Below are 104,454 nucleotides of genomic sequence, written 5' to 3'. Positions count from 1 at the left end.
CATGGCCCGCCGCCTCACCAGCGAGAACACCATTTCCTGGCGCGACCCGACACCACAGACCAAACAACCGATCCCGGGATAAAACAACGGGACGAAACGACCTCTAACTGATCGCTTCAGAATGAGGTTCGAGGACGTCCCCGCCGACCCCGAATCGGCGGAACGGCGTCCAGCAGCGGCAGGAGCTGGGTGACGTCGTGCCGGTTCCCGCCGGTCAGCGTCACGGCGAGCGGGGTTCCGTGGCGGTCGACGATCAGGTGCTGCTTGGAGCCGGAACGGGCGCGGTCGACGGGCGAGGGACCGACGTGATCCCCCCTTTGAGGGCCCGGACGTGCGACCCGTCCACGGAGCAGTCGTCCAGGTCCAGCAGGTCGGCGCGCCGAAGCTCGGCCAGCAGGGCAGCGTGCAGGCGTGACCAGACGCCGGCCCCGGTCCAGTCCCGCAGCCGACGCCAGGCCGTCACACCAGAACAGCCCACGGTCTCCGCGGGGACATCGCGCCACGCGACACCGGTCCGCAGCACGTACATGACGCCCGCGAGCGCCACTCGGTCGGGAACACGCAGCCGACCGGGGTAGCAGCGGCGCCGTTCGGGAGCGGGCGGCAGCAGCGGGGCCACCCGCTCCCACAGGTCGTCAGGAACAAGATCAGCACGCATTCCTGACACCCTGCCGACAAGATCACTGAGCACAAGACCCGCGACTCAACGCACTGAAGCGATCAGTAAGAGGCACGGCCCGTGGCACCCACGCTGTTCGCGCCGCCGCCACGAATGCTGCGATCGCCGGGTGGGTGCCGCCGCCCGCACGGAAGGCGACCTTCGAGCGGCGGAAGAGGGGCAGCCGGGTCAGGACCACGTCCTCGGGGGCGTGTGCGGTGGCCATCTCCGGTACGAATCCGGCGCCTTGCCCGATGGCGGCCAGTGCCAGGACCGTCCGAAAGTCGTTGACCTGATGGCGGATGCGCGGCTGGAAACCGGCCGCCTGACAGGCGCGTACCGCCATCGCGTGACCGGTCGTGCCGTCCCGGGCCGTGATCCATGGAGACGTGGCCCACGGTCCGAGCAGCTCGGCCAGCGTTTCGCCGCGGGTGACGCGACCGGTGGCGGCAGCGCCGCCGGTGGCCAGGTACATCGGCTCCTCCAACAGGGGCACCTGGTCGACCGTGGTGTCCGGGGAGGCGGGCACGAAGTCGTAGTCGTGGACGAGGGCCACGTCGAGTTCGCCGGCGCGTAGGCCGTCGGAGACCCGCGCCGAGTCGATCTCCTGCACCATCGGTTCCAGCGCGGGATGCCGCTGGGCCAATTCGGCCAGCGTGGCGGGCACGATCGCGGGGCCGCCAGAGGGAAACGTCCCGATCCGCAGCGGCCCGCCGATGCCCTCGCGTGCCCCGGCCAGCTCGGAGACCGCCAGCTCGAGGCGTTCGAGGACGGCATCGGCGTGGGTGACGAGGGTGCGGCCCGCGGGGGTGAGCACCACCCGTCTGCCACTTCGTTCCAGCAGGGGTACGCCCGCCTCGCGCTCAAGCACGCTCAGCTGCTGGGAGACGGCCGAGGCGGTGAAGGTCAGCGCCTCGGCGACGGCCGCGATGGTGCCGCGTCGGTCCAGTTCGCGCAGCAGGTGGAGACGTCGAACATCGAGCATAAGGTCAGCTTATGTATAAGCGAAGAAAGATGAACTGGATCTACTTGTTTATGTCGGTCAGGCTGGGCGCATGAAGCCCGAAGCCAACCTCACCGGCCTGTTTGTCCCCTTGGTAACCCCGTTCACCGACGACCTGCGCCTCGCCCCGGACGCGCTCGCCCGCCTCGCCGACGAGGCGCTGTCGGCCGGCGGCGCTCGCGGACTCGTTGCCCTGGGCACCACCGCAGAGGCCGCCACGCTGACCACCGAGGAGAAGCGGGCCGTGGTCCGCATCTGTTCGGCCGCCTGCCGGGCACACGGAGCTCCCCTGATCGTCGGCGTCGGCACCAACGACACCGCCGCCGCCATCACGACACTGCGGGAGCTCGCTCAGAGCCGTGACGTCGCCGCGGCACTGGTTCCCACACCGCCCTACACCCGGCCAGGCGAGGCGGGAACGCTGGCGCACTTCACGGCACTCGCCGAACACGGGGGCCTGCCGCTGGTCGTCTACGACATCCCGTACCGCACCGGTCAGCCCCTCAGCACCAGCACGCTGAACGCGCTCAGGCACCTACCGCAGATCGTCGGGGTCAAGTACGCAACCGGTGCGATCGACGCAGCCGCGATGGACCTGCTCGGCTCGTCGACACCGGGCTTCGCGGTGCTCGGCGGCGATGACGCCGTCATCTCGCCGCTGCTCGCGGCGGGCGCCCGCGGCGGCATCCTGGCGTCGGCCAACGTCCGCACCGCTGACTTCGCCGAGCTGATCTCGCTGTGGCAGCGCGACGCCACCGGACCGGCCCGCAGGCTGGGAGCCGAGCTGGCCCGGCTGTCCGCCGCGCTCTTCGCCGAGCCGAACCCGACTGTGATCAAGGGGGTGTTGCACGCCCAGGGCCGTATTCCCAGCCCGGCCGTCCGGCTGCCGCTGCTGGCCGCCTCCGCTGATTCGGTCCGGCGAGCGGCGGACCTATCCGCCACCAGGACCCACCAAGCCCACCAATGGACCGCGGCCTGAGACAGACCCGCTCCCGTGCCACCACACTCCCCACATGGGCGAGCTGTCCAGGCGGCCAAGGCGGCGGGTCGATCCACAACGTGGACCTGTCAGCAGCTGTGACGATGAGATTGCGACGATGCCCGAGTGACTGATGAGATCCGGAAGACCTACCTGCAGGCTGCCGAGAAGGCGGTGCACCTGCTGGCCACAGAGCATGTAGCCCGATGCTGGGAGACCGAATCCGTGCTCCCCGGGATGTCAGTGGGTGGGCTGGCCGGCCACCTTGCGCGTAGCGTCCTACAGGTCGAGTGGTTCCTCGACGGTCAGGGAATCGGCGCAGAACCGGTGTCACCGGTTCGGTACTACGCGCGGCTCGCCGATACGTCGTTGCCGGACTCTGCGCTGAACGTCGGGGTGCGTGCCCGCAGCGAGGAAACTGCCGCAGCCGGCCCCGCAGTCGTGGCTGACCAGGCCCGGGCAGCGTGGGTGCGGCTGGCGCAGCGGCTGGGCATGGAGTCGGCCGATCGGCGGGTGGCTGTCCTTCGCCGGCCGGGAGAGGAGATGTTGCTCGACGGATACCTGCAGACCCGTTGCGTCGAGCTGGCGGTTCACCTCGATGACCTCGCGCTCAGTGTCGACGCGCCATGCCGAGTGCCCGATGCTGCGCTCGCCGTCGCGGTGGACGTGCTATTTGCCGCCGCCCGGGACCGGCACGGCGACCAAGCCGTGCTGCATGCGCTCTCCAGGCGTGAGCGCGACGTCGACCAGGCCCTACGTGTGTTGTAGGTATACGAACGACGCGCCGTTCTCCACCAGGGGCTGCTCGAATTGGCCTGCAGCCTCTTATGCTTCCGCCGCCTGCGAACCTCATTCTGAAACGATCAGTAAGAGAGCATCTGATCAGTGTTCACGCGGATATGAGTGGGATGTCCGTTTCGATTCGCCAGGTTGGTACGGATTCTCCGGTCAGTTCGCGGGACATTTTGTTAGCCATGGCCCAATGGATCACCGCTCGTGATCGTTGGGGCAGGGCTTCGTAATCCCGGGTGAGGCGGCGGTGCTGCATCAGCCAGCCGAAGGTCCGCTCGATAACCCACCGTTTCGGCAGCGGCTCGAATCCCTTGGCTCGTGGCCGCTGCACCACCTCGACATCGATGCCCAGATCGGCGCCGTGGTTGAAGATGCTGTTCTGGTAGCCGCCGTCGGCCCAGACCTTGGACACGCTGGGATGTGCCGCGGCCAGGTCGTTGAGCAGGAGCTTGCCGCCGGTGGTGTCGTGCACGTTGGCGGCGGTGACGAGGACGGCCAGCACCAGGCCGAGAGTGTCGGTGATCAGGTGGCGCTTGCGTCCTTTGATCTTCTTGCCGGCGTCGATGCCTTGGCTGGTCTCGGCGACGTTTGCTGAAGTCTTCACGCTCTGCGCGTCCACCACGGCCGCAGCCGGCTCCGCCTGGCGGCCGTGGAATCGGCGGGTCTTGTCGCGTAGCAGGTCGTGGGCCTGCTGGGTGGTGCCGTCGGCTTCCCACTTCGCGTAGTAGTCGTAGACGGTCTTGTACGGCGGAAAGTCGTGCGGCAGGTACTCCCACGGGATGCCGGTGCGGTTGACGTAGAGGATCGCGTTGACGATCTCTCGCAGGTCGTGCACCCGGGCTGCCGTTCCGGGTCCGGTCCGTCTCGCCCGCCAGGCGTCAAAGATCGGTTCGATCAAGGCCCAGCGGGCGTCGGACACATCACTGCGGTACGGACGACGAACACTCACGCCTCATCCAACGACCGCCAACGACGCCAGTCACAAAACCATCCCAGAACACCAACTACCTGGATCAGATGGCCTCTTATGGCCGTCCAGGTCGTGGAAGCGTGCCTGCCGCCGGAGCGTTCTCAGGATGAGGCACTTAGTCGCGGCCGCAGTTCGGCGATCCGCACGTCCGCCGACGACCTCTGTGCGGACCTCGGCCCCACCGGGCCGGGCTGTGTGCCGCGGGAATCGAAGTCCTACCCAACCTTCCCGCGGCGCAGGTCCGCCTTGTCGAAGGCGACCACGCCGCGCTCGGAACCCCGCATGTCGTGCGTCCCGGAGTGACGGCAGCTAGGGTGACGTGATCAGACCAGGTCGGGGGAAGAAGACCGCCCCCGGAAACGCAACAGACCCCGAAGCGGGACCTGTCGGACGGTGTAACGAGAGGCAACTCGCTACGCCGAACGCACACACGAAGATGTGAGGAGGTGCGTGATCAGTGAGCAGCGTACGGGCTCGGGAAGCCGTAGGCTTCACTGCCCCCAACTCCAGCCTCTAGATCTCCCGGCGTCCTGACACAACAGCACGTTTCCTCTTGCGACAGGGGCAACGTGCACACCACATCTGACTCGCCCAGTCAACGCGCTACCAAAACCGAATCCACCCGAGGGTGCTCCAGCAGGCGTTATGCGACCGCGCCGGCCTACCGCCAGGAACCTGTTCACACGGTCTTGGACCTCTGTCCGTGTTCGCCGCAACGTCAGGGGCCCCTCTCTTGCCCGGAGGGGGCTGCCACGTGATCAGAATTTCCCGTCCGTCGCCGGAGGCCGGACCGTCGGACGCGCGGATGCGCGCAGTTGCTGCGATGCTTGCCGCCGTCCGGGCCCAGGACTCCGATCCGTTCGAGGTCGAAGCCGAAGACGAGCTTCCCTACGTCCAGCTTGGCCACTGGATCGGCCTCGCCAACATCGATGCGAAGGCCAAGGAGCTGTACTGGCTCCTGGCTCTCCACCTCAACCGCCGCCGCGGCGACCGCTACGTATGGCCGACCACTGAAATCCTCGCCCTGATGATGGGCTACTCCCGAGGCGACAAGATCACAAAGTTCGTGCGAGAACTCGAAGGGATCGGTGCCCTTACCGTCATCAAAGTCCCCGACGGTCGTGGTCCGCAGCAGAAGAATGTCTACAAGCTGCGCAGGACCCCGCCTGCCGGCTACAACGGTCCCCGCTCTTTGGACCAGTTCTACGACCGGCTTGGTCAGGCCTACGAAGAGGCCGCACTAGAAGGCATCGAGGCGGCCAACTCAAGCAAAAATGTAGATCAGCCTGCATCCCCTCAAATGGGGGGAGACGTAAGTGTCGCGTCCCCTGAGTTAGGGGGCCACGTACTCCCTCAGTGGGGGGCGGACGTCCCCCCTGAGTCCGGGGCGGTAACTACAAGAAGCTTTAACAAGAAGAAAGAGAACGAGAACCAAGCGCCTTCGGCGCGTAGCGCCTGTGACGCCCGGAGGGCTACTACAGGTAGTAGGGCGCGCACGACGAGCGGCTCCGCCGCGACGAACGGCGCCAAGGCGTCCAGGAAGTGGTCTGGGGTCGGTAAGGGCCAGGTCCGTATGACGCAGGTCCAGGCCCGTGCCGTGCGTACGGTCGAGGGCGGCTATCCGCCGGAGCTGGCGGGCGCCATGCCCGGCTACCGTCCGACGGTGGTCCGGGACATGATCCTGAGTCTCCTCGGCGCCAACCCCGAGCAACGCACGGCGGAACAACTCGCCAGCCGGGTCTCGCGGCGCTGGCATGCATGGGGATACGCGCAGAAGCATCGCAACGGCGAGATCGCCAGCTACCCGGCTGTCGTCAGCGAACTGCTGAGGATCAATCACTGCGGGAATCCGCGCTGCGAAGATGGTGAGGATGTAGACGACGGCCATCCGTGCGGCGCGTGCCCCGAACGGCACCGGATCCGGCGCAGCCGTGGACGCGCGGTGCCTGCTGCGCGCCAGTTAGTGGACCAGCCTGGCCGCTGGGAGTGCGTGGAGCCTTCCTGCCGCCAGCCCGGCCGGGGTGAAGAGCCGCCCAGCGGACTGTGCCCGCAGTGCCTGAAGCGGGCTGCTGAGGCGCAGGAAGCCGTACGGCGCCGTGCTGCTGAGTTCGCCCTCGAGGTGGATACCGTGCAGGAGCAGGCGCAGCGTGAGCGGCGCGGGATCCTGGACCTGGCATACGCGGAGCATGCCCGGCGCGGGGAGCTTCGGGTCCAGCAGGAAACACAGGAGGAAGCGGCCGCAGAGGAGCGGCAGCGGTTCCAGGACCAGATGCTCCGCAATCACCCCGAGCTGGCCCGATTTTCGCAGTCTTGACCACTCGGGGCCCTCTGACTGCCGCTCCTGCGCGGCCGACCTGGCTCCACGAAGGGCTCCACGATCGGTCTGCCGGGGCGTAGCCTCGGCAGCACCCACTGACCGGGAGGTAACGACCATGAGTACCGCCGCAGAGAGTAGCTTTCCGCACCCGCCGCCGATGAGTACTCTGCCCGAGCTGCGTCGAGCCCTAGCGGCGCTGGGCCCCTTGGGTATCCCGACTGAGCTGGACCACTTCGAGGCCGAGCTTGCCGAGACCCCTCTCGACCGGGTTCCCGAACTCGCCGAGCGCTACCGCTCATACGTGCTGCGAAACAGCAGCCCCGATGCGGTGGCCGCGCTCACCATGAGCAGCGCGGACACCGCGGCTATCCTGCGACGCAAACTCGCGGAGGCGCAGAAGTGACGGAGGTGTTCTTCTCCGACGAGGCCGAGAAGATGCGTGCGGAACTGACGGCGGGCGAGGGCCTGGCGGTCTCCGGCATCCGTACGGCCCTGATGCTCGAACCCCGACAGGGGGAGCGCCGGGCAGGGTATGACCCGGCTGTCGAGGACTACGTGGTCCGCCTTGCCGAGGAGACGACTCGGGGCCGCGGAATCTCTGTCCTGTACCGGTATCACCACACCATGGACGCAGTTTTGATCACTTGGCTGGTGGTCGGTCCATAGCGCCACCGAGCGCAGGATGGTCCCATCCCGCGGGTATCGGGATGGGACCATCCTGCGCCCGGTGAGGGTACCGGAGCTGGGCGCCGTTCGAGGGCGGCTGGCACCGCGCGTTAGAGGTTTGTCGGCTGTGCCGCCCGCCGGGGTTCGCGGTCGAGGATGCTCTGCTCCCTGGGGGTCAGCTGTGGCCCGTCGAGCAGGGGCCGGCGGAGACCTCGGGCTGCGGCGAGCAGGACGTCGGGGTTGCCCAGGACAGTGGCGGGCTTTTTCATCGTCATCACGTCAGTCAGTGCCTTGACGACGAGGAAGTTGCCGATTGCGGTGTGGCTGAGCCGGTGCACGTACCGGGCTGCGAGCTTGTCGGCGAGGCTGGGGGCCTTGCCGGTGGCGCCCGGATAGAACCGGTCCTGGCCGACTGCGAGCAGCCAGGCCGCGGCGGCCGGGCGGGCTATGGCCCTCTGTGCCTGGGCGGCGAACTTCGGGGCGGTCACGGGAATGTTGGCGGCTGTGTCGCGCAGGGCCACGGCGCCCAGCGCGGCAGCGGACATGCCGTGGCCGTAGACCGGGTTGAGACTGGTGGCGGCGTCGCCGATGGCGACGAATCCCGCCGCAATCGCTGCCTTCTCGAATCGGCGCTGCCGGTTGGCGGTACGGCCATAGACGACGACGTCGCTGATTGGCTCGGCGCGGGCCAGGAACTCTGCAGCCAGCGGATGGCGGACCCCGCGGGCGAATTCCTCGAAGAGGGCCTCGTCGGCGCTGGGCTCGCCGCCGCGCGTGCCGGAGAGACTGACGTGCCACTGTCCGTCCTCGATCGAGATGATCGAGACGACCTGGCCGGGTCTGCCTTTCCGCGGATCAGCCTGAATGTGGATCACCGGCCAGCCCGACTCAGCGCCCTCCGGGGCCCGGTAGCGGCGGCTGGCGTACCGCACGCCGGCGTCCACGACCGTTTCGGGGACATCGGGGGCGCCGATGGCCGTGAGCCACTCAGGGGCCTTGGAGTCGCGACCGGTGGCGTCGATGACCAGGTCGGCCGTGAGCTCGCTCTCTTCGTGGTTCTCGTCCCGGACCCGTACACCGCTCACCTTGGACGCATTGCCCACAAGGGCGGTGGCCGTGATGCCGGTGCGTACCGCGACATTCGGGATCGCCAGGACAGCGGTGCGAACGCCCCAGTCGATCAGGTCCCGGCTGGCACCGATGAGGTAGTGCGTCTCGGTCCATCGCCGGTACCAGCCCGCGGCGGAGAAGGAGACCATGCCGGTGGGGATCGGTATGCGGTGGGCACCGGCCTTGAGCCATGTGTCGGTCATACCGGGCAGGAGTTGTTCTATGGCGTCAGCGCCTCCCGACCACAGCATGTGAGCGTGGGCGGCCTGAGGAAGTCTTGGGCGCGGTGCCGCGGAGTCGGGGAGGGATTTGTCCCGCTCCAGGATGAGGACTTCGGCGACGTGCGGTGCCAGTGCGGCGGCCGCGAGGGTACCGGCGAGGCTGCCGCCGAGGATGAGTACTCGGGCGGTGCCGGTGGGCTGCTGAGTCATCGGTTGCTGCTTTCTAGGACCGCCGCCTCGCGGGTGGCTCGGACGATGGGGGACTTCGAGAGCGCTTTGGACAGGCGCACGAGGCCGGCGACGCCTCCGGCGGAGACGAGCAGCGGGCCGTCGTCGGTCTGCTCGTGGGCGCTGCTCTGGCGGGGTGTCTTCCTGGTCCACATGACGATGGCGTGAGCCAAGGCGGCGGCGTCTGCGACGGCGTGCGCGTCCTCGTCCGTCCGCGCTGTTTTGAGGGCCTCACGCAGAGAGGCGGCGCGGACCTCGGGGTCCAGGCACGGGTGGACGGTGAGGATCCCGTCGTAGATGTCTGATTCGAGCTGGCAGACCCGTACCTCAATCGGGGTCCACAGGCCGCTGGCCAGGTTGATGCTGTGCTGTGTGGCCACCCGCAGCTCGCGCCAGGCCGGTTGCAGCTGGTAGTACCGGAGCCAGGGGCTCACGATGTTCATGAGTCGCTGTGACAGCAGGGGCAGGACGAAGCCGATACCGATCAACAGGGCGGAAACCGCCGCGATCGGCGGCGCGACGGGCCAGCTGAGGTGGTCCAGATTGCGGCCGGTCCAGCGTGCGCCGATCGCCGTGAATTTCAGCGCGTCGTAGACCAGGTTGAGGACGTAGCCGGTGACGATCAGGACGAGTCCGGCGCGCAGCGGCCCGTGGACCACCCTTGCCCAGCGGGTGCACAGGACCGTCATCATGACCGCGGCTGTGGTGTGCGCGACCAGGTACAGGACGATCATTTCGCGGATGTACGGGGTGTTCACGTAGAACGTGTCCAGGTCGACCAGCCGCTCCACCGGGGCGTTGCCCAGGGCGAACAGGGTGAAGAGCGTGGTGATGACCGTGATCGTGGCCAGGTTGCACCGGCGGGACCGGCGGGCCGCCTGCTCGGCTTCTTCGGGGCCGCTGCTCCAGCGGATGATGAGCACCAGGTTGGACCCGGAGAACGCCGTGAGGATCGCGTACACGACCGGGGCGGCAAAGTTCGGGAGGCCGCTGATCCGGTTGATCGCAGCGATGGAAGGCACCGCGGCGACGGCAAAAACCCCGGCGGCGACGAAGAGCAGCATGCAGACCGATCGCAGCAACTCATCCTTGGGGTTGCGCCACACTGGGGGCAGCTTCAGGCAGCCGGCGACGAAGAGAAGGACGCCGGGTATGTAGAACGCCACGCCGTTGGGGTTGCTCACGAAGCAACCTGCTGACCGGGGTCGTCCGGAAGCGCGTTCTGAGCGGCAGACCAGAGAGGGGCGCACCGGGGGGCGGAGGATGAGACGTTCCGTGCCTGGGGGAGGCGAGGGCCATTCATGTGGGGTGTCTTTCTCATCAGGCAGCCACGGTGTGGTGCCGAAGGGCGTCGTACTGGCGGGAGATGTGTGCGATCCCCCGCGTCCCGGTACTGAGCAGAGCGCCGAGGGCAGCAGTGCCCGACGCCTGGGATTCCTCGCCCATCTCGGCTGCAGACTCCTTGGCCGCGATGGCGTGCGCGATCATGGTGGCTGCGGCTACGGCCCATGCGTCGTCGGGGCTGACTCCTTCGGCGAGTGCCCGGTCGCGACATGTCGTCATGGTCTGCGCGTCGCAGTACGGGGCCAGGGCCAGCAGGTCATCGTGGATGTCCGTCTCGCGGTCGAAGAGCCGAGACTCAAGAGGGGCCCACCAGATGGTGGTGACGGGCAGGCCCGCGAGCGTGCGGAGCCGACGCCACAGAGGCCCCATCCGCCGGTAGGTCTGCCAGGCCTCCCAGGCCGCCGTCGCTCGCTGGCCCTGCGGCAGGAGGAACCCGGCGGTCGTCAGGACGGCGCCCACGCCGGCCAGTGGCGGCGCGAGGTCAGTGCTAAGGAAGTCCAGGTCACCGCCGGTCCAACGGGCGACGACAGCGGCGGCCTTGGCCACACCGAAGTCGGCACTGAAGGCGAACCCGACGACGAGCGTCAACAAGCCTGCCCGCAGCCACCCGTCCACCGTGCGCGACCACTTCCAGCACATCGTCGTCACGACCACGCCGACCACGATGTGCCAGGAGAGATAGACCACGATCATTTCGCGGATCCACGGTGTGGTCGCGTAATGGGTGTCCAGATCCCGCAGCCGCTCTACCGGGGCGTCGCCCAAGGCGAAGGCCACTGCGATCAGGATGCTGACGGCGCCGCAGGCGGCGACCCACCTCCGGACTCGGCGCTGGACGTCCCTGCCGAGGCCCTCACGCCAGTACGCGAGCAGCACAATGCAGCAGGTGTTGAAGACACTGAGGATCGTGTAGACCAGCGGCGCGGAAATGTTCGGCATCCCCACGATGCGGTTCACCACGACGATCGTGGGGGGTGCGGCGAAGGCGAATCCGGCGCTGGCCATCAAGAGCAGGCCAGCGACCGCCCGGACCATGGGGTTACGGCGCCGCCGGATGAGCCCGGGCAGTTTCGAGAGGAAGCCCAAAGCCAGGGCGGCCGCCGGTATGTAGTAGTCCGAGCCGTCCATCAGGCATCGCCGAGAGAGGCCTGGATCCTGGCTGCCGGACCCTCCAGGATCCGCTGCGTGGGGTCGAATTCGACCAGGTGCCGAAAGCGTCGACCCATCATGCGGCCGTACTGCTCGGCCTCGGCCTCGTCGCCGGGCACGGCGTGGGTCCGCGCGGCGACCAGGCGCAGCGCTTCGTCGAGGTCGGCGGCGTTCAGCAGGTCGTCTCCGAGCAGGCGCGTGGCGACCTGCGTACCCAGGACGTGGGTGCCGCAGTGACCGCGGATCATGTGCCAGATCTCGTGACCCAGGATGACCAGGGCGTGGAAGGCGCTGGTGCTCTTGGCGACGACGATGACGTCCTCGGTCTCACGGTCGAGCCACAGACCCGACACCGGGCCAAGGCCCTGCGGAAAGTCCCGGCGCACGATGCGCACGGGACGAGCCGGGTCACCGCGGTACTCGCTGAGGTACACGGCGATGCGGCCGATCAGCTCATCGATGTCACTGGGGGTGGGCTCACCCAGGCCCGCGTACAATTCATCGCACAGCCGGACCATTTCATCTTCCAGCTGCGCATCTTTCCGGCGCTTCCTCACGATCCCCACCCTTGGCTCCTCACCCGCGCACCGCGTGCCGTGCAGCACCGATCCGTAACCTCCTGCGAACCCTTTCGGCGCAGGCTCATGGCGTCTTCTGCTGATCGTCCACGATGAGATTCAAGAGGTCCTGCATCGCGGCCAAGGTCTCTGGGGCGCCACGAAAAGCCACCGACCGGAGTTTGAATTTCTCCTTGAGCTCGCGCAGATCGGTGAGCTGCTGTGCCTGCTCGTACGCCAGCTTCTCCTCGAGGGCGCGATTGAGCGCCTGTGACGGCGTCGCGGTCAGGAAGCCCCTGGGAACCTTGAAGAGGTCCTCGATCCGGGAAGCCAGCTCCAGGCTGGGCACCTTGCGGCCCTTGAGGAGCTCACCGACCCACTGCGGGGTCACGTCGGCTCCGGCGGCGATCTCGGCCTGCGAATACTGGCCGCCATCCGGTCGCAAGCGAGTCTCGCGGAGGAACGCCAGCCGCTGCGCCACCTGTTGCTGGAAATCGGTATGGGGCATGGGCCGGCGGGACAGGCCTGCCCGCACCACCCCCACCGGCAGGCCGGTGCTCATCGACAGCGGGACCGGGTCAAGGACCGTGGCCCAGTCGAGGTCGGCTTCCTCAATCAGCTGCTCCAGGAGACTGAGGCTCTTCAGATGCGGGTCACCCTCGTCGGTCACGGTGTCTCCTGGCGGGGTTGGTAGCTGTACGGCGACTGGAGGATAGCGGCCCGACCTGCGGAACTACTAGATCAGAGCGACGATCGATTCCACAACTGAAACGATCCTCGATTTTCTCCGCTGCAATGGAGACATCCGGGCTTCCGGAGGGACGAGGGGTGCCAACCGCCACCAACCAGCAAGTTTGGTCCGGTTCGTCCGTCGCCTCGGGGTTCACTGCTGACGTGCGGCTACAAGACGTAGCGCAATGATCGTTTCAGACGGTGAATTGATCGTTGACAGGACCGTGTTCTGCGTAGCAGGATCCTGACTCGTGATTCAAACGATCACAAGCAGGGCCTTTGCGACGGGCCGTGTTCACACCTGACTGATCGACACCCGACCGATGCCGAAGCCTTCAACCGAACAGCCGTTGCTGACCGGCCGCATGTACCGCCGTGAACGGACGATGGCCGCCCCTCCTGCGACGGAGGAACGGCCATCCAGTTGACTCGCCCGAGTCATTGCACCACCAGGTCGCGGACCTGAATCCATTCCCGGGGGTGTGGCATGCGTGTGCGACCACGCATGCTCCCGAGTAGCATACCCGCGGCCACTGCCCGTTGCACGGGTTGGCTGGCGAAGAGCGACTTCGTACTGCCGCGATGCGAGCACGCCAGTCCGGGCGGGTCGCCGCCTGCGCATGATCAGCGGTACGGGCCCCAGCGTCCGAAGCGGGCCATCAGCTTGCGGGCGGCGTCTTCGTTGACGCCGAATTGGACGGTAGCCTCTTCCGTGTTCGAGTCATCGGCGGTGCCGTGGGCCGCCCAGTAGCCGACCCGCTCCGCGGTGACCTCCAAGCGGCGGGCCGCCGGTGAGGCCGCGACTGGGGAGACCTTCGTCAGCTTGTCAGCTTGTCGATCTCCTCCTCTACTGATTCCCAATGGGGTTGTCAACCGGGGTCGGTGACGCGCCGTGAGCCTGTCAGCCGAGCGCAACCGGGGGCGGTGGTGGGGTGATCTTGAAGGTGCGGCCGTCGCGTATGAGGGCCCACAGGACGTTCAGGCGACGTCGTGCGAGCGCGATGATGGCCTGCTTGTGGTTCTTCCCCTCGGCCTTCTTGCGTTCGTAGAAGGCCTTCGAGGTGGGGCAGCATCGGGCAGCGACCATAGAGGACATGTAGAAGACNTTCCGTGTTCGAGTCATCGGCGGTGCCGTGGGCCGCCCAGTAGCCGACCCGCTCCGCGGTGACCTCCAAGCGGCGGGCCGCCGGTGAGGCCGCGACTGGGGAGACCTTCGTCAGCTTGTCAGCTTGTCGATCTCCTCCTCTACTGATTCCCAATGGGGTTGTCAACCGGGGTCGGTGACGCGCCGTGAGCCTGTCAGCCGAGCGCAACCGGGGGCGGTGGTGGGGTGATCTTGAAGGTGCGGCCGTCGCGTATGAGGGCCCACAGGACGTTCAGGCGACGTCGTGCGAGCGCGATGATGGCCTGCTTGTGGTTCTTCCCCTCGGCCTTCTTGCGTTCGTAGAAGGCCTTCGAGGTGGGGCAGCATCGGGCAGCGACCATAGAGGACATGTAGAAGACCCGCAGCAGCCGTCGGCAGTAACGTCGTGGCCGGCGCATGTTGCCGCTGATTCGTCCCGAGTCCTTCGGGACGGGCGCCAGGCCTGCGACGCCGGCGAGCCGGTCGGAGGTGCCATAGATGCTCATGTCGCCGCCGGTGTGCGCGATGAACTCGGCGCCGAGGACTGGGCCGATGCCGGGCATGCTCAGGATGACCTCGGCGTGAGGGTGGTCGCGAAACCGGCCCTCGATCAGGACGTCAGTCTCAGCGATCTCCTCATCGAGGGCCATCACCTCCCTGGCTAGCTTGGCCACCACTGCGCCGGCCAGCTTCTCCCCGGGAACGGCGGTGTGCTGGGCTTCGGCTGCCTCGATCGCGGTGGCCGCGACGAGGGTGAAGTTGCGGACCTTGCGGTTCTTCAGCCAGACCGCGAGCCGGTTCTTGCCGATCCGGCGCAGGGCGCCGGGAGTCTGGTAGCCGGTCAGCAGCACCAGAGATCCCTTGGAAGTGCTGTAGTCGAAGGCTCGCTCCAAAGCGGGGAAGTACTCGAGCATCTGGGCCCGCAGCCGGTTGATCGCCCTCGTGCGGTCGGCGGCCAGGTCCAGGCGGCGCGAAGTGAGGATGCGCAGGTCGACGGCGATGTCGTCGCCCCGGTGCATGCTCTGGAGGTCCCGGCGCATGCGGGCCTGGTCCGCGATGACGAAGGCGTCCTTCGCGTCCGTTTTCCCGTCGCCCCGGTAGGAGCCGGAGGCGTGGTGGACGGTGCGGCCAGGGATGTAGAGGACTCTCTGCCCGTTGTCGGTGAGAAGGGCGATCATCAACGCGGCTCCGCCAGCGTTGAGGTCGATAGCCCAGGTCACTGGCTCGCCCTCACTCAACGCGAGAACATCTGCGATCAGCTGGAGCAGTGTGTTCTCGTCGTTGGCGACCCGCCTCGACAGCCTCCGCTTGCCCTCGGTGTCGATCACCGTGCAGTGATGCTCGGCTTTGCCCGCGTCCGTTCCGGCCCAGAGTTCGGGCACGCTCACCTCCGAAGTTCCGGTACTGGTCCCAGCAGACGACCTCGCCAGCGTGTCCTTACCAAGCGATCTCCGCGCGCATCCCAATCAGTGGCCGAGTCGTCGCGGGGCACCGGGCGGCCAATCAGTAGAAGCCACACGTGCGGCATGAGCTTGACAGCCACACCCAGTGCCCCAGGGCCTTCCGATCCTACGAGTGAGCGGAATCGACCCACCAACAACGTAAGGAACTTGATCGGGTGATGTCGGAGCTGTTCGCCTGACAGTTGGGTGTCGGCACCGGTAACCCTGAGGTGTGAGGTACGCGCAGGGCGGCGGGCTTACCGACGCCGAGAGAGCTACGCGGGAGCGGTTACGGCTCCAGGCCGTGAAGCGTTTCGAGGGCGGGCAGAAGAACCCGGAAATCGCCGCCTCCCTGCGGATCAGCGTGCGGTCGGTCGAGCGGTGGCGCCGGGCCTGGCGCGAGCTGGGCAAGATGGGAGTTCTGTCGAAGGGATCCCCGGGAAGAGCTCGGCTCAGTGAAGCCCAGATGGCTAGGCTGGCTCGGGAGTTGGAGCGTGGCCCGCTTGCCCACGGCTGGGCAGACCAGCGGTGGACGCTCGCACGGATCAAATCGCTGATCGGTCGGCTGTTCCATGTCTCCTACACGGTCGAGGGCACCTGGCGACTGCTGAAGCGGCACGGCTGGAGCTGGCAGCAGCCCGCTCGGCGGGCAATTGAGCGCGACGACGCTGCGGTCGAGGTGTGGAAGAAGGAGACCTGGCCGCGGGTAAGAGGACCGCGGCGGAGCGCGGTGCCTGGATCGTCTTCGAGGACGAGGCTGGGCAATCGATGACTCCGCCGCGTGCCAGGACCTGGGGGCGGATCGGACAGACCCCGGTCGTGAGAGTCCGGGGCCGGGGCTCGGGGCGGGTGTCGATGGCGGGCATGGCCTGCTACAAGCCGAGCGAACGGTCCCGGCTGATCTACGCGATCCGCGAGTACCGGGGCCGCAAAGACGAACCGAAAGGCTTCAGCTGGCGTGACTTCCGCGACCTGATCGTCCGCGCCCGCATCAAGCTCGGCGGCCCGATCGTGCTCGTGTGGGACAACGTCCGCCTGCACCTGACTGCGGGCATGCGGGAGTTTATTGCCGCGAGCGCCGATTGGCTCACCGTGTTCCAGTTGCCCACCTACGCGCCGGACCTCAACCCGACCGAGGGCGTCTGGTCGCTGGTCAAGCGCGACATCGGCAACCTCGCCGCGGCCGACCTCGGCCAGATCACCCGCGCGGTGAAGCGCAGGCTGAAGATGCTGCAGTATCGACCAGAAATCATCGACGGCTGCCTCGCCGGCGCCTGTCTGCCTCTCAACACGTGATCGGCAAGAAGATGCCGTGCCCTTGGCCGTACCTTGGAATTCGATTGCCGCCGGCCCATCGAGTGCGCAGATACTTCGGCATGAGCAGACTCGCTGAGGTCATGGTGCTGGCACGGTTCGCGGACGAGGTGATGGAACCCCTGACACGGCCGGACGACTCGCGCGAGTGGGGAGGCTGCTTCGAGCGGCTCTACCAGGTCGACGGGTGGGTGAAGGAGTTCAACCGTTCGCGATCCGGCCTGTTTCGACACCTGGAGTCCCTGGCGTGGCCGGACCCGGCGAGCGTGCAGGTACTCATCCATGACGAGGAAGACGACTGCTTCGGGCTGTGGATGATCCAAAACGGCGTGCTGACCGAGGTGCCACTTCCTGGCCATAGGCGTCTACACCGTCCCGCGCGGACCGCTGAGGACCCACCCGAGCCGGGCGTCCTGTGGCGAACGGAAACGACCGTTCCGCCCGGCTTCTCCACCGAGCGCCAGGATCCACGCCCGGCCTGGTAGGGCTCACTCATCCACCCAGATCTCCGGTCATGACCCGAAGACAGCCGACATCACGGATTCAAGTTCAGTAGCCAGCGGGGCGGGGCCGCGCGAATGGTTTCCGGCGCCGCCGGCCGCCCCCGGCAGGGGCCTCCGTACGGGTGGTGGCACGGGGTCGTCAGACCTCGGGCACAGAGAGCGGGCAGCGGCATGGGCCGGGAGTCGTACGCGGGGGAGGCGGGTTTGCGCCCCTGGGCCGATGTGGAACGCGGGCCGCGAACGCACCATGGATACATGAGCACCGCAACCCTCACCCCGATCCAGGGCGGCCGCCCTAGCGGCGCCACCGCCACCTCCGACTCCCGTCACCGGCACATGCTCGGCAGCGTGCTGCGGGCCGCGAAGGTCTTCGCGTCGGCCGCCGTCAGCGTGGTCGTCCTCGGCGAATACGCCGAGGACGCGGGCGTGACCCGCCGCTGACCGTCCGCGGACCCACCGGCCGGTTCGCCCCTCCGGCCGTGCCTTCGGCCGCGCCCGCGCCGGGCTTACGGCACCACCGGCCGGTTCGTCCCTCCGGCGGCGCCTCCGGCCGCGCCCGCGCCGGGCTCACGGCACTGGCCGCCCTCGCCGGGACGGTCGTCCTGGGCCTGGCGGCCCTCCCGGAGGCCTCCGCCGCGTTCTGGGGGCGGCACCTGAGCGCCCCCGGCCGGACCCCGTCGGCGGACTGGCCGGCCCTGTGGGCGGGCCCGGGGGCGGGCGTCCCTGTGGGTGTGGTGCGTGCCCCTGCTGGTCCTCGCCGCGGCCCGGGGCCGGCTGCGCTGCCGGCGGGCCGGCTGCCGGACCGCGCGGCCGGGGCGGCCGTGCCGCTCCCGGCCCCGCGTCACGCCGAGGTCAGTCGCTCGCCAGCAGCTCGTCGGCGTCCATGATCCGGTAGGCGTAGCCCTGCTCGGCGAGGAAGCGCTGGCGGTGCGCCGCGAAGTCCTGGTCGATGGTGTCGCGCGCCACCACCGAGTAGAACCGCGCCTCGTGGCCGTCCGCCTTCGGCCGCAGCACGCGGCCCAGGCGCTGGGCCTCCTCCTGGCGGGAACCGAAGGTGCCGGACACCTGGATGGCGACGGTGGCCTCGGGCAGGTCGATGGAGAAGTTCGCGACCTTCGACACGACCAGCACGCTGATCTCGCCCTCGCGGAAGGCGTTGAAGAGCTTCTCGCGCTGCGCGTTGGAGGTCTCGCCCTTGATGACGGGGGCGTCCAGGTGCTCGCCGAGCTCGTCGAGCTGGTCGATGTACTGGCCGATGACCAGGGTCTGCTCGCCCTGGTGCTTGCGTACGAGCGCCTCGGTGACCTTCCGCTTCGTCGCCGTCGTCGCGCAGAAGCGGTACTTCTCCTCGGTCTCGGCGGTCGCGTACGCGAGGCGCTCCGACTCCGTCAGGTTGACCCGGACCTCGACGCAGTCGGCGGGCGCGATGTAGCCCTGCGCCTCGATCTCCTTCCACGGCGCGTCGAACCGCTTCGGCCCGATCAGCGAGAAGACGTCCGATTCGCGGCCGTCCTCGCGCACCAGCGTCGCGGTCAGACCGAGCCGGCGCCGCGCCTGGAGATCGGCGGTGAACTTGAAGACCGGCGCCGGCAGCAGGTGCACCTCGTCGTAGACGATGAGGCCCCAGTCGCGGGAGTCGAAGAGCTCCAGGTGCGGGTAGACGCCCTTCCGCTTCGTCGTCAGGACCTGGTAGGTGGCGATCGTGACGGGGCGGATCTCCTTGCGCGTGCCGGAGTACTCGCCGATCTCCTCCTCGGTCAGCGAGGTCCGCTTCACCAGCTCGTGCTTCCACTGGCGGGCCGAGACGGTGTTGGTGACCAGGATCAGCGTGGTCGCCTTGGCCTGCGCCATGGCCCCGGCGCCGACCAGGGTCTTGCCGGCGCCGCAGGGCAGCACGACCACACCCGAGCCGCCGTGCCAGAAGCCCTCGACCGCCTGCTGCTGGTACGGGCGCAGGGCCCAGCCGTCCTCCGCCAGGTCGATCTGGTGCGCCTCGCCGTCCACGTATCCGGCGAGGTCCTCGGCCGGCCAGCCCAGCTTGAGCAGCGTCTGCTTGATCTGCCCGCGCTCGGAGGGGTGCACGGCCACGGTGTCCGCGTCGAGCCGCGCGCCGACGAGCGGGATGATCCGCTTGGACCGCAGGATCTCCTCCAGCACGGGCCGGTCGGTGCTGGTCAGGACCAGTCCGTGCACGGGGTGCTTGGAGAGGGTGAGGCGGCCGTAGCGGGCCATCGTCTCGGCGACGTCGACGAGCAGCGCGTGCGGGACCGGGTAGCGGGAGAACTCGACGAGGGCGTCGACGACCTGCTCGGCGTCGTGTCCGGCCGCGCGGGCGTTCCACAGGCCGAGGGGGGTGATGCGGTAGGTGTGGATGTGCTCGGGGGCCCGCTCCAGCTCGGCGAAGGGGGCGATCGCGCGGCGCGCGGCTCCGGCGAGCTCGTGGTCGACCTCGAGAAGAAGGGTTTTGTCGCTTTGGACGATGAGAGGCCCGTTCACCTACGTCCCTTTCCGGCGTGGGGTGGCCGCCCGGGCGCGGACGGCCAAACCTCCAGTCTGCCGCATGGCTCCCCCGGAGAGGCGGTTCCGGGCGCGCGGCCGCCAGCCCTGACGGGAACCGACCGCCCGGCCCCGGCCGCCCGGCGTGGTCCGGCCCGCCCGCCCCCGCTCCGGTGGCTAGGCCCCGAGGTGGGGCAGCGGGCCCGCCGGGTAGGGGGGTTCCGCGGGCAGCAGGGCGCGCGCCGACGCCTCGTCCCCCGAGCGCAGCAGGCCGTGGACCTCGCGGGCGAGCGGGGTGACGTCGCGGATGGCGACCGTCCACTCGTCGGCGTACGCCCGCGCGGCCGTCCCCGACAGGCCCAGCTGGAGCGAGCGGTAGGGCAGCGGGTTCAGCCGGGCGTCCCGTTCGGGGTCCCACTGGACCCGGGCGGGCGCTTCGCGCAGTGCTGCCCGCCAAGCGGCGCGGTCGGTGTGCACGCCAGGCGCGTAGTGCGAGAGGCAGGCCCCGGCCAGCGCCAGGTCGAAGCCGGCGCGGGTGATCTCCACCGCGAGCACGGTCTCCTGGTCGGCCTTCGAGGCCCAGCCGCAGCGGTACATCATCCACAGGAACGACGGCTTGATCCAGGTCATCCGCTCCCGCTTCCAGGCCGGCGGGAAGCGGCCGTCGCGGGCCGCCGGCACCCCGATGCGGGGGGAGTACGCCTGGTAGACGGTGATCGTGGTGCCGGTGTGCGCCGCGCGGATCTGGTGGTTCGGTACATCGGACATGCACCGAGGGTGCGGGGCCCGGCCCCGGTCCTGCCAGCCTTTTTCGATTCGACGCCCCTTCCGGTGCGCACAGGCCCCCGCGGCGGCCGCCCCGCTACACCTGGTCCTCCTCCAGCTCGGCGACCCCCGTGATCCGGTGCAGCGCGTACGTCCGCACCTCGTCCGCCGTGTGGTCGTAGCCGGTGACGAAGCCGCCCTCCACCCGGACCGGCGCGATGACCCGCTGGCTCGCCGCCCCGTCCGCGTTCACGTACCCGATCCACACCGCCGAACCGGTCAGGGCGGCCGCCTGCACGGTCGCGAGCGTCTCCGCCGCGCTCGTGCGCGGCAGTTCGCCCGGCGCGCCCGCCGGCCCCGCGGACGAGCCGGCCGGCTCCTTGCGGACCGCCGTCGCCGCCAGGTCGCCCGCACGGATCGCCCGCACGGCCGCCCCCAGCAGCGTCGCGTCCGGGACCGGCGGACCGTCCGGCACCGGTACGGGCGCCGAGCGCGCCGGGGTGCGGTGGGCGTGGGCCCGGGCCACCAGCACGTCGCCGCTGCGGGACTCGGCGGCCGGCGCGTACCCCATCGCCCGCAACCCGTCCAGCAGGGCCGTGGGTTCGGCCTGCGCGGCCAGGACCGTCGGCGCCAGGCGGCGCAGGCCCAGCGAGGCCGAGCGCTTGTCGGCGAGGATCTCGTCGAGCATCGCGTCGTCGTCGCAGCGCACATACGAGGACGCCGAGCCGACCCGCAGGTGCCCGTGCCGCCGGGCGACGTCGTCGATCAGGTAGGACAGCGGCTGCGGCACCGGGGTGCGGCTGTGCTCCTTGAGGAAGGCGTGCAGGTCGGCGGCGGCGTGCCCGGCGTCCAGGGCGCGCCGCACCGAGCCGGGCGTGAAGCGGTACACCGTGGCACCGCCCTTGGACTCCACGTCGGCGAGCACCCCGAGGGTGTCGCCGAGCGGGCGGCGCAGCGGGCCGGGGGCCACCGCCGTCAAGTCGGCCTGGAGCAGCACGTGGTCCACCGGCTCGGGCAGCAGCGGGCCCAGCAGGGGCGCCGGGTCGCGGTGCTCCAGCAGGGCCCGGCCGAACGCGCTGAGCGCACCGCGGCCGGTGACGCCGAGGACTTCCGCCTCGGTCAGCGTCCAGTGCGCGAGCCGGGCGCGCAGATCGCTCGTACCCCGTACGGGGCGCTCCCACGCGAGCCGTTCCCGCAGCGCTTCCGGGTCGGCGGAGGCGCCTTCGGGCAGGTCGGCGAGGAGTTCCAGGACGCGGCGGCGTACCTCGGGGGCGGCGGAGCGGTCCAGGTCGGGTCCGAGCACCGAGAGGGTGCGGCCCTTGCCGTCCTGCTCACCGGCGAGGCCCGCCGTGCGGGTGGCGGGCAGCCAGGCCGCCACGAGCGCCGACCACCGCCCGGGGGGCGGCAGTTCGCACCACTCGTCGAAGGCGGGGGTGGGCGCGAAACGTTCGTCCGCCTCCCCGTCACTGGCCAGCAGCCCGGCCGCGTAGGCCAGTTCGATCCAGAACGCCGCCGCGGACTCGGTGGTGTCCACGGTGGCCGCGGCCCGTTTCAGGTCCCGCACGGCCAGGCCGCCCGCCCGCAGCACCGGCGGACCGGCGTGCTCCCAGGACTTCACCAGTTCCTCGACGGTGGACACCGCGGCCAGCGCCTGCCCGGCGGCGTTGGCGTCCACAAGCTGTGGACGGTGCTCGCGGTGCGGCGGCACCGGCGGGGCCACCGGCGCGGTGTTCCGGTGCGCCAGGCCGCCGCGCAGGTGGAGCGCCACCTCGCGGGGCAGGACGACGGTCCGCGCGGAGGCGGGCAGCAGCAGCCCGCGGTCGCGCAGCCAGCGCACCGGCGCGGTCGGATTCGGGGTCACCTCCCCGTACGGCGGCCCCCATACGAGCCGGCCCAGCACCTGGTGCGCCTCTGCCGGGGCCTCGTCCAGCAGCGCCGACATCCGTTCGGGGTCGGTGAACAGAGCGGTCAGCGCCGCCACCGCCGACACCGCGTCGTGGGTCGGGGGCAGGCCGGCGGCCGCCACGATCTCCTGGATCCGGGTCGGCGACATGCCGGAGGTGGCCTCGGCCACGGCGGGCCCGAGCCCGGTCGGGGAGGGGCGCTGGGCGGAGGGCGCGAGCAGCTCGCGGGCGGTCCGCACCAGGCGCAGCCGGTCCTCGCCGCCCCACACCAGGGCCTGGTCGCGCAGGGTGCCGAGCGCCCGGGGAAGCGCGGCGCGCGCCCCGTTGTCCTCGCCGGTGGTGCCCTCCTCGCCGGTCAGCAGCGACTCCAGCACCCGATACGGGCACGGGTCGGGGGCCACCGCCAGCGCCTCGGCGGTCTGCAGTGCGAACCGGTCCAGGCGGTCCAGCGCCCGCACCACCGAGGCGCGGGTGCCGGCGCGGGTGGCCAGCTGGGTCACGTCGCCGGGCACCGGGCTGAGCAGGTCCGGGCGGGCGTGCAGCAGCGCGGCCAGCCCCGCGTCGTCACGGGCCCGCAGCGCCTCGGCGAGGGAACGCGGGGCGCCCGCCGCCGAGCGCCCTCCAGAGCTGCCGGCAGCCTCTCCCCTCGCGGTGCTTGCCTCGGGCACAGTCGCCTCCTGGTCGCGTCGGCCGGTCAGTCGGCCGGTCCCCATCCGGCCAACGGTATCCGCTGTGCCCCCGGCCGCTCCACGGACGCACGCGCTACCTTTCGGGCAGGCGGTACGGGAGGAGCCGGGGCATGGGAATCGAGAGCGACCATCTGGTCTACGAATATCTGAGCCGCGTCGGGGACTTGGCGCAGCAGCGGCAGCTGTCCTCCGGCGACCGGATGCGGCTGGTGTCGGGGCTGCGGGACGAGATCGACCGTCGGCGCGCCAAGTACGACCCGGACACCCCGGCCGCCGTGCGCCGCATCCTGGAGCGGATCGGCACGCCCGAGGAAGTCCTGGACACGCTCGGCGCCCGCTCGGCGCCGGCCTCCTCCGCCGGCTCTTCCACGGGCTCCTCCACGGGTCTGTCCCCGGCAGCGCAGCCCGCGGACGCCGCGCCCGCCGTACCCGTCCAGCGGGGCCCGGGCCGGATGCGCCGCACGGGCGTGCCCGCGCCGCGCCCGGTGCAGGAGGAGCCGCGGAACGTGCCCCCGCACCTGGCCGGGCTCGACGAACTCGGCCCCTCCGGCGGGGAGCCCGACTGGTGGCGCGTCACCCCGGGCGCGTACGGCGCGGGCCCGCAGGTCGAGGGCTTCGCGGGCGGCATCGAGTTCCCGGCCCTGTTCGAGGACGGCCCCGAGGAGGAGGACCGGGACGCCGGGCCGCCGCAGCCCCCGCCCGGGCCGCCGCAGACGCGCGCGCGGACCCTCGTACGGTCCCTGCGCGAGCGGCGGCGTGCCAGGAAGTCGGCGAAGGAGGCGGCCGGGGAGGCGGCGAAGGGGCCCGCTCCGGCGGCCGTGGTGGTCCCGGCCGCCCGTCCCCGGCCCCACGCCTTCCTGCTGCTGGCAGCGGCCGTGCTGGCCGTCGGTGTGGTGAGCGGGTACTGGCTGCTGCTGGTCGTCGGCTGGCTGCTGCCGTACGCCTCGCGGGTGTTGCGGCCCGCCGAGCGCAAGTGGGCCGTCTTCGGGCCGCCCGGCGCGGTCCTCGCGGGGGCGGCGGTGTGGCTGTGGGGCCGGATGAACGGCCGCTGGGGCGAGGAACTGGCCGACGACCAGCTGAGCGGGACCCTGCAGGGGATGTGGCCGTGGCTGCTGCGGGCCGCCGCCCTCGCCTCGGTGCTGTACCTGGTGTGGCGCTCGCGCCGCCGCTGAGGTCCGCGGCCGGCGGCGGGGCGGGGCAGGCCCGGACACCCCTGCGTCACGCACCGGTAAGGCGAGCTCACGCAGCCGTTCTTCCGCCGTCGGCCCGTCTCGGCACAATGGCGGCATGAACCTCACCGTCGGCTTCGACCTCGACATGACCCTCATCGACTCCCGCCCGGGCATCAAGGCGACCTACCAGGCCCTGTCGGCGGAGACGGGCACGTACATCGATGCCGACGCGGCGGTCACCCGGCTCGGACCGCCGCTGGACCAGGAGCTCGCGCACTGGTTCCCGCAGGCCGAGATCCCGGCCGTGGCGGACCGCTACCGGGAGATCTATCCCACATACGCCATCGGCCCGACCCCGGCGATGCCCGGCGCCCGCGAGGCGGTCGAGGCCGTCCAGGGACTCGGCGGCCGCGCCATCGTCGTCACTGCCAAGCACGAGCCCAACGCCCGCCTGCACCTGACGCACCTGGGCATCGAGCCGGACGCCGTGATCGGCTGGCTCTGGGCCGAGGCCAAGGCCGGGGCGCTGCGCGAGTACGGGGCGCAGGTCTACGTCGGCGACCACGTGGGCGACGTGCGCGGGGCGCAGGCGGCCGGCGCGCTGTCGGTGGTGGTGCCCACCGGGCCGTGCCCGGAGCCGGAACTGCGGGCGGCGGGCGCCGATGTGGTCCTCGCCGACCTCACGGCGCTGCCGCAGTGGCTCGCGCAGTACGTCGCCGCTCAGCCCGTCTAGTGCCGTGACCGGCCCGGTCCGCCGGCGGACCCCACCGGCCGGGCTCCGGCCCGGCTAGGCCTGCGAGGCGCGGGCCGCCCGGCGCTGCGCGGCGGCCGAGCGCAGGACGCCCGCCGCGGAGACGGCGAACCCGACGCCCATCAGCATGCAGACGGCCCACGCGTACGACGGGAAGGGGTCGACGTCGAGGAACAGCGGGGCCATCGTCGCGAGGGTCGCCACGGCGCCCACGATGAACACGATGCCGCCGGCCTTCACGAGCGCGTCGCCGGGCCGCGCTTCGTCGGAACGAGGAGTAACAGTCACCCCACCAGGGTAGTTCCCTGGCCGAAGCGCCCGACGTCGAAGGACCGGGGAACGTCTTGTCACCCGGCCCCCGGCCATTAGCCTTGGGGTGGCGGGTCACCCATGACCCGCTGCGCTGTTATCCGGAGCCGTTCCGCGGACGTCCGGACCCCGACGAGCACAAGGACAGAGGACGGACGTGCCTACCGGCAAGGTCAAGTGGTTCAACAGTGAGAAGGGCTTCGGCTTTCTCTCCCGCGACGACGGCGGCGACGTCTTCGTCCACTCGTCGGTGCTCCCTGCCGGGGTCGACTCCCTCAAGCCCGGCCAGCGCGTCGAGTTCGGTGTCGTCGCCGGCCAGCGCGGTGACCAGGCGCTTTCGGTGACGGTGCTGGATCCGGCGCCGTCCGTCGCGGCCGCCCAGCGCCGCAAGCCCGACGAGCTCGCCTCGATCGTGCAGGACCTCACCACCCTGCTGGAGAACATCACCCCGATGCTGGAGCGGGGCCGCTACCCCGACAGGGTGCACGGCACCAAGATCGCCGGCCTGCTGCGCGCGGTGGCCGACCAGCTCGACGTCTGACGCCCCGCGGCCGCGTCCGCCAACCCGCGTCCGCGAACCCGCGCCCCGCCCCTCGCACGAGCGGCGGGGCGCGGTCGTCCGGGCGCTACGGGAAAGCCAGCGCCCCGGCGGCGATGGCCGGTACCAGCCCCTCGGCCGCCGCCCGGGTCAACAGCCCGCGCACCGCCGCGTAACCGTCCTCACCGAGGTCGGCGGTGAACTCGTTGACGTAGAGTCCGATGTGCTGGTCGGCGACCGCCGGGTCCAGCTCCTGCGCGTGGGCCCGCACGTAGGGGCGGGACGCCTCCGGGTCCTCCCAGGCCATCCGGACCGACGTACGGGCGGCCTCGGCCAGCGCGCGCAGCCGTCCCCCGCCCAGCGAGCGCCTGGCGATGATCGCGCCGAGCGGGATCGGCAGACCCGTCGTGGACTCCCAGTGCTCGCCCATGTCGGCCAGGCAGTGCAGCCCGTAGTCCTGGTAGGTGAACCGGGCCTCGTGGATGACCAGTCCGGCGTCCACCCGCCCGTCGCGCACCGCCGGCATGATCTCGTTGAAGGGCAGCACGACCACCTTGCCCACGCCCTCGGGCAGCACCTCGGCCGCCCACAGCCGGAACAGCAGGTAGGCGGTGGAGCGTTCGCTCGGCACCGCGACCGTGGCGCCCGAGAGGTCCGCGCCGGGCCCGCGGGTGAGGACCAGCGGGCCGCAGCCGCGCCCGAGCGCCCCGCCGCAGGGCAGCAGCGCGTACTCCTCCAGCACCCAGGGCAGCACGGCGTACGACACCTTCAGCACGTCCAGCTCGCCGCGTTCGGCCATGCCGTTGGTGATGTCGATGTCCGCGAAGGTCACGTCGAGGGCGGGCGCGCCCGGGACCCGGCCGTGCGCCCAGGCGTCGAAGACGAAGGTGTCGTTCGGGCACGGCGAATACGCGATCCGCACGGCCCCGTCGTCACCGGTGCTCATGGCGTTCTCCCCAGTTCGCGAGTACGGGTCCCAGCGCGCGGAAGCCGTCGCAGAGGGCGGCGAGGGCGTCGCCGATCCGCCAGGCGGCGCGGTCACGGGGGCCCACGGCGTTGGACACGGCGCGGATCTCCAGTACGGACAGCCCGTGCGCGGCGGCCGCCTCCGCGACTCCGAAACCCTCCATGGCCTCGGCTCCGGCCATCGGGTGCCGGGCGGCGAGTGCGGCCGCCCGGGCTGCGGTCCCGGTGACGGTGGAGACGGTCAGGACGGGCGCGAGGAGCGCCCCGGTCGCCTCGGCGGCGAGGGCGGCGAGCTCGGCGGGCGGCAGGTGCACGCTGTGCCCGAAGCCCAGGGCCGCTACGTCGAGGAAGCCCTCGGGGGTCTCGGCCCCCAGGTCGGCGGCGACGATCGCGTCCGCCACCACCAGGGAGCCGGGCGGGGCGGCGGGCAGGAACCCGCCGCCGATGCCGGCGGACACGACGAGGTCGTACGCGGCGAGGGCCAGGGCGGTGGCGGCGGCGGCGGCGGCCGCCGCCGGCCCGACGCCCGCGACGAGCGTGTCGAAGGCGATGCCCGGCAGGTCCCGGCGCAGGACGGGGAAACCCCCGGGCAGGGTGCGCGGCTCAGGACCGGGGGTGTCCGGATGAGGGGTCAGCCCGGCGACGACGGAGTCTGCCTCCGCCGCCACCGCGGTCACGACGAGCACGCGCACCGGTGCCGTCCGGTTACTTGAGCTTCAGGTTGAAGGTCCAGACGGACAGCGGCTTGCCGTCCTCGCCCACCTGGACGAAGGCCAGCTTCTTGGAGGCCGGGGCCTCGCCCTGTCCGCCGGTCGCGAAGACGTCGGCGCCCGGGAAGCTGCGGTAGGTGTTCGCGGACGGCTCGGTGATGGGCTGGCCGTCCAGGACCGCCTGCCACTTCCTGCCGTCCTCGACGACCTCCGGCTCGACCCCCAGGCGCAGGGTGTCGCCGCGGGCGTACTCGACGGTCTTGGCGTCCTTCAGGTTGGTGAGGCACTCCTGGACCTTGTCCATGGAGAGCGGCGCCTTGCCGTCGTGGCAGGCGGACTCGGCGGACACCGACGTGGTGCCGACCGTCACGGTCGCCAGCGGTGTCGGCTTGTCGCAGGCCGAGAGGAGGAGGAGGCCGGCGGACACGGCTCCGAGGGCCGCGACGCTGCGGCGGGCCCTACCCGAGAAAAGCGGTGCGGTCATGAGCCGAAGGCTATCGGGCCGGTCGGCCGAGCCGCTGCACGGGGGTCTCCGGGTGCGGCGCCGACCGGCCGCACCGGTGCCCCGCGGAGCGGCGGTGCGGCGCGGAGCGGCGGCGCGGCGCCGTTGCCCGGGGCTACGCCACGCGGGGGCGGGACGTGCCCGGCTGGTGGCCGCCCGGGTGGTGGCCGGGCGACGTGAGGAGGCCGCGGACGGCCATCACCGCGCCCAGGGCGACCACGACCGCGGCCACGGACATGCCGAGGACGCCGTTCAGCGGCAGCGCGATGCCGATCGCACCGCCCAGCACCCACGCCACCTGGAGCAGCGTCTCCGAACGGGCGAAGGCGGAGGTGCGCACCGCCTCCGGCACGTCCCGCTGGATCATCGCGTCCAGCGAGAGCTTCGCCAGTGCCTGGCAGAAGCCCGCCGTCGCGCCCAGCACGGCCACGAACACCCCGCTGTAGAAGATCGCGGCCAGCACCGCCACCCCCAGCGTCAGGCACAGCACCGCCGCAATGATGGCCTCCGGGGCCCGCGCCCGCAGCCACGCGCCCACCGCCGTGCCGCACGCGTTGCCCACGCCCGCCGAGACGCCCACGATGCCCAGCGACACCGCCGCGCTCTGCCCCGCCAGCGGATGCTCCCGCAGCAGGAACGCCAGGAAGAAGATCAGGAAGCCGGACAGGGCGCGCATCGACGCGTTCGCCAGCAGCCCGCACAGGACCGAGCGGCTGACCGTCCGCAATCCCGGCCGGCGCGAGTGCGCCTCGTGCGTGGAGAGCCGCGCCCGCCGCTCCCCCTTCGCCTCGTCCACCTTGTGCGGCAGCGTGAACGCCGCGAAGGTGCCCCAGATGAAGATCACGCAGGCCCCGTACAGCGGCCACGGCGGCCCCACCGTCTGCAACAAGGCGCCCACCGGCGCCGCGGCGCCCGTGGCCAGCAGGCCGGCCAGTGTGACCCGGGAGTTCGCCTTGACGAGCGAGAACTTCGGCGGCAGCAGCCGGGGCACGACCGCGCTGCGGACCACCCCGTAGGCCTTGGACGCTACGAGGACCCCCAGCGCCGCCGGATACAGCTCCAGCCCGCCCGTGGCCACCGCGCCCGACATCATCAGCGCCAGCAGTGCCCGGGCGAGCATCGCGGCGGCCATCGCGGCCCGCCGGCCGTGCGGCAGCCGGTCCAGCAGCGGCCCGATCACCGGGGCCAGCAGGGTGAAGGGAGCCATCGTGATCGCCAGGTACAGGGCCACCCGGCCGCGTGCCTCGTCCGTGGGCACCGAGAAGAACACCGTCGAGGCCAGCGCCACGGTGATCATCACATCGCCGGCGCCGTTGATGGCGTGCAGCTCGATCAGCTTGCCGAGGCCCGACTCGCCGGCCCCGTGCGCGTGCGTGGCCCGCCGGATCCCGCGCGCCGTACCGGTGATCGGCAGGTGCAGGGCACGCCCCAGAGCCCGGCCGGCCCGCCTGGCCGGTCCCGAGCCGTCGCCGGACGACCGTGCGGATGCCACCTCGCCATAGTGCCCCAAAGGGCCGTGGCGGATGCGTCCCGGCGTGTCGCCGATGCCGTCGCCCCCGCCGTCGGGCCGGTGGCTTGTCCGCGAATCGGACTCTGCATGTGGGCCCCGGGCGTCTGAGGAGGTAGCGTGCGTAGCGCGCCACCGGCGGTTGCTCTTGGCCGCGCGCCTCTTCGCGATCCCGCAGAATGGATCGCAGTGAGGTGCGCCCGGAGTCCGATCGGGTGCGGACGTCGACGCGGCCCTCTGGTCCGCTCCGCCCGCGCCACGTACGGACAGCACCGGCGGGTCGTTGTGGACGACAGTACGGACGGCGCACTCGTGAGACGGCGTAGGAGAGAACGAGACCAGTGAGTGCTGCGACGACGCGAAGCCGTACCCCGCGTACCCCCGACCGCCTGTGCGTCGAGGCGGTAGAGCTCGCCCGTGCGGCGGCCGAGGAGGCCGCCTACCCCGGTGTGGTGGGTGAACACGTCTCCGCCGTCGCGGAGGGCGACCGGGTCGTCACCCACTTCTTCGAGTGCAAGGAACCGGGCTACCGCGGCTGGCGCTGGGCCGTCACCGTGGCGCGTGCCTCCCGCGCGAAGAACGTCACCCTCGACGAAACGGTGCTGCTGCCGGGCGACGACGCCCTGCTCGCACCCGAGTGGGTGCCGTGGAGCGAGCGGCTGCGCCCCGGCGACATGGGCCCCGGCGACCTGCTGCCCACCGACGCCGAGGACCTGCGCCTGGAGCAGGGCTGGTCCGGCGAGGACGCCCCGCCGCCGAATTCGGTGGTCTCCAGCGAGATGGCCGAACTCGTCGAGGCGGAGGACGCCGACGTCACCGACCGCGCGGTGGTCCCGGTCCGCGGCTCCATCACCTCGGTCGCCGAGGAACTGGGCATGCGGCGCGCGCGGGTGCTGTCCCGCTACGGGCTGCACAGCGCGGCCGACCGCTGGGACGAATCGTTCGGCGCGAAGACCCCCATGGCGCAGGCCGCCCCCGCCTCGTGCGTGTCGTGCGGCTTCCTCGTCGCGATCGGCGGCTCGCTCGGCCAGGCCTTCGGCGTCTGCGCGAACGAGTTCGGCCCCGCCGACGGACGCCTGGTGTCCCTGTCGTACGGCTGCGGGGGCCACTCGGAGGCCGCCGTCATGCCCAAGCCGCTGCGGCCCGCACCGCCGGTCCTCGACTCGATGGCCTCGGACGAGTTCCTCCTGCGCCCCGCGCCGGACACGGGCTCGGTGCCGGTCTCGGACCTGCCCGCGGCGGACCTCGGCCACTCGTAGGGGTACGGAGCCGGAAGCACCCCGCAGCGCCCCGCAGCACCCGTTGCGGCCCGCAGCACCCGTTGCGGCCCGCGCCGGGGGTCCCCCTTCCGGTCGCCCGGCGTACCCTCGGGCCATGGGGGACGACGTGGACATGATCGGCATGACCGGGCGGGTGACCGGGACGGTCGGGCCGGGGCTGGTGGGCGAGGTCATCGTCCGGATCAGGGGCGGGGCCGAGCACTTCCTCGCGCACCCCGTCCAGGGGACCGGGCGGCTCCCCGTCGGGACCGTGGTGACGGTGGTCGAGCACCTGCCGCCGCGCACGGTGTACGTGATGGCGGCCTACGGGAGCTGAGCCGGCGGGCGGCGTTGCGTATCAAGATGGCGACAAGACTGATCCGCCCACTTCACCGCGGGGCGCGACCGGCGCAGACTCGACCCCGTCGGCGCCGAACGGCGCCGCGCTAAGGGGGCGTTGCCGGTGGCTGTCGGCGTCGTGGCGGGAATCGTTCTCGCCTCAGTGGTGGTCGTGATCGGCCTGTTCAAACTCATGTGGCGGGTGGCCGAACCCAACGAGGCACTCGTCATCTCCGGGTCCAGGCACAAGACCGAAGGCCTCGGCGAAGGCATGGGGTTCCGGATCGTCACGGGGCGCGGAACCCTCGTACTGCCCGGTGTCCAGGCGGTGCGGAAACTGTCCCTGGACCTCAACGAGACCCAGCTGTCGGTGGACTGCGTCACCCACCAGGGCATCCCGCTGCGCGTCAAGGGCGTGGTCATCTTCAAGGTCGGCGACGACCTCGTCTCGATCGCCAACGCGGCGCGCCGCTTCCTGGACCAGCAGAAGATGATGCCGGAGCGGGTGCACATCGTCTTCGCCGGCCATCTGCGGTCGATCGTGGGCGGCCTGACGGTCGAGGACATGATCCGCGACCGCGAGAAGCTGACGGGGCAGACCCGGATGGCCTGCGGTACGGAGATGGAGAAGCTCGGCCTGATCGTCGACTCGCTGCAGATCCACGAGATCGAGGACCCGACGGGCTACATCAAGAACCTGGCGATGCCGCACGCGGCCGCCGTGCAGCGGGACGCGCGGATCGCGCAGGCCGAGGCGAACCGGCTGGCGACGGAGGCCGAGCAGGCCGCCTCCGCGCGGATGGCGCAGGCCACCCGCGACAGCGAGATCCTCCAGGCCGGCTACCAGGCGGAACGCGACAAGGCCGCGGCCACCGCCCGGCAGGCGGGCCCGCTGTCGGAGGCGGCGGCGCGTCAGGAGGTCGTCGTCCAGGAGACGCGCGTGGCGGAGCTGGAGGCGCACCGGCGCGAGCAGCAGCTCCAGGCGGACGTACGCAAGCCCGCGGACGCGGCGGCCTACGAGACGCGGACGCGGGCGGAGGCCGAGCGCGACGCCCGGATCTCGGCGGCGCAGGCCAAGGCGAAGGAGACGGAGCTGGCGGCGGCCGCGGAGGCCACGCGGGTGACGACGGCGGCCGCCGCGGACGCGAAGGCGACGGAGGCGCGCGGCCTGGCGGCGGCGACGGCCACCCGGGCCACGGGCGAGGCGGAAGCGGCGGCCACGCAGGCGCGGGGCCTCGCCGAGGCCGAGTCGGCGAAGGCGAAGGGGCTCGCCGAGGCGGAGGGCATCAAGGCACGGGCCGCGGCGCTGGCGGAGAACCAGGAGGCCGTGGTCGCGCAGCAGCTGGCCGAGAACTGGCCGGCGATCGTGGAGGCGGGCGCGGGGGCCTTCGGCAACGTGGAGCACATGGTCCTGCTGAACGGGGCCGAGGGCATGTCGGAGATGTTCGCGAAGGCGCTGACGATGGGCGGGACCGGCCTCGGCGTGGCCCGCCAGCTGCTGGCGTCCATGGCCCCACCGCACCCCGCGGGCAGCGCGGCTCCCCCCGCTCCGCCCGCACCGCCGAACGGCCGCATCCCCGTCCAGGACGCCTGACCCCCGGGGCGCCATGGCGGGCGGGGTGCGGGCGCAAGGGCCGGCCCCTTCCGCGGACGCGGGCTACGCGGAGGGGCCGCGCCGGCGCACGAGGCGCCTGGCACCGAAGACCAGGACCAGGCCGCCCGCCAGGACGAGGGCCCCCTTGCCGAAGCTGCCCGCGGGCCCCGCCGGGGGCGCGGCCCCCGGCGGGGCCCCCGGCTGCGGGGAGGCGGAGGCCCCCGGCCCGGCGGAGGCCCCCGGCCCGGCGGAGGCCGGGGCCACCGGCACGGCGACGACCCGGCTGCCCGCGCCCTCCGCGCCGAACATCAGCGTCGAGCCGTCCGCCGTGTACGTCACCGACTCCGCCTGCCCCTGCCACGGCGCGTCCACCTTCTCCCCCTGGCCCTGCGGCCGGCCGTCCTTCCACGGGTAGGTACGGGCCGCGAAGTAGCCCCGCAGGGTCAGCCGGCCACCGTCGGGGGAGAACGCCCCGTCCGTCACCCACGGCACCTCGGCGACCCGCCGGAACACGTTCTCCCCGGCGGTGGACAGCTGCTCCGGGCCCTCGTACAGCCCGCCCCCGTTCTCGTTCTTGCTCGCGATGTAGACCCGCCCCGTCACCGGATGCACCATCAGCGCCTCCGCGTTCCGCGGCCCGTCGGCGTACCGCACCGTGAACTGCGCGGCCTTGACGGTGACGTCGCCCAGCTCCTTGGGCTCCGGGAAACGGTAGATCCACACGTGGTCCCAGGTGCCGTCGCGGTTGTCCCCGATGTCGCCCACGTACAGCTGCCCGTCCGGCCCCAGCGAGATCGCCTCGACGTCCCGCGGCCGGCCGATCCCCGTCAGCGTCACCCGGGCCACCGTCCTGCCGGTCGCCGAGTCCACCGCGTAGACGTACGGCCCGTCGTCGCTGTCGTTGTGCGTCCAGTACACGCCGGGGTGGATCCGGCTGGCCGCAAGTCCGCTCGACTCAGTGATCCGCGGATCGGTGATGGTGAAGGAAGCCGCCCCCGGAACCTCCGCCGCCGGCGCGGCGCCCGGCAGCAGGACGACGGCTGCCAAGGCGCAGGCGGTGAGGGCCGAGGCGGTGAGTGCGGAGGCGAGGACGGCGGACGACGGCAGGAGGCGCATTCCCCCAGCCTGCCAGCCCGCGCGGGGTGTCCGGCATCACAGGGGCGCCCGTCGTGCGATCCGCGATGATGACCGGATGCGTTTCATGTTCGTCGGTGACTCCATGACCATCGGACGCGCCGGCGACTACACCTGGCGCTACCGCATGTGGCAGCACCTGAACGCCACCTTCGGCGGTCCCTTCTCCATCGTCGGCCCGCGCAGCGCGCTGTACGACGCCGCCGCCGACGCGCCCACCAGCCACGCCTACGCCGACCCCGCCTTCCCCGAGGAGGCCCGCCGCCACCTGGCCGGCTGGGGCGAGGGCTGGCAGCACATGGCGCCCTGCATAGGCCCCGCCGTCCGCGACGGGCGGGCCGACGTCCTGCTCGTCTCCCTCGGTCTGATCGACCTCGGCTTCTACACCGGCGCCGAGGACACCGCGGCCAACGCCCGCCGCTTCGTCGCGGCCGCCCGCGAGGCCCGCCCCGCCGTCCGGATGGTGCTGCTGCCGGTGATCCCGAACGTCCGGGCCGAGCAGGACGCCGCCTTCGCCGCCGAGGTGGCCCGCTTCAACGAGCTGCTGGCGAAGGCCGTCGCCGATCTGACCACCGCCGCCTCGCCGGTCCTGCTGGCCGCGCGCCCCGAGGCGTACGAGATCCACCGGGACACCTACGACGGCACGCACCCCAACGCGTCGGGCGAGCACCGGCTGGCGGGCGAGTTCGCGGCGGCCCTGCACCAGGCGTGGGGCATGGGCGGCCCCTACCGCCGGACGCAGGACCTGTAACACGCCTTTCACCGCGGGGCCTTGCCTGGAGTCCACTCCACGCAGTTGGCTGGTGACCCATGAAGTACACACAGCTCGGACGCACCGGTCTCAAGGTCAGCCGACTCGTACTCGGCACCATGAACTTCGGCCCCCAGACAGGGGAGTCCGAAAGCCACTCCCTCATGGACTCCGCCCACGACGCGGGCATCAACTTCTTCGATACCGCCAACGTCTACGGATGGGGCGAGAACAAGGGCCGCACCGAGGAGATCATCGGTACCTGGTTCGCCCAGGGCGGCAACCGCCGCGAGAAGACGGTGCTCGCCACCAAGGTCTACGGCTCCATGGCCGCCGAGGGCGACACCTGGCCCAACTACGACCGCCTGTCGGCGCTGAACATCCGCCGGGCCGTCGAGGCCAGCCTCAAGCGGCTCCAGACCGACTACATCGACCTCTACCAGTTCCATCACGTCGACCGGCGGACCCCCTTCGAGGAGATCTGGCAGGCCGTCGAGGTCCTGGTCCAGCAGGGCAAGATCCTCTACGCGGGCTCCTCCAACTTCCCGGGCTGGAAGATCGCCCAGGCCAACGAGACCGCGGCGCGCACCGGCCGGCTCGGCCTGGTCAGCGAGCAGTGCCTCTACAACCTGGCCGAACGGCGCGCCGAGATGGAGGTCATCCCGGCCGCCGAGGCGTACGGGCTCGGCGTCATCCCGTGGTCCCCGCTCCACGGGGGCCTGCTGGGCGGCGCCATCCGCAAGGCCGCGCAGTCGGGGCGCAGCGCCTCGGGCCGCTCGGCGGACGCGCTGGCCAACAGCTCGGTGCGCGCGCAGGTGCAGGCGTACGAGGACCTGCTGGACAAGCACGGCCTGGAGCCGGGCGAGACCGCCCTGGCCTGGCTGCTGACCCGTCCCGGGGTCACGGGGCCGATCGTCGGCCCGCGGACGCAGGAACAGCTCGACTCGGCGCTGCGCGCGGTCGAGCTGGAGCTGTCGGCGGAGGTGCTGGAGGGCCTGGACGCGGTCTTCCCGGGGCCGGGTGCGGCGCCGGAGGCCTTCGCCTGGTAGCGGCGAGCGGTTACTGCCCGACGGCGGCCGCCACCGCGACCACGACGAACATCAGCACGAGCACACCGGCCATCACACGGTTTCTGGTCTTGGGATCCACCCGTCGAGCGTAACGCGGCAGCCCCTGTGTCAGGGACGCAGGGGCTCTGCCGTGCCCGGGGACCGGGCGCGGCCGGGGCGCGGTCAGCCGCCGAGCGGCCAGGAGGCGGTGGTCTCGTACCGGGGCCGCTCGCCGGGGACGCCGCTGACGGGCAGGTTGCTGCGGACCAGGCTGAGGGTGTCGACGCGCCAGGCAGTGCCCTCGAAGCCCGAGAGGGCCTCCAGATAGGGATCCAGGGCGGCGCCGTCGCGGGAGCGGCCCAGGGTCAGGTGCGGGGTGTACCGGCGGTGCCGGTCCATCGGTACCCCGGCCCGCCGGGCTGCGGCGTCGGCCCGCTCGGCGAGCAGCCGCATCGCGTCGAGGTCCCCGGCCGCGCCCGCCCACAGGGCGTGCGCGCCGAAGTGGCCGGCGCCGTGCAGCCGCAGCCCGAAAGGCGCCGTCCGGTGGGCGGCCCGGGCGAGGCGGGCGTGCAGCTCGGGGAGCACCTCGTCGCGCACCTCGCCCAGGAAGGCGAGCGTGAAGTGCCAGCCCGCCCGCCCGGTCCACTTCAGCCGGTCGTCGCGCAGCGGGTCCACCGCCTCGGCCAGCTCGGCGACGGCGGCCTCGGGCGGCAGGACGGCGGCGAACAGTCTCATGTGCCGAGCTTAGGGGGCACCCGGCCGGCCCACCGGGCGCGGCGGCCCCCCGGGCCGGGGAGGACCGCAGGGGCCGGGCCGGCCCGGGGCCTGAGCTGCGGCGTCAGGCCGCCGCGACCAGTTCGCGGGTGTGGGCCCGGGGGGACGGGACGAAGGCCACGCCGCGCCGGCTCACGTGCAGGCGGAGGTTGCCCACGCGGGCCAGGACGACCGCGATCGCGACGGAGGCGAGCAGTGAGATCGCACCTCCCGCGGCCATGCCGATCCGGGCGCCGTAGGTGTCGGTGATCCAGCCGAGCAGCGGGGCGCCCAGCGGGGTGCCGCCGGTGAACACCATCATGAACAGGGCCATGACCCGTCCCCGCATCTCGGGGTCGGTCGCCATCTGCACGCTGGAGTTCGCGGTCACGTTGACCGTGAGGCCGAAGACCCCGATGGGCACGAGCAGCGCGGCGAACAGCCACAGGCCGGGCGCGAAGGCGGTCACGAGCAGCAGGGCGGAGAACAGCACCGCCGCGGCCACCAGCAGGCGCAGGCGGGAGTGCCCGCGCCGGGCCGCGAGCAGGGCGCCCACCAGGGAGCCGGCCGCGATCAGGGTGTTGAAGAGCCCGTAGGTGCCCGCGTCGCCGTGGAAGACGTCACTGACGTAGGCCGACAGCCAGATCGGGAAGTTGAACCCGAAGGTGCCGATGAAGCCCACGAGGACGATCGGCCAGATCAGCTCGGGGCGGCCGGCGACGTAGCGCAGGCCCTCGCGCAGCTGTCCCTTGGCGCGGGGCTGCGGCTCGACGGGGTGCAGTTCGTGCGCCCGCATCATCAGCAGGCCGGCGATGGGCGCGGCGAAGGACAGTCCGTTCAGCAGGAAGGCCCAGCCGGAGCCGACGGCGGTGATCAGCACACCGGCGATCGCCGGGCCGACCAGCCGCGCGGACTGGAAGTTGGCCGAGTTCAGGCTGACGGCGTTGGCGACCTGGTCCTTGCCGACCATCTCGGGGACGAAGGTCTGGCGGGCGGGGTTGTCGACGACGGTGACGAGGCCGAGCAGGAAGGCGGCGAGGTAGACGTGCCAGACCTGGACGTGTCCGGCCAGGGTGAGCACGGCGAGGGCGATGCCGGTCAGGCCCATGGCGCCCTGGGTGGCGATCAGCAGCGGCCGCTTGGGCAGCCGGTCCGCTAGTACGCCTCCGTAGAGGCCGAACATCAGCATCGGCAGGAACTGCAGGGCGATGGTGATGCCGACGGCGGAGGCGGAGCCGGTCAGGGAGAGGACCAGCCAGTCCTGGGCGATGCGCTGCATCCAGGTGCCGGTGTTCGAGACGACCTGTCCGGTCGCGAAGAGCCGGTAGTTCCTGATCCTGAGCGAGCTGAACATCGAGTTCGTGCCCGCGGGTGCGGCGGTGGTGGTGGATGTGTGGCCGGGTGCGGAATCTGCTCCGGTTCCCGTACTCAAAAGCGTTCGCCTCCTGGCGTCGTTCCTTACAAGTGGGCGAGCTTCTCCAGGACGGGGGCGGCCTCGCGCAGCTTGGCCCACTCGTCCTCGGTCAGCTCGGCCGCGAGACCGGCCAGGAAGGCGTTGCGCTTGCGGCGGCTCTCTTCGAGCATCGCCTCGGCTTCCTCCGTCTGGCGGACCACCTTCTGGCGGCGGTCGTCCGGGTGCGGCTCCAGCGTGACCAGTCCCTTGGCTTCCAGCAGCGCGACGATGCGTGTCATCGACGGCGGCTGGACGTGCTCCCGCCGGGCCAGCTCGCCGGGCGTGGCGTGGCCGCAGCGGGCGAGCGTGCCGAGGACCGACATCTCGGTCGGGCTCAGCGATTCGTCGACGCGCTGGTGCTTCAGGCGCCGGCCCAGCCGCATGACGGCGGAGCGGAGGTCGTTCACGGCGGCAGCGTCGTCGCCATGGGAGAGGTCGTGCATGTCCTTAGAGTAACTCATTACTTTCTCTAAGGAACACCGTTTCCCGCGTGTGCCCCATCACTCGTACGGGTGAGACGGCGGCGAAAAGCGGCTCGCGTCCACGCTCCGTGCCCCGACTCTTTCGGCATGGGGACACATGTGCTCAGCATGCGCATAGACGGGGAGCTCCTCGACAGGCTCCGGATTCATGCCGCAAAACGCGGAATGAGCGTCCAGGACTATGTGGTCCGGACGCTCATCCGCGATGACTTCGACGAGCGCTTCAAGGCGGCCGTCGACGAGACAGAGAAGTTCTACGGGCTGACGTGAGCCGGCGGGAGCCGGTGTGAGCCCGGGGCGGGCTACGTGAGGCCGAGCGCCGGCATCGCGTAGTAGAAGACGAACACCGCCGCCACGACGTACATCGCCACCGGGACCCCCCGGCCCCGGCCGGTCGCCAGGCGCAGCGCGCAGAAGCTCACGAAGCCGATGCCGATGCCGTTGGTGATCGAGTAGGTGAAGGGCATCATCACCATGGCCAGGAAGGCCGGGACGGCGATGGTGAAGTCGCTCCAGTCGATGTCCCTGACCGACCCCGCCGTGATCAGGAAGCCGACCGCCACCAGGGCGGGGGTGGCCGCCTGCGAGGGGACCATCGTGGCGAGCGGGGTGAGGAACAGCGCCACCGCGAAGAGGGCGCCCGTCACCACGTTGGCCAGGCCCGTACGGGCGCCCTCGCCGACCCCGGCCGTGGACTCCACGAAGCAGGTGGTGGCCGAGGAGGAGGTCGCGCCGCCGGAGGCGACGGCCAGGCCGTCGATCAGCAGGACCTTGTTGATGCCGGGGAAGTTGCCGTCCCGGTCGATCAGCTTCGCCTCGTCGCCGACACCGAGGATCGTGCCCATGGCGTCGAAGAAGCAGGACAGCAGCACGGTGAAGACGAACAGGACGCCGGTCAGTACGCCGACCTTGCCGAAGCCGCCGAACAGGCTGACCTGGCCGACGAGACCGAAATCGGGGGCGGCCACCGGGTTGCCCGGCCACTCGGGGACGGTGAGGCCCCAGGCCTCGGCGGGCATCCGGGTGATCAGCTGGACGGCCACGGCGACGACGGTCATCGCGATGATCGAGATCAGGATCGCGCCCGGCACCTTGCGGATCATCAGGGCCAGGGTCAGCAGCACGCCGATCACGAAGATCAGTACGGGCCAGCCGTCCAGGTGGCCGTTGAGGCCGAGCTGGAGCGGGACCGTGGTGTGCGCGGCGTCGGGGATGCGGGAGACGAAGCCGGAGTCGACCAGGCCGATCAGCAGGATGAACAGGCCGATGCCGATGGCGATGCCCTTGCGCAGGCCCAGCGGGACGGCGTTCATGACCCGCTCGCGCAGGCCGGTGGCGACCAGCAGCATGACCACGAAGCCGGCCAGGACCACCATGCCCATGGCGTCGGGCCAGCTCATGCGGGGGGCGAGCTGGAGGGCCACGACCGTGTTGACGCCGAGGCCGGCCGCCAGCGCGATCGGGACGTTGCCGATGACGCCCATGAGGAGCGTGGAGAAGGCGGCCGTCAGGACGGTGGCGGTGACCAGCTGGCCGCCGTCGAGCTGGTGCCCGTACATGTCCTTCGCGCTGCCCAGGATGATCGGGTTCAGCACGATGATGTAGGCCATCGCGAAGAAGGTCGCGAGGCCGCCGCGGATCTCGCGGGACACGGTCGAGCCGCGCTCGGAGATCTTGAAGTAGCCGTCCATGCCCGAGCTCTCCCGGGAAGGCTGCTCCGGGTTCGTGGGCGCGGGGGCGGGGGCCGGGCTGCTCATACGGTCCTCATTGGGTGGTTCATACGAAGAAAATGGGCCACGCCCAAACCGTTTCAGTATGAACACATGAACGAAGGGCCGTCCATCTCCGCGCGTAGAACCCGCACGGGCGCACCTAGACTGGCCGCATGGCGAAATGGACTGCGCAACACGAGGCTCCGGAGCCCCTGGAGGGGCCGGTCGTCGCGACCGTCACCGGCGGCACGATCCTCTGGTTCGCCCTCTTCGTCGTGCAGCTCCCCTTCTACGGATGGTTCTCCGACCGCGGCCAGCTCTGGTGGGTCTGGACGTGCGCGGCCGGCGGCTTCCTCGGCCTGATCGGCATCTGGTACGTCCGCGGCCGCGACGCGGCGCTCAAGCGGCATGCCGCCGAGCAGGCCGGCGGCCCGGACGTGCCGGAAGCGGCCGGACCGGCTCCGCAGCCGGGCCTGCCGGGCCGGCCCGACCAGCAGGACCAGCAGGACCAGCAGGACCAGCAGGACCAGCAGGGTCACCAGGGTCAGCAGGGCCAGGCGGGCTAGCGGCGGGCTGGAATCGCCAGACCTGCGCCAGACCCTGGGTCAACCCTGCGACAGGGCGGGGTCCCGTGGTCGATCCGGTGGACTGCCGGGGGACCCCCCGGGGGACGGTCCCGGTCCTCCCGACGCCGGAACGTCCGGGTCCTCGGCGGGTGAACCGTTCGGACCGCGCTTAACGTCGAAAGCATGACGCAGCGGGCGAAGACCGAATCCGAGGGGCCGGAGCCGGGCGGCGGGGCCGCCGGTCCCGGCGTCGACGCGGGCTCGGAGCCGGATCCCGCACACCCCGTGCGGCCGCCCGCTCCGCGGTTCGAGCCGGGCGGTCTGAGCACCGCCGAGGTCGCCGAACGCGTCGCCCGCGGGGACGTCAACGATGTCCCCGCACGCTCCTCGCGGTCCGCCACCGACATCGTCCGGGGCAACGTCTTCACCCGCTTCAACGCGATCATCGGCGTGCTCTGGGTGGTCATGATCTTCGTCGCGCCGATCCAGGACAGCCTCTTCGGCTTCGTGATCATCGCGAACACCGGCATCGGCATCGTCCAGGAACTGCGCGCCAAGAAGACCCTCGACGGCCTCGCCGTCATCGGCGAGGCCAGACCGAGCGTGCGCCGCGACGGCCGCACCGCGGAGATCTCCACCTCCGAAATCGTCCTCGGCGACGTCATCGAACTGGGTCCCGGCGACAAGGTCGTCGTCGACGGAACGGCCGGGGAGGCCGACGGACTGGAGATCGACGAGTCCCTGCTCACCGGCGAGGCCGACCCCGTCCTGAAGAAACCCGGCGACCCGGTCATGTCCGGCTCCTTCGTCGTGGCCGGCGGCGGCGCCTTCACCGCCACCAAGGTCGGCCGCGAGGCCTACGCCGCCCAGTTGGCCGAAGAGGCCTCCCGTTTCACGCTCGTCCACTCCGAGCTGCGCTCCGGCATCTCCACCGTCCTCAAGTACGTCACCTGGATGATGATCCCGACCTCGATCGGCCTGGTCATCAGCCAGCTGGTGGTCAAGGACGACGACCTGAAGGACGCCATCGCCCGGGCCGTCGGCGGCATCGTCCCGATGATCCCCGAGGGGCTCGTCCTGCTCACCTCCGTGGCCTTCGCGATCGGCGTCATCCGGCTCGGCCGCAAACAGTGCCTGGTCCAGGAGCTGCCCGCCATCGAGGGTCTCGCCCGCGTGGACGTGGTCTGCCTCGACAAGACCGGCACCCTCACCGAGGGCGGCATGGACGTCACCGAGCTCCGCCCGCTCGCAGGCGCGGAGCCCGGTTACGTCAAGAAGGTGCTCGGCGCCCTCGGCGAGTCCGACCCGCGACCCAACGCCAGCCTCCAGGCGATCATCGACGCCTACCCGGACAGCGCGGAGTGGCGCTGCACCGAGTCCCTCCCCTTCTCCTCCGCCCGCAAGTACAGCGGCGCCAGCTTCAGCGAGGGCGACGGCGAGAACAACACCTGGCTGCTCGGCGCCCCCGACGTCCTGCTGCCCGCCGGGGACCCGGCGCTCGACGAGACCGACGCGCTGAACGCCCGGGGCCTGCGGGTCCTCCTGCTCGCCCGCTCCGCCCGCGAACTGGACGACCCGGCCGTCACCCGCGGCGTCCGCCCGACCGCCCTGGTCGTCCTGGAGCAGCGGCTGCGCCCCGACGCCGCCGACACCCTGCGCTACTTCGAGGACCAGGACGTCACGGCGAAGGTCATCTCCGGCGACAACGCCGTCTCCGTCGGCGCGGTCGCCGGCAAGCTGGGGCTGCCCGGCGCGGAGCACACCGTCGACGCCCGGGAACTCCCGGCCGAGCGGGCGGAGATGGCCGCGGCCCTCGACGGCAGCGCCGTCTTCGGGCGCGTCACCCCGCAGCAGAAGCGGGACATGGTCGCCGCCCTCCAGTCCAGGGGCCACACGGTCGCCATGACGGGCGACGGCGTCAACGACGTCCTGGCCCTGAAGGACGCGGACATCGGCGTCTCGATGGGATCGGGCTCGGAGGCCACCCGCGCCGTCGCCCAGATCGTGCTCCTGAACAACAGCTTCTCGACCCTCCCCGCGGTGGTCGCCGAAGGGCGCCGGGTCATCGGCAACATCACCCGGGTGGCCACCCTCTTCCTCACCAAGACGGTCTACTCGGTGCTGCTGGCCGTCCTCGTGGTCTGCTCACAGGTCGAATACCCCTTCCTGCCCCGCCACCTGACGCTGCTGTCCACGCTCACCATCGGCATCCCCGCCTTCTTCCTGGCCCTGGCGCCGAACAAGGAGCGCGCCAGGCCGCACTTCGTGAAACGGGTGATGCGCTACGCCATCCCGGGCGGTGTGATCGCCGCAACGGCCACCTTCGTGACCTACCTCGCCGCCCGCCACCACTACGGCGGCCCCGACGCACTGAAGCCCGAGACCAGCGCGGCGACCCTCACCCTGTTCCTGACCTCGATGTGGGTGCTGGCGATCATCGCCCGCCCGTACACGTGGTGGCGGGTGGGGCTGGTGGGCGCCATGGCGGGTGCCTTCCTGATCGTGCTGGCGGTCCCGTGGCTCCAGACCTTCTTCCAGCTCAAGCTGGAGGGCGTGACGATGCCGTGGGTCGCGGTGGCCGTCGCCGCGGCCGCCGCGACCCTGATCGAGTTCACCTTCCGGTGGGTCGACCGCAGGTTCCCCGCCTGAACCCTTCCGGTCACAGCACTAGTCGAACCAGCGGTCGCGGGCCAGTTCCGCCGTGCGGGTGGGGTCCTCCAGGAGGGCCGCCACCTCGAAGCGGCGCGGCCACTGGCCCGCCGACCAGGCCAGGCCGGCGGCCACGCCCTCCAGGGTGGAGGCGTGCAGGGTGCCGTCGGGGGTGAGGCGCCAGTCCAGCTCGACGCCGCCCGCGACCAGCTCCTCGTGCTCGACGTACGTGGCCGGGGTGGCCGGGCCCAGCAGGGCGCGGACCGGCTCGGGGACCTCGTGCTCCTCGCCCGGGGTGGTCACCTCCGCCGGGACCGTCTGCGACAGGCGCCGGACCTGGAGCAGCTCCGCCAGGTCGGCCGCGCGGGACGGCGCCACCGGCAGCAGCGGGAGGCCCCGCGTGAGGGGCAGCAGGTCGGGGGCGTCGGCGATGACCGCCTCGGTCGCGTCCACGACGCGGACCTCGCCGTCCACCACCGCGCGCAGCTCGTCGGGGAGGGTGACCTGCTCGGGGTCCAGGCCGGACAGGGCCGCGTACAGACCGTGCAGGCGGTGGCCGGTCACCTCCCGGTCCGGGTCGGCGAGGCGGCCCAGCAGTTCGGCCGCGCCGCCGGGCTCGTCCAGCAGGGCGCGCACCGTGGTCCGTACGCCCAGCGCCCGCAGGACCTGCTCGTCCTCGAAGCCGGTCGCGTCCGCCGGGGTGTACAGGCCCTCCAGCAGCGGGTCGCCGCCCGCCGCGCGCAGGCCGGCCGGGCGCCGGCCGTCGAGCACCGGGTGGTCACGCAGCCACCAGGCCGTGTACGGGCGCACGGACTGCGTGGTCCCGTCCGGGAGCAGCACCCGCACGGGCTGGGTGAGCGCGTCGCGCAGCGGGGGCTGCGCGAGCATGGCCAGGGCCTGCGGCCAGCAGTCGTCGTCGACGAGGTCGAGGTCGCGCACGGCGACGAGTTCGGTCGCCACCGGCGGCACGGGGGTGTCCGGCAGCTGGTCGAGCACGTCCTCGCACCACACGTCCACGGCGTCCAGCAGGCCGGCGTCGTCGGGCTCGGCGAAGTCGCCCTCGCGCGGCTCCAGTTCGTCCGGGTCCAGGACCACGTCGGTGGCGCGGACCAGCTGGAAGGCGGCCAGCACCCCGCAGGCGGTGAGGGTGTCGGCGTCCCACCGGGAAGCCAGCTCGGCGTCGAGGTAGGGGATCTCGTCCTCGCGGATCACCGAGGCGAGGGGCGAGCCCGGCAGCAGCAGCTCGCCGGCCGGGGTGAGTTCGCCGTCCTCGTCGGGCAGGGCCAGGGCGGCCAGCCAGGGCTCGTCGCCCGGCGCCAGGCCGGCGTCGCGGACCAGGCCCAGGACGACCTCGGCCAGTTCGTCGGCGTCCAGGGCGTCGGCGTCCTCGTCCCAGATCTCCCCGGCGTCGAGGGAGGCGGCGACGGCGGCCCGCACCTGCGGCGTGGTCAGCACGGCCCGCGCGGTGGCCGGGAGGGCGCCGAGCTTCTCCAGCAGCGGGTGCGCGGCGTCCGGGTGGGCCACCTTCAGGCCCAGCCGGGCCAGGTCCGTCGTCGCGCCCGGGGACGTGTCCGCGCCGGGCAGCAGGATGTGCCGGGGGCCGATCGCGGTGCGGCCGTCGGCGAGCGGCACGGGCAGCCCGGACAGCCGGTCGGGGTCCACCCCGGCCAGGCTGTCGTAGAGCCGGTGCCACCAGTCGGGGGTCCGCTCGATGCCGGCGATCCGCTCGATGGCGTCGCCGAGCGGGAGCCGGCCCACGCCCAGGGCTCGCAGCTCGGAGCGGCGCTCCAGGCCGGCGGGGAGCAGGGTCGGCAGGACCTCGGCGAGGACCCGTACGGTCTCGGCGCCCGCGCCCTCCACGACCTCGGCTTCGAAGGGGCGCAGCGCCTCGCGGGCCCCGGCGTCGTCGGGCCGCTCCATGACCGCGGCGGGCGCCAGGAAGGCGGTACGGGGGAGCCGGCGCAGGATGGCGGCCCGCAGGGCGCCGTCCAGTTCGCCCTTGCCGAGCGGGCCGGGGACCAGGTCGACCAGGGCGGTGGTCACCGGGTCCCAGGCGCCGAGGAGTTCGGCGTAGGCGTCGGCGGCGCGCTCCACGAGGAAGTCGGTCAGCGGGCCCGGCGCGGGGTGTCGGCGGGTGGTGTCCAGCGGCAGGGTGGCGATGAGCAGGGCCGGGATGCCCAGGGGCTCGTCGGTGGGGGTCGGCGCGTGCACGACGGGCGCGGTCGCCGGGCGCAGCGGGGCGCCTTCGGTGTCGACGGGCACGGCCCAGGACAGCGACCAGGCGGGCCGCAGCCGCTCCTCGACGGGCCGGTCGGCGAGCAGGGCCCGCTCGATGGGGCCGCCGTGGTGGACGGTGCGCCAGCGGTTGGTGCCGGTCAGGGAGTCCTCGACGACCGTGTAGGGGCCTTCGTCGCGGCGGTGCAGGGCGCGGGTGCCGGCCGGGGTCTCCACGACGACCTCGCGCAGCCCGGGCAGGGTGAGCAGCAGGGCGTCGTCGATGGAGGCGAGGAGGCGTTCCACCAGGTCCTCGGCGGCGGTGTCGCGCAGCGGGAGGACCACGACGGTGTCGTAGCCCTCGGGGGCGGTGCCCTCGGCGGGCAGCGGGAGCCGCAGCAGCGGGACGTGGCCGTCGCGGCGGCGCAGTTCGTCGCCGAGGCCGGGGCTGCCCACGGCGGCGCCCCGGGCGAGTTCGCGGGCCTCGGCCAGGGACCAGCGGACGCCGCCGTGGCGGCCGAGGACGGCGGGTTCGTCGCAGACGGCGAGGACGGCGGCGAAGCCGACGCCGAAGCGGCCGACGGTGTCGCCGGAGCCGGTGGACTCCCGTTTGGCGGAGGCGCGCAGGGTGCTCAGCGACTCCACGCCGGTGGCGTCCAGCGGGGCGCCGGTGTTGGCGACGGCGAGCACCGCGGGGCCGTCCTCGCCGGGGTGCAGGGTGAGCCGCAGCCGGCCGGGCACCCGGGCGCGGGCCGCGGCGTCGGCGGCGTTCTGCGCGAGCTCGACGACGAGCCGGTCGCGGTACCCGCCGAGCGCCAGGTCCTCCTCGGCGTTGGCGTCCTCGCGGAACCGGGCAGGGCCGGCGCCCCACGCGTCGAGCACTCCGCGCCGCAGCCGGGCCGTGCCGAAGGGGTCCACGCCGCTCTGGGCCGCCGTCACTCGCACGCTCACGCCGCTGCCTCCAAGAATTGCCGTACCGCGAACTCCTGAAGGTAGCGCGTACGGTCCTGCCCTCCGGTCGTGAGGTGGGCGAAGACCACGACGCCGGCGTCCGGGTGGCGGTCGGCGGTGAGCCCCCGCCCCAGGTGATCAGGCGCAGCCCGGCCCCGCCGTGGACGCCGGAGCCCCCGGTGACGACACGTCACCGGGGGCTCCCGCGTGCTGCACGCGGTCCGTTACAGCTTCTCGATCACGTAGTCGATGCACGCCGTGAGCGCCTGCACGTCCGCCGGGTCGATCGCCGGGAACATCGCCACACGGAGCTGGTTGCGGCCGAGCTTGCGGTACGGCTCGGTGTCCACGATGCCGTTCGCACGCAGCACCTTGGCGACGGCCGCGGCGTCGATGTCGTCCGAGAAGTCGATCGTGCCGATGACCGCGGAACGCTTGTCGGCGTCCGCGACGAACGGGGTCGCGTACTTGGACGCCTCGGCCCAGCCGTACAGGTTGCGCGCGCTGGCCGCCGTACGGCCGGTCGTGAATTCGAGGCCGCCCTGGCCGTTCATCCACTCCAGCTGCTGGTCCAGCAGGAAGAGGGTGGACAGCGCCGGGGTGTTGTACGTCTGGTTCTTCAGCGAGTTGTCGATCGCCGTCGGCAGCGAGAAGAACTCCGGGACGTGCCGGCCGGAGTCGTGCACGCGCTGCGCCCGCTCCAGGGCGGCCGGGGAGAACGCGGCCAGCCACAGGCCGCCGTCCGAGGCGAAGGACTTCTGCGGGGCGAAGTAGTAGACGTCGGTCTCGGTGATGTCGACCGGCAGACCGCCGGCGCCGGAGGTGGCGTCCACCAGGACGAGTGACCCCGCGTCGGCGCCCGCGACGCGCCGGACCGGAGCCGCGACGCCCGTGGAGGTCTCGTTGTGCGTGAAGGCGTACACGTCCACACCGGCCTCGGCGGACGGCTCGGGGTGCGTGCCCGGCTCCGAGGAGATCACGGACGGGGCGTCCAGCCACGGCGCCAGCTTCGCGGCCTTGGCGAACTTGGAGGAGAACTCGCCGAAGGTGAGGTGCTGGGACTTCCGCTCGATCAGTCCGTGGGTCGCGATGTCCCAGAAGGCGGTGGAGCCGCCGTTGCCCAGGATCACCTCGTAGCCCTCGGGGAGGGAGAAGAGGTCCCGGAGTCCCTGACGCACCGAGCCGACCAGGTTCTTGACCGGGGCCTGGCGGTGCGAGGTTCCGAGCAGGGAGGTTCCGGTGGCGGCGAGGGCGTCCAGCGCCTCGGTCCGCACCTTGGAGGGGCCCGCGCCGAAGCGTCCGTCGGCGGGCTTGATGTCAGCGGGAATCTGGATCTCAGCCACGAGCGGAGCGTATCGGGTCCGGGTGCGGCGTTCCGAAGCGCGTCCACCCGGTGAGACGCGGGCGGACGGTGGGAGGCTGGACGCCGTGACGTCACCCGGGGAACTCGAACGGACATTGCGGGCGGAGCTGCGGGGGGAGGTGGACTTCGGTGCCGCGGCGCGGGCGCTGGTGACCATGGACGCCTCGAACTACCGGCGCGTCCCGCTGGGCGTGGTCGCCCCGCGCGACGCCGAGGACGTGGCGGCCGCGCTGCGCGTGTGCGCGGCGGCCGGCGTCCCGGTCGTCCCGCGCGGCGGCGGGACCTCCATCGCGGGCCAGGCCACGGGGACGGGCGTCGTGCTCGACTTCACCCGGCACATGAACGCCGTGTTGTCGGTGGACCCGGCGGCCCGCACCGCCGTGGTGCAGCCCGGCCTGGTGCTCGACCGGCTGCGCGACGCGGTGCGCCCGTACGGCCTGACCTTCGGCCCGGACCCTTCCACCCGCTCCCGCTGCACCCTCGGCGGCATGATCGGCAACAACGCGTGCGGCGCCCACTCCGTGGCCTGGGGGACCACCGCCGACAACGTGGCCGAGCTGGCGGTGGCGGCCTACGGCGGCGCCGCACACCGGATCTCCACCGGCTGGGCCGGCGCGCCCGCCGGGCTGAGTGAGCTGGTCGACGGGCACCTGGGCCTGCTGCGGACCGGCATGCCGCCGGAGTTCTCCCGGCGGATCTCCGGCTACGACCTCCAGTCCCTGCTGCCCGAGCGCGGCGTGCGGCTCGCGCGGGCGTTCTGCGGCAGCGAGGGCACGCTCGGGGTGGTCACCGAGGCCGTGGTCCGCCTGGTGGAGGCGCCGCGCGCGCCGGTGCTCGCGGTGCTCGGCTACGCCGACGAGACCGCGGCGGCGGACGCCGCCGCCGGGCTGCTGCCGTACGGGCCCCTGACGGTGGAGGGCATGGCGCGGGATCTCGTCGGGGACGCGGCCGGACTGCCGCGCGGCGGCGCGTGGCTGTTCGTGGAGATGCCGGACGCGGGCGCGGCCCTCCCGCTGGTCCGCGGCGCCGACGCCCTCGACGCGCTGGTCGTCGCGGACCCGGCGCGGCAGCGGGCGCTGTGGCGGATCCGCGAGGACGCGGCCGGGACGGCGACCCGGATGCCGGGGGGCGCGGCCGGGGCCGGCCCCGGAGCGGAGTCCGGAGCGGGGGCGATGGCCTGGCCGGGATGGGAGGACTGCGCGGTACCGCCGGCCCGGCTGGGGGCGTACCTGCGGGCGTTCCGCGCCCTGCTGGCGGAGCACGGCCTGCACGGCTCCCCGTACGGGCACTTCGGTGAGGGCTGCGTGCACGTACGGATCGACTTCGACCTGGTCACGCGCGAGGGAGTCGCACGCTTCCGGACGTTCTCGCAGGAGCTGGCCGCCCTCGTCGTCGACCACGGGGGATCGCTGTCCGGGGAGCACGGGGACGGGCAGGCACGGGCGGAGCTGCTGCCCCGGATGTACGGGGCGCGGGTGGTCCGGCTGTTCGGCGCGTACAAGGACGTCTGGGATCCGGCGGGCGGGATGAACCCGGGGATCCTGGCCCGGCCCGCGCGCCTCGACGAGAACCTGCGCTTCGCCGTGCTGCCGCGGACGCCGTTCGCGCAGGACGTCGCCCGCTGCGTGGGCGTCGCGAAGTGCCGGTCGCACGAGTCCGGCACGGCGGCGGTGATGTGCCCGTCCTACCGGGTGACGGGGGAGGAGCGGCACTCCACGCGGGGCCGGGCCCGGCTGCTGCACGAGATGCTGGCGGGGGAGGTCGTCACCGACGGCTGGCGTTCCTCCGAGGTCGCCGGTGCGCTGGACCTGTGCCTGGGCTGCAAGGGCTGCCTCAGTGACTGCCCGGTGGGCGTGGACATGGCCGCGCACAAGGCGGAGTTCCTGCACCGCCACTGGGCGGGCCGGCTCCGGCCCCTCGCCCACTACACCCTGGGCGGGCTCCCGGCCTGGCTCCACCTGATCGCCCGCCTCCGGGCGGCCCGCCCCGTCAACGCACTGGCCCGGCTGTTCCCGGCCCCCGGCCTGACCCGCGAGAGGCCCTTGCCGCAACTGGCCCGCGAACCGTTCTCGCACTGGTGGCGCACCCGCCCGGCGGCGCCGGGGCCGTCCGTGCCGGGCCGGGTTTCCGGCGGGGCGGGGGCTGCGGACCGGGCGGGGGCCGTGGGTCCGGGAGAGGCTGCGGGGCGGGGGCCGGGGGAGGCTGCGGTGCTGGGTTCGGGGCCGGCGGCCGGGAATGCTCCCGTCGTCACCCTCTGGCCGGACACCTTCACCGAGTACCTGGCCCCCGAGGCGGGCCGGGCGGCGGTACGGGTGCTGGAGGACGCGGGGCTGAGGGTGGCCGTCCCCCGGGGCCCGGTGTGCTGCGGACTGACCTACGTCTCCACCGGCCGCCTGGACCGGGCCCGCACGGTCCTGCGCCGCACCCTGGACGCCGTGGACGCCCAGGCCGGCACGCCCGGTCCCGTGCTCGTCCTGGAACCCAGCTGCGCCGCGGCCCTGCGCGGCGACCTGCCCGCCCTGCTGCCCGACGACCCCCGGGCCCGCCGGCTCGCGTCGGCCGTCCGGACCTTCGCCGAGACCCTGGAGGAGTACGCCCCGCAGTGGCGCCCGCCCCGTCTCGACCGGTCGGTGGCCGGCCAGACCCACTGCCACCAGCACGCCGTCCTCGGCGACGCCGCCGACCGCCGGCTGCGCGAGCGCGCGGGCCTGGTGGGCGACCTCAGCGGCGGCTGCTGCGGCCTGGCCGGCAACTTCGGCTTCGAGCCGGGCCACCACGAGGTCTCGGTGGCGTGCGCCGAGGAGCAGCTCCTGCCGTCCCTGCGCGCCGCCCCGGGCGATGCACTCGTCCAGGCCGACGGGTACTCCTGCCGCACCCAGATCGCCCAGCTCGGCGGGGTCCGCGCCCGGCACCTGGCCGAGATCCTGGCCGACGGCCTGTAAGGCAAGGCTTGCACCGGCACTCCTTACGGCTACTCCCGGCGACCCTCTAACCTGGAGAGATGCCCGCACCCTCCTCCCCCTCCCCGGCCGCCGCGGCACCGGAGGCAGCCGCAGCCGCAGCCGCAGCCGCCGCACCGGCCGCCGGGACCGCCGCAGCCGCCGCCGTCCCGCCGCCCGCCAGGGGCGGCCGCTTCGGACCCGTCGCGCTGGTGATCTCGGCGGGGATCTCGGTGCAGTTCGGCGCCGCCCTCGCGGTCATGATCATGCCGAGGGCCGGGGCGGCCGGCGTGGTCACGCTGCGGCTCGCGGCCGCCGCGATCGTGTTGCTGGCCCTGTGCCGGCCCACGCTGCGCGGCTACTCGCGCGCCGACTGGGGCACGGTGCTCGCCTTCGGCGTGACCATGGCCGGCATGAACGGCCTCTTCTACCAGGCCGTGGACCGGATCCCGCTCGGCCCGGCCGTCACCCTGGAGGTGCTGGGTCCGCTCGCCCTCTCCGTGGTCGTCTCGCGGCGCCTGGTGAACCTGCTGTGGGCCGCTCTCGCCCTCGGCGGCGTGGCCCTGCTCTCCGGCAACGGTGGCGGCTTCGGCGACCTCGACCCGGCGGGCGCGGCCTTCGCCCTCGGAGCGGGCGGGATGTGGGCGGCGTACATCGTCTTCAGCGCGCGGACCGGCCGCCGCTTCCCGCAGGCGGACGGCCTGGCCCTGGCGATGGCGGTAGCCGCGGTCATCTCGCTGCCGCTCGGCGTCGTCCAGGCCGGCTCCGACCTGCTGGTCCCCGGCACCCTCGCGCTGGGCGTCGGCGTGGCCGTCCTGTCCTCGGTGCTCCCGTACACCCTGGAACTGCTGGCCCTGCGACGCCTCCCCGCCCCCACCTTCGCGATCCTGATGAGCCTGGAGCCGGCCATCGCGGCCACCGCGGGCTTCCTCGTGCTGGACCAGGCGCTGTCCGCCCTGGACGCGCTGGCGATCGCCCTGGTGATCGCGGCCAGCATGGGCGCGGTCCGCTCCCAGACCCGCCGCACGTCCGTCTGAGAGACCGGGCCCGCCCCGGCGGGGCCCGCCAGGTCCGCCGGGCCCCGCCGATCGGACGGGCCGGGCGCCGTCGCCATGCCCCGCCCCGCCGGCACGGAGGACGGGCGGTGCGGGCGGTGCGGTGCGGGCGGCGGGGGCGGATGCGGCCGGCGGACGGGTCCGCTAGCCCAGGGGCAGGTCCAGGTAGGAGGGCGTCGCGTCCGGCGAGGTGAAGGCGAGCGTCGCCCGCGGCAGGTTGGCGTCCCCGTAGAAGGGGTCCCGGGCGTCGATCACCAGCACCAGCCGGTGGCCGCGCGGGACGTCGTACGCCGTGGCCTGGAGCTCGACGTCCGCGCTGACCAGGCTGTCGGGCGCCGAGTCGAGGTCGGTGTACGGGGCGTGCGTGACGAGGTGCGCCGTGTCGTCGGGCGCCACGTCGAGCAGGTACGCGACGAAGGTCGACTTGGAGTTGGCCGCACGGTAGGTGACGCGCAGCTTCGGCGTGCCCCGGAGCCGGACGCTCTCCCCGGCCGGCGCCGCGGCCCACACCGCGGCCACGGAGCGGTCGATGTCGCCCATCCGGTAGACCTTGGGGCGGCCGGCGATCTCCGCGTACCCGGAGGTGACGACCGTGTCGGCGACGGTGGCCGGGGTGTCCACCCCGCACAGCACGGACGCGGTCCAGCCGGCCTCCGGCTCCTCGGCCAGTTCCCCGCTGCCCGCCAGGTGCAGCCGGTGTACGTGCTCGGTGAGGGAGAGCCAGTTGGGGCGCGGTTCGAGGGTCTTGCTCCACATGACCTCGCCGATCACCTGGTCCTCGGCGTCGATGCCGTTCTCCAGCCCCTTGAGGTGGTGGTCGAACCAGCGGTGGGCGTCCGTCCAGATGCGGTTGGGCAGGCCGAGCATGCCGGACGCCTCGGGGCCGGAGTGGTCGCCGATGGACAGGACGAGGCGCTTGGGCCCGGTCAGCTCGTTGAACATCTTCAGCGTCTGGTTGACCGGGAAGAGCGTCTCGTGCCAGGCGTGCGCGTAGAGGACCGGCACCTGGCGCCGGTTGAGTTCCTTGACGTGCGTGAAGGGCGAGCGGGCGTCCGCCCAGCGCAGCGTGCCCTGGATGTCGCGGCCGGCGAGGACGTCGTCGAAGACGCTCTGCGTCTGCGGGCTCAGCCGCGCCTTCGAGGCCGCTGCGAGCAGCGCCCGTACGGCCTCGACGTGGCGGGTGGAGTTCTCGTAGAACGCTTCCCCCAGATCGCCCCAGCTGCTGAGGGCGACCACCGCGTCGACGCGGGTGTCGTGTGCGGCGACCAGCTGGCCGATGCCCGAACCGTAGGAGTCCCCGAGGAAGCCGATCTTCGTCACCGGGCCGGCCGTGCGCTCGACGATGTGGTCCAGGGCCCGGCTGCCGTCGGCGACGTCGAGCGGACCCGCCACCTCCACCTGGCCCTCCGAGCCCGCGAAGCCGCGGGTGGTGTAGGCGAGGACGTCGTAGCCGCGGGCCGCGAACAGGCCGGCCTGGACGGCGTACGCGAGCCAGCCCAGGTTCGTCCAGGGCGAGGGCATCACGATCACCGGGCGGGCCCGGTCCCCGGTGTGGCGCCACATCGCTGCGTCCAGGAGGTCGCCGCCGGCGCCGGTCACCCGGGCGCGGCTGAAGACGGCCACGGAGCGGACCCGGGCGACCTCGGCCGCCCGGGCGGGGGCGAGGCCGGTGACGTCGCCGCTCTCCAGGGCGGCGACGTAGGCGCCGAGGGCGGTCGCGTCGAGTTCGGGGTAGAGGGAGAAGGGGGCAGGGGCGGCTGGAGTCACGTCAGTTCATCCTCTTCGTCATCGTCGTCGAGTGGCATGAACGTGCTGCGCCCGCCCGGGCCCGGGACGGAACGGCCAGTATCGACGGGACATCCGGTGACGTATCGCGAGTTTCCGGCTTACGGCCGAAATCGCCCGCGCGTGCCCGGCGTGCCCGGCGCGCACGGGGTCGCAGGACCTGCTGCCATGTGACGCCCGGATCAACTTGCCCTCCGCGGGCCTGGGTTGAGGACCGTGGCGGGATCGCGCCGCCCTCCGGCAAAATCATGCAAGCGTGCTTGATTGTTTTGCGGGCACCTGCCAGTCTTCCCCTCACGCCCAGAGGGGAGCGCACCGTGCCCGATCCGTCCGCCGACGCCGCCAGCGCCGCCAGCGCCGCAACCACTGCCGCCGCCGCCAGCGCCGCCGCCGTCTTCGACGATGTGCGGGAGGAGGGCCGGGAACTGGACTCCCTGGTGGCGCGGCTGCCCGCCGCGGACTGGGCCCGGCCCACGCCCGCGCCCGGCTGGAGCATCGCCCACCAGATCGCCCACCTGCACTGGACGGACCGGGCGGCGCTGCTCTCGCTCACGGACCCCGCGGGTTTCGGCCGCATGGTCGAGGAGGCGGTGAAGGCCCCCGACTCCTTCGTCGACGAGGGGGCGCGGGAAGGCGCGGCGCTACCGCCCGCCGAACTGCTCGCCCGCTGGCGCGCCGGGCGCACCGCCCTCGGCGAGGCCCTCGCCAAGGCTTCGCCCGACACCCGTTTCCCCTGGTACGGGCCGCCGATGAAGGCCCCCTCGATGGCGAGCGCCCGGCTCATGGAGACCTGGGCGCACGGCCAGGACGTCGCCGACGCGCTGGGTGTCCGCCGTACGCCGACCGCACGGCTGCGGCACGTGGCCCGGATCGGCGTGCGGGCCCGCGACTACGCCTACGCCGTACGGGCGCTGCCCGCTCCCGCCGAGGAGTTCCGGGTGGAGCTGACGGCGCCCGACGGCCGGGGGGTGTGGGCCTACGGTCCGGCCGGCGCCCCGCAGCGGATCACCGGCCCGGCGCTCGACTTCTGCCTCCTGGTGACCCAGCGCGCCCACCGGGCGGACCTGGCCCTGACGGCGACCGGCGCCGACGCGGACCACTGGCTCGACATCGCCCAGGCGTTCGCGGGACCGGCGGGCCCGGGGCGCGCTCCCGGAGGCTCCCGATGACGGCGTCCCGCCGGCGGCCGCTGCGCATCGGCAACGCGTCGGGTTTCTACGGGGACCGCTCGGGCGCCCTGCGCGAGATGCTGACCGGTGGTCCGCTGGACGTGCTGACCGGCGACTACCTCGCCGAGCTGACCATGCTGATCCTGGGACGCGACCGCCTGAAGGACCCGGGCCTCGGTTACGCCAAGACCTTCCTGCGCGAGCTGGAGGAAGGGCTCGGGCTCGCCCACGACCGCGGCGTGCGGATCGTGACCAACGCGGGCGGCCTCAATCCGGCCGGACTGGCCGCAGCCGTCCGGGCCCTGGCGGCCGAGGTGGGCATACCCCTCTCGGTCGCACACGTCGAGGGCGACGACCTGATGCCGTACGCGCAGGGGGCGCTGACGGCCAACGCCTACCTCGGCGGAGCCGGGATCACGGCCTGCCTGCGGGCGGGCGCGGACGTGGTGGTGACCGGCAGGGTCACGGACGCGGCCCTGGTCAGCGGCCCGGCCGCCTGGTGGTTCAACTGGGCGGCGGACGACCACGACCGGCTGGCGGGAGCGGTGGTCGCGGGTCACGTCCTGGAGTGCGGCACCCAGGCCACCGGCGGCAACTACTCCTTCTTCACCGCGCACGACGTGCGCCGGCCCGGTTTCCCCCTCGCGGAGATATCCGAGGACGGCTCGTCGGTGATCACCAAACACCCGGGCACGGGCGGGGCCGTCACCACCGGCACGGTCACCGCCCAGCTCCTCTACGAGACCCAGGGGACCCGCTACCTCGGCCCGGACGTGACGGCCCGCCTGGACACGGTCCGGCTGAGCGGGGACGGCCCCGACCGCGTGCGCGTCCGGGGGGTGCGCGGAGAAGCCCCGCCGCCCACCCTCAAGGTCGGCGTCACGCGGATCGGCGGCTGGCGCAACGAGGTGGTCTTCGTCCTGACCGGCCTGGACGTCGAGGCGAAGGCGGCCCTGGTCCGCGCGCAGCTCGCCGAGGCCCTGGAAGGCGTGGCCGACGCCACCTGGACCCTGTCCCGCACGGACCACGAGGACGCCGCGACGCAGGAGACGGCGAGCGCGCTGCTGCGCCTCGTGGTCCGCGACCCGTCCCCGGAGCGCGTGGGCCGGGGCCTGACCTCGGCGGCGATCGAACTCGCCCTGGCCAGCTATCCGGGCTTCCACGTGACGGCTCCGCCGGGCCCTGCGCAGCCGTACGGCGTCTTCACGTCCTCCCAGATCCCGGCAGCCGCGGTCCCCCACACGGCCGTCCTCCCCAACGGCACCCGCACTCCGATCCCACCCCCGCCGGCCCAGCCGCTCCCCGCCCCGCCGGCGGATGCCCACGCCGACGCCACCGGGCCCCCGCCGGCCCCGGTCCCCGGCACCTCGCCGGCAAAGCCGCCGCCCCGTCCGGTCCCGCCGGCGTCCGGGGCGGGGAGGTCCGGACGCGGAGCCGGCGAGGTGTCCGGGGCGCAGCCCCGGGGCGGGTCGGCGGTGGACAGCCCCGCGGGGGCCACCCGCCGCGCCCCCTTGGGGGCGGTGGCGGGCGCCCGCAGCGGCGACAAGGGGGGCGACGCCAACGTCGGCCTCTGGGCGGAGACCGACGCCGCCTGGGACTGGCTGCACCGCACCCTCACGGTGACCGCCTTCCGGGACCTGCTCCCCGAGACCCGCGACCTCCCGGTCGTCCGGCACGAGCTGCCGCTCCTGCGGGCGTTGAATTTCACTGTCACCGGCATCCTCGGCGGCGGCGTCGCCTCCGGCCACCGCTTCGACCCGCAGGCCAAGGCCTTGGGCGAATGGCTCCGCTCCCGCCACCTCGACATCCCGGCCCATCTCCTCCCACCCCCGACACCCACCCCGGCCGGCCACCCGCCCACAGCCCCGCCCTCGGCTCCGGCCATGGCCCCGGCTCCGGCCGTGGCCACGCTCCCGTTCCCGTCCGGGCCCCCGGCGCGGGGCCCCGTTCCCGACGCGGAGGTCGGATCATGACCCGCCTCACCACCACCGTGGACCCGCTCGCCCCCGAACACGGCCGGGCCCGCAGCGCCGCGCTGGAGCGCCTCGCCGCCCTCGACGCCGAACACGCCAAAGCCCTTCAAGGCGGCGGCGAGAAGTACACCGCCCGCCACAAGGCCCGCGGCAAGCTCCTGGCCCGCGAACGCATCGAGCTGCTCCTCGACCCGGACACCCCGTTCCTGGAGCTCTCCCCGCTCGCCGCCTGGGGCAGTGACTACCCCGTGGGCGCCTCCATGGTCACCGGCATCGGCACCGTCGAGGGCGTGGAGTGCCTGGTCACCGCCAACGACCCCACCGTCCGCGGCGGAGCCAGCAACCCCTGGACCCTCAGGAAGGCCCTGCGCGCCAACGAGATCGCCCGCCAGAACCGGCTCCCCTGCATCAGCCTGGTCGAGTCCGGCGGCGCCGATCTCCCCTCGCAGAAGGAGATCTTCATCCCGGGCGGGGCGATCTTCCGCGACATCACCAGGCTCTCGGCCGAGGGGATCCCGACCATCGCCGTCGTCTTCGGCAACTCCACCGCCGGAGGCGCGTACGTCCCCGGCATGTCCGACCACACCATCATGATCAAGGACCGCTCCAAGGTGTTCCTCGGCGGTCCGCCGCTGGTCAAGATGGCCACCGGCGAAGAGAGCGACGACGAGTCCCTCGGCGGCGCCGACATGCACGCCCGCACCTCCGGCCTCGCCGACCACTACGCCCTCGACGAGCACGACGCGATCCGCCAGGCCCGCCGCGTCGTCGCCCGTCTGAACCACCGCAAGCCCTACCAGGACCCCCCGCAGGCCGAGGAACCCCTCCACGATCCCGAGGAGCTGCTCGGGATCGTCCCACCCGACCTCAAGACACCCTTCGACCCGCGCGAGGTCATCGCCCGCATCGTCGACGCCTCCGATTTCGACGAGTTCAAGCCCCTCTACGGGACCAGCCTCGTCACCGGCTGGGCCACGCTGCACGGCTATCCCCTCGGCATCCTCGCCAACGCCCGGGGCGTGCTGTTCAGCGCCGAGTCGCAGAAGGCCGCGCAGTTCATCCAGCTCGCCAACCAGCGCGACATCCCGCTGCTGTTCCTCCACAACACCACCGGCTACATGGTCGGCAAGGAGTACGAGCAGAACGGCATCATCAAGCACGGCTCGATGATGATCAACGCGGTCTCCAACTCCCGCGTCCCGCACCTCTCCGTCCTCATCGGCGCGAGCTACGGCGCCGGCCACTACGGCATGTGCGGCCGCGCCTACGAGCCCCGGTTCCTGTTCGCCTGGCCCAGCGCCAAGTCCGCCGTCATGGGCCCCCAGCAGCTCGCGGGCGTGCTGTCCATCGTGTCCCGGCAGTCCGCCGCCGCCAAGGGACAGGCGTATGACGAGGAGGCCGACGCCGGCATGCGTGCCTTCGTCGAGGCGCAGATCGAGTCCGAGTCCCTGCCCATGTTCCTGTCCGGACGGCTCTACGACGACGGGGTGATCGACCCGCGCGACACCCGCACCGTCCTCGGACTGTGCCTGTCCGCCGTCCACAACGCCCCCGTCGAGGGCGCCCGCGGCGGCTTCGGCGTCTTCCGGATGTGAGCCCGCACATGACCCGTACACCCTTGAACTCCGTCCTCGTCGCCAACCGCGGTGAGATCGCCGTCCGCGTCTTCCGCACCGCCCGCGCCCTCGGCCTGGCCACCGTCGCCGTCCACTCCGACCCCGACGAGAACGCCCTGCACGTACGCGACGCCGACGCGGCCGTACGCCTGCCGGGAGCCGCTCCCGCCGACACCTACCTGCGCGGCGACCTGATCATCAAGGCCGCGCTGGCCGCCGGGGCCGATGCCGTCCACCCCGGCTACGGCTTCCTCTCCGAGAACGCCGGCTTCGCCCGCGAGGTCCGGGCCGCCGGCCTGACCTGGATCGGCCCGCCCCCCGAAGCCATCGAGGCCATGGCCTCCAAGACCCGCGCCAAGGAGCTGATGCGGGCCGCCGGAGTCCCGCTCCTGGAACCCGTCGACCCGGCCACCGCCACCACCGCCGACTTCCCCCTCCTCCTCAAGGCCGCCGCCGGCGGCGGCGGACGCGGCATGCGCGTGGTCCGCGACCTCGGCTCCCTGGAGCAGGAGTGGCGAGCCGCCTCCGCCGAGGCCCGTTCCGCCTTCGGCGACGGCGAGGTCTTCGCCGAGCCCTACGTGGAACGCGGCCGCCACGTCGAGGTGCAGATCCTCGCCGACGCCCACGGCACCGTCTGGGCGCTGGGCACCCGCGACTGCTCCCTCCAGCGGCGCCACCAGAAGGTCATCGAGGAGTCCCCGGCCCCCGGCCTCCCCGCTGCCCTGCGCACCACCCTGCACGAGGCCGCCGTCGCCGCCGCCCGCGCCGTGTCGTACGAGGGCGCGGGCACCGTGGAGTTCCTCGTCACCGCCGACGGGCGCGCCCGCTTCCTGGAGATGAACACCCGACTCCAGGTCGAACACCCGGTCACCGAAGCCGTCTTCGGCCTCGACCTCGTCGCCCTGCAACTGCGCGTCGCCGAGGGCGCGGCCCTGCCCCCGCTACCCCCGGAGCCCGTCGGCCACGCCGTCGAAGCCCGCCTCTACGCCGAGGACCCCGCCCGGGACTGGCGTCCCCAGACGGGCGTCCTGCACACCCTCGCCGTCCCCGGCGGCGTTCGCGTGGACACCGGCTTCACCGACGGGGACACCGTCGGCATCCACTACGACCCCATGCTCGCCAAGGTCGTCGCCCACGCCCCGACCCGGACCGAGGCCGTGCGCGTCCTCGCGGCCGCCCTCGCCGGAGCCCGCATCCACGGGCTCACCACCAACCGTGAGCTCCTCGTACGGTCGCTGCGCCACCCGGACTTCGTGGCCGCGCAACTCGACACCGGCTTCTACGAGCGCCACCTCGAAGCCCTGACCGCCGGCGCACCGGACGCCACCCTGGCCGCCCTCGCCGCCGCCCTCGCGGAGGCGGCCCCGGCCCCGGGCGCCCCCCTCGCCGCCCGTCTCGGCGGCTGGCGCAACGTCCGCTCGCAGCCGCAGACCCGCCGCTACACCGCCGCGGGGACCGAGTACGAGGTCCGCCACCAGCCGGTGGACCACCCCGGTGTCCGGGTCCTGTCCGCCGGGCGGGAGCGCGTCCTTCTCGAAGTGGACGGCGTCCGGCGCGTGTTTCACGTGAAACACCCTGCGAACAAGACGGAGGTCTACGTCGACTCGGCCTTCGGCGGCTCCCACACCCTGACCCCCGTGCCCCGGTTCACCGACCCCGAGGACCGCACCGCACCGGGCTCGCTGCTCGCTCCCATGCCCGGCACCGTCGTCCGCGTCGCCGAGGGCCTCGCCCCCGGCAGCCCCGTCACCGCCGGGCAGCCGCTGCTGTGGCTGGAGGCCATGAAGATGGAGCACCGCATCCTCGCTCCCGCCTCCGGCACGCTCACCGCGCTCCACGCCGCGACCGGCCAACAGGTCGAATTCGGCGCCCTGCTCGCCGTGGTCCAGGAAGCACAGGAGGAAACGCAAGCATGAGCTCCACCACCGGCACCACCGTTTCAGAGACCCGGGAACACCAGGACCTGCGCAAGGCGGTCGCCGCCCTGGGCCGGCGCTACGGTCGCGAGTACCTCGCCCGCCTCGCCCGCGAGGGCGGCCACCCCGACGAGCTGTGGGCCGATGCCGCCGAGCTGGGCTACCTCGGCGTCAACCTGCCCGAGGAGTACGGCGGCGGGGGCGGCGGCATCACCGAACTGTCCATCGTCCTCGAAGAACTCGGGGCCGCCGGCTGCCCGCTCCTGATGATGGTCGTCTCACCGGCCATCTGCGGCACGGTGATCGCCCGCTTCGGCACCGACGCGCAGAAGCGGGCATGGCTCCCCGGGCTCGCCGACGGCACCCGCACCATGGCCTTCGGCATCACCGAACCCGACGCCGGGTCCAACTCCCACCGGATCACCACCACGGCCCGCCGCGACGGCGACGCGTGGGTGCTGACCGGCCGGAAGGTCTTCATTTCCGGCGTCGACATCGCCGACGCCACCCTGATCGTGGGCCGTACCGAGGACGCGCGGAGCGGCCGCCTGAAGCCCTGCCTGTTCATCGTCCCGAGGGACACGCCGGGCTTCTCGCGCACGCTCATCGAGATGGAGCTGCAGGCCGCCGAGAAGCAGTGGGAACTGGTCCTGGACGATGTGCGGCTGCCCGCCGACGCCCTCGTCGGGGACGAGGACGCCGGCCTGCTCCAGCTGTTCGCAGGCCTCAACCCCGAGCGGATCATGACGGCCGCCTTCGCCATCGGGATGGGCCGGTACGCCGTCGCCAAGGCCGTCGACTACGCCAGGACCCGCCAGGTGTGGAAGGAACCCATCGGCGCCCACCAGGCCGTGGCCCACCCCCTCGCGGCCGCCCACATCGAGCTGGAACTGGCCCGGCTGATGATGCAGAAGGCGGCCCGACTCTACGACGAGGGCGACGACATGGGGGCGGGGGAGGCCGCGAACATGGCCAAGTACGCGGCCGCGGAGGCCTGTGTGCGGGCGGTGGACCAGTCGGTCCACACTCTGGGCGGTAACGGCCTCACCCGGGAGTACGGCCTCGCCTCCCTCATCACTGCCTCCCGCGTTGCCCGCATCGCCCCCGTCAGCCGCGAGATGATCCTCAACTTCGTCTCCCACCAGACCCTGGGGCTCCCCAAGTCCTACTGACCACGCCGCCCGGGGACGTCTCGCCGATCAGCCCGGTCCCGGCGTTCGAGGCCACCGCCGGCTCCGATCCCCCAGGGCCCCCGACACGGAACCGGCCCCGGGACCCGGCTCTCCCAGGACCGCCGAGCCCCCCGCAGGGGCTCCGGCGCGGGACGTGGCCCCGAACCGGCCCCGGGACCCGGCTCACCCAGGCCCGCCGAGCCCCCACGCAGGGGCTCCGGCGCGGGACGTGGTGCCTGACCGGCCCCGGGACCCGGCTCACCCAGGACCGCCGAGCCCCCCGCAGGGGCCCCGGCATACCCTCCCTGGGGAGGAACCGCCCCACCCGCCCACCCCCTCCGGAGGAGACATGGCCCTACTCGTGCACGCCGCCCACACCACCGGCGTCACCACCCTCACCCTGGACTCCCCGGCCAACCGCAACGCCCTCTCCGCGGACCTCGTCGCCGGGCTGCGCGCGGCCCTCGCCGAGACCGGGGCTGACCCCGCCGTCCGGGCCGTCGTCCTCACCCACACCGGCACCACCTTCTGCGCCGGCGCCGACCTCAAGGCCCCCTGCGATCCGGCCGACTTCCTCGCCCTGCTCCGTGAGGTCGCCGGCCTGCCCAAGCCGGTCCTCGCCCGCGTCACCGGCCACGTCCGCGCCGGCGGCCTCGGCCTGCTCGGCGTCTGCGACGTCGCCGCCGCCGGGCCGCAGTCCTCCTACGCCTTCACCGAGACCCACCTGGGCCTGGCCCCCGCCGTGATCTCCATGCCGCTGCTCCCGCGCCTCGACCCGCGCGCCGCCGCCCGCTACTTCCTGACCGCCGAGCGCTTCGATGCCGCCGAGGCGGCCCGGATCGGCCTGCTCACCCTCCACGCCGACGACGTCGACGCGGCCCTGGAGCCCGTCCTCGCGGGCCTGCGCAAGGCATCCCTGCAGGGCCTGGCCGCCACCAAGGCGCTGACCGCCGCCGCCGTCCGCGAGGCCCTGGACCGCGACGGCGCCCGCCTGACGGAGCTGTCCGCCGGACTCTTCGCCTCCGCCGAGGCCCGCGAGGGCATCACCGCCCGCTTCGAGCGCCGGGACCCGTCATGGTCGCTGTGACCGGCCCCGCGCAGGACGCCGGGCAGGACGCCGGGCAGGGCCCCCCGCAGGACGCCGCGCAGAGCCCCGCGCAGGGTGCCAGGCAGAGCCCCGCACAGGGCCCCAAGCAGGCGCGCAGCCGCGTGACCCGCCGCCACCTCCTGGAGGCGGCCGTCTCCTGCCTGGCCGAACACGGCTGGGCGGGCTCGACCGTCGCCGTCGTCGCCGAGCGGGCCGGCGTGTCCCGGGGCGCGGCCCAGCACCACTTCCCCACCCGTGAGGACCTGTTCACCGCGGCCGTCGCGTACGTGGCGGAGGAGCGGTCCACCGCGCTGCGCGAACTGTTCCATGCCGGGCCGGCCGCCCGCACCGCCGTCGTGGAAGCCCTCGTGGACCTGTACACCGGCACCCTCTTCCGGGCCGCGCTCCAGCTGTGGGTCGCCGCCTCCAACGAGGAGCAGCTGCGCCCCCAGGTCACCGAGCTGGAGGGCCGCGTGGGCCGCGAGACGCACCGCATCGCGGTGGAGCTGCTGAACGCGGACGAGTCCGTCCCGGGCGTCCGGGAGACCGTGCAGGGGCTCCTCGACATGGCCCGCGGCCTGGGGCTGGCCAACGTCCTCACCGACGACACGGGCCGCCGCGCCCGCGTCGTCGCGCAGTGGGCGCGCATCCTGGACGCCGCCCTGGACCGGGGGGCGCCGTGACCGGCCGCGGCGCCCGACGCCGAGGGCGGCGCGCCCCGGCAGGGGACACGGCGCCCTCGGCGTGCGCGCGCAACGCGGACTCGCGCCCTTTTCGGCGCGCGGGTCAGGCCGTCTCGGCCATGTCGGCGTAGCCCTCGATGTCCCGCGGGTCGCGCCGGCCGGGACCGGTGTAGCGGGCCGAGGGGCGCACCAGGCGGCCGGTGCGCTTCTGCTCCAGGATGTGGGCCGACCACCCGGCGGTGCGGGCGCAGCTGAACATGGAGGTGAACATGTGCGCCGGGACCTCCGCGAAGTCCAGCATGATCGCCGCCCAGAACTCCACGTTGGTGGCCAGCACCCGGTCGGGGCGGCGCGCGTGCAGTTCCTCCAGCGCGGCCTTCTCCAGCGCCGCGGCCACCTCGTAGCGCGGGGCGTCGAGCTCCTTGGCGGTGCGCCGCAGCACGCGCGCGCGGGGGTCCTCGGCGCGGTAGACGCGGTGCCCGAAGCCCATCAGCCGCTCGCCCTTGTCCAGGGCCTTCTTCACGTACGCCACGGCGTCGCCGGTGCGCTCGATCTCCTCGATCATGCCGAGCACGCGGGAGGGCGCCCCGCCGTGCAGGGGGCCCGACATGGCGCCGACCGCGCCCGAGAGCGCCGCCGCGACGTCCGCGCCGGTCGAGGCGATCACCCGGGCGGTGAAGGTGGAGGCGTTCATGCCGTGTTCGGCGGCCGAGGTCCAGTAGGCGTCGACGGCCTTCACGTGCCGGGGATCCGGCTCGCCCCGCCAGCGGATCATGAACCGTTCGACCACGGACTCGGCCTTGTCGATCTCCCGCTGCGGCACCATCGGCATGCCCTGGCCGCGCGCGGACTGCGCGACGTACGACAGGGCCATGACGGCGGCCCGGGCGAGGTCGTCGCGCGCGGTGCGCTCGTCGATGTCCAGGAGCGGTTTCAGACCCCACACGGGGGCCAGCATGGCGAGCGCGGACTGCACGTCGACCCGGATGTCGCCGGAGTGGACCGGGATCGGGAAGGGCTCCGCGGCCGGCAGCCCGGGGTTGAACGCGCCGTCGACCAGCAGACCCCACACGTTCCCGAAGGAGACGTGCCCGACGAGGTCTTCGATGTCGACGCCGCGGTAGCGGAGCGAACCGCCTTCCTTGTCCGGTTCGGCGATCTCGGTCTCGAACGCGACGACCCCTTCGAGCCCGGGTACGAAGTCGGACATCAGGCGGCTCCTCAGATAGTGCGAACACGCGCGGCTTCCGGCGTGATTCGCGGTCCGGCGCGGTCATCCCCGTTGATGCCCGGCGCGGCCGATGGTCACCCGTGCGGGGCCGTCGGACCGGCCCCAAGATTTTGTCCGTTCCGGCTGGCCTGCGGAAGCGTGACATACGGCACACCCCCGGCGGCGCTCCTGGGGCAGGATGGCCGACGTGACCGATCAGGACCTTGACCCCGCGACCATGCGCGAGCAGTACCGCTCGGAGATCGTCGCCGAGGAGAGCCTCGCCGCAGACCCGATGCGGCAGTTCGCCCGGTGGTTCCAGCAGGCCGCCGACGCGCACGTCTTCGAACCGAACGCGATGATCGTGTCGACGGCGACCCCGGACGGCCGGCCCAGCTCCCGCACGGTGCTGCTCAAGCAGTTCGACGAGGGCGGCTTCGTGTTCTTCACGAACTACGGGTCCCGCAAGGGCCGCGAACTCGCCGAGAACCCGCACATCGCCCTGCTGTTCCCCTGGCACCCCATCGCCCGTCAGGTGGCCGTCACCGGCACGGCCTCCCCCATCGGCCGGGACGAGACGGCGGCCTACTTCCGCTCCCGCCCGCACGGCTCGCAGCTGGGCGCGTGGGCGAGCGAGCAGTCCACGGTGATCGGCTCCCGCGACGAGCTGGACCGCCGCTACGCCGAGCTGGCCGCCCGCTACCCGCAGGGCGAACAGGTCCCCGTGCCGCCGCAATGGGGCGGGCTGCGGGTGACCCCGCGGGAGGTGGAGTTCTGGCAGGGCCACGAGAACCGTCTCCACGACCGCCTGCGCTACACGCGCGAGGCGTCGGGCTGGCGGATCGAACGCCTCTGCCCGTGACCGGGCGGCGCCGTCCTGCCCGCCCCGCGGTGGTGGACCGGCGGGGCGCCGGGGGGCGCAGACGCAGGCGACCCGCGGGCTCTGGTTCCTCTCCTGCAGTGAGAGGAGCCGGCCGGACGTACCGGCGAGCCCGCGGGTCGGGTGACTGCTTGGGATTGGCGCCTGGCGTTCCCGCCGGGCACCGCACTGGGTGCGTGCGACGACGGGCGCTTTAGCCCGCAGCCACCTCACGCGTCCGGTTTCCGTACATTTCGGGAACCACCTCCCTTCTCGTGTACCGCCGAGCCTAGAAGCCTCTCCGGCGGCGCACAACCCATTTCTCTTCCGGAACGCCCCGCCGGGCGAACCGGATCATTCCGGGGCATTCGGGGGAACCGGGTGTGGGCTGCGTCACGTTCCAGTTCAATGATCTGACGTGCCGCACACGCGAACACCTGCTGGGGGTGCCAGGTGACTGCTTCCGGACGTGAGACCACCGACGACGACCTGCTCGCCGCGCTGCTGGACGGAATGGACGCCGCCCTGTGCGCCTTCGACACCGACGGCGTGATCACCCACTGGAACCGCGAGGCCGAACGGATCCTCGGCTGGACCGCGACCGAGGCCGTGGGCCGCAAGGGCTTCGAGGGATGGGCGGTGCGGGCCGCCGACGCTCAGGACGTCCAGGACAGGCTCATGGCCGCCCGGGACGTGCCGGGCCGCCACGTGCACGAGTTCGCCCTGCTGACCAAGGACGGCGGGCGCGTCCTCGTCCGCACCCAGTCCGCCTGCGTACCGGGCGAGGACGGCAGACCCGCCGGGGTGTACTGCGCCTTCGGCGAGGTCCACGCCCAGATCGACCTGGAACGCTCCATCGCCCTGAGCGAGGCCCTGCTGGAGGACGCCGCGTGGGGTGTCGTCCTCGTCGACGTCGACCTGCGCCCCGCCGTCGTCAACGCGCACGCCGCACGCGCCCTCGGCACCGGCCGCACCGCACTGCTCGGCCGTCCCGTCGGCGAGTTGCTCGTCCAGGGCGTCGAGGACCTGGAGGGAGCCCTCCGGCACGTGCTCGCCGAAGGCGCGCCGCCCGGGCCGGTGGAGCTGTGGGTGTCGGTACGGACCCCGGAAGGGGTGCGGCGGCGCTGCCTGCGCAGCGGGTTCCTGCGGCTGGCCTCGCCGCTCGCCGAGGAGCCCGTACCGCTCGGGGTGGGCTGGCTGTTCCAGGACGTCACCGAGGCCCGCCAGGATCAGCTGGACACCGCGCAACTGCGCTTCCGCGCCCACCAGCTGCACCGCGCGGGCCGCGCCGCCGCCGAGTGCGAGGACCCGGCCGAGGCGGCGGCCGTACGCCTGGACTTCGCCCTCGCGGGCTTCGCCGAACACGCGCTGCTCGACGTGCTGGACCCCTCCTCCGGCACCGAGCGGCGCCGCCTCGTCCGCTCCGCCGTCTCACCGCCGGCGCTGACCGGCCCCGGCGCGATCCCCGTCCGGTACGAGACCGGGCACCCGGCGCTGCAGGCCCTGGACCGGGTCGGCTCGGTCCGCACCAGCGCCCCGGGCGGTGAGAGCGACGCGCGGTGGGCGCGCTCCCGCCAGTGGCCCGAGGGTGCGGCGCACGCGCTGTGCACGGTGCTGCGCAGCCGGGGGCGGACCCTGGGGGTGCTCACCTTCGTCCGCGGCCCCTCGCGGCCGGCCTTCGAACGCGCGGACGCCGCGTACGCGGAGGAGGTGGCGGCCCGCATCGCCGCCGACCTGGACCTGGCTGCCGCGACCGCCGGACCGGGCCGCCCGCACCTGCCGTGACACCGGCCGGCGCCGGTCCTCGCCGGCCTGGGCGGGGGAGGGCGGCCCGCGGTGGCCGGCGGTGACGGGCCCGGCGGCGGCCGGGCGGGCTCAGTGGCGGAAGAAGATCCGGTCGCCGTACTCCCGCATGACGCGGCCGTTCCACTCGTGGCCTCCGTCGACGTTCCCGGAGCGCAGCAGCGGGGGCTCCACCCCGCGGGCGGCCAGCTCGCCCGCGGCGGCCGCCATGACCGCCTGCATGATCGCGCAGGTCACCACCGTGGAGGCGGGGGCGAAGGGCGCGTCGATGCCGTCGAGGCTCAGCTCCGCGTCCCCGACCGCGATCTTGCTGTCGAGGACCACGTCGCAGTGGTCCTTGAGGAAGGTGCCGGAGACGTGCCGCGACGTGGTCTCGGTCGCGTACGCCACCGACGTCACCCCGACCACCTTGAGGCCGATGGCGCGGGCGTTCATGGCCATCTCCACCGGCAGGGCGTTGCGCCCGGAGAGGGAGATGACCACGAGGACGTCGCCGTCCGAGGCGGGGCTGCTGTCCAGGACGGCGCCCGCGAGTCCGTCGACCCGCTCCAGCGCGGAGCCCAGTGTCGCGGGCATGACGTCGATGCCGGCCGTGCCCGGTACGGCGAGGAAGTTCATCAGGGCCAGACCCCCGGCCCGGTAGACCACGTCCTGGGCGGGCAGCGAGGAGTGCCCGGCGCCGAAGGCGAAGAGCCGGTTCCCGGCGGCCACGGCGTCGGCGACGAGGGAGCCGGCCTCGGCGATCCGCGAAGCCTCCTCGTCCCGTACCCGCTCCAGCAGGCCGATGGCGGCGTCGAAGAACTGACCGGCCAGCTTGCTCTCGCTCATACGCCGTTGGCCTTCCGGGGGAGGGATGGGTCCGTGTCCGCCGCTCACCGTGCGGTCTGGACCAAGAGTGTGTCAATACGGTCGTCAATCCGTGGACGCGCGGTCCGCGGGGATGTCCGGGGATGTCCGGAGAGGAGCGCGCGGCAGTTGTCCTGGAGAGGGCTTGACGCCCGGCACGGGACGGTTGTCGGCCCGATGCGTCAGAATTGGGGGCAGGGCCAGCGCACGCAATCCGAGGGGCACGAATGTCCGGACTGATCGACACCACGGAGATGTATCTCCGCACCATCCTTGAGCTGGAAGAAGAAGGTGTGGTCCCCATGCGCGCCCGGATCGCCGAGCGGCTCGACCAGAGCGGCCCGACGGTGAGCCAGACGGTGGCGCGGATGGAACGCGACGGCCTGGTGGCCGTCGCCAGCGACCGGCACCTGGAGCTGACGGAGGAGGGCCGGCGCCTCGCCACGCGCGTGATGCGCAAGCACCGCCTCGCGGAGTGCCTCCTCGTCGACGTCATCGGCCTGGAGTGGGAGCAGGTGCACGCGGAAGCCTGCCGCTGGGAGCACGTGATGAGCGAGGCGGTGGAGCGCCGCGTACTGGAGCTGCTGCGCCACCCGACCGAGTCGCCGTACGGCAACCCGATCCCGGGGCTGGAGGAGCTCGGCGAGAAGGCCGAGGCGGACCCGTTCCTGGCGGACGGCATGATCAGCCTGTCCGAGCTGGATCCGGGCACCGAGGGCAAGACCGTGGTCGTGCGGCGGATCGGGGAGCCGATCCAGACGGACGCCCAGCTGATGTACACGCTGCGGCGGGCGGGCGTACAGCCCGGCTCGGTGGTGAGCGTGACGGAGTCCCCGGGGGGCGTGCTCGTCGGCAGTGGCGGTGAGGCCGCCGAGCTGGACTCGGATGTCGCCTCGCACGTCTTCGTCGCGAAGCGCTGAGGATCGTGGGGGCCGGCGTGGTCCGTCCCGTCCGGCTCCGGTGATCCGCCCGTACGGGCGGCCGGGCCGGTTCGGCCCCTGACGTGAGTCGGTCCCGGCGCCTCGCGGCGCCGGGACCGGTCCTCCCCCGGTGACCTGGAGCCCCGAGCTCTCAAGGTCATCCCCTCGGACCGTCTTCCCCGAGCGGTCCGCCTCCCTGTTGAAAGGATCTCCATCGGCAGCGGCTGTCAATCCTTGAGCAAGGTCACTCGAAAGAGCGGTGTTGTCGGCGAGACGCCCGTTTTCGAATGCGGGTTCGATAGTCTGGCCGGGAGCGAAGGGGGTGCATCAGCGGTGGTACAGCGCATCGATGTGACAGGAGCCGACGGCGTACGCCTGGCCGCCTGGGAGTTCCGGGAACCGGCCGCCGGCCCGCCGGCCCCGCCTCCGCCCCGCTCGGGGAGCGGACCATCGGCCACCCCGCGAGCGGGGGCGGACCCGGATCCGCAGCCGGGTGCGGACCCCCGCCCGGCGGCGCTCTTACTCCACGGCCTCATGGGGCGCGCCTCCCACTGGGCCGGTACCGCCCGCTGGCTCGCCGAGCACCGCCGCGTCATCGCCCTGGACCAGCGAGGCCACGGCCGGAGCGAGAGCCCCCCGGCCGGCCCGTACACCCGCGAGGCCTTCGTGGCCGATGCCGAGGCCGTCGTCGAACAGCTCGGCCTCGCCCCCGTGACCCTGATCGGCCACTCCATGGGTGCCCTCACCGCCTGGCAGCTCGCGGCCCGCCGCCCGGATCTGGTCGCGGCCCTGGTCATCTGCGACATGCGCGCCTCGGCCCTCGGCGAAGCCTCGCAAAAGGAGTGGCAGGAGTGGTTCCACCGCTGGCCGCTGCCCTTCCCCACCCAGGACGCCGCCCGCCGCTGGTTCGGCGAGGACGACCCCCGCGTGGAGCGGCCCGACCCCGGCCGGGGCGCGTTCTTCGCCGAAGTCATGCACGAAGCCCCGGACGGCTGGCGCCCGGTCTTCTCCCGCAGCCAGATGCTGACGGCCCGGGAGACCTGGGTTCACGACGCGCACTGGGAGGAGCTGGCCCAGGTCTGCTGCCCCACCCTGGTGGTCCGCGGCCTGGACGGCGAACTGGGCCGGGCCGAGGCCCAGGAAATGGTCCGCGTCCTCCCCGCGGGGCAGTACGCCGAGATCCCGGATGCGGGCCACTACCTCCACTACGACCACCCCACGGCCTGGCGCGCCGCGGTCGAGCCCTTCCTGGCCGCCGTCAAGACCCCCGCCGCCGACCAGGAACGCGCGAGCCCCGGACCGGTCTGACGCCGCCGCGGACGAACTCCCGCCCGCGGCGGCCCGGTCGGGCCGGATCCCCCGGCTCGCGCCCGCGGCCGGCCGGCTTCAGCCCTTGCTCACCGCCAGCAGGATCTCCGGCAGCCGCCGGGTCACCACCGGGGCCGACAGGCGCAGGCCCGCCCAGGTGGCCAGGGCGCCCCAGGCCACGCCCAGGGGCAACAGCATCCAGGTCAGGGACTGGTGGTCCGCCACGTTCAGGTAGATCGTCAGGGCGATGAGCGGCGCGCACAGGACCGCGGAGAAGAGCATGCCGCCGAAGATGCCGATCCAGGCCAGCCCGCCCTGCCCCGGCGCGACGTTCTTGAAGGCGCCGTCCGTGGGGATGGAGTACGGGAAGCGCGCCGAAGCCAGTGCCCCGGTGCAGAGCATCGCGCCCAGCAGGGCCAGCGCCAGCCCCAGCGCCGCCGGGAAGGATGACCAGTTGCCGACGAGGGCGGCGGTGACCACCGTGACGAAGACCGTGTACGGGACGGTGACCATCGCCAGCGCGGCGGCGCGGGCGCGGAGTTCCGCGTAGGCGTCGCGCGGCGTGGAGATGGTCTGCGCGACCATCCAGAAGGCCGAGGTGTCCTGGCCGAACTGGTTGTACATCTGGATGCCGAGCATCCCCGAGCCGAAGCAGGCCAGGTACACCGAACCCGTGCCCTGCAGGGCGTTGAAGACCGGGACGATCAGGCCGATCGCCAGCGCGGTCACCCAGGCGGACTTCGTCTTGGGGTCGCGGACGGCGTAGCGCAGGGTCCGCTGCATCACCGCGCCGCTGCGCCCCTCCGGCAGCAGCGACCAGAAGCCGCCCGCGCCGCGGTCCTTGGCGGGCCCGGCGGCCGCGATGGTCGAACCGTCCGGCGTGACCATCAGCCTGGTCAGGCTCCGCTCCCAGTACCAGAGCAGCAGGGCCAGTGCGCCGACCGTCAGCACGAGTTGGGCCGCCGCGATCCCGTACGCGCCCTCGCTCGCCGAGTCCACCATGCCGACGGCGGTCGCCGGCGGCAGCCACCGCACCACCGCCTCGGCGGGCTCCAGCCGGGACAGGCCGCCCGCCTGGAACAGCCGCTGGCCGGCGAAGTTGGCCAGCTGCGCGCCCACCGCGACCACCAGACCGCTGAGCAGCGCCAGGTCGCGCCCCCTGCGGCTGGTCAGCAGCCGTACGTTGGCCGTGGCCACGGCCCGGGCGAGGGCCACGCAGCCCAGGAGCAGCAGCGGGACGGCCACCACCGCGGCTGCGGCGCCCGCCGCGCCCCGCGCGACGGCCAGGACCGAGCCGACGGCCAGGCACAGCGTGAACAGCGGTCCGATGCCGACCAGCGAGGAAGCGAGGAGGGCCCGTACGAGCGGCTGCGGGCGCAGCGGCAGCATGACCAGCCGGCTCGGGTCGAGGGTCTCGTCCCCGGAGGGGAAGAACAGCGGCATGAAGGTCCAGCCGAGCGCCAGGATCGCGGCCAGCAGCACGACGACGGTGCCCGCGTGGGCGCTGCCGTGCAGCATGGCGAGGCCGAGCACGGCGAAGAAGCCGACCAGCAGGGCGAAGACCAGCGAGGTGATCCAGGCGGCCTTGCGCTTGGAGGATCCCTTCAGCCCGTTGCGCAGCAGCGACAGCTTCAGCCGCACCAGCACCGCGGTCAGGGAGGCGGGAGCGGTCGCGGTGGCAGGAGGGGCGGGAGCGGCGGTCGCGGTCATCGCGCGGCCGCCGTTCCGGAGCCGCCGCCCAGCCAGTCGAGGGAGTCCCCGGCCGCGTCGCGGCCGTGCGCGCCGACCAGTTCCAGGAAGGCGGCCTGCAGGGAGGGCGCGTCGCCCCGTACGTCGGCCAGCGGGCCCGCGGCGCGGATCCGGCCGGCGGCCATGACGGCCACCCAGTCGCACAGCGACTCGACGAGTTCCATCACGTGGGACGAGAAGACGACCGTGGCTCCGGAGGCGGTGTAACGCTCCAGCACTCCGCGGATGGTCTGCGCCGACACCGGGTCGACACCCTCGAAGGGCTCGTCGAGGAACAGCACTTCGGGATTGTGCAGCAGGGCGGCCGCCAGTCCGATCTTCTTGCGCATGCCCGTCGAGTAGTCCACGACGAGTTTGTGCTGGGAGCCCGCGAGGTCCAGGACGTCCAGCAGCTGCGTGGCCCGCTTGTCGGTCTCCTCGCCCGGCAGACCGCGCAGGCGGCCCATGTAGCCGAGCAGTTCGCGCCCGGAGAGCCGCTCGAAGAGCCGCAGCCCCTCCGGCAGCACGCCGATCCGCGATTTGACCTCGACCGGGTCGGCCCACACGTCGTGGCCGGCGACCACGACCCGCCCCATGTCCGGGCGCAGCAGTCCGGTCACCATCGACAGCGTCGTGGTCTTGCCCGCGCCGTTGGGGCCGACCAGCCCGATGAACCTGCCCGCGGGCAGCTCCAGATCGATCCCGGCGACGGCCACCTGCTCGCCGAACCGCTTCCACAGACCTTCCACGCGCACGGCGGACGGCGCGGATCGCGCGCCACCCGTCCCGTACGTCCCACCCGTCGCATCAGCCTGGTCCGGCATGCGCCTGCCTCTCGTCACACGTCCCCGTTGGTCGTTCGTTCCTCACCATAGGAGGAGGGGGACAGGCGCGAGCAGTTACGTATGTCATCAGTTCCGGGTCAGGAACGTCCCAGGTCGCGGGTGGGGCGTCAGGTCTGGCGCCGCTTGCGTTCCGCTGCCGCTTCGCTCCCGCACGCGTAGGCCAAGGCGTCGATCAGCTCCTCCGTGTCCGGCAGCCACCGGTTCGCCGCGGTGGGCCGCCGGGCCCACTGCACCGGGCCGCGGCCGCCGAAGCGGGTCGGCGGTGCGGCCACGTACTCGCCCTCGCCACGGGCCACGAGGTCGAGCGACGACGGCGACCAGCCCAGCTTGGGCACCAGGTCCGCCACTTTCGCCCCGGCGCCGGGCAGGACGAAGAACAGCATGCGGTGGTCGGGCGTGCGCGTGACCGGACCGAGCGTGCGCTGCATCCGCTCCAGCCTCGCCAGCGCCAGGAAACCGGCGGCGTCCGGCACGTCCAGCGCGTCGAAGGTCCGGCCCGTCGGCATGAGGATCGACGCCCGGGGGTGCTTCGCCCAGATCCGCCGGACCTGGACGGCGCTGCCGGTCGCGTGCGCCGCCCAGTCCTCCACCGCCGCGTGGCCGCCGGGCGCCGGGCAGTCCTGCGCCCCACAGGAACACACCTCGCGCCCGTCCACCGCCTCCAGCCAGGTGCCGGCGAAGACGTCCCAGTGCCGTTCTTCCGCGTACCGCACGGCATGGTCCGGCAACTGCCCGCCGCGCTGCTCGGGGACGGGTGCGCTCTCCGTGACTGTGATGGTCTCTTCCACGCCCATCACAACTGCCCCGGTCACCTCCGGTTACGGGCGCCAACGAGTCGGCGGGCGGAGCATCGATCCTGCATACGGGGCGCACCGGTGCACACGTGGGGGCGCGTAGGAGCCCGGGACACCGGAGTTGGGTAGCGACACGACGCAGAGCGGAAGATTCCCCGCACATCAGGCGGGAAGTGATCAATCCAGCGATCACCCGCGGCTTCAGGGGGTTTTCATGGCAGCCAGGCCTCTCGTCGCCCGCCAGCCGAACGAACGGCTGCAGGCGCTCATCCAGGAAGCCGGGTGCTCCAACGCCGGGCTCGCCCGGCGCGTGAACATGTGCGGGGCGGAGCACGGGCTCGACCTCCGCTACGACAAGACCTCCGTGGCCCGCTGGCTGCGCGGCCAGCAGCCGCGCGGCCGGGCCCCCGGCATCATCGCCGAGGCGCTCGGGCGCAAACTCGGCCGGACCGTCACCATCGACGAGATCGGCATGGCCAACGGCAAGAACCTCGCTTCCGGCGTCGGGCTGCAGTTCTCCCCGACCGTCGTCGGCGCCATCGAGCAGGTCTGCGAACTGTGGCGCAGCGACGTGGGCCGCCGCGACTTCCTGGCCGGCTCCAGCGTGGCCGCCTCCGCGCTCGTGGAGCCGAGCCGCGACTGGCTGATCACCGGGGCCGACACGCAGGTCGCCCGCAGCGGCGGCTCGCGGGTCGGCATGTCCGACGTGGAGGCGGTCCGGGCCACCACGGAGGCCCTCACCGAACTCGACCACCGCTTCGGCAGCGGGCACGTGCGGCCGGTGGTCGTGCACTACCTCAACTCCGTGGTGTCCGGGCTGATCGGGGGCTCGTACCGGGAGCCGGTCGGCCGGGCGCTGTTCGCCGCCGTGGCCCGACTGACCGAGCTCGCCGGCTACATGGCGGTGGACACGGGCCAGCCGGGCCTGGCGCAGCGCTACTACATCCAGGCCCTGCGCCTGGCCCAGGCCGCCGGGGACCGCGCCTACGGGGGGTACGTGCTCGCGGCGTCCATGAGCCACCTCGCCGCCGAGCTGGGCAATCCGCGGGAGATCGCGCAGCTGGCCAGGGCGGCCCAGGAGGGCACGCGGGGGCAGGTCACGCCACGGGTGGAGGCGATGTTCTACGCCGCCGAGGCGCGCGGGCACGCACTGCTCGGGGACGCCCGGGCGACCGGGGTGCTGTCCTCGCGGGCCGTCACCGCGCTGGAGCGGGCGGAGCCGGAGTCCGGCGACGACCCGGTGTGGATCCGCCATTTCGGCCAGGCGTACCTCGCGGACGAGCTGGCCCACTGCCACCGGGACCTGGGGCAGGCGGACGCGGCGGCCGCACGCGCGCAGGAGGCCCTGCGCGGTCTCCCGGCGGGCAAGGCGCGCCGCCGGGCCATCGGGCTGCTCCTGCTGGCGGCGGCGCAGGTCCAGCAACGGGAGGTGGAGCAGGCCTGCCAGACGGCCACGACGGCGGCGGAGCTGCTGGAGGGGCTCCGTACGAACCGGGGCGCGGAGTACCTGGACGACTTCCGCACCCGCCTGGAACCGTTCCGCGAGGAGGCGGCGGTCCGCGAGTTCGGTGCCCGGCTGGATGCGAGGGTCGCCTGAGGGTTGTCCCGGGCGCCGCGACCCGGTGAACCCTTCCGGCCACAGCACCAGTGCTGTGGCCGGGCCGGGATGCGGGTGGCCTCACCGTTGCGGTGCGTGACCGGGTAGCGTGAGCCGACGGTTCCGTAGGTTCGGGCGAGTCGGAGAGGGAGTCCCGGTGACGGAGAACGGACAGGGGAGCGGACAGGGGAGCGGCCCGCGGTCGGGCGCCCCGTGGGGTCCGGACCCGGCGTCCGGCTACCCGGAGCACCCCGGCGAGCAGCAGGCGGAGCAGCAGCAGGGCGACCCCGTCGCGCAGGATCCGTACGGCTACCCGGGCGGATCGGCGCCCGGCGCCGCCTACGGCTACCCGCCGCAGCAGCCGTACCCCGGGTCCGGGGCCGGGCATGTCGTGGGGCCCGGTTACGAGGGCGCCGGGCAGCCGCACGGCTACGGCTACCCGCCGCTGCCCGAGGCGGTCACCCAGTACATCCCGCCCGTTCCGCCGGCCGGAGTGGGCCAGGGGCACGACGAGGCGGCGACCCAGTACCTCCCGCCCGTCCCGGCGGCTCCGGCGGGCCAGGGGCACGACGAGGCGGCCACTCAGTACCTCCCGCCCGTCCCGGGCGGTCCGGCGGCCCCGGCGCACCACGAGGCGGCGACCCAGTACATCCCGCCCGTCCCGGCGGCTCCGGCAGCCCCGGCGCACCACGAGGCGGCGACCCAGTACATCCCGCCCGTCCCGGGCGGTCCGGCGGCCCCGGCGCACGGGGAGGCCGCGACCCAGTACATCCCGCCGGTCCCCGCGACCGACGGCTTCGACGGGCTGTTCCGCAGCGATGATCCGGCCGGGGAGACCCGGCAGCTGCCGCCGGTCCAGGAGCCGGTGCTGCGCCCGCCGCCGCAGCGGCCCTATCCGCCGCGGCGCACCCAGGGCCCCGTACCGCCTCAGCACCTCCAGCAGCAGCCGCACCACCCGCACCACCCGCAGCCTCACCCGCAGTTCGCGCCGCCCCCGCCGCCGCCCCCGGAGGCCGGCCGCAAGGTCTCGCCCGGGATCATCGCCGCGGTGGTCATCGGCCTGGCCGTCGTCGGGCTCGGCGTCGGCTCCCTGCTCGGCGACGGCAAGCCGCAGAACAACGACCCGGGCGCCGTGCCTCCGACGTCCAGCGCGAGCAACGGTTCGGCGGCGCCCGCCGGCGAGGCGCCCGTCGATCCGGGCCGCCCGCAGGCCGTGCAGCTGGACAAGCTCCTCGCGGACAGCAACGACAGCCGGGCCGCGGTGATCAAGGCCGTGGACGACATCAAGAGCTGCAAGAACCTCGACCAGGCGGCCGGTGACCTGCGCGACGCGGCCCGCCAGCGCGAGGAGCTCGTCACCCGCCTCCAGGAGCTGAAGGTGGACCAGCTCCCGGACAACCAGCAGCTCACCGCCGCGCTCACCAGGGCGTGGAAGTCCTCGGCCGCGGCCGACAACAGCTACGCGGCCTGGGCCGACGACGTGGACGACGACAAGGGCTGCAAGGACGGAAAGGCCAAGAACTCCGAGAACGCCTCCGCCGCCAACAAGGCGAGCGGCGAGGCGACGAAGGCGAAGGAGTCGGCCGCGACCTTCTGGAACGCCATCGCGAACAAGTACAGCCTCACCAAGCGGGACAAGAGCCAGCTGTGAGCCGGACGGCCCGGCCCGTCGGCGGCCCCCGGCGGGGCGGGACGGGCCGAGCCGTCGGGCCTCGGGCTGTCAGGCGGTCGGACGCTCGGGTGGTCAGGCGGGTGTGCGCCCGGGCGGGCGTGCTCAGGCGGGCGTGAGCCCAGGCGGTCAGGCGGCCCGGGGCGCCTCTTCCAGCGTCGCCGTCATGTCCATGGGCTGCTCTCCCTCCTGGGCGACGAGCCGGCCGGACTGGACGATCTGGAAGGTGACGCGGCCGTTGACGATGCGGGGAAAACCGGCGACGGCGCGCATGTCCTGGTAGCGCCAGCTCAGCTCCGGCGTGAGGCCGCCGGTCTTGACCCCCTGCGCCTGGTTGAGGGCCCGCGCGACCTTGCGGGCGGTGACCTCCTGCCCTGGCTCGAAGCGGTGCAGGATCTCGCTCAGCACGGTGTACGCGATCCAGGTGGTCTGCGTCCCGCTGTCGTCCGGGTCGACGCGGTCGTCCCCGAAGGCGTACTCCGAGATCACCTTGCGCATCGGCTCCCAGAGGGGGTCGGCGGCCACCGGATACCAACTGGTCAGGAACGCCCCCTCGAAGGGGCTCTCCTTGCCACCGGTGCGGTCCACCACGGACTGGCTGACGCTGCCCAGGACGGAGGAGATCTGCGGCTTCCTCTGCTGCGCGTCGGCCCGGCGGAACGCGTCGAAGAAGGTCTCGGTCCGCTCGCCGAGCACCGCGGTCACGCACCCCTTGCCCTTGTCCTTCTCCCTGTCCTTCTCCTTGCTGCTCGCCGCCCCGCCGCCCGTGCCGCCCGTCGTGTCGGTGAGCGCCTCGCGGGCTTGGGGTGCGAAGTCGGCGGAGTCCTCGGCCGCCCGGATGTCGGCGGCTTCCGGCATCTTGTTCGCCTTCAGGCCGGAGTTCAGCAGCACCGGCATGGAGTCACCCGCCAGGGTGTCGGGCCGGACGATGGCGACCTGGGTGCAGACGCGGCCCAGCTGGTGGCCGGCACCGGCGAGGAGGACGGGCTGGCCGCCGTTGACGGGGTAGGAGAGCGTGGACTGGAACTCCTCCGAGGAGACCCCGTAGCCGCCGACGAAGGGGATGCCCTCGGCCTCCAGCGGAGCCATGAAGGCGCGCCCGTGCTGGCTGTAGGAGCCGACGACGGCGATCGCCTTCTCGGCCACGGCCTTGCGGGCGCAGTCAGCCGCGCCCGTGGGGGTGTTGCGCTCGTTGCAGGTCAGGACGCGCAGCTTGTGGCCGTTGACGCCGCCCTTGGCGTTCACCCAGTGCTCGTACGCCTTGGCCATGCCCGGCATTCCGGGCATGTTGGTCGCGTTGGTGCCCTCGGGGGCGAAGGTCATGACGGTGAGGGTGTCCCCGGAGCCCCCCGTGCCTCCGGGGATCGCCCCGCACCCGGCGACGAGACACGCACCCATCGCCGTGGCCACGAAGGTGCGGGAGAGGGCTGCTGCGCGTCGCCGATCGGTCATGTCCATGCACCCTTCCCTCCTGCGGGTAACTCGAGAGTGAGGTGACCGCAACACCGGGTGACGGCCGGGTGAATTGACGGGGGGAAGCACTCCCTCCGTTTGTTCACACGCGCCTCAAGATCGAGGAGGGCGGGAACGTACGATCGAACGCGTGACATTCGCCCAAGGTTCGAAGAACCCTTCCCGCCGTGGTGGCCGCTCCTCCACCATGGGCGGCATGCCCCTCAACGACATGCCGTGGTGGCGCTGGCGCACCAACGTGCGCTCGGCGCTGCACATGCTCTCCGATCCGGCCTTCCACGAGGACACGTGGCTGGCCGGCGCCGAAGGGTACGGGGACGTCACCGACGCCGTGTACCGGCTCGTCGAGGACACCTGGCTCGACAGCTGGTCGGCGGAGAAGTACGTCGGCACGATCTTCCGCGACTCGCAGGAGGCGGCCCTGGTCGACCTGGCCGTGCTGCGGGTGCTGCGCATCCTGCACCAGGTCGGGCCGGACGCCCCCGTCTCCGTCTACCTGGAGCACCACGCCTGGCCCGAGGCCGTCCGCGCCGCCCGCGAGGCACACGTACGGCTGGCCACGGCGGACGGGGAGGACCCGGACCAGCGGCCGCGGTCGCTGGAGCTGCTGAGGATCCTCACCCGCGCAGTGTGAAAGGGTATGCGGTCATGAGCGACCCGCAGCCCCAGGCACCTGCCCAGCCCCAGCAGTACGTCCTTACCGTGTCCTGCCCCGACAAGCAGGGCATCGTGCACGCCGTGTCGAGTTACCTCTTCATGACCGGCTGCAACATCGTGGACAGCCAGCAGTTCGGAGACCGGGAGACCGGACTCTTCTTCATGCGGGTGCACTTCGAGGCCGAGCCGGCGGTCACGGTGGAGAAGCTGCGTGCGAGCTTCGCCGCGATCGGCGAGTCGTTCAAGATGGACTGGCAGATCCACCGCTCGGACGAGCGCATGCGGATCGTGCTGATGGTGTCGAAGTTCGGCCACTGCCTCAACGACCTGCTGTTCCGCCACCGGATCGGCGCACTGCCGGTCGAGATCGCGGCCGTGGTCTCCAACCACACCGACTTCGCGGAGCTGGTGGGCTCCTACGACGTCCCGTTCGTGCACATCCCGGTGACGAAGGACACGAAGGTGGCGGCCGAGGCGGAGCTGCTGGAGCTCGTGCGCTCCGAGAACGTCGAGCTGGTGGTGCTCGCGCGGTACATGCAGGTGCTGTCGGACACGCTGTGCAAGGAGCTGAGCGGGCGGATCATCAACATCCACCACTCCTTCCTGCCGAGCTTCAAGGGTGCGAAGCCGTACCACCAGGCGCACGCGCGGGGCGTGAAGCTGATCGGCGCGACCGCGCACTACGTGACGGCCGACCTGGACGAGGGGCCGATCATCGAGCAGGAGGTCGAGCGGGTGGGCCACGAGGTGACCCCCGACCAGCTGGTGGCGGTCGGGCGGGACGTGGAGTGCCAGGCGCTGGCGCGCGCCGTGAAGTGGCACAGCGAGCACCGCGTCCTGCTGAACGGCTCCCGCACGGTGGTCTTCGCCTGACGCCTGACGCCTGACGCCTGACGCCTGACGCCTGGGGCTCCGCCCCGGATCGCGTGCCGGGGGACGCCCCCGGCACGCAATCCGCCGGGGGCCGGGGGCCGGGGCCGCGGTGGCTCCGGAAGGCCGGGGCCGTGGCTCCGGGGCCGGCCGGGCGCGCCGCGGGCGTCACGCGTCGGGGGCCTCCACACCGCAGTACCCCGCGAAAGCCTTCAGGACCTCGTCCTCCGAGATGCGGCCGTCGCCGTCGGCGTCCAGGGCCGTCGCCACCTGTGTGGCCAGCTCGGGCGGAGTCCCCAGCACGCGCAGCACCCGCGCCGCCGCCGCGGGAGTCGTTCCCGTCCCGCCCGTCCCGCCCTCGCCGGCCACCGCGATCACCGCCCGCAGGAACGGCCGCGCGATCTCCGCGAACCGCTCCGGGCTGTCCCGCAGGCGCTTCGCCGCCCCGGTGATGAACTCCTCGCGGGACACCCGCTGGTCCCCGTCGACGTCCGCGATCCCGGCCATCCCCTGCCAGAAGGCCTCGGCACCACCGAAGACGGCCTGGCCCTTGTCCGACCGTGCGGTCGTACCGAATTCGGCCAGGACGGCCTTCGCGGCCGTGCTGAAGTCCTCCCGGTCGATATACCCGGACCCGTCCTGGTCGAAGGTGGCGAATCGGGCGGCGATCTTGCGCTCGTACTCTGCGCTGTCCATGTTCGGCGTTCCGCCTTCACGTGTGCGGTGGGGTTCAGATCAAGACAAGGCAGGAGCGTAAGGCCTTCGTGGCCTGCGCGTTAAGCGAAGTGGTCAAGGAGGTGGCCGCATCGAACCCGCGCACGGGGAGCGCGGCGGGGCGCGTACACCTGTACCCATGTGCCGCCGCCCGCACGAGGTTTCACGGACCGCCATGCGCCTACCACGCAGCGCTCACCTCCTGAACGAGCTTCGCTCAAAACGCGCGCACCAGGCCATGTGCCCATTACATTCGATGTGTCGACACACGGCTGGGGGCATCATGCCTAAGGACGTACCACCGCGCTGGGACCGCCGCATGCAGCAGCGACTCGCCCGTGGTGAGGCCGCCGCGCTCGGGGAGCTGTACGACCGTTTCGCCTCGCTCGTGCACAGCCTGGCCCACCGTGTGCTGGGTGACGAGACGGACGCCGACCGGATCACCCGCGAGGTCTTCGGCTACATCTGGGAAAATCCGGACGCCTACGACCCGAAGCAGGGCTCCATGCGCTCCTGGGTCGCCCGGGTCACCCAGGGCCAGGCCGTGGCCCGGCTGCGCCAGAGCGAAGTGGGCCGGGGATCGCGCGAGGAGCTGGAGCAGAAGGTGCGCAGCGCCAACGCCGCCGCCCGCGCGGACTACATCGTCACCTCCATGCCCGCGCCGCTGCGTGCCGCGCTCGAACTCGCCTACTTCAAGCGGCGCGACTACCGCCAGGCCGCCGCCGACCTCCGGATCAGCGAGGACGAGGCGCGCCGCCGGCTCAGGCTCGGGCTGCAGTTGCTGTCGACCGCCAACGCCCTCCCGCAGGAGGACACCGCCCGGCCCGGATACGGCCCGCCCGGATATGGAACGCCCCGATGAACGGCCCCGCCGAGTCGCCCGACGACGGACACCGCCTTCCGGGGGGCCAGGCGCGGATACCGGGCCCGCGCGGGCCCGCCGACGACCTCGACCCGCGACACGCGCCGCAGCAACCGCCTCGGGAACCGTCGCAGCAAGCCCCCGAGCAGCACGTGCAGCCCGTGGAGCCGGCGCGCGCGGAGCCGCCGAGGCCCTCGCACGCCGTGCTGAAGTCCCTGCTCGGCGCGTGGGCGCTGGCCGCGTGCTCCGCCGAGGAGACCCAGGCGGTGGAGGACCACCTCACCGAGTGCGCGCCCTGCGCGGAAGAGGCGCTGCGGCTGCGCGACGCCGTGGGGCTGCTGCACCCGGAGGAGAACCTCGACCTGGGTCCCCTGCTGCGCTCACGGGTGCTGGAGGACTGCCTGGGCAGGCGCCCGGCCCGCATTCCGGTGCCGGTGTGGGCGAACCCGTACGACACGGAGACCGCGCGGCTCGACGCGCTGCTCCAGGACTTCGGGGACTCGGAGTGGCACACCCCGGTCCGGCTGAAGTGGTTCGAGGAGGAGCGGGGCAGGTCGCAGCGGACCACGGTGGCGGGGGTGATCGGGCACCTGCTGACGGTGGACGGGCTGGTGGCCGCCGCGCTCGGGCTGGACGACCCGCTGGGCGGGGAGGTGCCGCCGGGCTGTGGTCCGGCGGAGCGCACGGAGTACTTCTGGAAGGCGTCGGCCCATCCGGTCAGCCGGGCCGTCCGCACGCCGTGGCGGGAGCAGGGGCACACGCTGGTGCGGACGGTGTCCTTCGCCGGCCGGGGCGTGTCGGAGCTGGCCGTGGACTACGGGGGCTTCGCGCTGCCGCTCGCGGACGCGTTCCTGGAGCGGGCCTTCGAGTGCTGGGTGCACGCGGGGGACATCGCGGACGCCGTGGACTACCCGTACGAGCCGCCGGCCGGGCCGCACCTGCACGGCATGATCGACCTTGCGGCGCGGCTGCTGCCGGGGGTGCTGGCGCAGCGCCGGCGGGCGGGACTGGCGGCACCGCCGCAGGGGCTCGTCGCGGCCGGGGCGCCGGGGCGGACGCTGCGCCTGGAGATCGAGGGCGCGGGCGGGGGCGGCTGGGACATCGCGCTGGACTCGCCGGCGGCGGCGCCGTCGGCGGAGCGGACGGTGGCGGAGGTCGCGCTGGACGGCGTCGAATTCTGCCAGTTGGCCGCGGGCCACGTCTCGCCGGAGGAGGCGGCGGCGGGGCAGCACGGCGACCGCGAGGCGATCCGGGACGTCCTGTTCGCGGCGGCGTCCCTGAGCCGGATGTAGCCTCCCGGCGGGGTCGGGTCGGGTCCCGTGCCGGCGGCTCGGCGGGGTCCGGCCGGGGTCCGGCCGGGCCGGGTCGTCAGGAGTAGCGGGCGCGGAGGCGGTATTTCAGTACCTTGCGCAGGGCCTCGTTGCGCGGCAGCGCGTCCGGGAGTTCCAGCTGCTCCGGGAGCTTGTGCGTCGCCAGACCCTGGGCCCGGAGGTACGCCGACACCTGCGCCAGCGTCAGCGGTTCGGTGCCCCGCGTCTGTTCCACCACCGCGCAGACCCGCTCGCCCCGCTCCGGGTCCGGCAGGCCGATGACGGCGACGTCGGCGACGCCCGGGAGCCGGTGGAGCAGGTCCTCGATCTCCTTCGCCGAGATGTTCTCGCCCTTGCGGATGATGACGTCCTTGCTGCGCCCGGTCAGGACCAGGTAGCCGTCCCCGGTGAGGTGGCCGAGGTCGCCGGTGATCAGGTAGCCGTCGCGGTCGAAGACCTCGGCGGACAGGTCGCGGTCCAGGTAGCCCCGGCAGACGGCCTCACCCCGCAGGCGGACCTCCCCGTCCGTGTCCGGGGGCAGCGGGGTGCCGTCGGGGGTGGTGATGCGGATGGACATGCCCTCCGGGGGGCGGCCCTCGGTGGTCGCCAGGTGGTCCGGGGTGTCGTCCGGCGCGCCCATGGTGATCATCGGGACCTCGGTCATGCCGTAGCCGTGGGTCAGCTGGCAGCCCAGTTCGCGGACGACGGCGTGGTAGATCTCCGGCGGCTTCGGGGCGCCGCCGCCCGCCAGGAGGCGGAGGGTGGGGATGAGCTTCGTGCCGGGGTCTTTGCGCTGCTCCGTCAGGAACATGGAGTAGAAGGCCGTCGAGCCGCCGGCCACCGTGACCCCGTGGCGCCGGTAGCCGGCCAGGGCGTCCGGCATCGCGAACTTCTCGAACAGGACCGCGGGAAAGCCGTACAGGAGCAGCATCACCAGATAGTCCGGGCCGCCTATGTGCGCGTACGGGAAGGCCACCGAGCCGATGTCGGCCGCGGTCGGGCGCAGGGCGTGCGCGAGGCAGGATCCGCCCGCGATGAGGGAGCGGTCGGTGTGCAGGACGCCTTTGGGGTCGGAGGTGGTGCCGGAGGTCCAGTAGATCCACCGGACGCCGGTGCCGGAGGCGGGTGGCGCGGGCAGGTCGCGCGGGTCGCCGTCCGGGAGGACGTCGTACGCCTCGAAGACGCCGCGCGCCCCGAGCCGCCGGGCCATCGCCGGGTGGTCGAATCCCCGCCACACGCCCGGCACGGCGAAGTACTCGGCCCGGGACTCGCGCAGCGCGAATCCGGCCTCCCGGTCCCGGTAGAAGGGGATGACGGGGGACTGGACGGCTCCGATGCGGGCGAGGGCGGCCGAGAGCAGCACGGTTTCGATGCGGGTGGGGAGCTGCCAGGCGACGACCGTGCCGGGCCGCACGCCCATGCCGTGGAGGCCGGCCGCCACGCGCTCGGCACGGTCGCGCAGCTCCCCGAAGGTCAGGCGTCGGTCCGCCGCGGGGTCCTCGGCCGCCTGGATCAGGACGGTGGCGTCCGGGGTGAGCGCGGCGCGGCGGGCGATCAGTTCCCAGAAGGTCGCGGAGCGGCTCAGTTCTGTCGCGGTGTCCGTCATCCGGGAGCTCCCTCGGGCGGTGTAGCTGACGGTCAGTCAGGTCAGGCCGAGAGCGTAGGGCGCCGGCGCTTGTCGGTCCAGGGGTGGCGGGGCTAGCTTGTTTCTGACGATCCATCAGATTTGGGAGACGGTCATGGAACTGGAACTGCCTCGGATCATCAGCGTCGACGACCACGTGATCGAGCCCGCCCACCTCTTCGAGGTGTGGCTGCCCGCCAGGTACCGCGACCGGGGCCCCAAGGCACTGACGGCCGGGATCGGCGAGCTGGAGTACACGGGCGGCAGGTACGTGATCTCCATGGACCCCGACGGGCCGCCGACCGACTGGTGGATCTACGAGGACCTGAAGTTCCCGTACAAGCGCAACATCGCCGCCGTCGGCTTCGACCGCGACGACATGACCCTGGAGGGGATCACCCGCGAGGAGATGCGGCGCGGCTGCTGGGACCCGGGGGCGCGGCTGGCCGACATGGACCTCAACCACGTCGAGGCGTCCCTGTGCTTCCCCACCTTCCCGCGCTTTTGCGGTCAGACCTTCGCCGAGGCCCACGACAAGGAGGTCGCGCTCGCCTGCGTGCGCGCCTACAACGACTGGATGGTCGAGGAGTGGTGCGGCGACAGCGGTGGCCGGCTGATCCCGCTGTGCATCATCCCGCTGTGGGACATCGGCCTCGCGGTCGCGGAGGTCCGGCGCAACGCCGCCCGCGGGGTGCGCGCGGTGACCTTCTCGGAGATCCCCACCTACCTGGGGCTGCCCTCGATCCACTCCGGCTACTGGGACCCCTTCTTCGCCGTCTGCCAGGAGACCGGCACGGTCGTCAACATGCACATCGGGTCCAGCTCCCAGATGCCGGCGGCCTCACCGGACGCGCCGCCCGCCGTCCAGGCCTCGCTCAGCTTCAACAACGCGATGGCCTCGATGATGGACTTCCTGTTCAGCGGGGTGCTGGTGCGGTTCCCCGCGCTCAAGCTGGCCTACAGCGAGGGCCAGATGGGGTGGATCCCGTACGCCCTGGAGCGCGCCGACGACGTCTGGCGGGAGCACCGCGCCTGGGGCGGGGTCCGCGGCCTGATCCCCGAGCCGCCCTCGACGTACTACTACCGGCAGATGTACTGCTGCTTCTTCCGCGACAAGCACGGCATCGCCTCCCTGGACGTGGTCGGCCGCGACAACGCCACCTTCGAGACGGACTACCCGCACGTGGACTCGACCTTCCCGCACACCAGGGAGGTCGCCCTCGACCACGTGAAGGGGCTGGACGACGAGACCGTCTACAAGCTGATGCGCGGCAACGCCATCCGCATGCTCGGCCTCGACCTGGAGCGCTGATGGACCTGACCTACACCGAGGAGGAACAGGAATTCCGGGCGCGGCTGCGCGCATGGCTCGCCACGACACTGCCCGAACTGCCCCCCAGGCCTTCCCCGGACGACTGGCCCGGACGGCGCGCCCACGACCTCGGCTGGCAGCGCCGGCTGTACGAGGCCGGCTACGCGGGCCTGCACTGGCCGCTGGACGCGGGCGGCCGCGGGGCCACCCCGACCCAGCACCTGATCTTCCTGGAGGAGACCGAGCGCGCCGGAGCCCCGTACGTCGGCGCCAACTTCGTCGGGCTGCTGCACGCGGGGCCGACCATCGCCGCGGAGGGCACCGCCGGGCAGCGGGCGCGCTGGCTGCCGCCCGTGCTGCGGGGCGAGGAGGTGTGGTGCCAGGGGTTCAGCGAGCCGGACGCGGGCTCCGACCTGGCCTCCCTGCGGACGCGGGCGGAGCGCGACGGTGACGCCTACGTCGTCACCGGCTCGAAGATCTGGACCTCGCACGCCGAGGTCGCCGACTGGTGCGAACTGCTCGTGCGGACGGACGCGCGGGCGCCGAAGCACCGCGGCATCTCCTGGCTGGCCATGCCGATGGACGCGCCCGGGGTGACGGTCCGGCCGCTGCGCACGCTCGCCGGATCCACCGAGTTCGCGCAGATGTTCCTCGACGAGGTGCGCGTCCCCGTCTCCCACCGGGTCGGGGCGGAGAACGACGGGTGGCGCGTCACCATGGTCACGCTGTCCTTCGAGCGCGGCACCGCCTTCGTCGGCGAGGTCGTCGCCTGCCGCCGGACGCTGGGCGAGCTGGCGCGCGCGGCCAGGGCCAACGGCCGCTGGGACGACCCCGTGCTGCGGCGCAGGCTGGGCCGGCTGTGGGGGGAGTTCGGCGCGCTGTGGCGGCTGACGCAGTGGAACGTCAGCGAGTCGCAGCGTTCCGGCGGGATTCCGGGCACCGGTGGCTCCGTCTTCAAGCTCGCCTACTCGCACGCGCGCCAGGAGCTGTACGACACGGCCGCCGAGGTGCTGGGCGCGCGGTCCCTGGGGCTGGACGAGGAGTGGACCCTGGACCGCCTCTCCTCGCTCTCGTACACGATCGCGGCGGGCACCTCGCAGATCCAGCGCAACATCGTCGCCGAGCGGATCCTCGGCCTCCCGAAGGGCCGGTGAGGGCCGTGGACTTCCAGCCGACCGAGGACCAGCGGGCCCTGCGCGCGGGCGTACGGGACCTGCTGGAGGGGCGGTACGGCCGCGAGGTGCTGCGGGCGGACCTCGACGGCGGGGCGGGGATCGACCGCGCGGTGTGGCGGGAGCTCGGCCGGGCGGGATTCTTCGCGCTGCGGCTTGCGGAGGCCGGGGGCGGGGTCGGCCTCGGCCTGCCGGAGGCGGCGCTCGTCTTCGAGGAGGCCGGACGGGTCCTGCTGCCGGGGCCACTGGTGGCCACGCACCTGGCCGCCGGGACGGTTCCCGGCGCGGCGGAGGGCGAGGCGGTGGTGACGGCCCTCGACCTGGGCGACGGACTGGTGACCCACCTGGACGACGCGGACGCGGTCCTGGGCCTGCCGGGGACGCCGCCGCGGGGCGAGCCGGTGCGCTCGGCGGACCCGATGACGCCTCTGCACCGGGTGGCGGGATGCGGCCCGGACCTGTCGGCGTACCGGGAGACGGGGGCGCTGCTGACGGCCGCGCTCCAGACCGGGAGCGCGCTGCGGACGGTGGAGCTCGCGGTGCGCTACGCCGGGGAGCGCGAGCAGTTCGGGCAGCCGGTCGGGGCGTTCCAGGCGGTCAAGCACCTGTGCGCGGGCATGCTGGTGCGCGCGGAGGTGGCCCGTACGGCGGTCTATGCGGCGGCGGTGACGGCGGACGGCGCGGAGATCGCCGCGGCCAAGCTCCTCGCGGACGGGGCTGCGGTGGGCAATGCGCGGGACTGCCTGCAGGTGCACGGCGGGATGGGCTTCACATGGGAGTCGGACGTGCACCTGCACCTGAAGCGGGCCTGGCTGCGGGCCGAACAGTGGCGGACGGCGGCGGAGGCGGAGGAGCTGCTGGCCGCGGACCTGATGGGCTCGGCGCGGTAGCGGCGGGGCGGGACCGGGGCGGGGCGGGGGGATGGCGCAGTGGGTGGCGCCCGGCTGCGTGGGAGCAGCCGGCGCGGGGCAGGAGAGGGGGATGGCTGGTACAGGAGCGCAGGAAGGGCAGCAGAAGCACCCAAGGTACGGGTGGCAGACGAGGCACGGGAAGGACGGTGCGGGACTCATGTCCGATTACAGAGAGTTGATATCGGTTTGTGTCCTTCACTCGACTCGTTACGGACCGGAGTCGGGGGGCCGCTCCGGTACGCTCCCACGAATGCGAGCGGTTGAGCGGCGCAGGCGTCGCACAGTATGCACCACGCCCCCTGCTTCGCGCGGGAATATGCCCGAAGCGCTTGTTGTGGTGACTGTATGTCAACCATGCTGCTCCGCAAGGGGATCACGCTGGGTGATCCCGTCGCGTCGCGAGGCGAAGTGTCCGCCGGTTCGGATGGTGTGAGCGGTGCAGGTGCTTCAGGTTCAGCTCGAAGTAGGACCGGACCCCGCCGAGGTGGGCCGGGCGCGCCGATGGGCGCGGTCGAGGCTGGCCGGGTCGGGCATAGGGGACGACGAGCCGCTCGCGGAGACGCTGATCCTGCTGATCTCCGAACTGGTCACGAACGCGGTCGTGCACACGGGTTGTCCGGCCGTACTGCGGATGCTGTTCGGCGGGCCGGGAGTGCGGGTCGAGGTCGCCGACGCGAGCGACCGGGCGCCGGCCCGCCGGCAGGCCGCCGGGGACGACACGGGCGGCCGCGGCCTGGAGCTGGTGGACGGCCTCGCGGACCGCTGGGGCTGGCAGCGCGAGGGCGGGGGCAAGCGGATCTGGTGCGAGATCGACCGCGCGCAGAAGGCCGCCTCGGACTGTGCGGCGGACGGCCCGGACCGCGGGCCCGAACCGTACGCGCCGACGCGGGAACCGCGCGTGTACCTCTAACGAGGTGTTGACGGTTCGTCACCTGTTGATCACCCTGGTGTGGAGCGATTCGACGCGAGGGGACGCCAAGGACAGGCCTTGACGAGTGCGGGTCGCGGGGTGGCGGCTGCCGTGCCGCGCTCGGGGCGTGCACGCGCACCGCCGCCACCCGCAGGTCCTTCCGCGATGCCCGTCCGCCGGTCCCCGGTGGGGGCCCGGGGATCAGGGGTCGTGGGCGGTCAGGGGCCGGGGGGTCAGGAGGCCGGGGGTCAGAAGAGTGCCACCGGGGACACCGGGGTGCCCACCGCCCCCGTGAAGGGTTCCGGCATGGCGGACAGGAGGAACGTGTAGCGGTTCTCCTCTGCACAGGCTGTGGACAACTTTTCGAGGTCCCAGTTCTGCCCCTGGTGCATGCCCATCTCCACCAGGTCCAGCGCGTGCACCGCGAGCCACAGGTCCTCGATCTCCGGCGGGAAGATCTCGAAGGTCAGGGTGTCGTTCGCCACCGCCGCCACGTCCCGGGCGTGGAACCACTCCGGGGTGCGGACGGACAGCCCCGGGGACGGAAAGCCGTAGCCGTGCTTGTCGCCCGCCAGGTAGAGCTGGATCTGACCGGTGCGGACCAGGACGATGTCGCCGGGGCGGACGGTGACCCCCGCGAACTCCTCGGCTTCGGCCAGGTCCTGGGGGGTGACGGCGTGGCCCCCCACCAGCCGGTCCAGCCCCTTGGCGCGCGCCACGTCCAGCAGGACGCCGCGCGAGACGATGGGCCCCGCCTTGTCGATGCCGCTGAACCGCGCGCGGCCGTGCGCGGTGATCGTGTCCGCCGGGCGGCCGTTGTAGATCGTTCCCGAGTGCGAGACGTGCGTCAGGGCGTCCCAGTGGGTGCCCGCCTGCAGCCCCATGGTCACGGCGTCGTCGCTGCACGCCACCGTCCCCGGCCCGAAGATCTCCTGGTTGATCTGCACCATCGTGTGCAGCGGGTTGACCCGGCCGGGGATCATGCCGACCTGCACGCCGTCCTCCTTGAGGGGAAGGGCCAGCGGGATGCGGCGTCCGCTGCGGACCTCCGCCGCGGCGGTCCGCACGACCTCGTCGGTGACGAGGTTCAAGGTGCCCCTCTCGTCTTCGGCTCCCCAGCGGCCCCAGTTGTTGACGCGTTCGGCGATGTCGTGGAACTCGGCGGGCAGTGGCATGGGCCTCAACAGCTCCTTGCGTGGAAACGGCAACGAGGGCTTGTGCAGGTGCATCGAGGTGCCCCTAGAATCTAACGGTCCGTCAGAAAACGCGGGAAGGGGCCGGACGTGGGGAACTTCTTGGCAGGCAAGGTCGTCGCCGTCACCGGCGCCGGCCGGGGCATCGGACGGGCCGTGGCACGCGCCGCGGCCGCCGAGGGTGCCGAGGTCGTGGTCAACGACTACGGCGTCGGCATCGGGGGCGGCGAACCCACCAGTGAGATCGCCGAGGCCGTGGTGAAGGAGATAACCGCTGCGGGCGGGGAAGCCGTCGCCGTCGCCGACGACATCTCCACCATGGCGGGCGGCCGGCGCGTCGTCGACACCGCGCTCGCCCGGTACGGACGCATCGACGGAGTGGTCTGCGTCGCCGGGATCCTGCGCGAGCGGATGCTCTTCAACATGTCCGAAGAGGAGTGGGACCCGGTGGTGGCCACCCACCTCAAGGGCACCTTCACCCTCTTCCGCGCCGCCTCCGCCGTCATGCGCAGACAGGGCTCCGGCACCCTCATCGGCTTCACCAGCGGCAACCACCAGGGCTCCGTCGCGCAGGCCAACTACAGCGCGGCCAAGGGCGGCATCATCTCCCTCGTCCGCTCCGCCGCGCTCGGGCTGGCCAAGTACGGGGTCACGGCCAACGCCGTCGCACCCGTCGCCCGCACCCGCATGTCCGCCAACGTCCCCATGGAGCTCAAGGAGATCGGCGAACCCGAGGACGTGGCGGCCCTCGTGACCTACCTGCTCTCCGACCGGGCCGTGGCCGCCGGCGGCGAGAAGATCACCGGGCAGGTCTACACGATCGCCGGCCCGAAGATCGCCGTCTGGGCGCAGCCGCGCGAGCTGCGCGCCGCCTACGCCGAGGGCTCCTGGACCCCGGAGAAGATCGCCGGCTTCCTGCCCGGGACGGTGGGCACCGACCCGATGCCGATGCTCGCGCAGCTGGAGGCCATGGCCAGGGCGGCGGCCGCCGAGGACCGCCCCAACGCGCAGCGCCCGGAGTGAAGGGCCGGCAGGAGCGAGGGGGAGCGGCGTGGACTTCAGCTTCGGGGACGAGGACGAGGAGCTGCGCGGGCGCGCCCGTACGTGGCTGACGGAGCACCTCGCGGGACCGTACGCGCGGGCCCGCGGGCTCGGCGGCCCGGGCAGCGGGCACGAGGAGGTCGAGGTCCGGCGCGCGTGGGAGCGCGAGCTGGGACGCGGCGGCTGGATCGGGCAGGGCTGGGAGGTCCCGGCCGGGACCTACGGGCAGCAGCGGCTCTCGCTGACCGGGCAGGTGGTGTGGGCCGAGGAGTACGCGGCGCTGCGCGCGCCCGGCCGGGCCGGCCACATCGGCGAGAACCTCCTCGCGCCCACGCTCGTCGCCCACGGCACCCGCGAGCAGCGGGACCGCTTCCTGCCCGGGATCGCGCGGGGCGAGGAGCTGTGGTGCCAGGGCTACAGCGAGCCGGGCGCCGGATCCGACCTCGCGGACATCCGGACGGCCGCCGTCCGGGACCGGGCGGACGGGCGGTACCGCGTGACCGGCCAGAAGATCTGGACCTCCCTGGCCCGGGACGCCGACTGGTGCTTCGTCCTGGCCCGTACCGAGCCCGGCTCCCGGCGCCAGAGGGGGCTGTCCTTCCTGCTCGTACGGATGGACCAGCCGGGCCGCGTCGAGGTCCGGCCGATCCGGCAGATGTCCGGGACCTCGGAGTTCAACGAGGTGTTCTTCGACGGGGCGGTGGCGGCCGAGGCCGTCGGCGCGGAGGGTGACGGCTGGACGGTGGCCATGGGCCTGCTCGCCCTGGAGCGGGGGGTGTCCACGCTGGTCCAGCAGATCGGCTTCGCGGCCGAACTGGAGCGCGTCCTGGCGGCGTACGCGGCCTGCGCGGCCCCGGCAACGGCGACGGCAACGGCAACGGTCCCGGCCTCGGCAACTGCCTCGGCCTCGGCAACTGCCTCGGCCACCGGCTCCGCCCCCGCCGCGAGCCCCGCCTCCGGGCCGGCCCCGGACGGTGCCACGGCCGCCGCCCGGGCCCACGATCCCGTCCTGCGCGAGCGCCTCGTACGGCAGTGGGCCGAGCTGCGCACCATGCGGTGGAACGCGCTGCGGACCCTGGGCGCGGCGGGCGGCCCGGGGGCGCCGAACGTGGCCAAGCTGCTGTGGGGCGGCTGGCACCGGCGGCTCGGTGAGCTGGCGGTGGAGGTCCGCGGTGCGGCGGCCTCGGCCGGAGGGGCGGCCTGGGCGCCGGGGCTGCCGTACGAGCTCGGACTCGACGAAGGGCAGCGGCTCTTCCTGTTCACCCGCGCCGACACCATCTACGGCGGCTCGGACGAGATCCAGCGGAACATCATCGCCGAGCGCGTGCTCGGCCTGCCCAAGGAGCCCAGGTGAGAGGCGTCGTGTTCGACGGCAAGCAGGTCCAGGTGGTCGACGACCTGGAGATCCGCGATCCGGGGCCGGGGGAGGTGCTGGTCGCGATCGCGGCGGCCGGGCTCTGCCACAGCGACCTGTCGGTGATCGACGGCACGATCCCCTTCCCGCTGCCCGTGGTGCTCGGGCACGAGGGCGCCGGCGTGGTCGAGGCGGTCGGTTCGGGAGTCACGCACGTGGCGCCCGGGGACCACGTGGCGCTGTCCACCCTGGCGAACTGCGGGGCGTGCGCGGACTGCGACCGGGGCCGGCCGACGATGTGCCGCAAGGCGATCGGGAGGCCCGGTCAGCCCTTCTCGCGGGGCGCCAGGCCGCTGTTCCAGTTCGCCTCGAACTCGGCCTTCGCCGAGCGGACGATCGTCAAGGCGGTACAGGCCGTGAAGATCCCGCCCGACATCCCGCTGACCTCGGCCGCCCTGATCGGCTGCGGGGTGCTGACCGGGGTCGGCGCGGTCCTGAACCGGGCGAGGGTCGACCGGGGGGAGTCCGTGCTCGTCATCGGCGCCGGCGGGATCGGGCTGAACGTGCTCCAGGGCGCCGGGATCGCGGGGGCCACGACCATCGTGGCGGTCGACGCGAACCCCGCGAAGGAGGCGGTGGCCCGGCAGTTCGGGGCCACGCACTTCATCGACGCCTCAGCGGTCGCCGACTCCTCGGCGGCCGTGCGGGAGATCCTGCCGACCGGCGCCGACCACGCCTTCGAGTGCGTGGGCAGTGTGAAACTGATCCGCCAGGCCGTCGACCTCCTCGACCGGCACGGACAGGCGGTCCTGCTCGGCGTGCCGGGGTTCAAGGAGGAGGCGTCGTTCCTCGTCTCGTCGGTGTACCTGGACAAGACGATCATGGGGTGCCGGTACGGGTCCTCGCGGCCGCAGCGCGACATCGCGCTGTACGCCGACCTCTACCGGCAGGGCCGGCTGCTGCTGGACGAGCTGGTGAGCGAGGTCTACCCGGTCGAGGACTTCGCCCGGGCCGCCGACGACGCCCACCACGGACGGGTGGCGCGGGGGGTCCTGACCTTCTGACCCTGTCGCGCGCTGTGCCCTGGACTGCCGCCCTTGGACTGCTGCTCTTGGGCTGCCGCTCTTGGACTGCTGCCCGCCGCCAGGGCCGGGGCCCGCGGCGGGCGCCCGCGGTGACGGGCCGGCGCCGGGGGCCCCGGCGGCGGCCCGCGTCACCGCGGACACCGGCACCGTCAGTCGAGGACGTCGGGGATCGGGTCGGTGTTGCTGCGCTGGAGCGCGGTCTTGGAGCCGGCGGCCGCGCCGAGGGCCCAGTCCGAGAGCGCCATCGCGTCCGCGTAGCGCTCCTCGTCGTTCAGCAGGACGCCGATGACGGTCTTGCCGTTACGGGTCACGGAGAAGACGAGGCACTTGCCCGCGGCGGTGCCGGTGCCCGTCTTGACACCGATCGCCCCCGGGAAGGCGTACCCGGTGGGGCGGGGCTGGATCAGCAGGTTGCTGTTGTTCCAGGTGGCCAGCGCGGAGGTGCCGCCGGTGCTGTACGACGTCGTCTTCACGATCGTCTGGAACTTGACGCTGGTCATCGCGTACTTGGTCAGGGTCGCCATGTCGCGCGGGGTCGTGAGGTTGTTGCCGGTCGGCGAGATGCCGTCGAAGGTGTCGTAGACCGTGTTGGTCATGCCCAGGTACTTGGCCTTGGCGTTCATCTTCGCGATGAAGTCCGCCGTGCGGGCCTCGCGGGTCGCGCCCGAACCGAAGGTGTCCGCGAGCGCGTACGCCGCGTCGCAGCCCGACGGCAGCATCAGGCCGAACAGCAGCTGGCGGACGGTCGGGGTGGCGCCCGCCTTGAACTGGGCGGTGCTCGCGCCCTCGCGGACGACGTAGTCCAGGTACTCCTGCTGGATGGTGACCTTCTTGTCGAGGTCCATGCCCGGCGAGGTGATGACCACCATGGCGGTCATGATCTTCGTGGTGCTCGCCATCTGACGCTTGGTGTCGGCGTCCTTGGAGGCGAGGGTGGCACCGGTGGTGCCGTCGATCAGGACCGCGCCGGCGGCCGTGAGGGGCGGCGCGGCGACGGCCTGGGCCGGCGCGGCGACCGTGAGCAATGCTCCGGCCGCGACGGTCACGGCGAGCGCGCCGCGGGCGCGGCGCATCAGGTTCGATATCAAGGTCAATCCCCGTGTCTGCTGGTGAATTTCGAGAGGGCGCAGACGCAGAGGTGTCCCCGCCCCGAGGGGAGCTTACGTAGTCGGACGGCGACACGGGCACCCGATCGGCCGATGAAGGCCGGTATAGGTGATTCATCCGATCGGCGGGGTACCTCAATCGGCCAGACGGCCGAAACGGCCCTTGTGGAAGAGGAGTGGCTCGCCCTCGCCGGCCGCGCCCATCGCCACGACCCGCCCCACGACGATGAGGTGGTCACCGCCGGTGTGCACCGCGTGGATCCGGCAGTCGATCCAGGCGGGCACGGCGTCGAGCTGCGGCGACCCCGTGACGGGCGCGGGCGTGTGGGTCACCCCGGCGAACTTGTCCGCGCCGCTGACCGCGAAGGACCGGCACAGCGCGCCCTGTTCGGCGCCCAGGATGTTGACGCAGAACACCCCGGCGCGGGCGATCCGGGGCCAAGTGGCCGACGTACGGGCGACCATGAAGGTGACCAGGGGCGGGTCCAGGGACAGCGCGGCGAAGGACTGGCAGGCGAAACCGGCCGGACCGGCTCCGTCCGCGCCGGACGGCGCCGTGATGACCGTGACGCCGCTGGCGAAGTTCCCGAGCACGGCCCGGAACTCGGCGGGGCCGACCGGTGCGCGCTCGTCCGCGCCGACGGCCCGCAGGTCGGGGCGCGGCAGGGCGTCGACGGGCCCGGGTCGCTTCCCGGTCCCGGCCCCCGGCCCCGCCTCCGGCGGGGCGGAGGTGGGGGATCCGACCGACCTGAGGTATCGGACGACGGTGGCCGCCATCCCTGCATGTCCCATCACACGTCGATTGAAGCTGACGGTACGTCAGATAGGAACCCCGAAGCGTCGGCGGAACCCGACGTTATCCAGGCGCAGCGCGCCGACAACGCCGTAGGACGACCGACCTGACGTTACGTCACCCCCGATGCGCGCCGTGCGCACAGTCTGGCCCACGACAGCGGAGCCGGGGGCCGGAAGAGGGCTGGGGGAGCGCGCATGGGGAACGGTTTTCAAGAGAGTGCTGCGAGCAGCGGCTTAACGGGTGCTCTTCCCCCACCCACGTCTAGCGGTGATCAGCTGCACGCCTTCTCGATGGCCTCGAAGATGTCGGCGTCGGTCTCCTGTTGCCAGGACGGCAGGTCAGGCCAGTCCGCCACGTAGCCCGGCTTCGGCTCCTCGAAGTGCTTGAACATCTGTGCCGTCCAGCACGTCGCGATGAACCGGCTCTTCTGCTCGCGGGACAACCTCGACGTGTGGCCACCGCTGATCTCAATGAACTGCCGGACCTGGTCGTAGACCGAGCCTGCAGCCTCGCGCTCCCACTGCGGGGTGTCTTCCCAGGGGGTGACGTAGCCGGCCTTCGGCTCCCCGGGGAAGTGCTGGTGCACTCCCGCGATCCAGGTTTCCCGGAACAGTCGTGCACCTTCGGTCTGTGGTCCTCGTGGCCCTAGCAGGGGACCCCGGCCACTGACCCCCAGATCTCGACCTCGCTCTTCGTGAGCCCGCCCGGGTCCGATGCACCAACCGCGAGTGGTGCCAGCCCCGCTTACTTGGTCATCTCTTCCTTATGGAGCCCCTTCGTGGAAAGCGCATCACACACGCCGTTCCGGCACCGTCGCCCCCCTGTCAACGAGCGCTGCGCGAACTGCGGCGGTAGCGGCGCCGACTCATCCGGCAAGAGCTGTGGCACCTGCAACGGGCTCGGCGAGATCTACTGCCGCGCTGGCCGCCAGGGCTTGCGCGCGGCGTCGCGTTCCGTGATCTGGAAGGAAGGGCACTGATGGCCCACGCTCTGATCGCCTCCCCGTTCCTCGACGGGCACCTACTCCTCAAGCCCGGGGCTCGGTCCGGGGCCCGGATCCCCGCCGCCGAGTACAACGAGCTGCGTAACGCCGCCGCCGACGGCCAGGCGCTGCCCGCATGGGCGGTCCAAACCGCCGCCGAGGTGTGGGGCCTGGATCTCATCGGCCGACGCGTGCAGGGCACGGTGCTGGTGCGCGAGCGGTCCCCATACGGCTACTGCCGCGCCTCCTGGGAGATCAACCTCGGCTGCAACTTCGGCTGCAAGCACTGCTACCTCGGGGAGCGGCCCTTCTCCGGCCTCGGCTGGGCGGACAAGGTGCGGCTGCTGGACATCATGCGCGAGGCCGGTGTCCTCTGGCTCCAGATCACTGGCGGCGAGCCCACCATGGACCCGGACTTTCAGGGCGCTTACCGGTACGCCTGGCAGGCCGGGATGATGCTCACCATCTCCACCAACGGCTCGCTGCTCTGGCGGCCGGACCTCCTCAAGCTCTTTCGGGACTGCCCGCCCTACCGGTTGGTCGTCAGCATGTACGGGGCGAGCGAGGAGTCCTTCGACGCGCTCACCCAGCGCCGTGGTGCGTGGAAGGCGTTCCGGCGCGGCATGGACGCCGCACGCGAGGCGGGCCTGCCCCTGCGGATCAACGTCGTGGTGACCGAGGACAACGCCTCGGAGGCGGATGAGATGGCCGCCCTCGCCGAGGAGTGGAATGTCGAGAACCACGCGTATACGAACATGACGCCCACGATCTATGGCGGTGGTGAGCCTCTGCTCGCCCAGTCCGCCGCGCACCTGCGGCAGCGCAAGCCGTTCGCCGGATGCAACGCGGGACACACCTTCTTCCACGCCGACCCGCACGCCAAAGTGTCGATCTGCAAGGTCGGCCGGGACGACCAGATCGACCTCATGTCTGAAGGCGTCGACGGCCTCACCCGGCTCGGCGCCATCGCTGACCGCCTCATGCTTCGCACCGGAGGGTGCGAGGGCTGCGCCCTGTCCGGCACCTGCCGGGTCTGCCGCCCCCTGGCCAAGCATTACCAGCAAGCCAAGGCACCGCTGCACAGCTACTGCCAACACGGCGACAAGGAGAACGCATCATGACCCCGCCCGTACTGGTGAACCTTCTGCCGGGCCCGCCGACCTCAGCCCGCCGCGCGGCACCCCCCGTCGCCGCCCTTGCGGTGACCACCGTCCTGGACCTGGACGACGTCGTGGAGAGCGCGGAGTGCTCCTGCGACGCCGGCGACGACAACCCCCACTGACCCACAGATCCAGTCGGTTCCGCTCAGGCCCTGACGTGTTCGCGTCGGGGCCTGAGCCCTGACCGGCCGACCGCTAGGGTGCCGCTCATGCTCTTCCGTTGGGATTGGCTCCAGCCTGTGTTGACCGCGCCGATCGTGCCGACGCTCGGTCCCGTCCACCCCAAAGCCCTAACCCTCGACATCTTCGAAGACACCCTGCGAGTGGCCGCCACCGGGGGCTTCCTCCTCTACGACAAGGACCGGCGCTGGGGCGCAGAGAAGGATGAGGCGGTCCTCCGTGATGACGTGGTGCACCAGCCGGATCACACCCTCATCCCCACCCTGAACCGGCGCGGACGCGGCACCGTCAAAGTGTTCGCCTATGGGCACTGCGGCAGTGTCGTGGACCAGGCAGCAAAACTGGCTGCCAAACTCGCCGCGGTGCACGACGCGGTCAACGGTCGAGTCGTGCGCCCGCTCGGCCCCGAGGCCGACTCCCCCCGCGGCACCCGCATCCAGCTCATGGACTTCACCGCCTGCCCATGCCCCGACCCCGGCGGCCCGGTCCGCCCCGTGACCGACTGGCCAACGACGGTCCAGGAGACCTTCGCGCCGTTCGCCACAGCCATGGCCGCCGATGGACTGGCCTTTCTCCACGCCCAGATGCAGGCCGGCCGGTGCGGTCCGGTCCTCTCCGCCGTCGTGCAGGGCCGAATCGTGGGCGCGATCGGCCCCATGGAGGTACGCCCCGACGCGATCGGATGCCCCCAGCTCCTGCCCCAGTACTTCGCCGTCCTGCCCGAGGCGCGAGGGCAGGGCCTGGGCCGCGCCCTGTGGCGGGCCGCGATGCACTGGGGCCAGTCCCAGGGTGCCGCCTACCAGCTCCTTCAGACCGAGGTCGGTGGCCCTTCCGACAGGCTGTGCCAAGCCGAAGGTCTGACCTCCCTCGGCTTAAGCCACACCACACGGGCTTAGCGATTCAGCGCCTTTACGCTCGCACGCCAACTACCGCCCACGCTTTGACCGCTCGCCCGTACTGGCGCAGCATGCAGCGCGGTCGGCCGGAGCGGATCTGGCCGGTGTTGGAGGACATCCCGTCCAATACGCCACGGAGTCGTTCGCCCCGTGCCTGCCGGCATCGCCTCCGGAAAACGGGTGGTCGGCAATCTCCCGGGCCAGTTGCCGAGCTTCGGAGAAGTACGCGCGAGCCGGGTGGCTACAAGGACATGGAGGAGCGCTCCCTGCAGCTCAAGACGGACTTCTACGACCAGTTCCTGCCCGCCCTGGAACGCGTCCGCGGCTGAGGCGCGAGCGGCCCCCGCTGCCTCCGCACGGGTGAAACCCCCCGCCCCTTCGGGTCCGCAGGCCCGGCCCGGGGCGGGGGATCGGCATCGTGGCAGCGACTCCGTACGAGTCCGCAGCACCGGTCGTACGGGTCGTGGCACCCCGCACGACCCCGCACACCGCCGTACGGCCGCCGCACTCCCGGGAGGACCCCCATGCTCGGCACCGACTTCACCACCGGATCGCCCAACTGGCTCGACCTCGGCAGCCCCGACATCGACACCGCGACACGCTTCTACCGCGCCGTCTTCGGCTGGGACTTCGTCTCCGCCGGGCCCGAGGCGGGCGGGTACGGCTTCTTCCAGCTGGAGGGCAAGACCGTCGCGGCCATCGGCCCCCTCACCGAGGCGGGGGCGACGTCGGCCTGGATGATCCACTTCATGAGCTCCGACGCCCGGGCCACCGCCGAGGCAGTCACGGCGGGTGGCGGGCGGGTGCGCACGGAGCCCATGGACGTCATGGGCCAGGGTCTGCTGGCACAGTTCACCGACCCGCAGGGCGCCGAGTTCGCCTGCTGGCAGCCCGCCGGGACCGGCGGCCTGGAGCTGACCTCCGCCGACAACACCCTCGTGTGGGCGGAGCTCCACGTGCCGGACCCCCTCGCCGGCATCGCCTTCTACTCCGCGCTGTTCGGCTGGCGCCACGCCGAGATGCAGGCGCCCGGCATGACGTACCGGGTCCTCAGCACCGCCGGCGGGGACCAGCAGGACGCCTCCTTCGGCGGGGTCGCGCCGCTCGGCGACGGTGCGGGCGGCGAGAGCGCGGCCGAGGAGGCGCGCTGGGTGCCGTACTTCAACGTGCCGGACGTGGACGCCACCACCGCGGCGGTCCGGGACAACGGCGGATCCGTCCTCATGCCGGCGGCGGACGTGCCGCAGGTCGGCCGGATCGCCTGGGCCACGGACCCGGGCGGCGCGGTGTTCGCCCTGCTGAGGCCCGACCCCCGCATGTAGCGCTCAGCGGCCGAGGTACTTGGGTGTGCGGCGCTCCACGAAGCTCGCCACGCCCTCGTTCGCGTCGGCCGTGGTCATGTTGATCTCCTGAGCGGTGGCCTCGGCGGCCAGTGCGGCCGCCCGGTCGCCGTCCAGGGAGGCGTTGACCAGCTGCTTCGCCAGGGCGAGGGCGCGCGTCGGGCCCTGCGCGAGGCGCTCCGCCCACTCCCGGGCGGCCGGTTCCAGCTCCCGCGCCGGGACGACCCTGTTGACCAGGCCGAGCCGCGCCGCCTCGGCGGCCGGGACGGCCTCGCCGAAGAACATCAGCTCCTTGGCCTTCTGGGGGCCGATCAGCCGCGGGAGCAGGTACGCGCCCCCTCCGTCCGGGACCAGTCCGCGGCGCACGAACACCTCGATGAACCGCGCCCCTTCGGCGGCGATGACGAGGTCGCAGGCGAGGGCGAGGTGCGCGCCGATGCCGGCGGCCGTGCCGTTCACGGCCGCGACGACCGGCTTCTCGCAGTCGAGTACGGCCGTGACGAGCCGTTGCGCGCCGAGCCGGACCATGCGGGCGACGTCACCGGCGACCCTCTCACCACCGGCGGCGGACGCTGCGCGCAGGTCGGCCCCCGCGCAGAAGCCCTTGCCGGTGGCGGTGATCACTACGGCGCGCACCGCCGGGTCGGCGGACGCCCCGGCGAGCAGCGCGATGATCCGCTCGCGCTGGTCCCAGGTGACGGCGTTCATGGCCGCGGGGCGGTTGAGGGTGATCCACGAGACGCCGTTCTCGACGCGGTGGAGCACTTCGTCCTCTGAGGTGTCGCTCATGCGTGGAACTCCCGTTCGGGCGGAGGCGACCCACCGGCCGCTGCTCGGGGATGCGGGCCCCGGGAGCGTCCCCGGGGGGCCGCGGGACCGTCCCCGCGGGGCCACGGGCGGTCCGCAGGGCGGGCGTCAGCGGCAGATGGCCAGTGCGTCCAGCGCCACCGCCCCCTGCCCGCGCGGGAGCACCATCAGCGGATTGATGTCCAGTTCCGAGAGCTGGCCGCCGAGTTCCAGGGCCATCCGCTGGATCCGCAGGATCACCTCCACCAGGGCGTCGACATCCGCCGGAGGGGCTCCCCGTACGCCCTCCAGCAGCGCGTGCCCGCGCAGCTCGGTGAGCATCGCGCGGGCCTGGTCCTCGCCGAAGGGCGGCACGCGGACCGCCGCGTCGTGCAGGACCTCCACGAGGACGCCCCCGAGCCCCGCCGTCACCGTGGGCCCGAAGAGGTCGTCCTGGGTGACGCCGACGACCATCTCCACGCCGCGCTCCACCATCTGGCAGACGAGGATCCCGTCGAGCGGGACGCTCTCGTAGCGCGCGGTGTCCGTGAGCTCCCGGTAGGCGTCGCGGATCTGGCTCGCCGAGGTCAGGCCGATCTTGACCAGGCCCAGTTCCGTCTTGTGGCCGAGCTGGGGACCCGACGCCTTCATGACGACGGGGTACCCGACCAGACCCGCCGCACGCACGGCGGCCGCCGCGCTCGTCACGAGCTGCTCCCGGGGCACGCGGATCCCGTACGCCCGCAGCAGCTGTTTCGCCGCGTGCTCGCTGAGCTGCTGCCCGGGCCGCATGAGCGCCTGCGCCTTGCGGTACGAGGGCGAGGGCGTGCGAGGCGCGTCCGCGAAGGGCGAGCGGTAGCCGGCGGTGAAGCGGTGGTGGCCGAGGTAGGCGCGTACCGCGGTGATGCAGTTGCCGAAGGTGCGGAAGGTGGCCACGCGGGAGGAGCCGAGGAGGGTGGTGCGGTAGGCATCCTCGGTGCCGAGGGGGGAGCCCCAGATCACGCAGACGAGTTTGTCGCTGGCCTCCGCCGCCTCGACCAGGTCCCGTGCGAGCCGGTCGCTCATCGGCGGGAAGGGGCCGGTGATGGGGCAGATCAGGACCCCCACCGAGGGGTCGGCGAGGATCGCGTCGATGATCTTGCGGCCACGCCAGTCACCGACGGGGTGGCCGCCGTTGTCCACGGGGTTGGCGACGTTCAGGTACGGCGGGATCCACTGGTGGAGTTCGTCCTGCTTCGCCCGGGAGAGGGTGGGCAGGGGGAGCCCGGCCTCCGTGGCCAGGTCCGAGAAGTGGGCGCCGGTGCCACCGGAGATGGAGTAGACGACGACCCCCTCGGCCTGCGGCCTGCGGGCGCGGGCGAGGAGGGCGGCCGTGTCCTGGAGCTCGTCCAGGCCGTCGACGCGGATGACGCCGAACTGGCGCATGGCGGCGTCCACGACGGCGTCCGCGCCGGTCAGCTTCCCGGTGTGGGAGGCGGCGGTCCGGGCGCCGGTCTCGGTGCGGCCGACCTTGACGGCGACGACCGGGACGCCGCGCCGCGCGGCCCGGTCGGCGGCGAGCAGGAAGGACCGGCCGTCCTTCAGGCCCTCCAGGTAGCAGGCGATGGCCCCCACCTCGGGCTGCTCGGCGAAGTAGGAGATGAAGTCGGCGCTCTCCAGGTCCGCCTCGTTGCCGGTCGGCGCCCAGTGGGAGAGGCGTATGCCCAGCTCCTGGAGGGTGTAGAGGGGCCTGCCCTGGTGGCCGGACTGCGTGATCAGGGCGATCGCCGGGCCGTCGAGGTCCTCGCGGAACTCCTCGAAGGCGTTGAGGTTGGTGTTGGGTCCCAGCAGCCGCAGGCCCGAGCGGCGCACGGCCGCCGCGAGTCGCACCTGGGCGGCGGCGCCCGCGTCGCCGGTCTCGGCGAAGCCGGAGGCGAAGGCGACGGCGAACCTCACCTTGGTGGCGGCGAGCTCCTCGATGACGGGGAGCGGGTCGGCCACGAGGAGGACGGCGAGGTCCACCTGTTCGGGCAGGTCGGCGACGGAGGCGTGGCAGGGCAGACCGAAGACGCTGGGGCGGGTGGGGTGAACGGGGTGGATCCTGGCGCCGACGCGCTCCGCCCAGGTGATCAGCCGGCGCGTGATGCCGGTGTGGGGTCTGCCGTCGGCGTCGGAGGCGCCGATGACGGCGACGGACTCGGGCCGGAAGAACCGGTCCAGGTCAGGTACCTCGGAGTGCAGGGGCCGTCCGCTGACGTCCACGGCCACCGCGTCCTCGGCGGACGGCGGCGCCGAGGAGTGGACGGCCGTCCTGGGGGACTCCCCGCAGGCCTCGACACGTGCGCGGAAGTCGGTGGTGAGGGTGCCGTGAGTAGATCCAAGCATCGTTCCGCCCGCTCCTGCTCGATGAACATCGATGGAACCTCAATAACTGACGTCTAGTCAGATTACTGAACTGACATGTCGTCAGGAACAGGCCTGCGCAGGAAAGCTGGTGGAGGTGGTGTGTGGAACGGTGGCAGATCCCCGCCGTCCGGGTCCAGAGTGCCTTTCCGGCCCGGCCGGCGGGGGCGCGGCCCTAAGCGCACAGGTGCCCGCGCACCGCCTTGGCGATCTTCTCCGCGTCCCGGGCCATCTCCCGGAACATCCCGCTGATCGGGTTGGTGAAGCCGGTGAAGTACAGGCCGGGGGCCTGGGCGGGGGCGCGGCCGCCGCAGGCGCGGGGCCGCCCGCGCTCGTCGAGCACCCCGTCGAGGTGGCCCACCAGGCCCTCCAGCGCACGGCGGTATCCGGTCGCCGCGATCACCGCGTCCGGACGGATGCGCGAGCCGTCGGCGAGCACCGCCTCCGCGCCGTCGAAGGACTCCAGGGCCGCGACCGGCTCGACCCGCCCGGCGCGGACCGCGTCGATCAGGCCGACGTCCTGGACCGGGATCGCCCCCTCCCTGACCCTGCTGTACAGACCGGAGGCCGGACGGGGGAGCCCGTACGCCGACAGGTCCGGGACGGACGCCTTCGCGACGAGCGCGCCCAGCCGGTCCACGAGACGCACGGGCAGCCGGCGTACGAGGATCCCCGTGCGCTGGGCCGGCCAGCCGGCGGTGGAGCGGCGCACGATGTGCGGGGCGGTGCGCACCGCGAGCCGGACCCGGGCGGCCCCGCCCTCGGCGAGGTCCACGGCTATCTCGGCGCCGGTGTTGCCGACGCCGACGACCAGCACGTCCTGGCCCGCGTACGGAGCGGGCGCGCGGTAGTCGGCGGCGTGCAGCAGGCGCCCGGTGTAGGTGTCGCGGCCCGGCCAGTCGGGCAGCGCCGGCGTGTGGTTGAACCCGGTGGCGACGACCACGGCCCGGGCGGTGAGCACGCGGCCGCCGCTGGCGTGCAGGGTCCAGCCCCCGTCCCCGTCCGGTTCGAGACGGGTCACCTCGACGCCGGTGACGATCTCCAGCTCGTGGAACTCGGCGTACTTCTCCAGGTAGCGCACCACGTCGGCGCGCGATACCCACCGCCCGAAGCGGCGCGGCATGGCCAGGCCGGGCAGGGCCGAGAGCCGGCGCGTGGTGTGCAGGCGGAGCCGGTCGTAGTGCCGCCGCCAGGAGGCGCCCACCTCGTCGGACTTCTCGATGACCACCGCGCGGACGCCGCGGGCGCGCAGCGCGGCGGCTGCGGCGAGGCCGCCGGGACCGCCGCCGATGACGTACACGGGGCGGGGCTGGGTGGTCATGTCGGGTGCTGCGCTGACTCCGGGCATGAGGTGTGATCGTATCGCCACACTGGGTTGATGGGTCTCGGACGAGCGGGGAATCGATTGCGGATCGATCACGACGGCGCGCGCAGCGCCCGGGGCGGCCGGACCCTTGCGGGATCGCCGCCGATCCGCTGAACTGACGTACCGTCAGGTCGGGGACGATGGGGAGAGGGGTGGGCTGCCGATGCAGACCATCTGGCTCAGCGGGGCCGAATGGGCGGCCGTGCTCCGGACAGGCCTCGGCCTGTGGTGGCTGGAGAGCTGGCGCCACAAGGACAAGAAGGGCTGGTTCGAACGCGGCACCGGCATCGCCTGGGCCGCCGACGTCGCCGG

90 protein-coding genes and 1 pseudogene (1 of these 91 running past the window's edge) are annotated in these 104,454 nt (G+C 72.7%); 50 read left to right on the top strand and 41 right to left on the bottom strand.

What is annotated here, in order from left to right; genetic code table 11:
- Nucleotides 1-128: 128 nt before the first annotated feature.
- Both AMK16_RS25220 and AMK16_RS25215 read right to left on the bottom strand, forming a co-directional pair.
- Nucleotides 129-658 (bottom strand): annotated as a pseudogene (locus AMK16_RS25220) (IS5 family transposase); the annotation flags it as partial.
- 22 nt (nt 659-680) lie between these two features.
- The gene (locus AMK16_RS25215) at nt 681-1,643 is read right to left on the bottom strand and encodes a LysR family transcriptional regulator (RefSeq protein ID WP_073919619.1); all 963 of its coding nucleotides are present in this window, start codon (nt 1,641-1,643) and stop codon (nt 681-683) included.
- A 70-nt stretch (nt 1,644-1,713) separates the two neighbouring features.
- Between AMK16_RS25215 and dapA the strand changes: the two genes are divergently transcribed.
- Together dapA and AMK16_RS25205 are read left to right on the top strand one after the other, a co-directional pair.
- Complete coding sequence (dapA, locus tag AMK16_RS25210; RefSeq protein WP_073919618.1) at nt 1,714-2,640, top strand: 4-hydroxy-tetrahydrodipicolinate synthase; 927 nt, start codon at nt 1,714-1,716, stop codon at nt 2,638-2,640.
- A gap of 126 nt (nt 2,641-2,766) precedes the next feature.
- Nucleotides 2,767-3,408 carry a maleylpyruvate isomerase N-terminal domain-containing protein gene (locus AMK16_RS25205; RefSeq protein ID WP_073919617.1) on the top strand — a complete coding sequence of 214 codons (642 nt, stop codon included), beginning with the start codon at nt 2,767-2,769 and terminating at the stop codon, nt 3,406-3,408.
- Nucleotides 3,409-3,529: 121 nt separating this feature from the next.
- On the opposite strand, the gene AMK16_RS25200 is transcribed toward AMK16_RS25205, so the two are convergent.
- Nucleotides 3,530-4,381, bottom strand: a complete 852-nt coding sequence (locus AMK16_RS25200; protein WP_073919616.1) for an IS5 family transposase — start codon at nt 4,379-4,381, stop codon at nt 3,530-3,532.
- A gap of 775 nt (nt 4,382-5,156) precedes the next feature.
- Between AMK16_RS25200 and AMK16_RS25195 the strand changes: the two genes are divergently transcribed.
- The 3 genes from AMK16_RS25195 to AMK16_RS25185 all read left to right on the top strand — a co-directional run bounded on the left by AMK16_RS25195 (nt 5,157) and on the right by AMK16_RS25185 (nt 7,385).
- A complete protein-coding gene (locus AMK16_RS25195; RefSeq protein WP_143196862.1) occupies nt 5,157-6,716 on the top strand; it encodes a hypothetical protein in 1,560 nt (519 codons plus the stop codon).
- Nucleotides 6,717-6,924: 208 nt separating this feature from the next.
- Nucleotides 6,925-7,122, top strand: a complete 198-nt coding sequence (locus tag AMK16_RS25190) for a hypothetical protein (RefSeq protein ID WP_143196861.1) — start codon at nt 6,925-6,927, stop codon at nt 7,120-7,122.
- Nucleotides 7,119-7,385 carry a hypothetical protein gene (locus AMK16_RS25185; protein ID WP_073919613.1) on the top strand — a complete coding sequence of 89 codons (267 nt, stop codon included), beginning with the start codon at nt 7,119-7,121 and terminating at the stop codon, nt 7,383-7,385. The genes AMK16_RS25190 and AMK16_RS25185 overlap by 4 nt, the downstream gene beginning before the upstream one ends.
- 110 nt (nt 7,386-7,495) lie before the next feature.
- On the opposite strand, the gene AMK16_RS25180 is transcribed toward AMK16_RS25185, so the two are convergent.
- The 7 genes from AMK16_RS25180 to AMK16_RS25150 all read right to left on the bottom strand — a co-directional run bounded on the left by AMK16_RS25180 (nt 7,496) and on the right by AMK16_RS25150 (nt 15,231).
- Nucleotides 7,496-8,926, bottom strand: coding sequence for a hypothetical protein (locus AMK16_RS25180; RefSeq protein WP_073919612.1), 1,431 nt, complete (start codon nt 8,924-8,926; stop codon nt 7,496-7,498).
- Nucleotides 8,923-10,128, bottom strand: a complete 1,206-nt coding sequence (locus tag AMK16_RS25175; RefSeq protein ID WP_073919611.1) for a DUF6545 domain-containing protein — start codon at nt 10,126-10,128, stop codon at nt 8,923-8,925. The genes AMK16_RS25180 and AMK16_RS25175 overlap by 4 nt, the downstream gene beginning before the upstream one ends.
- A gap of 136 nt (nt 10,129-10,264) precedes the next feature.
- Nucleotides 10,265-11,416 (bottom strand): MAB_1171c family putative transporter, encoded by a 1,152-nt coding sequence (locus tag AMK16_RS25170; protein WP_073919610.1) that lies wholly within the window; start codon nt 11,414-11,416, stop codon nt 10,265-10,267.
- Nucleotides 11,416-12,042 carry a toxin-antitoxin system, toxin component gene (locus AMK16_RS25165; protein ID WP_143196860.1) on the bottom strand — a complete coding sequence of 209 codons (627 nt, stop codon included), beginning with the start codon at nt 12,040-12,042 and terminating at the stop codon, nt 11,416-11,418. The genes AMK16_RS25170 and AMK16_RS25165 overlap by 1 nt, the downstream gene beginning before the upstream one ends.
- A gap of 37 nt (nt 12,043-12,079) precedes the next feature.
- Entirely contained in the window at nt 12,080-12,664 is a 585-nt protein-coding gene (locus AMK16_RS25160) for a helix-turn-helix transcriptional regulator (protein WP_073919608.1), read from the bottom strand.
- Between the two features lie 686 nt (nt 12,665-13,350).
- A complete protein-coding gene (locus AMK16_RS36300) occupies nt 13,351-13,503 on the bottom strand; it encodes a hypothetical protein (protein ID WP_158071237.1) in 153 nt (50 codons plus the stop codon).
- Between the two features lie 522 nt (nt 13,504-14,025).
- Complete coding sequence (locus AMK16_RS25150; protein WP_443333604.1) at nt 14,026-15,231, bottom strand: IS110 family transposase; 1,206 nt, start codon at nt 15,229-15,231, stop codon at nt 14,026-14,028.
- Nucleotides 15,232-15,523: 292 nt separating this feature from the next.
- On the opposite strand from AMK16_RS25150, the gene AMK16_RS38550 reads away from it, so the two are divergent.
- The 3 genes from AMK16_RS38550 to AMK16_RS25130 all read left to right on the top strand — a co-directional run bounded on the left by AMK16_RS38550 (nt 15,524) and on the right by AMK16_RS25130 (nt 17,549).
- Nucleotides 15,524-16,587, top strand: a protein-coding gene (locus AMK16_RS38550) for an IS630 family transposase (RefSeq protein ID WP_443333603.1) whose coding sequence is annotated in 2 segments (ribosomal slippage) — nt 15,524-15,971 and nt 15,971-16,587 — 1,065 coding nt in all. Because the reading frame shifts where the segments join, the coding sequence is not laid out codon by codon here.
- A gap of 80 nt (nt 16,588-16,667) precedes the next feature.
- Nucleotides 16,668-17,090 carry a hypothetical protein gene (locus AMK16_RS25135; protein ID WP_073919654.1) on the top strand — a complete coding sequence of 141 codons (423 nt, stop codon included), beginning with the start codon at nt 16,668-16,670 and terminating at the stop codon, nt 17,088-17,090.
- Between the two features lie 273 nt (nt 17,091-17,363).
- A complete protein-coding gene (locus tag AMK16_RS25130; protein ID WP_073919604.1) occupies nt 17,364-17,549 on the top strand; it encodes a hypothetical protein in 186 nt (61 codons plus the stop codon).
- 411 nt (nt 17,550-17,960) lie between these two features.
- Here AMK16_RS25130 and AMK16_RS25125 read toward each other — a convergent pair whose 3' ends face one another.
- The 3 genes from AMK16_RS25125 to AMK16_RS25115 all read right to left on the bottom strand — a co-directional run bounded on the left by AMK16_RS25125 (nt 17,961) and on the right by AMK16_RS25115 (nt 22,986).
- Nucleotides 17,961-19,604, bottom strand: a complete 1,644-nt coding sequence (locus AMK16_RS25125; RefSeq protein ID WP_073919603.1) for a DNA repair helicase XPB — start codon at nt 19,602-19,604, stop codon at nt 17,961-17,963.
- 177 nt (nt 19,605-19,781) lie between these two features.
- Complete coding sequence (locus AMK16_RS25120) at nt 19,782-20,372, bottom strand: DUF4291 domain-containing protein (protein ID WP_073919602.1); 591 nt, start codon at nt 20,370-20,372, stop codon at nt 19,782-19,784.
- A 94-nt stretch (nt 20,373-20,466) separates the two neighbouring features.
- Nucleotides 20,467-22,986 (bottom strand): helicase C-terminal domain-containing protein, encoded by a 2,520-nt coding sequence (locus AMK16_RS25115; protein WP_079191703.1) that lies wholly within the window; start codon nt 22,984-22,986, stop codon nt 20,467-20,469.
- 86 nt (nt 22,987-23,072) lie between these two features.
- On the opposite strand from AMK16_RS25115, the gene AMK16_RS25110 reads away from it, so the two are divergent.
- On the top strand, nt 23,073-24,134 hold the full coding sequence (locus tag AMK16_RS25110) for a hypothetical protein (RefSeq protein ID WP_073919601.1): 1,062 nt from the start codon (nt 23,073-23,075) through the stop codon (nt 24,132-24,134).
- A 115-nt stretch (nt 24,135-24,249) separates the two neighbouring features.
- A complete protein-coding gene (locus AMK16_RS25105) occupies nt 24,250-24,867 on the top strand; it encodes an HAD family hydrolase (RefSeq protein ID WP_073919600.1) in 618 nt (205 codons plus the stop codon).
- 54 nt (nt 24,868-24,921) lie between these two features.
- On the opposite strand, the gene AMK16_RS25100 is transcribed toward AMK16_RS25105, so the two are convergent.
- On the bottom strand, nt 24,922-25,173 hold the full coding sequence (locus AMK16_RS25100; protein WP_073919598.1) for a hypothetical protein: 252 nt from the start codon (nt 25,171-25,173) through the stop codon (nt 24,922-24,924).
- A 178-nt stretch (nt 25,174-25,351) separates the two neighbouring features.
- On the opposite strand from AMK16_RS25100, the gene AMK16_RS38165 reads away from it, so the two are divergent.
- Nucleotides 25,352-25,735, top strand: coding sequence for a cold-shock protein (locus AMK16_RS38165; protein WP_073919596.1), 384 nt, complete (start codon nt 25,352-25,354; stop codon nt 25,733-25,735).
- Nucleotides 25,736-25,820: 85 nt separating this feature from the next.
- Here the strand turns inward: AMK16_RS38165 and AMK16_RS25090 are convergent, their stop codons facing one another.
- From AMK16_RS25090 to AMK16_RS25075, 4 genes are all read right to left on the bottom strand, one after another.
- Nucleotides 25,821-26,678, bottom strand: a complete 858-nt coding sequence (locus AMK16_RS25090; RefSeq protein ID WP_073919594.1) for a 1,4-dihydroxy-6-naphthoate synthase — start codon at nt 26,676-26,678, stop codon at nt 25,821-25,823.
- Nucleotides 26,665-27,390, bottom strand: a complete 726-nt coding sequence (locus AMK16_RS25085) for a futalosine hydrolase (RefSeq protein WP_073919592.1) — start codon at nt 27,388-27,390, stop codon at nt 26,665-26,667. The genes AMK16_RS25090 and AMK16_RS25085 overlap by 14 nt, the downstream gene beginning before the upstream one ends.
- A 13-nt stretch (nt 27,391-27,403) precedes the next feature.
- Complete coding sequence (locus AMK16_RS25080) at nt 27,404-27,892, bottom strand: hypothetical protein (protein WP_073919590.1); 489 nt, start codon at nt 27,890-27,892, stop codon at nt 27,404-27,406.
- A 133-nt stretch (nt 27,893-28,025) separates the two neighbouring features.
- Nucleotides 28,026-29,420 (bottom strand): MFS transporter, encoded by a 1,395-nt coding sequence (locus AMK16_RS25075; protein WP_199885564.1) that lies wholly within the window; start codon nt 29,418-29,420, stop codon nt 28,026-28,028.
- 338 nt (nt 29,421-29,758) lie between these two features.
- Between AMK16_RS25075 and AMK16_RS25065 the strand changes: the two genes are divergently transcribed.
- The 3 genes from AMK16_RS25065 (at nt 29,759) to AMK16_RS25055 (ending at nt 32,609) form a co-directional block, all read left to right on the top strand.
- On the top strand, nt 29,759-30,676 hold the full coding sequence (locus AMK16_RS25065) for a DUF3027 domain-containing protein (RefSeq protein WP_073919588.1): 918 nt from the start codon (nt 29,759-29,761) through the stop codon (nt 30,674-30,676).
- A gap of 115 nt (nt 30,677-30,791) precedes the next feature.
- Complete coding sequence (locus AMK16_RS25060) at nt 30,792-31,013, top strand: hypothetical protein (protein ID WP_073919586.1); 222 nt, start codon at nt 30,792-30,794, stop codon at nt 31,011-31,013.
- 120 nt (nt 31,014-31,133) lie between these two features.
- On the top strand, nt 31,134-32,609 hold the full coding sequence (locus tag AMK16_RS25055) for a flotillin family protein (RefSeq protein WP_073919584.1): 1,476 nt from the start codon (nt 31,134-31,136) through the stop codon (nt 32,607-32,609).
- A 63-nt stretch (nt 32,610-32,672) separates the two neighbouring features.
- On the opposite strand, the gene AMK16_RS25050 is transcribed toward AMK16_RS25055, so the two are convergent.
- On the bottom strand, nt 32,673-33,725 hold the full coding sequence (locus tag AMK16_RS25050) for a hypothetical protein (protein ID WP_073919582.1): 1,053 nt from the start codon (nt 33,723-33,725) through the stop codon (nt 32,673-32,675).
- Between the two features lie 76 nt (nt 33,726-33,801).
- Here AMK16_RS25050 and AMK16_RS25045 point away from each other — a divergent pair, with 76 nt between their 5' ends.
- Entirely contained in the window at nt 33,802-34,494 is a 693-nt protein-coding gene (locus AMK16_RS25045; protein ID WP_073919581.1) for a GDSL-type esterase/lipase family protein, read from the top strand.
- Between the two features lie 59 nt (nt 34,495-34,553).
- The gene (locus tag AMK16_RS25040; RefSeq protein WP_073919579.1) at nt 34,554-35,543 is read left to right on the top strand and encodes an aldo/keto reductase; all 990 of its coding nucleotides are present in this window, start codon (nt 34,554-34,556) and stop codon (nt 35,541-35,543) included.
- Between the two features lie 183 nt (nt 35,544-35,726).
- On the opposite strand, the gene thpR is transcribed toward AMK16_RS25040, so the two are convergent.
- The 3 genes from thpR to AMK16_RS25025 all read right to left on the bottom strand — a co-directional run bounded on the left by thpR (nt 35,727) and on the right by AMK16_RS25025 (nt 38,192).
- Nucleotides 35,727-36,278 carry an RNA 2',3'-cyclic phosphodiesterase gene (thpR, locus tag AMK16_RS25035; protein ID WP_073919577.1) on the bottom strand — a complete coding sequence of 184 codons (552 nt, stop codon included), beginning with the start codon at nt 36,276-36,278 and terminating at the stop codon, nt 35,727-35,729.
- 103 nt (nt 36,279-36,381) lie between these two features.
- Nucleotides 36,382-37,728, bottom strand: a complete 1,347-nt coding sequence (locus AMK16_RS25030) for an MFS transporter (RefSeq protein ID WP_073919575.1) — start codon at nt 37,726-37,728, stop codon at nt 36,382-36,384.
- A gap of 26 nt (nt 37,729-37,754) precedes the next feature.
- Nucleotides 37,755-38,192 carry a MarR family winged helix-turn-helix transcriptional regulator gene (locus AMK16_RS25025; protein ID WP_073919573.1) on the bottom strand — a complete coding sequence of 146 codons (438 nt, stop codon included), beginning with the start codon at nt 38,190-38,192 and terminating at the stop codon, nt 37,755-37,757.
- A gap of 126 nt (nt 38,193-38,318) precedes the next feature.
- Between AMK16_RS25025 and AMK16_RS25020 the strand changes: the two genes are divergently transcribed.
- Nucleotides 38,319-38,501: a hypothetical protein gene (locus tag AMK16_RS25020; RefSeq protein WP_030010567.1), complete on the top strand. Its 183-nt coding sequence runs from the start codon at nt 38,319-38,321 to the stop codon at nt 38,499-38,501.
- Nucleotides 38,502-38,533: 32 nt separating this feature from the next.
- On the opposite strand, the gene AMK16_RS25015 is transcribed toward AMK16_RS25020, so the two are convergent.
- Nucleotides 38,534-39,988 carry an NCS2 family permease gene (locus AMK16_RS25015; protein WP_073919572.1) on the bottom strand — a complete coding sequence of 485 codons (1,455 nt, stop codon included), beginning with the start codon at nt 39,986-39,988 and terminating at the stop codon, nt 38,534-38,536.
- Nucleotides 39,989-40,116: 128 nt separating this feature from the next.
- On the opposite strand from AMK16_RS25015, the gene AMK16_RS37465 reads away from it, so the two are divergent.
- Entirely contained in the window at nt 40,117-40,509 is a 393-nt protein-coding gene (locus tag AMK16_RS37465; protein WP_107417237.1) for a DUF2530 domain-containing protein, read from the top strand.
- Nucleotides 40,510-40,692: 183 nt separating this feature from the next.
- Nucleotides 40,693-43,158 carry an HAD-IC family P-type ATPase gene (locus AMK16_RS25005; protein ID WP_073919570.1) on the top strand — a complete coding sequence of 822 codons (2,466 nt, stop codon included), beginning with the start codon at nt 40,693-40,695 and terminating at the stop codon, nt 43,156-43,158.
- Between the two features lie 18 nt (nt 43,159-43,176).
- Here AMK16_RS25005 and AMK16_RS25000 read toward each other — a convergent pair whose 3' ends face one another.
- Nucleotides 43,177-46,323: a sacsin N-terminal ATP-binding-like domain-containing protein gene (locus AMK16_RS25000; RefSeq protein WP_073919568.1), complete on the bottom strand. Its 3,147-nt coding sequence runs from the start codon at nt 46,321-46,323 to the stop codon at nt 43,177-43,179.
- Between the two features lie 224 nt (nt 46,324-46,547).
- Nucleotides 46,548-47,666, bottom strand: a complete 1,119-nt coding sequence (gene serC / locus AMK16_RS24995) for a phosphoserine transaminase (protein ID WP_073919566.1) — start codon at nt 47,664-47,666, stop codon at nt 46,548-46,550.
- Nucleotides 47,667-47,751: 85 nt separating this feature from the next.
- On the opposite strand from serC, the gene AMK16_RS24990 reads away from it, so the two are divergent.
- Nucleotides 47,752-50,628, top strand: a complete 2,877-nt coding sequence (locus AMK16_RS24990) for an FAD-binding and (Fe-S)-binding domain-containing protein (RefSeq protein ID WP_073919564.1) — start codon at nt 47,752-47,754, stop codon at nt 50,626-50,628.
- Nucleotides 50,629-50,687: 59 nt separating this feature from the next.
- Nucleotides 50,688-51,662 (top strand): EamA family transporter, encoded by a 975-nt coding sequence (locus AMK16_RS24985; RefSeq protein WP_073919562.1) that lies wholly within the window; start codon nt 50,688-50,690, stop codon nt 51,660-51,662.
- A gap of 162 nt (nt 51,663-51,824) precedes the next feature.
- On the opposite strand, the gene AMK16_RS24980 is transcribed toward AMK16_RS24985, so the two are convergent.
- Entirely contained in the window at nt 51,825-53,447 is a 1,623-nt protein-coding gene (locus tag AMK16_RS24980) for a CocE/NonD family hydrolase (protein WP_073919560.1), read from the bottom strand.
- 422 nt (nt 53,448-53,869) lie between these two features.
- Between AMK16_RS24980 and AMK16_RS24975 the strand changes: the two genes are divergently transcribed.
- The 7 genes from AMK16_RS24975 (at nt 53,870) to AMK16_RS24945 (ending at nt 63,081) form a co-directional block, all read left to right on the top strand.
- A complete protein-coding gene (locus AMK16_RS24975; RefSeq protein ID WP_073919651.1) occupies nt 53,870-54,634 on the top strand; it encodes a TIGR03084 family metal-binding protein in 765 nt (254 codons plus the stop codon).
- A complete protein-coding gene (locus tag AMK16_RS24970; RefSeq protein WP_107417236.1) occupies nt 54,631-56,607 on the top strand; it encodes an acyclic terpene utilization AtuA family protein in 1,977 nt (658 codons plus the stop codon). Before AMK16_RS24975 ends, AMK16_RS24970 begins: the two co-directional genes overlap by 4 nt.
- Nucleotides 56,604-58,202: an acyl-CoA carboxylase subunit beta gene (locus AMK16_RS24965; RefSeq protein ID WP_073919558.1), complete on the top strand. Its 1,599-nt coding sequence runs from the start codon at nt 56,604-56,606 to the stop codon at nt 58,200-58,202. The genes AMK16_RS24970 and AMK16_RS24965 overlap by 4 nt, the downstream gene beginning before the upstream one ends.
- Nucleotides 58,203-58,210: 8 nt before the next feature.
- Nucleotides 58,211-60,139 (top strand): acetyl/propionyl/methylcrotonyl-CoA carboxylase subunit alpha, encoded by a 1,929-nt coding sequence (locus AMK16_RS24960; RefSeq protein ID WP_073919556.1) that lies wholly within the window; start codon nt 58,211-58,213, stop codon nt 60,137-60,139.
- Nucleotides 60,136-61,311: an acyl-CoA dehydrogenase family protein gene (locus AMK16_RS24955; RefSeq protein WP_073919554.1), complete on the top strand. Its 1,176-nt coding sequence runs from the start codon at nt 60,136-60,138 to the stop codon at nt 61,309-61,311. Before AMK16_RS24960 ends, AMK16_RS24955 begins: the two co-directional genes overlap by 4 nt.
- Nucleotides 61,312-61,660: 349 nt before the next feature.
- Nucleotides 61,661-62,398, top strand: a complete 738-nt coding sequence (locus AMK16_RS24950) for an enoyl-CoA hydratase family protein (protein WP_073919552.1) — start codon at nt 61,661-61,663, stop codon at nt 62,396-62,398.
- Nucleotides 62,386-63,081 (top strand): TetR/AcrR family transcriptional regulator, encoded by a 696-nt coding sequence (locus tag AMK16_RS24945; protein WP_242438887.1) that lies wholly within the window; start codon nt 62,386-62,388, stop codon nt 63,079-63,081. Before AMK16_RS24950 ends, AMK16_RS24945 begins: the two co-directional genes overlap by 13 nt.
- A gap of 103 nt (nt 63,082-63,184) precedes the next feature.
- Here AMK16_RS24945 and AMK16_RS24940 read toward each other — a convergent pair whose 3' ends face one another.
- A complete protein-coding gene (locus tag AMK16_RS24940) occupies nt 63,185-64,291 on the bottom strand; it encodes a citrate synthase 2 (RefSeq protein WP_073919550.1) in 1,107 nt (368 codons plus the stop codon).
- Between the two features lie 199 nt (nt 64,292-64,490).
- On the opposite strand from AMK16_RS24940, the gene pdxH reads away from it, so the two are divergent.
- Both pdxH and AMK16_RS24930 read left to right on the top strand, forming a co-directional pair.
- On the top strand, nt 64,491-65,153 hold the full coding sequence (gene pdxH, locus AMK16_RS24935; protein ID WP_199885562.1) for a pyridoxamine 5'-phosphate oxidase: 663 nt from the start codon (nt 64,491-64,493) through the stop codon (nt 65,151-65,153).
- Between the two features lie 450 nt (nt 65,154-65,603).
- Complete coding sequence (locus AMK16_RS24930) at nt 65,604-66,935, top strand: PAS domain-containing protein (RefSeq protein WP_073919546.1); 1,332 nt, start codon at nt 65,604-65,606, stop codon at nt 66,933-66,935.
- Between the two features lie 90 nt (nt 66,936-67,025).
- Here AMK16_RS24930 and AMK16_RS24925 read toward each other — a convergent pair whose 3' ends face one another.
- Complete coding sequence (locus tag AMK16_RS24925; protein WP_073919544.1) at nt 67,026-67,781, bottom strand: SIS domain-containing protein; 756 nt, start codon at nt 67,779-67,781, stop codon at nt 67,026-67,028.
- A 245-nt stretch (nt 67,782-68,026) separates the two neighbouring features.
- Between AMK16_RS24925 and AMK16_RS24920 the strand changes: the two genes are divergently transcribed.
- Both AMK16_RS24920 and AMK16_RS24915 read left to right on the top strand, forming a co-directional pair.
- Entirely contained in the window at nt 68,027-68,719 is a 693-nt protein-coding gene (locus AMK16_RS24920) for a metal-dependent transcriptional regulator (RefSeq protein ID WP_073919543.1), read from the top strand.
- Between the two features lie 333 nt (nt 68,720-69,052).
- The gene (locus tag AMK16_RS24915; RefSeq protein WP_073919541.1) at nt 69,053-70,027 is read left to right on the top strand and encodes an alpha/beta fold hydrolase; all 975 of its coding nucleotides are present in this window, start codon (nt 69,053-69,055) and stop codon (nt 70,025-70,027) included.
- A 78-nt stretch (nt 70,028-70,105) separates the two neighbouring features.
- Here the strand turns inward: AMK16_RS24915 and AMK16_RS24910 are convergent, their stop codons facing one another.
- From AMK16_RS24910 to AMK16_RS24900, 3 genes are all read right to left on the bottom strand, one after another.
- On the bottom strand, nt 70,106-71,737 hold the full coding sequence (locus AMK16_RS24910) for a transporter (RefSeq protein ID WP_073919539.1): 1,632 nt from the start codon (nt 71,735-71,737) through the stop codon (nt 70,106-70,108).
- Entirely contained in the window at nt 71,734-72,579 is an 846-nt protein-coding gene (locus AMK16_RS24905) for an ABC transporter ATP-binding protein (RefSeq protein WP_073919537.1), read from the bottom strand. The genes AMK16_RS24910 and AMK16_RS24905 overlap by 4 nt, the downstream gene beginning before the upstream one ends.
- Before the next feature lie 128 nt (nt 72,580-72,707).
- Nucleotides 72,708-73,394 (bottom strand): bifunctional DNA primase/polymerase, encoded by a 687-nt coding sequence (locus AMK16_RS24900; RefSeq protein ID WP_107417235.1) that lies wholly within the window; start codon nt 73,392-73,394, stop codon nt 72,708-72,710.
- A gap of 214 nt (nt 73,395-73,608) precedes the next feature.
- Between AMK16_RS24900 and AMK16_RS24895 the strand changes: the two genes are divergently transcribed.
- Together AMK16_RS24895 and AMK16_RS24890 are read left to right on the top strand one after the other, a co-directional pair.
- The gene (locus tag AMK16_RS24895) at nt 73,609-74,991 is read left to right on the top strand and encodes a transcriptional regulator (RefSeq protein ID WP_073919535.1); all 1,383 of its coding nucleotides are present in this window, start codon (nt 73,609-73,611) and stop codon (nt 74,989-74,991) included.
- A gap of 157 nt (nt 74,992-75,148) precedes the next feature.
- Nucleotides 75,149-76,642 (top strand): hypothetical protein, encoded by a 1,494-nt coding sequence (locus AMK16_RS24890; RefSeq protein WP_073919533.1) that lies wholly within the window; start codon nt 75,149-75,151, stop codon nt 76,640-76,642.
- 147 nt (nt 76,643-76,789) lie between these two features.
- Here AMK16_RS24890 and AMK16_RS24885 read toward each other — a convergent pair whose 3' ends face one another.
- Entirely contained in the window at nt 76,790-78,112 is a 1,323-nt protein-coding gene (locus AMK16_RS24885) for an ABC transporter substrate-binding protein (RefSeq protein WP_073919648.1), read from the bottom strand.
- Between the two features lie 208 nt (nt 78,113-78,320).
- Here AMK16_RS24885 and AMK16_RS24880 point away from each other — a divergent pair, with 208 nt between their 5' ends.
- Together AMK16_RS24880 and purU are read left to right on the top strand one after the other, a co-directional pair.
- Nucleotides 78,321-78,767, top strand: a complete 447-nt coding sequence (locus tag AMK16_RS24880) for an SCO4402 family protein (RefSeq protein WP_073919531.1) — start codon at nt 78,321-78,323, stop codon at nt 78,765-78,767.
- A 14-nt stretch (nt 78,768-78,781) separates the two neighbouring features.
- Nucleotides 78,782-79,663, top strand: coding sequence for a formyltetrahydrofolate deformylase (purU, locus tag AMK16_RS24875; RefSeq protein ID WP_073919529.1), 882 nt, complete (start codon nt 78,782-78,784; stop codon nt 79,661-79,663).
- 165 nt (nt 79,664-79,828) lie between these two features.
- Here purU and AMK16_RS24870 read toward each other — a convergent pair whose 3' ends face one another.
- Complete coding sequence (locus tag AMK16_RS24870) at nt 79,829-80,356, bottom strand: EF-hand domain-containing protein (RefSeq protein WP_073919527.1); 528 nt, start codon at nt 80,354-80,356, stop codon at nt 79,829-79,831.
- Between the two features lie 301 nt (nt 80,357-80,657).
- Here AMK16_RS24870 and AMK16_RS24865 point away from each other — a divergent pair, with 301 nt between their 5' ends.
- Nucleotides 80,658-81,236: a sigma-70 family RNA polymerase sigma factor gene (locus AMK16_RS24865; RefSeq protein ID WP_073919524.1), complete on the top strand. Its 579-nt coding sequence runs from the start codon at nt 80,658-80,660 to the stop codon at nt 81,234-81,236.
- Nucleotides 81,233-82,528 carry a zf-HC2 domain-containing protein gene (locus AMK16_RS24860; protein WP_073919522.1) on the top strand — a complete coding sequence of 432 codons (1,296 nt, stop codon included), beginning with the start codon at nt 81,233-81,235 and terminating at the stop codon, nt 82,526-82,528. The genes AMK16_RS24865 and AMK16_RS24860 overlap by 4 nt, the downstream gene beginning before the upstream one ends.
- 76 nt (nt 82,529-82,604) lie before the next feature.
- Here the strand turns inward: AMK16_RS24860 and AMK16_RS24855 are convergent, their stop codons facing one another.
- Nucleotides 82,605-84,152, bottom strand: a complete 1,548-nt coding sequence (locus tag AMK16_RS24855) for an AMP-binding protein (RefSeq protein ID WP_073919520.1) — start codon at nt 84,150-84,152, stop codon at nt 82,605-82,607.
- 133 nt (nt 84,153-84,285) lie between these two features.
- Between AMK16_RS24855 and AMK16_RS24850 the strand changes: the two genes are divergently transcribed.
- From AMK16_RS24850 to AMK16_RS24835, 4 genes are all read left to right on the top strand, one after another.
- Entirely contained in the window at nt 84,286-85,482 is a 1,197-nt protein-coding gene (locus AMK16_RS24850) for an amidohydrolase family protein (protein ID WP_073919518.1), read from the top strand.
- A complete protein-coding gene (locus tag AMK16_RS24845) occupies nt 85,482-86,636 on the top strand; it encodes an acyl-CoA dehydrogenase (RefSeq protein WP_073919516.1) in 1,155 nt (384 codons plus the stop codon). The genes AMK16_RS24850 and AMK16_RS24845 overlap by 1 nt, the downstream gene beginning before the upstream one ends.
- A gap of 5 nt (nt 86,637-86,641) precedes the next feature.
- Nucleotides 86,642-87,544: an acyl-CoA dehydrogenase family protein gene (locus tag AMK16_RS24840; RefSeq protein WP_073919515.1), complete on the top strand. Its 903-nt coding sequence runs from the start codon at nt 86,642-86,644 to the stop codon at nt 87,542-87,544.
- A gap of 457 nt (nt 87,545-88,001) precedes the next feature.
- Complete coding sequence (locus tag AMK16_RS24835) at nt 88,002-88,475, top strand: ATP-binding protein (protein ID WP_073919512.1); 474 nt, start codon at nt 88,002-88,004, stop codon at nt 88,473-88,475.
- A 248-nt stretch (nt 88,476-88,723) separates the two neighbouring features.
- Here AMK16_RS24835 and AMK16_RS24830 read toward each other — a convergent pair whose 3' ends face one another.
- Complete coding sequence (locus AMK16_RS24830; RefSeq protein WP_073919510.1) at nt 88,724-89,650, bottom strand: cyclase family protein; 927 nt, start codon at nt 89,648-89,650, stop codon at nt 88,724-88,726.
- 108 nt (nt 89,651-89,758) lie between these two features.
- Here AMK16_RS24830 and AMK16_RS24825 point away from each other — a divergent pair, with 108 nt between their 5' ends.
- From AMK16_RS24825 to AMK16_RS24810, 3 genes are read left to right on the top strand one after another with little or no spacing between them, the layout of a single operon-like run.
- Nucleotides 89,759-90,691: an SDR family NAD(P)-dependent oxidoreductase gene (locus tag AMK16_RS24825; protein WP_073919507.1), complete on the top strand. Its 933-nt coding sequence runs from the start codon at nt 89,759-89,761 to the stop codon at nt 90,689-90,691.
- A gap of 28 nt (nt 90,692-90,719) precedes the next feature.
- Nucleotides 90,720-92,063 (top strand): acyl-CoA dehydrogenase family protein, encoded by a 1,344-nt coding sequence (locus tag AMK16_RS37460; protein ID WP_079191698.1) that lies wholly within the window; start codon nt 90,720-90,722, stop codon nt 92,061-92,063.
- The gene (locus tag AMK16_RS24810) at nt 92,060-93,127 is read left to right on the top strand and encodes a Zn-dependent alcohol dehydrogenase (protein ID WP_073919504.1); all 1,068 of its coding nucleotides are present in this window, start codon (nt 92,060-92,062) and stop codon (nt 93,125-93,127) included. Before AMK16_RS37460 ends, AMK16_RS24810 begins: the two co-directional genes overlap by 4 nt.
- Nucleotides 93,128-93,297: 170 nt before the next feature.
- Here the strand turns inward: AMK16_RS24810 and AMK16_RS24805 are convergent, their stop codons facing one another.
- The 3 genes from AMK16_RS24805 to AMK16_RS24795 all read right to left on the bottom strand — a co-directional run bounded on the left by AMK16_RS24805 (nt 93,298) and on the right by AMK16_RS24795 (nt 95,636).
- Nucleotides 93,298-94,221 carry a D-alanyl-D-alanine carboxypeptidase family protein gene (locus AMK16_RS24805; RefSeq protein WP_073919502.1) on the bottom strand — a complete coding sequence of 308 codons (924 nt, stop codon included), beginning with the start codon at nt 94,219-94,221 and terminating at the stop codon, nt 93,298-93,300.
- Between the two features lie 168 nt (nt 94,222-94,389).
- Nucleotides 94,390-95,031 carry a flavin reductase family protein gene (locus tag AMK16_RS24800; RefSeq protein ID WP_073919499.1) on the bottom strand — a complete coding sequence of 214 codons (642 nt, stop codon included), beginning with the start codon at nt 95,029-95,031 and terminating at the stop codon, nt 94,390-94,392.
- 290 nt (nt 95,032-95,321) lie between these two features.
- Complete coding sequence (locus tag AMK16_RS24795; protein ID WP_242438885.1) at nt 95,322-95,636, bottom strand: hypothetical protein; 315 nt, start codon at nt 95,634-95,636, stop codon at nt 95,322-95,324.
- A gap of 392 nt (nt 95,637-96,028) precedes the next feature.
- On the opposite strand from AMK16_RS24795, the gene AMK16_RS24785 reads away from it, so the two are divergent.
- The 4 genes from AMK16_RS24785 to AMK16_RS24775 all read left to right on the top strand — a co-directional run bounded on the left by AMK16_RS24785 (nt 96,029) and on the right by AMK16_RS24775 (nt 99,590).
- A complete protein-coding gene (locus AMK16_RS24785) occupies nt 96,029-97,153 on the top strand; it encodes a radical SAM protein (RefSeq protein ID WP_073919491.1) in 1,125 nt (374 codons plus the stop codon).
- On the top strand, nt 97,150-97,314 hold the full coding sequence (locus AMK16_RS36735; protein ID WP_199885560.1) for a hypothetical protein: 165 nt from the start codon (nt 97,150-97,152) through the stop codon (nt 97,312-97,314). The genes AMK16_RS24785 and AMK16_RS36735 overlap by 4 nt, the downstream gene beginning before the upstream one ends.
- An 87-nt stretch (nt 97,315-97,401) precedes the next feature.
- The gene (locus AMK16_RS24780) at nt 97,402-98,268 is read left to right on the top strand and encodes a GNAT family N-acetyltransferase (RefSeq protein ID WP_073919488.1); all 867 of its coding nucleotides are present in this window, start codon (nt 97,402-97,404) and stop codon (nt 98,266-98,268) included.
- 524 nt (nt 98,269-98,792) lie between these two features.
- Nucleotides 98,793-99,590, top strand: coding sequence for a VOC family protein (locus AMK16_RS24775; protein WP_073919486.1), 798 nt, complete (start codon nt 98,793-98,795; stop codon nt 99,588-99,590).
- A 3-nt stretch (nt 99,591-99,593) separates the two neighbouring features.
- On the opposite strand, the gene AMK16_RS24770 is transcribed toward AMK16_RS24775, so the two are convergent.
- From AMK16_RS24770 to AMK16_RS24760, 3 genes are all read right to left on the bottom strand, one after another.
- Nucleotides 99,594-100,397 (bottom strand): enoyl-CoA hydratase/isomerase family protein, encoded by an 804-nt coding sequence (locus AMK16_RS24770; RefSeq protein WP_073919485.1) that lies wholly within the window; start codon nt 100,395-100,397, stop codon nt 99,594-99,596.
- 126 nt (nt 100,398-100,523) lie between these two features.
- The gene (locus AMK16_RS24765; protein WP_073919484.1) at nt 100,524-102,758 is read right to left on the bottom strand and encodes an acetate--CoA ligase family protein; all 2,235 of its coding nucleotides are present in this window, start codon (nt 102,756-102,758) and stop codon (nt 100,524-100,526) included.
- A gap of 193 nt (nt 102,759-102,951) precedes the next feature.
- The gene (locus tag AMK16_RS24760; protein WP_073919481.1) at nt 102,952-104,124 is read right to left on the bottom strand and encodes a flavin-containing monooxygenase; all 1,173 of its coding nucleotides are present in this window, start codon (nt 104,122-104,124) and stop codon (nt 102,952-102,954) included.
- A gap of 181 nt (nt 104,125-104,305) precedes the next feature.
- Between AMK16_RS24760 and AMK16_RS24755 the strand changes: the two genes are divergently transcribed.
- Nucleotides 104,306-104,454, top strand: partial view of a DoxX family membrane protein gene (locus tag AMK16_RS24755; RefSeq protein ID WP_073919479.1) — the start only. 304 nt of this gene lie beyond the right edge of the window; the window shows 149 of its 453 coding nt (coding positions 1-149); it begins with the start codon at nt 104,306-104,308; the stop codon falls past the right edge of the window.

It is taken from the genome of Streptomyces sp. CB00455 (genome assembly GCF_001905445.1).
In the GTDB taxonomy this organism is placed as follows: Bacteria; Actinomycetota; Actinomycetes; order Streptomycetales; family Streptomycetaceae; genus Streptomyces.
Note: the sequence above shows the minus strand (reverse complement) of the source record. Positions and strands in the feature narration are given on the sequence as shown.

Bases quoted from the DNA above. Each gene is read 5' to 3' on its own strand.
- AMK16_RS25215 (WP_073919619.1), bottom strand. From the start codon at position 1,643: ATGCTCGATGTTCGACGTCTCCACCTGCTGCGCGAACTGGACCGACGC.
- dapA (WP_073919618.1), top strand. From the start codon at position 1,714: ATGAAGCCCGAAGCCAACCTCACCGGCCTGTTTGTCCCCTTGGTAACC.
- AMK16_RS25180 (WP_073919612.1), bottom strand. From the start codon at position 8,926: ATGACTCAGCAGCCCACCGGCACCGCCCGAGTACTCATCCTCGGCGGC.
- AMK16_RS25170 (WP_073919610.1), bottom strand. From the start codon at position 11,416: ATGGACGGCTCGGACTACTACATACCGGCGGCCGCCCTGGCTTTGGGC.
- AMK16_RS25135 (WP_073919654.1), top strand. From the start codon at position 16,668: ATGAGCAGACTCGCTGAGGTCATGGTGCTGGCACGGTTCGCGGACGAG.
- AMK16_RS25130 (WP_073919604.1), top strand. From the start codon at position 17,364: ATGAGCACCGCAACCCTCACCCCGATCCAGGGCGGCCGCCCTAGCGGC.
- AMK16_RS25120 (WP_073919602.1), bottom strand. From the start codon at position 20,372: ATGTCCGATGTACCGAACCACCAGATCCGCGCGGCGCACACCGGCACC.
- AMK16_RS25115 (WP_079191703.1), bottom strand. From the start codon at position 22,986: ATGGGGACCGGCCGACTGACCGGCCGACGCGACCAGGAGGCGACTGTG.
- AMK16_RS25110 (WP_073919601.1), top strand. From the start codon at position 23,073: ATGGGAATCGAGAGCGACCATCTGGTCTACGAATATCTGAGCCGCGTC.
- AMK16_RS25105 (WP_073919600.1), top strand. From the start codon at position 24,250: ATGAACCTCACCGTCGGCTTCGACCTCGACATGACCCTCATCGACTCC.
- AMK16_RS25090 (WP_073919594.1), bottom strand. From the start codon at position 26,678: ATGAGCACCGGTGACGACGGGGCCGTGCGGATCGCGTATTCGCCGTGC.
- AMK16_RS25080 (WP_073919590.1), bottom strand. From the start codon at position 27,892: ATGACCGCACCGCTTTTCTCGGGTAGGGCCCGCCGCAGCGTCGCGGCC.
- AMK16_RS25060 (WP_073919586.1), top strand. From the start codon at position 30,792: ATGGGGGACGACGTGGACATGATCGGCATGACCGGGCGGGTGACCGGG.
- AMK16_RS25050 (WP_073919582.1), bottom strand. From the start codon at position 33,725: ATGCGCCTCCTGCCGTCGTCCGCCGTCCTCGCCTCCGCACTCACCGCC.
- AMK16_RS25045 (WP_073919581.1), top strand. From the start codon at position 33,802: ATGCGTTTCATGTTCGTCGGTGACTCCATGACCATCGGACGCGCCGGC.
- AMK16_RS25040 (WP_073919579.1), top strand. From the start codon at position 34,554: ATGAAGTACACACAGCTCGGACGCACCGGTCTCAAGGTCAGCCGACTC.
- thpR (WP_073919577.1), bottom strand. From the start codon at position 36,278: ATGAGACTGTTCGCCGCCGTCCTGCCGCCCGAGGCCGCCGTCGCCGAG.
- AMK16_RS25025 (WP_073919573.1), bottom strand. From the start codon at position 38,192: ATGCACGACCTCTCCCATGGCGACGACGCTGCCGCCGTGAACGACCTC.
- AMK16_RS25020 (WP_030010567.1), top strand. From the start codon at position 38,319: ATGGGGACACATGTGCTCAGCATGCGCATAGACGGGGAGCTCCTCGAC.
- AMK16_RS25015 (WP_073919572.1), bottom strand. From the start codon at position 39,988: ATGAGCAGCCCGGCCCCCGCCCCCGCGCCCACGAACCCGGAGCAGCCT.
- AMK16_RS37465 (WP_107417237.1), top strand. From the start codon at position 40,117: ATGGCGAAATGGACTGCGCAACACGAGGCTCCGGAGCCCCTGGAGGGG.
- AMK16_RS25005 (WP_073919570.1), top strand. From the start codon at position 40,693: ATGACGCAGCGGGCGAAGACCGAATCCGAGGGGCCGGAGCCGGGCGGC.
- AMK16_RS24985 (WP_073919562.1), top strand. From the start codon at position 50,688: ATGCCCGCACCCTCCTCCCCCTCCCCGGCCGCCGCGGCACCGGAGGCA.
- AMK16_RS24970 (WP_107417236.1), top strand. From the start codon at position 54,631: ATGACGGCGTCCCGCCGGCGGCCGCTGCGCATCGGCAACGCGTCGGGT.
- AMK16_RS24965 (WP_073919558.1), top strand. From the start codon at position 56,604: ATGACCCGCCTCACCACCACCGTGGACCCGCTCGCCCCCGAACACGGC.
- AMK16_RS24960 (WP_073919556.1), top strand. From the start codon at position 58,211: ATGACCCGTACACCCTTGAACTCCGTCCTCGTCGCCAACCGCGGTGAG.
- AMK16_RS24955 (WP_073919554.1), top strand. From the start codon at position 60,136: ATGAGCTCCACCACCGGCACCACCGTTTCAGAGACCCGGGAACACCAG.
- AMK16_RS24950 (WP_073919552.1), top strand. From the start codon at position 61,661: ATGGCCCTACTCGTGCACGCCGCCCACACCACCGGCGTCACCACCCTC.
- AMK16_RS24945 (WP_242438887.1), top strand. From the start codon at position 62,386: ATGGTCGCTGTGACCGGCCCCGCGCAGGACGCCGGGCAGGACGCCGGG.
- AMK16_RS24940 (WP_073919550.1), bottom strand. From the start codon at position 64,291: ATGTCCGACTTCGTACCCGGGCTCGAAGGGGTCGTCGCGTTCGAGACC.
- pdxH (WP_199885562.1), top strand. From the start codon at position 64,491: ATGGCCGACGTGACCGATCAGGACCTTGACCCCGCGACCATGCGCGAG.
- AMK16_RS24925 (WP_073919544.1), bottom strand. From the start codon at position 67,781: ATGAGCGAGAGCAAGCTGGCCGGTCAGTTCTTCGACGCCGCCATCGGC.
- AMK16_RS24920 (WP_073919543.1), top strand. From the start codon at position 68,027: ATGTCCGGACTGATCGACACCACGGAGATGTATCTCCGCACCATCCTT.
- AMK16_RS24910 (WP_073919539.1), bottom strand. From the start codon at position 71,737: ATGACCGCGACCGCCGCTCCCGCCCCTCCTGCCACCGCGACCGCTCCC.
- AMK16_RS24905 (WP_073919537.1), bottom strand. From the start codon at position 72,579: ATGCCGGACCAGGCTGATGCGACGGGTGGGACGTACGGGACGGGTGGC.
- AMK16_RS24900 (WP_107417235.1), bottom strand. From the start codon at position 73,394: ATGGGCGTGGAAGAGACCATCACAGTCACGGAGAGCGCACCCGTCCCC.
- AMK16_RS24895 (WP_073919535.1), top strand. From the start codon at position 73,609: ATGGCAGCCAGGCCTCTCGTCGCCCGCCAGCCGAACGAACGGCTGCAG.
- AMK16_RS24885 (WP_073919648.1), bottom strand. From the start codon at position 78,112: ATGACCGATCGGCGACGCGCAGCAGCCCTCTCCCGCACCTTCGTGGCC.
- AMK16_RS24880 (WP_073919531.1), top strand. From the start codon at position 78,321: ATGGGCGGCATGCCCCTCAACGACATGCCGTGGTGGCGCTGGCGCACC.
- purU (WP_073919529.1), top strand. From the start codon at position 78,782: ATGAGCGACCCGCAGCCCCAGGCACCTGCCCAGCCCCAGCAGTACGTC.
- AMK16_RS24870 (WP_073919527.1), bottom strand. From the start codon at position 80,356: ATGGACAGCGCAGAGTACGAGCGCAAGATCGCCGCCCGATTCGCCACC.
- AMK16_RS24865 (WP_073919524.1), top strand. From the start codon at position 80,658: ATGCCTAAGGACGTACCACCGCGCTGGGACCGCCGCATGCAGCAGCGA.
- AMK16_RS24860 (WP_073919522.1), top strand. From the start codon at position 81,233: ATGAACGGCCCCGCCGAGTCGCCCGACGACGGACACCGCCTTCCGGGG.
- AMK16_RS24855 (WP_073919520.1), bottom strand. From the start codon at position 84,152: ATGACGGACACCGCGACAGAACTGAGCCGCTCCGCGACCTTCTGGGAA.
- AMK16_RS24850 (WP_073919518.1), top strand. From the start codon at position 84,286: ATGGAACTGGAACTGCCTCGGATCATCAGCGTCGACGACCACGTGATC.
- AMK16_RS24845 (WP_073919516.1), top strand. From the start codon at position 85,482: ATGGACCTGACCTACACCGAGGAGGAACAGGAATTCCGGGCGCGGCTG.
- AMK16_RS24830 (WP_073919510.1), bottom strand. From the start codon at position 89,650: ATGCCACTGCCCGCCGAGTTCCACGACATCGCCGAACGCGTCAACAAC.
- AMK16_RS24805 (WP_073919502.1), bottom strand. From the start codon at position 94,221: ATGCGCCGCGCCCGCGGCGCGCTCGCCGTGACCGTCGCGGCCGGAGCA.
- AMK16_RS24800 (WP_073919499.1), bottom strand. From the start codon at position 95,031: ATGGCGGCCACCGTCGTCCGATACCTCAGGTCGGTCGGATCCCCCACC.
- AMK16_RS24785 (WP_073919491.1), top strand. From the start codon at position 96,029: ATGGCCCACGCTCTGATCGCCTCCCCGTTCCTCGACGGGCACCTACTC.
- AMK16_RS36735 (WP_199885560.1), top strand. From the start codon at position 97,150: ATGACCCCGCCCGTACTGGTGAACCTTCTGCCGGGCCCGCCGACCTCA.
- AMK16_RS24780 (WP_073919488.1), top strand. From the start codon at position 97,402: ATGCTCTTCCGTTGGGATTGGCTCCAGCCTGTGTTGACCGCGCCGATC.
- AMK16_RS24775 (WP_073919486.1), top strand. From the start codon at position 98,793: ATGCTCGGCACCGACTTCACCACCGGATCGCCCAACTGGCTCGACCTC.
- AMK16_RS24770 (WP_073919485.1), bottom strand. From the start codon at position 100,397: ATGAGCGACACCTCAGAGGACGAAGTGCTCCACCGCGTCGAGAACGGC.
- AMK16_RS24765 (WP_073919484.1), bottom strand. From the start codon at position 102,758: ATGCTTGGATCTACTCACGGCACCCTCACCACCGACTTCCGCGCACGT.
- AMK16_RS24760 (WP_073919481.1), bottom strand. From the start codon at position 104,124: ATGCCCGGAGTCAGCGCAGCACCCGACATGACCACCCAGCCCCGCCCC.